The sequence below is a fragment of the Thioclava arctica genome, assembly GCF_040892615.1.
Classification (GTDB): domain Bacteria; phylum Pseudomonadota; class Alphaproteobacteria; order Rhodobacterales; family Rhodobacteraceae; genus Thioclava; species Thioclava arctica.
Window position 1 is genome coordinate 1 of record NZ_JBFRYC010000001.1, and the last position, 108,021, is coordinate 108,021.

At 60.4% G+C, this 108,021-nt stretch carries 122 protein-coding genes, 4 tRNA genes and 1 other RNA gene (1 of these 127 only partly in view); 88 read left to right on the top strand and 39 right to left on the bottom strand.

What is annotated here, in order from left to right; translation table 11 throughout:
• The 5 genes from AB4874_RS00005 to AB4874_RS00025 all read left to right on the top strand — a co-directional run.
• Window positions 1-614, top strand: a 614-nt coding sequence (locus tag AB4874_RS00005; RefSeq protein ID WP_368390495.1) for an EF-Tu C-terminal domain-related protein, incomplete at its 5' end; no start/stop codon positions are given.
• 212 nt (window positions 615-826) lie between these two features.
• Window positions 827-1,135, top strand: a complete 309-nt coding sequence (gene rpsJ / locus AB4874_RS00010) for a 30S ribosomal protein S10 (RefSeq protein ID WP_038130254.1) — start codon at window positions 827-829, stop codon at window positions 1,133-1,135.
• 10 nt (window positions 1,136-1,145) lie between these two features.
• On the top strand, window positions 1,146-2,012 hold the full coding sequence (rplC, locus tag AB4874_RS00015) for a 50S ribosomal protein L3 (RefSeq protein ID WP_295533070.1): 867 nt from the start codon (window positions 1,146-1,148) through the stop codon (window positions 2,010-2,012).
• Window positions 2,009-2,629, top strand: a complete 621-nt coding sequence (gene rplD, locus AB4874_RS00020) for a 50S ribosomal protein L4 (protein WP_368390496.1) — start codon at window positions 2,009-2,011, stop codon at window positions 2,627-2,629. Before rplC ends, rplD begins: the two co-directional genes overlap by 4 nt.
• 11 nt (window positions 2,630-2,640) lie before the next feature.
• The gene (locus tag AB4874_RS00025) at window positions 2,641-2,937 is read left to right on the top strand and encodes a 50S ribosomal protein L23 (protein ID WP_295533176.1); all 297 of its coding nucleotides are present in this window, start codon (window positions 2,641-2,643) and stop codon (window positions 2,935-2,937) included.
• Between the two features lie 99 nt (window positions 2,938-3,036).
• Here the strand turns inward: AB4874_RS00025 and AB4874_RS00030 are convergent, their stop codons facing one another.
• On the bottom strand, window positions 3,037-3,363 hold the full coding sequence (locus AB4874_RS00030) for an SH3 domain-containing protein (RefSeq protein ID WP_368390497.1): 327 nt from the start codon (window positions 3,361-3,363) through the stop codon (window positions 3,037-3,039).
• Between the two features lie 254 nt (window positions 3,364-3,617).
• Here AB4874_RS00030 and rplB point away from each other — a divergent pair, with 254 nt between their 5' ends.
• The 6 genes from rplB (at window position 3,618) to AB4874_RS00060 (ending at window position 7,684) form a co-directional block, all read left to right on the top strand.
• Window positions 3,618-4,457: a 50S ribosomal protein L2 gene (gene rplB, locus AB4874_RS00035; protein WP_038130259.1), complete on the top strand. Its 840-nt coding sequence runs from the start codon at window positions 3,618-3,620 to the stop codon at window positions 4,455-4,457.
• Between the two features lie 3 nt (window positions 4,458-4,460).
• Window positions 4,461-4,739, top strand: coding sequence for a 30S ribosomal protein S19 (gene rpsS / locus AB4874_RS00040; RefSeq protein WP_295533067.1), 279 nt, complete (start codon window positions 4,461-4,463; stop codon window positions 4,737-4,739).
• A gap of 5 nt (window positions 4,740-4,744) precedes the next feature.
• Window positions 4,745-5,125 (top strand): 50S ribosomal protein L22, encoded by a 381-nt coding sequence (gene rplV / locus AB4874_RS00045; RefSeq protein WP_038130262.1) that lies wholly within the window; start codon window positions 4,745-4,747, stop codon window positions 5,123-5,125.
• Window positions 5,125-5,835 (top strand): 30S ribosomal protein S3, encoded by a 711-nt coding sequence (gene rpsC, locus AB4874_RS00050; RefSeq protein ID WP_038130264.1) that lies wholly within the window; start codon window positions 5,125-5,127, stop codon window positions 5,833-5,835. The genes rplV and rpsC overlap by 1 nt, the downstream gene beginning before the upstream one ends.
• 14 nt (window positions 5,836-5,849) lie before the next feature.
• Complete coding sequence (rplP, locus tag AB4874_RS00055) at window positions 5,850-6,263, top strand: 50S ribosomal protein L16 (protein WP_295533066.1); 414 nt, start codon at window positions 5,850-5,852, stop codon at window positions 6,261-6,263.
• A 260-nt stretch (window positions 6,264-6,523) separates the two neighbouring features.
• Window positions 6,524-7,684 (top strand): PDDEXK-like family protein, encoded by a 1,161-nt coding sequence (locus AB4874_RS00060; protein ID WP_368390498.1) that lies wholly within the window; start codon window positions 6,524-6,526, stop codon window positions 7,682-7,684.
• A gap of 145 nt (window positions 7,685-7,829) precedes the next feature.
• Here the strand turns inward: AB4874_RS00060 and AB4874_RS00065 are convergent, their stop codons facing one another.
• Window positions 7,830-8,561, bottom strand: a complete 732-nt coding sequence (locus tag AB4874_RS00065; protein WP_368390499.1) for a 2OG-Fe(II) oxygenase family protein — start codon at window positions 8,559-8,561, stop codon at window positions 7,830-7,832.
• A gap of 189 nt (window positions 8,562-8,750) precedes the next feature.
• Between AB4874_RS00065 and rpmC the strand changes: the two genes are divergently transcribed.
• From rpmC to AB4874_RS00215, 30 genes are all read left to right on the top strand, one after another.
• Window positions 8,751-8,951: a 50S ribosomal protein L29 gene (rpmC, locus tag AB4874_RS00070; RefSeq protein WP_038130271.1), complete on the top strand. Its 201-nt coding sequence runs from the start codon at window positions 8,751-8,753 to the stop codon at window positions 8,949-8,951.
• A gap of 11 nt (window positions 8,952-8,962) precedes the next feature.
• Window positions 8,963-9,193, top strand: a complete 231-nt coding sequence (rpsQ, locus tag AB4874_RS00075; RefSeq protein WP_038130273.1) for a 30S ribosomal protein S17 — start codon at window positions 8,963-8,965, stop codon at window positions 9,191-9,193.
• 82 nt (window positions 9,194-9,275) lie between these two features.
• Window positions 9,276-9,644: a 50S ribosomal protein L14 gene (gene rplN / locus AB4874_RS00080; RefSeq protein ID WP_295536884.1), complete on the top strand. Its 369-nt coding sequence runs from the start codon at window positions 9,276-9,278 to the stop codon at window positions 9,642-9,644.
• Entirely contained in the window at window positions 9,644-9,949 is a 306-nt protein-coding gene (rplX, locus tag AB4874_RS00085) for a 50S ribosomal protein L24 (RefSeq protein WP_295536881.1), read from the top strand. Before rplN ends, rplX begins: the two co-directional genes overlap by 1 nt.
• Window positions 9,949-10,506 carry a 50S ribosomal protein L5 gene (gene rplE, locus AB4874_RS00090; RefSeq protein WP_295536880.1) on the top strand — a complete coding sequence of 186 codons (558 nt, stop codon included), beginning with the start codon at window positions 9,949-9,951 and terminating at the stop codon, window positions 10,504-10,506. Before rplX ends, rplE begins: the two co-directional genes overlap by 1 nt.
• 18 nt (window positions 10,507-10,524) lie before the next feature.
• Window positions 10,525-10,830, top strand: coding sequence for a 30S ribosomal protein S14 (rpsN, locus tag AB4874_RS00095; RefSeq protein WP_295536879.1), 306 nt, complete (start codon window positions 10,525-10,527; stop codon window positions 10,828-10,830).
• 13 nt (window positions 10,831-10,843) lie between these two features.
• Window positions 10,844-11,242, top strand: coding sequence for a 30S ribosomal protein S8 (gene rpsH / locus AB4874_RS00100; protein ID WP_295536877.1), 399 nt, complete (start codon window positions 10,844-10,846; stop codon window positions 11,240-11,242).
• Between the two features lie 10 nt (window positions 11,243-11,252).
• A complete protein-coding gene (gene rplF / locus AB4874_RS00105) occupies window positions 11,253-11,786 on the top strand; it encodes a 50S ribosomal protein L6 (protein WP_295536876.1) in 534 nt (177 codons plus the stop codon).
• An 11-nt stretch (window positions 11,787-11,797) separates the two neighbouring features.
• The gene (gene rplR / locus AB4874_RS00110) at window positions 11,798-12,157 is read left to right on the top strand and encodes a 50S ribosomal protein L18 (RefSeq protein WP_295536873.1); all 360 of its coding nucleotides are present in this window, start codon (window positions 11,798-11,800) and stop codon (window positions 12,155-12,157) included.
• Window positions 12,158-12,270: 113 nt separating this feature from the next.
• Window positions 12,271-12,837 carry a 30S ribosomal protein S5 gene (rpsE, locus tag AB4874_RS00115; RefSeq protein ID WP_295536872.1) on the top strand — a complete coding sequence of 189 codons (567 nt, stop codon included), beginning with the start codon at window positions 12,271-12,273 and terminating at the stop codon, window positions 12,835-12,837.
• Window positions 12,838-12,849: 12 nt separating this feature from the next.
• Window positions 12,850-13,038, top strand: a complete 189-nt coding sequence (rpmD, locus tag AB4874_RS00120) for a 50S ribosomal protein L30 (protein ID WP_038130290.1) — start codon at window positions 12,850-12,852, stop codon at window positions 13,036-13,038.
• Between the two features lie 189 nt (window positions 13,039-13,227).
• Window positions 13,228-13,842: a MarC family protein gene (locus AB4874_RS00125; protein ID WP_368390855.1), complete on the top strand. Its 615-nt coding sequence runs from the start codon at window positions 13,228-13,230 to the stop codon at window positions 13,840-13,842.
• A gap of 145 nt (window positions 13,843-13,987) precedes the next feature.
• Window positions 13,988-14,455, top strand: a complete 468-nt coding sequence (gene rplO / locus AB4874_RS00130) for a 50S ribosomal protein L15 (protein ID WP_295536868.1) — start codon at window positions 13,988-13,990, stop codon at window positions 14,453-14,455.
• A gap of 104 nt (window positions 14,456-14,559) precedes the next feature.
• A complete protein-coding gene (secY, locus tag AB4874_RS00135) occupies window positions 14,560-15,924 on the top strand; it encodes a preprotein translocase subunit SecY (RefSeq protein WP_295536866.1) in 1,365 nt (454 codons plus the stop codon).
• Between the two features lie 24 nt (window positions 15,925-15,948).
• Window positions 15,949-16,602: an adenylate kinase gene (locus AB4874_RS00140; protein WP_368390500.1), complete on the top strand. Its 654-nt coding sequence runs from the start codon at window positions 15,949-15,951 to the stop codon at window positions 16,600-16,602.
• 184 nt (window positions 16,603-16,786) lie between these two features.
• Window positions 16,787-17,155, top strand: coding sequence for a 30S ribosomal protein S13 (rpsM, locus tag AB4874_RS00145; RefSeq protein WP_295536864.1), 369 nt, complete (start codon window positions 16,787-16,789; stop codon window positions 17,153-17,155).
• 15 nt (window positions 17,156-17,170) lie between these two features.
• Window positions 17,171-17,560 (top strand): 30S ribosomal protein S11, encoded by a 390-nt coding sequence (gene rpsK / locus AB4874_RS00150; RefSeq protein WP_295536862.1) that lies wholly within the window; start codon window positions 17,171-17,173, stop codon window positions 17,558-17,560.
• Between the two features lie 119 nt (window positions 17,561-17,679).
• Window positions 17,680-18,696 (top strand): DNA-directed RNA polymerase subunit alpha, encoded by a 1,017-nt coding sequence (locus AB4874_RS00155; protein WP_295536860.1) that lies wholly within the window; start codon window positions 17,680-17,682, stop codon window positions 18,694-18,696.
• 145 nt (window positions 18,697-18,841) lie between these two features.
• Window positions 18,842-19,261, top strand: a complete 420-nt coding sequence (gene rplQ, locus AB4874_RS00160; protein ID WP_295536859.1) for a 50S ribosomal protein L17 — start codon at window positions 18,842-18,844, stop codon at window positions 19,259-19,261.
• Window positions 19,262-19,512: 251 nt separating this feature from the next.
• The gene (locus tag AB4874_RS00165; RefSeq protein WP_295536857.1) at window positions 19,513-20,124 is read left to right on the top strand and encodes a helix-turn-helix transcriptional regulator; all 612 of its coding nucleotides are present in this window, start codon (window positions 19,513-19,515) and stop codon (window positions 20,122-20,124) included.
• Between the two features lie 54 nt (window positions 20,125-20,178).
• Entirely contained in the window at window positions 20,179-20,769 is a 591-nt protein-coding gene (locus AB4874_RS00170; protein ID WP_295536855.1) for an acyl-homoserine-lactone synthase, read from the top strand.
• Between the two features lie 78 nt (window positions 20,770-20,847).
• Window positions 20,848-22,164, top strand: coding sequence for a replication-associated recombination protein A (locus AB4874_RS00175; protein WP_368390501.1), 1,317 nt, complete (start codon window positions 20,848-20,850; stop codon window positions 22,162-22,164).
• A 44-nt stretch (window positions 22,165-22,208) separates the two neighbouring features.
• Window positions 22,209-22,586 carry a fluoride efflux transporter CrcB gene (crcB, locus tag AB4874_RS00180; protein WP_295536851.1) on the top strand — a complete coding sequence of 126 codons (378 nt, stop codon included), beginning with the start codon at window positions 22,209-22,211 and terminating at the stop codon, window positions 22,584-22,586.
• Window positions 22,583-23,623 carry an RluA family pseudouridine synthase gene (locus AB4874_RS00185; protein ID WP_368390502.1) on the top strand — a complete coding sequence of 347 codons (1,041 nt, stop codon included), beginning with the start codon at window positions 22,583-22,585 and terminating at the stop codon, window positions 23,621-23,623. Before crcB ends, AB4874_RS00185 begins: the two co-directional genes overlap by 4 nt.
• Window positions 23,620-24,285, top strand: coding sequence for an HAD-IA family hydrolase (locus AB4874_RS00190; RefSeq protein WP_368390503.1), 666 nt, complete (start codon window positions 23,620-23,622; stop codon window positions 24,283-24,285). The genes AB4874_RS00185 and AB4874_RS00190 overlap by 4 nt, the downstream gene beginning before the upstream one ends.
• Window positions 24,282-24,992 carry an ATP12 family chaperone protein gene (locus AB4874_RS00195; protein WP_368390504.1) on the top strand — a complete coding sequence of 237 codons (711 nt, stop codon included), beginning with the start codon at window positions 24,282-24,284 and terminating at the stop codon, window positions 24,990-24,992. Before AB4874_RS00190 ends, AB4874_RS00195 begins: the two co-directional genes overlap by 4 nt.
• Window positions 24,993-25,213: 221 nt before the next feature.
• Window positions 25,214-26,230: an amino acid ABC transporter substrate-binding protein gene (locus tag AB4874_RS00200; protein ID WP_295536844.1), complete on the top strand. Its 1,017-nt coding sequence runs from the start codon at window positions 25,214-25,216 to the stop codon at window positions 26,228-26,230.
• A gap of 139 nt (window positions 26,231-26,369) precedes the next feature.
• A complete protein-coding gene (locus tag AB4874_RS00205) occupies window positions 26,370-27,635 on the top strand; it encodes an amino acid ABC transporter permease (RefSeq protein ID WP_368390505.1) in 1,266 nt (421 codons plus the stop codon).
• A 1-nt stretch (window position 27,636) separates the two neighbouring features.
• Window positions 27,637-28,953, top strand: a complete 1,317-nt coding sequence (locus AB4874_RS00210) for an amino acid ABC transporter permease (protein WP_368390506.1) — start codon at window positions 27,637-27,639, stop codon at window positions 28,951-28,953.
• 12 nt (window positions 28,954-28,965) lie between these two features.
• Window positions 28,966-29,757, top strand: coding sequence for an amino acid ABC transporter ATP-binding protein (locus AB4874_RS00215; RefSeq protein ID WP_295536838.1), 792 nt, complete (start codon window positions 28,966-28,968; stop codon window positions 29,755-29,757).
• Window positions 29,758-29,847: 90 nt separating this feature from the next.
• On the opposite strand, the gene AB4874_RS00220 is transcribed toward AB4874_RS00215, so the two are convergent.
• From AB4874_RS00220 to argB, 3 genes are read right to left on the bottom strand one after another with little or no spacing between them, the layout of a single operon-like run.
• Complete coding sequence (locus tag AB4874_RS00220) at window positions 29,848-30,360, bottom strand: SixA phosphatase family protein (RefSeq protein WP_368390507.1); 513 nt, start codon at window positions 30,358-30,360, stop codon at window positions 29,848-29,850.
• Window positions 30,357-30,977 (bottom strand): ferredoxin, encoded by a 621-nt coding sequence (locus AB4874_RS00225; protein WP_368390508.1) that lies wholly within the window; start codon window positions 30,975-30,977, stop codon window positions 30,357-30,359. The genes AB4874_RS00220 and AB4874_RS00225 overlap by 4 nt, the downstream gene beginning before the upstream one ends.
• 4 nt (window positions 30,978-30,981) lie before the next feature.
• Window positions 30,982-31,860: an acetylglutamate kinase gene (gene argB, locus AB4874_RS00230; RefSeq protein ID WP_368390856.1), complete on the bottom strand. Its 879-nt coding sequence runs from the start codon at window positions 31,858-31,860 to the stop codon at window positions 30,982-30,984.
• 142 nt (window positions 31,861-32,002) lie between these two features.
• Between argB and AB4874_RS00235 the strand changes: the two genes are divergently transcribed.
• A complete protein-coding gene (locus tag AB4874_RS00235; protein ID WP_368390509.1) occupies window positions 32,003-32,734 on the top strand; it encodes an SDR family NAD(P)-dependent oxidoreductase in 732 nt (243 codons plus the stop codon).
• A 17-nt stretch (window positions 32,735-32,751) separates the two neighbouring features.
• Here the strand turns inward: AB4874_RS00235 and rsgA are convergent, their stop codons facing one another.
• From rsgA to AB4874_RS00250, 3 genes are all read right to left on the bottom strand, one after another.
• The gene (gene rsgA, locus AB4874_RS00240; RefSeq protein WP_368390510.1) at window positions 32,752-33,831 is read right to left on the bottom strand and encodes a ribosome small subunit-dependent GTPase A; all 1,080 of its coding nucleotides are present in this window, start codon (window positions 33,829-33,831) and stop codon (window positions 32,752-32,754) included.
• A gap of 91 nt (window positions 33,832-33,922) precedes the next feature.
• A tRNA-Ala gene (locus AB4874_RS00245) sits at window positions 33,923-33,998 on the bottom strand.
• Between the two features lie 190 nt (window positions 33,999-34,188).
• On the bottom strand, window positions 34,189-34,518 hold the full coding sequence (locus AB4874_RS00250) for a TIGR02300 family protein (RefSeq protein ID WP_295537422.1): 330 nt from the start codon (window positions 34,516-34,518) through the stop codon (window positions 34,189-34,191).
• Window positions 34,519-34,637: 119 nt separating this feature from the next.
• Here AB4874_RS00250 and AB4874_RS00255 point away from each other — a divergent pair, with 119 nt between their 5' ends.
• Both AB4874_RS00255 and AB4874_RS00260 read left to right on the top strand, forming a co-directional pair.
• Window positions 34,638-35,333, top strand: coding sequence for a M48 family metallopeptidase (locus AB4874_RS00255; RefSeq protein WP_368390511.1), 696 nt, complete (start codon window positions 34,638-34,640; stop codon window positions 35,331-35,333).
• Window positions 35,334-35,444: 111 nt separating this feature from the next.
• Window positions 35,445-36,101 carry a GntR family transcriptional regulator gene (locus tag AB4874_RS00260; protein WP_295537420.1) on the top strand — a complete coding sequence of 219 codons (657 nt, stop codon included), beginning with the start codon at window positions 35,445-35,447 and terminating at the stop codon, window positions 36,099-36,101.
• Window positions 36,102-36,233: 132 nt separating this feature from the next.
• Here the strand turns inward: AB4874_RS00260 and AB4874_RS00265 are convergent, their stop codons facing one another.
• From AB4874_RS00265 to AB4874_RS00285, 5 genes are read right to left on the bottom strand one after another with little or no spacing between them, the layout of a single operon-like run.
• The gene (locus AB4874_RS00265; protein ID WP_368390512.1) at window positions 36,234-36,644 is read right to left on the bottom strand and encodes a DUF805 domain-containing protein; all 411 of its coding nucleotides are present in this window, start codon (window positions 36,642-36,644) and stop codon (window positions 36,234-36,236) included.
• A gap of 23 nt (window positions 36,645-36,667) precedes the next feature.
• Complete coding sequence (gene plsY / locus AB4874_RS00270; protein ID WP_295537415.1) at window positions 36,668-37,276, bottom strand: glycerol-3-phosphate 1-O-acyltransferase PlsY; 609 nt, start codon at window positions 37,274-37,276, stop codon at window positions 36,668-36,670.
• A 24-nt stretch (window positions 37,277-37,300) separates the two neighbouring features.
• Window positions 37,301-38,581 (bottom strand): dihydroorotase, encoded by a 1,281-nt coding sequence (gene pyrC, locus AB4874_RS00275; protein WP_368390513.1) that lies wholly within the window; start codon window positions 38,579-38,581, stop codon window positions 37,301-37,303.
• A gap of 49 nt (window positions 38,582-38,630) precedes the next feature.
• Window positions 38,631-39,134 carry a hypothetical protein gene (locus tag AB4874_RS00280; RefSeq protein WP_368390514.1) on the bottom strand — a complete coding sequence of 168 codons (504 nt, stop codon included), beginning with the start codon at window positions 39,132-39,134 and terminating at the stop codon, window positions 38,631-38,633.
• Window positions 39,127-40,092, bottom strand: a complete 966-nt coding sequence (locus AB4874_RS00285; RefSeq protein WP_368390515.1) for an aspartate carbamoyltransferase catalytic subunit — start codon at window positions 40,090-40,092, stop codon at window positions 39,127-39,129. Before AB4874_RS00285 ends, AB4874_RS00280 begins: the two co-directional genes overlap by 8 nt.
• 97 nt (window positions 40,093-40,189) lie before the next feature.
• Between AB4874_RS00285 and AB4874_RS00290 the strand changes: the two genes are divergently transcribed.
• The 3 genes from AB4874_RS00290 (at window position 40,190) to AB4874_RS00300 (ending at window position 46,005) form a co-directional block, all read left to right on the top strand.
• Entirely contained in the window at window positions 40,190-41,014 is an 825-nt protein-coding gene (locus AB4874_RS00290) for a uracil-DNA glycosylase (protein ID WP_368390516.1), read from the top strand.
• A gap of 160 nt (window positions 41,015-41,174) precedes the next feature.
• Entirely contained in the window at window positions 41,175-42,635 is a 1,461-nt protein-coding gene (locus tag AB4874_RS00295; RefSeq protein ID WP_368390517.1) for an efflux RND transporter periplasmic adaptor subunit, read from the top strand.
• 1 nt (window position 42,636) lies between these two features.
• A complete protein-coding gene (locus AB4874_RS00300) occupies window positions 42,637-46,005 on the top strand; it encodes an efflux RND transporter permease subunit (RefSeq protein WP_368390518.1) in 3,369 nt (1,122 codons plus the stop codon).
• Between the two features lie 24 nt (window positions 46,006-46,029).
• Here AB4874_RS00300 and AB4874_RS00305 read toward each other — a convergent pair whose 3' ends face one another.
• The gene (locus AB4874_RS00305; protein WP_368390519.1) at window positions 46,030-46,845 is read right to left on the bottom strand and encodes a protein-disulfide reductase DsbD domain-containing protein; all 816 of its coding nucleotides are present in this window, start codon (window positions 46,843-46,845) and stop codon (window positions 46,030-46,032) included.
• 202 nt (window positions 46,846-47,047) lie between these two features.
• Here AB4874_RS00305 and AB4874_RS00310 point away from each other — a divergent pair, with 202 nt between their 5' ends.
• From AB4874_RS00310 to AB4874_RS00320, 3 genes are all read left to right on the top strand, one after another.
• Entirely contained in the window at window positions 47,048-47,608 is a 561-nt protein-coding gene (locus AB4874_RS00310) for a YqgE/AlgH family protein (protein ID WP_295534035.1), read from the top strand.
• A gap of 129 nt (window positions 47,609-47,737) precedes the next feature.
• Window positions 47,738-48,082, top strand: a complete 345-nt coding sequence (locus AB4874_RS00315) for a carboxymuconolactone decarboxylase family protein (RefSeq protein WP_295534033.1) — start codon at window positions 47,738-47,740, stop codon at window positions 48,080-48,082.
• 384 nt (window positions 48,083-48,466) lie between these two features.
• Window positions 48,467-49,285, top strand: a complete 819-nt coding sequence (locus tag AB4874_RS00320; RefSeq protein WP_368390520.1) for a glycoside hydrolase family 25 protein — start codon at window positions 48,467-48,469, stop codon at window positions 49,283-49,285.
• A 65-nt stretch (window positions 49,286-49,350) separates the two neighbouring features.
• Here the strand turns inward: AB4874_RS00320 and carB are convergent, their stop codons facing one another.
• The 3 genes from carB to AB4874_RS00335 all read right to left on the bottom strand — a co-directional run bounded on the left by carB (window position 49,351) and on the right by AB4874_RS00335 (window position 55,546).
• Entirely contained in the window at window positions 49,351-52,680 is a 3,330-nt protein-coding gene (gene carB, locus AB4874_RS00325; protein ID WP_368390521.1) for a carbamoyl-phosphate synthase large subunit, read from the bottom strand.
• 106 nt (window positions 52,681-52,786) lie between these two features.
• The gene (locus AB4874_RS00330; RefSeq protein ID WP_368390522.1) at window positions 52,787-54,145 is read right to left on the bottom strand and encodes a glycosyltransferase family 87 protein; all 1,359 of its coding nucleotides are present in this window, start codon (window positions 54,143-54,145) and stop codon (window positions 52,787-52,789) included.
• A gap of 162 nt (window positions 54,146-54,307) precedes the next feature.
• Complete coding sequence (locus AB4874_RS00335) at window positions 54,308-55,546, bottom strand: SAM-dependent methyltransferase (protein WP_295534023.1); 1,239 nt, start codon at window positions 55,544-55,546, stop codon at window positions 54,308-54,310.
• 242 nt (window positions 55,547-55,788) lie between these two features.
• Here AB4874_RS00335 and aspS point away from each other — a divergent pair, with 242 nt between their 5' ends.
• On the top strand, window positions 55,789-57,567 hold the full coding sequence (gene aspS, locus AB4874_RS00340) for an aspartate--tRNA ligase (protein WP_295534022.1): 1,779 nt from the start codon (window positions 55,789-55,791) through the stop codon (window positions 57,565-57,567).
• Window positions 57,568-57,711: 144 nt separating this feature from the next.
• Here aspS and AB4874_RS00345 read toward each other — a convergent pair whose 3' ends face one another.
• Both AB4874_RS00345 and AB4874_RS00350 read right to left on the bottom strand, forming a co-directional pair.
• Window positions 57,712-58,188 (bottom strand): hemerythrin domain-containing protein, encoded by a 477-nt coding sequence (locus tag AB4874_RS00345; protein ID WP_368390523.1) that lies wholly within the window; start codon window positions 58,186-58,188, stop codon window positions 57,712-57,714.
• Between the two features lie 101 nt (window positions 58,189-58,289).
• On the bottom strand, window positions 58,290-58,424 hold the full coding sequence (locus AB4874_RS00350) for a hypothetical protein (RefSeq protein WP_368390524.1): 135 nt from the start codon (window positions 58,422-58,424) through the stop codon (window positions 58,290-58,292).
• Window positions 58,425-58,546: 122 nt separating this feature from the next.
• On the opposite strand from AB4874_RS00350, the gene AB4874_RS00355 reads away from it, so the two are divergent.
• On the top strand, window positions 58,547-59,290 hold the full coding sequence (locus AB4874_RS00355) for a GNAT family N-acetyltransferase (protein WP_368390525.1): 744 nt from the start codon (window positions 58,547-58,549) through the stop codon (window positions 59,288-59,290).
• A 27-nt stretch (window positions 59,291-59,317) separates the two neighbouring features.
• On the opposite strand, the gene AB4874_RS00360 is transcribed toward AB4874_RS00355, so the two are convergent.
• Window positions 59,318-60,028 (bottom strand): response regulator, encoded by a 711-nt coding sequence (locus AB4874_RS00360; protein WP_368390526.1) that lies wholly within the window; start codon window positions 60,026-60,028, stop codon window positions 59,318-59,320.
• 142 nt (window positions 60,029-60,170) lie between these two features.
• On the opposite strand from AB4874_RS00360, the gene mce reads away from it, so the two are divergent.
• Both mce and AB4874_RS00370 read left to right on the top strand, forming a co-directional pair.
• Complete coding sequence (mce, locus tag AB4874_RS00365; protein ID WP_295534014.1) at window positions 60,171-60,575, top strand: methylmalonyl-CoA epimerase; 405 nt, start codon at window positions 60,171-60,173, stop codon at window positions 60,573-60,575.
• Entirely contained in the window at window positions 60,575-60,844 is a 270-nt protein-coding gene (locus AB4874_RS00370) for a DUF1467 family protein (RefSeq protein ID WP_295534012.1), read from the top strand. Before mce ends, AB4874_RS00370 begins: the two co-directional genes overlap by 1 nt.
• Before the next feature lie 80 nt (window positions 60,845-60,924).
• Here AB4874_RS00370 and AB4874_RS00375 read toward each other — a convergent pair whose 3' ends face one another.
• The gene (locus AB4874_RS00375; protein WP_295534010.1) at window positions 60,925-61,620 is read right to left on the bottom strand and encodes an EI24 domain-containing protein; all 696 of its coding nucleotides are present in this window, start codon (window positions 61,618-61,620) and stop codon (window positions 60,925-60,927) included.
• Window positions 61,617-62,219, bottom strand: coding sequence for a nitroreductase family protein (locus tag AB4874_RS00380; protein WP_368390527.1), 603 nt, complete (start codon window positions 62,217-62,219; stop codon window positions 61,617-61,619). Before AB4874_RS00380 ends, AB4874_RS00375 begins: the two co-directional genes overlap by 4 nt.
• Window positions 62,220-62,348: 129 nt before the next feature.
• Here AB4874_RS00380 and AB4874_RS00385 point away from each other — a divergent pair, with 129 nt between their 5' ends.
• The gene (locus AB4874_RS00385) at window positions 62,349-62,597 is read left to right on the top strand and encodes a DUF167 domain-containing protein (RefSeq protein ID WP_368390528.1); all 249 of its coding nucleotides are present in this window, start codon (window positions 62,349-62,351) and stop codon (window positions 62,595-62,597) included.
• A 3-nt stretch (window positions 62,598-62,600) separates the two neighbouring features.
• Here AB4874_RS00385 and AB4874_RS00390 read toward each other — a convergent pair whose 3' ends face one another.
• Window positions 62,601-62,873, bottom strand: coding sequence for a DUF8831 family protein (locus tag AB4874_RS00390; RefSeq protein WP_295534004.1), 273 nt, complete (start codon window positions 62,871-62,873; stop codon window positions 62,601-62,603).
• A 130-nt stretch (window positions 62,874-63,003) separates the two neighbouring features.
• On the opposite strand from AB4874_RS00390, the gene AB4874_RS00395 reads away from it, so the two are divergent.
• The 5 genes from AB4874_RS00395 (at window position 63,004) to AB4874_RS00415 (ending at window position 67,079) form a co-directional block, all read left to right on the top strand.
• Entirely contained in the window at window positions 63,004-63,765 is a 762-nt protein-coding gene (locus AB4874_RS00395; protein WP_295534002.1) for a M48 family metallopeptidase, read from the top strand.
• A 37-nt stretch (window positions 63,766-63,802) separates the two neighbouring features.
• Entirely contained in the window at window positions 63,803-65,095 is a 1,293-nt protein-coding gene (locus AB4874_RS00400; protein WP_368390529.1) for a DUF2254 domain-containing protein, read from the top strand.
• 93 nt (window positions 65,096-65,188) lie between these two features.
• The gene (locus AB4874_RS00405) at window positions 65,189-65,503 is read left to right on the top strand and encodes a DUF6455 family protein (protein ID WP_368390530.1); all 315 of its coding nucleotides are present in this window, start codon (window positions 65,189-65,191) and stop codon (window positions 65,501-65,503) included.
• Complete coding sequence (locus AB4874_RS00410) at window positions 65,503-65,763, top strand: DUF6455 family protein (RefSeq protein WP_368390531.1); 261 nt, start codon at window positions 65,503-65,505, stop codon at window positions 65,761-65,763. Before AB4874_RS00405 ends, AB4874_RS00410 begins: the two co-directional genes overlap by 1 nt.
• A 131-nt stretch (window positions 65,764-65,894) precedes the next feature.
• Window positions 65,895-67,079 carry a DegT/DnrJ/EryC1/StrS family aminotransferase gene (locus AB4874_RS00415; protein ID WP_368390532.1) on the top strand — a complete coding sequence of 395 codons (1,185 nt, stop codon included), beginning with the start codon at window positions 65,895-65,897 and terminating at the stop codon, window positions 67,077-67,079.
• Between the two features lie 23 nt (window positions 67,080-67,102).
• Here AB4874_RS00415 and AB4874_RS00420 read toward each other — a convergent pair whose 3' ends face one another.
• From AB4874_RS00420 to AB4874_RS00435, 4 genes are all read right to left on the bottom strand, one after another.
• A complete protein-coding gene (locus AB4874_RS00420; RefSeq protein WP_368390533.1) occupies window positions 67,103-68,014 on the bottom strand; it encodes a pirin family protein in 912 nt (303 codons plus the stop codon).
• 143 nt (window positions 68,015-68,157) lie between these two features.
• Window positions 68,158-68,868 (bottom strand): TadE/TadG family type IV pilus assembly protein, encoded by a 711-nt coding sequence (locus AB4874_RS00425; RefSeq protein WP_368390534.1) that lies wholly within the window; start codon window positions 68,866-68,868, stop codon window positions 68,158-68,160.
• Window positions 68,869-68,870: 2 nt separating this feature from the next.
• Entirely contained in the window at window positions 68,871-69,455 is a 585-nt protein-coding gene (locus AB4874_RS00430) for a TadE/TadG family type IV pilus assembly protein (protein ID WP_368390535.1), read from the bottom strand.
• A gap of 63 nt (window positions 69,456-69,518) precedes the next feature.
• On the bottom strand, window positions 69,519-71,273 hold the full coding sequence (locus AB4874_RS00435) for a TadE/TadG family type IV pilus assembly protein (RefSeq protein WP_368390536.1): 1,755 nt from the start codon (window positions 71,271-71,273) through the stop codon (window positions 69,519-69,521).
• Between the two features lie 345 nt (window positions 71,274-71,618).
• Between AB4874_RS00435 and dnaG the strand changes: the two genes are divergently transcribed.
• The 7 genes from dnaG to ribD all read left to right on the top strand — a co-directional run bounded on the left by dnaG (window position 71,619) and on the right by ribD (window position 78,709).
• Entirely contained in the window at window positions 71,619-73,571 is a 1,953-nt protein-coding gene (gene dnaG, locus AB4874_RS00440; protein WP_368390537.1) for a DNA primase, read from the top strand.
• Window positions 73,572-73,753: 182 nt separating this feature from the next.
• The gene (gene rpoD / locus AB4874_RS00445; protein WP_295533983.1) at window positions 73,754-75,751 is read left to right on the top strand and encodes an RNA polymerase sigma factor RpoD; all 1,998 of its coding nucleotides are present in this window, start codon (window positions 73,754-73,756) and stop codon (window positions 75,749-75,751) included.
• A gap of 45 nt (window positions 75,752-75,796) precedes the next feature.
• Window positions 75,797-76,168 carry a hypothetical protein gene (locus tag AB4874_RS00450; RefSeq protein ID WP_368390538.1) on the top strand — a complete coding sequence of 124 codons (372 nt, stop codon included), beginning with the start codon at window positions 75,797-75,799 and terminating at the stop codon, window positions 76,166-76,168.
• Between the two features lie 76 nt (window positions 76,169-76,244).
• Complete coding sequence (locus AB4874_RS00455) at window positions 76,245-76,583, top strand: hypothetical protein (RefSeq protein WP_368390539.1); 339 nt, start codon at window positions 76,245-76,247, stop codon at window positions 76,581-76,583.
• Window positions 76,583-76,999, top strand: a complete 417-nt coding sequence (locus AB4874_RS00460; protein WP_368390540.1) for a secondary thiamine-phosphate synthase enzyme YjbQ — start codon at window positions 76,583-76,585, stop codon at window positions 76,997-76,999. Before AB4874_RS00455 ends, AB4874_RS00460 begins: the two co-directional genes overlap by 1 nt.
• A gap of 142 nt (window positions 77,000-77,141) precedes the next feature.
• The gene (gene nrdR, locus AB4874_RS00465; RefSeq protein WP_295533976.1) at window positions 77,142-77,612 is read left to right on the top strand and encodes a transcriptional regulator NrdR; all 471 of its coding nucleotides are present in this window, start codon (window positions 77,142-77,144) and stop codon (window positions 77,610-77,612) included.
• Window positions 77,609-78,709, top strand: coding sequence for a bifunctional diaminohydroxyphosphoribosylaminopyrimidine deaminase/5-amino-6-(5-phosphoribosylamino)uracil reductase RibD (gene ribD / locus AB4874_RS00470; RefSeq protein WP_368390541.1), 1,101 nt, complete (start codon window positions 77,609-77,611; stop codon window positions 78,707-78,709). Before nrdR ends, ribD begins: the two co-directional genes overlap by 4 nt.
• On the opposite strand, the gene AB4874_RS00475 is transcribed toward ribD, so the two are convergent.
• The 3 genes from AB4874_RS00475 to AB4874_RS00485 form a co-directional block, all read right to left on the bottom strand.
• Window positions 78,679-80,694, bottom strand: a complete 2,016-nt coding sequence (locus AB4874_RS00475; RefSeq protein ID WP_368390542.1) for a capsule polysaccharide biogenesis protein — start codon at window positions 80,692-80,694, stop codon at window positions 78,679-78,681. The genes ribD and AB4874_RS00475 overlap by 31 nt on opposite strands.
• Entirely contained in the window at window positions 80,691-81,704 is a 1,014-nt protein-coding gene (locus tag AB4874_RS00480) for a polysaccharide biosynthesis/export family protein (protein WP_295533971.1), read from the bottom strand. Before AB4874_RS00480 ends, AB4874_RS00475 begins: the two co-directional genes overlap by 4 nt.
• 199 nt (window positions 81,705-81,903) lie before the next feature.
• Window positions 81,904-83,190 (bottom strand): capsule polysaccharide biogenesis protein, encoded by a 1,287-nt coding sequence (locus AB4874_RS00485; protein ID WP_368390543.1) that lies wholly within the window; start codon window positions 83,188-83,190, stop codon window positions 81,904-81,906.
• A gap of 209 nt (window positions 83,191-83,399) precedes the next feature.
• On the opposite strand from AB4874_RS00485, the gene AB4874_RS00490 reads away from it, so the two are divergent.
• The 5 genes from AB4874_RS00490 to AB4874_RS00510 all read left to right on the top strand — a co-directional run bounded on the left by AB4874_RS00490 (window position 83,400) and on the right by AB4874_RS00510 (window position 86,709).
• Window positions 83,400-84,023, top strand: coding sequence for a riboflavin synthase (locus AB4874_RS00490; RefSeq protein ID WP_368390544.1), 624 nt, complete (start codon window positions 83,400-83,402; stop codon window positions 84,021-84,023).
• Window positions 84,020-85,168, top strand: a complete 1,149-nt coding sequence (ribB, locus tag AB4874_RS00495) for a 3,4-dihydroxy-2-butanone-4-phosphate synthase (RefSeq protein ID WP_368390545.1) — start codon at window positions 84,020-84,022, stop codon at window positions 85,166-85,168. Before AB4874_RS00490 ends, ribB begins: the two co-directional genes overlap by 4 nt.
• Before the next feature lie 3 nt (window positions 85,169-85,171).
• Window positions 85,172-85,720 carry a 6,7-dimethyl-8-ribityllumazine synthase gene (locus AB4874_RS00500; protein ID WP_295533963.1) on the top strand — a complete coding sequence of 183 codons (549 nt, stop codon included), beginning with the start codon at window positions 85,172-85,174 and terminating at the stop codon, window positions 85,718-85,720.
• Complete coding sequence (gene nusB, locus AB4874_RS00505; RefSeq protein WP_368390546.1) at window positions 85,717-86,223, top strand: transcription antitermination factor NusB; 507 nt, start codon at window positions 85,717-85,719, stop codon at window positions 86,221-86,223. The genes AB4874_RS00500 and nusB overlap by 4 nt, the downstream gene beginning before the upstream one ends.
• 129 nt (window positions 86,224-86,352) lie before the next feature.
• Window positions 86,353-86,709 (top strand): hypothetical protein, encoded by a 357-nt coding sequence (locus AB4874_RS00510; protein WP_368390547.1) that lies wholly within the window; start codon window positions 86,353-86,355, stop codon window positions 86,707-86,709.
• Window positions 86,710-86,796: 87 nt separating this feature from the next.
• On the opposite strand, the gene ssrS is transcribed toward AB4874_RS00510, so the two are convergent.
• Window positions 86,797-86,953: non-coding RNA, 6S RNA (gene ssrS, locus AB4874_RS20020), on the bottom strand.
• A gap of 150 nt (window positions 86,954-87,103) precedes the next feature.
• Here ssrS and AB4874_RS00515 point away from each other — a divergent pair.
• Complete coding sequence (locus AB4874_RS00515; protein WP_368390548.1) at window positions 87,104-87,454, top strand: diacylglycerol kinase; 351 nt, start codon at window positions 87,104-87,106, stop codon at window positions 87,452-87,454.
• Between the two features lie 59 nt (window positions 87,455-87,513).
• Window positions 87,514-87,966: an MmcB family DNA repair protein gene (locus AB4874_RS00520; protein WP_295533955.1), complete on the top strand. Its 453-nt coding sequence runs from the start codon at window positions 87,514-87,516 to the stop codon at window positions 87,964-87,966.
• On the opposite strand, the gene AB4874_RS00525 is transcribed toward AB4874_RS00520, so the two are convergent.
• Window positions 87,963-88,172, bottom strand: a complete 210-nt coding sequence (locus tag AB4874_RS00525; protein ID WP_295533953.1) for a DUF6324 family protein — start codon at window positions 88,170-88,172, stop codon at window positions 87,963-87,965. The two genes, AB4874_RS00520 and AB4874_RS00525, sit on opposite strands and share 4 nt — an antisense overlap.
• A 131-nt stretch (window positions 88,173-88,303) precedes the next feature.
• Between AB4874_RS00525 and AB4874_RS00530 the strand changes: the two genes are divergently transcribed.
• A tRNA-His gene (locus tag AB4874_RS00530) sits at window positions 88,304-88,380 on the top strand.
• A 303-nt stretch (window positions 88,381-88,683) separates the two neighbouring features.
• Window positions 88,684-89,115 (top strand): response regulator, encoded by a 432-nt coding sequence (locus AB4874_RS00535; RefSeq protein ID WP_368390857.1) that lies wholly within the window; start codon window positions 88,684-88,686, stop codon window positions 89,113-89,115.
• Here the strand turns inward: AB4874_RS00535 and AB4874_RS00540 are convergent.
• Window positions 89,112-89,990 carry a LysR family transcriptional regulator gene (locus tag AB4874_RS00540; RefSeq protein WP_368390549.1) on the bottom strand — a complete coding sequence of 293 codons (879 nt, stop codon included), beginning with the start codon at window positions 89,988-89,990 and terminating at the stop codon, window positions 89,112-89,114. The two genes, AB4874_RS00535 and AB4874_RS00540, sit on opposite strands and share 4 nt — an antisense overlap.
• A 123-nt stretch (window positions 89,991-90,113) precedes the next feature.
• On the opposite strand from AB4874_RS00540, the gene AB4874_RS00545 reads away from it, so the two are divergent.
• Window positions 90,114-91,193 (top strand): YeiH family protein, encoded by a 1,080-nt coding sequence (locus tag AB4874_RS00545; RefSeq protein ID WP_368390550.1) that lies wholly within the window; start codon window positions 90,114-90,116, stop codon window positions 91,191-91,193.
• 67 nt (window positions 91,194-91,260) lie between these two features.
• Here AB4874_RS00545 and AB4874_RS00550 read toward each other — a convergent pair whose 3' ends face one another.
• Both AB4874_RS00550 and AB4874_RS00555 read right to left on the bottom strand, forming a co-directional pair.
• The gene (locus tag AB4874_RS00550) at window positions 91,261-92,655 is read right to left on the bottom strand and encodes an aspartate aminotransferase family protein (RefSeq protein WP_368390551.1); all 1,395 of its coding nucleotides are present in this window, start codon (window positions 92,653-92,655) and stop codon (window positions 91,261-91,263) included.
• A gap of 101 nt (window positions 92,656-92,756) precedes the next feature.
• Window positions 92,757-93,449 (bottom strand): GntR family transcriptional regulator, encoded by a 693-nt coding sequence (locus AB4874_RS00555; protein WP_295533945.1) that lies wholly within the window; start codon window positions 93,447-93,449, stop codon window positions 92,757-92,759.
• Between the two features lie 160 nt (window positions 93,450-93,609).
• Between AB4874_RS00555 and AB4874_RS00560 the strand changes: the two genes are divergently transcribed.
• From AB4874_RS00560 to AB4874_RS00585, 6 genes are all read left to right on the top strand, one after another.
• Complete coding sequence (locus AB4874_RS00560) at window positions 93,610-94,692, top strand: polyamine ABC transporter substrate-binding protein (protein ID WP_295533943.1); 1,083 nt, start codon at window positions 93,610-93,612, stop codon at window positions 94,690-94,692.
• Between the two features lie 75 nt (window positions 94,693-94,767).
• Window positions 94,768-95,916 (top strand): ABC transporter ATP-binding protein, encoded by a 1,149-nt coding sequence (locus AB4874_RS00565; RefSeq protein ID WP_295533941.1) that lies wholly within the window; start codon window positions 94,768-94,770, stop codon window positions 95,914-95,916.
• A gap of 19 nt (window positions 95,917-95,935) precedes the next feature.
• Entirely contained in the window at window positions 95,936-96,826 is an 891-nt protein-coding gene (locus AB4874_RS00570; RefSeq protein WP_295534047.1) for an ABC transporter permease subunit, read from the top strand.
• Window positions 96,823-97,641, top strand: a complete 819-nt coding sequence (locus tag AB4874_RS00575; protein WP_295533939.1) for an ABC transporter permease — start codon at window positions 96,823-96,825, stop codon at window positions 97,639-97,641. Before AB4874_RS00570 ends, AB4874_RS00575 begins: the two co-directional genes overlap by 4 nt.
• Entirely contained in the window at window positions 97,638-98,990 is a 1,353-nt protein-coding gene (locus AB4874_RS00580) for an NAD(P)/FAD-dependent oxidoreductase (RefSeq protein ID WP_368390552.1), read from the top strand. The genes AB4874_RS00575 and AB4874_RS00580 overlap by 4 nt, the downstream gene beginning before the upstream one ends.
• 111 nt (window positions 98,991-99,101) lie before the next feature.
• Window positions 99,102-100,007: an alpha/beta hydrolase family protein gene (locus tag AB4874_RS00585; protein ID WP_368390553.1), complete on the top strand. Its 906-nt coding sequence runs from the start codon at window positions 99,102-99,104 to the stop codon at window positions 100,005-100,007.
• A gap of 82 nt (window positions 100,008-100,089) precedes the next feature.
• On the opposite strand, the gene katG is transcribed toward AB4874_RS00585, so the two are convergent.
• The gene (gene katG / locus AB4874_RS00590) at window positions 100,090-102,267 is read right to left on the bottom strand and encodes a catalase/peroxidase HPI (RefSeq protein ID WP_368390554.1); all 2,178 of its coding nucleotides are present in this window, start codon (window positions 102,265-102,267) and stop codon (window positions 100,090-100,092) included.
• A gap of 174 nt (window positions 102,268-102,441) precedes the next feature.
• Here katG and AB4874_RS00595 point away from each other — a divergent pair, with 174 nt between their 5' ends.
• Both AB4874_RS00595 and AB4874_RS00600 read left to right on the top strand, forming a co-directional pair.
• Window positions 102,442-103,377, top strand: a complete 936-nt coding sequence (locus AB4874_RS00595; protein ID WP_295533932.1) for a LysR substrate-binding domain-containing protein — start codon at window positions 102,442-102,444, stop codon at window positions 103,375-103,377.
• A complete protein-coding gene (locus AB4874_RS00600; RefSeq protein WP_368390555.1) occupies window positions 103,374-104,099 on the top strand; it encodes an NAD(P)-binding domain-containing protein in 726 nt (241 codons plus the stop codon). The genes AB4874_RS00595 and AB4874_RS00600 overlap by 4 nt, the downstream gene beginning before the upstream one ends.
• Here AB4874_RS00600 and AB4874_RS00605 read toward each other — a convergent pair.
• Window positions 104,079-104,330 carry a hypothetical protein gene (locus AB4874_RS00605; RefSeq protein WP_368390556.1) on the bottom strand — a complete coding sequence of 84 codons (252 nt, stop codon included), beginning with the start codon at window positions 104,328-104,330 and terminating at the stop codon, window positions 104,079-104,081. The two genes, AB4874_RS00600 and AB4874_RS00605, sit on opposite strands and share 21 nt — an antisense overlap.
• 152 nt (window positions 104,331-104,482) lie before the next feature.
• A tRNA-Gln gene (locus AB4874_RS00610) sits at window positions 104,483-104,557 on the bottom strand.
• An 89-nt stretch (window positions 104,558-104,646) separates the two neighbouring features.
• On the opposite strand from AB4874_RS00610, the gene AB4874_RS00615 reads away from it, so the two are divergent.
• The 3 genes from AB4874_RS00615 to AB4874_RS00625 all read left to right on the top strand — a co-directional run bounded on the left by AB4874_RS00615 (window position 104,647) and on the right by AB4874_RS00625 (window position 106,449).
• Window positions 104,647-105,846: a BaiN/RdsA family NAD(P)/FAD-dependent oxidoreductase gene (locus AB4874_RS00615; RefSeq protein WP_368390858.1), complete on the top strand. Its 1,200-nt coding sequence runs from the start codon at window positions 104,647-104,649 to the stop codon at window positions 105,844-105,846.
• 26 nt (window positions 105,847-105,872) lie between these two features.
• Complete coding sequence (locus AB4874_RS00620) at window positions 105,873-106,331, top strand: GNAT family N-acetyltransferase (RefSeq protein WP_368390557.1); 459 nt, start codon at window positions 105,873-105,875, stop codon at window positions 106,329-106,331.
• A gap of 41 nt (window positions 106,332-106,372) precedes the next feature.
• Window positions 106,373-106,449 (top strand) — tRNA-Arg (locus tag AB4874_RS00625).
• 456 nt (window positions 106,450-106,905) lie between these two features.
• Here the strand turns inward: AB4874_RS00625 and AB4874_RS00630 are convergent.
• Window positions 106,906-108,021, bottom strand: partial view of a Shedu immune nuclease family protein gene (locus AB4874_RS00630; protein WP_227511976.1) — the 3' portion only. It continues 102 nt past the right edge of the window; 1,116 of the gene's 1,218 nt are visible here — the last part of the coding sequence; its start codon lies off the right edge, out of view; the stop codon is at window positions 106,906-106,908.

The following is a 108,021-nucleotide window of genomic DNA, read 5'->3' on the forward strand; positions in this document are numbered from 1 at the left end:
CGCTGATGGAAGCTGTCGACGCTTGGATCCCGACGCCCGAGCGCGCCGTGGACCAGCCCTTCTTGATGCCGATCGAAGACGTGTTCTCGATCTCGGGTCGCGGCACGGTTGTGACCGGCCGTATCGAGCGCGGCGTTGTCAACGTTGGCGACGAACTGGAAATCGTTGGTATCAACGACACCAAGAAAACGACCTGCACGGGCGTGGAAATGTTCCGCAAACTGCTGGATCGTGGTGAAGCTGGCGACAACATCGGCGCACTGCTGCGCGGCATCGACCGTGAGGGCGTTGAGCGTGGTCAGGTTCTGTGTAAGCCGGGTTCGGTGAAGCCGCACACCAAGTTCGAAGCTGAGGCCTATATCCTCACCAAAGAAGAGGGTGGCCGTCACACGCCGTTCTTTGCGAACTACCGTCCGCAGTTCTACTTCCGCACCACGGACGTCACCGGCACCGTTAACCTGCCCGAGGGCACGGAAATGGTCATGCCGGGCGACAACCTGAAGTTCGAAGTCGAACTGATCGCACCGATCGCCATGGAAGACGGTCTGCGCTTCGCCATTCGCGAAGGCGGCCGCACCGTCGGCGCCGGCGTGGTGTCGAAAATCCTCGCTTGATCGAGGGGATCGGGGCCGTGTTTGCGGCCCCGAAAACCGACAGGTGACACGAATTTGGGTGGTGCGCCGCAAGGCGCGCCATTCGCTCTTGACAGACTCAGGTGAACCCCGTAGGGGACGCCTCTGATCTAGCTTAGATTAAAGGTTCGATGCAGGCGCGCATGAGGCGTCGTCTGCCTCTCAATCTTCACGCCATGCGAGAGGCATGACACATGAACGGCCAAAATATCCGTATCCGGCTCAAGGCGTTCGATTTCCGTGTGCTGGACGCCAGCACCCAAGAAATCGTTAACACCGCAAAGCGCACGGGTGCTACGGTGCGCGGGCCCATCCCGCTGCCCAACAAAATCGAGAAATTCACGGTTCTTCGCGGTCCGCACATCGACAAGAAGTCGCGCGACCAGTGGGAAATCCGTACGCATAAGCGTCTTCTCGACATCGTCGATCCGACCCCGCAAACCGTGGACGCGCTGATGAAGCTCGACCTGGCGGCTGGTGTCGACGTCGAGATCAAGGTGTAAGGAGGGTCACATGCTTCGCACTGGTATTATTGCCAAGAAGTTGGGGATGACCCGGCTTTTCCTTGAAGATGGTCGTCAGGTTCCTGTGACCGTCCTTCAACTCGACAGCTTGCAGGTTGTTGCACAGCGCACCGCCGACACGGATGGCTATACGGCCGTTCAGCTTGGCGCGGGCGAGGCGAAAGCCAAGCGCACGACCGCTGCATTGCGTGGTCACTTCGCCAAGGCGAATGTGGCCCCCAAGCGCAAGGTCGCGGAATTCCGCGTCGCTGCAGAAAACCTGATTGAAGTGGGTGAAGAAATCACCGCCGATCATTACTTCGAAGGTCAGTTCGTGGATATCGCGGGCACCTCGATCGGTAAGGGTTTCGCGGGCGCGATGAAGCGTCACAACTTCGCCGGTCTGCGCGCCACGCACGGCGTCTCGATCAGCCACCGTTCGCATGGTTCGACCGGTCAGTGTCAAGACCCGGGCAAGGTGTTCAAAGGCAAGAAGATGGCTGGCCACATGGGTGCTGCCCGCGTGACGACCCAGAACCTGCAAGTGGTGAAAACCGATGCAGATCGTGGTCTGATCATGGTCAAAGGCTCGGTTCCCGGTTCCAAAGGTGGTTGGGTGACAGTCAAGGATGCGGTCAAAAAGCCGGCATCTGAGAACATCATCTACCCGGCCGCGCTGAAATCGGCTGCCGAGGCTGCACATAAGGCTGCTGAAGCTGCTGCTGCCGCTGCCGCCGCCGAGGAAGAAGCCGCCCGTCTGGCCGCCGAAGAAGCTGCCGCCGCTGAGCAGGCTGCTGCGCTGAAAGACGCCGAAGCTTCGATCGAAGCTGACAAGGCCTCTGACGGTGAAGCTGCGCCCGAAGGAGACAAAGAATGAAACTCGATGTGATCAAGCTCGACGCCGGTAAATCCGGTTCGATCGAACTCGCCGACGAGATCTTTGGGCTCGAGCCGCGCGCCGACATCCTGCACCGTGTGGTGCGCTGGCAGCGTGCGAAAGCACAGGCTGGCACCCACTCGACGCTCGGTCGTTCGGACGTGTCCTACTCGACCAAGAAGATCTATCGCCAAAAGGGCACGGGCGGCGCACGCCACGGCTCGCGCAAGGCTCCGATCTTCCGCAAAGGTGGCGTCTATAAAGGCCCGACCCCGCGCAGCCACGCCCACGACCTGCCCAAGAAGTTCCGGGCGCTCGGTCTGAAGCATGCGCTGTCGTCCAAAGCCGCAACCGGCAATCTGATCGTTCTGGAGAACGCAGATATGGCTGGCTCCAAAACCAAGGATCTCGCGAAAGCCGCGAAGGAGTTGGGTTGGAAGCGCGTTCTGGTGATCGACGGGGCCGAGGTGAATGAAAACTTCGCCAAAGCCGCGCGCAACATCGAAGGCATCGACGTGCTGCCCTCGATGGGTGCCAATGTGTATGATATCCTTCTGCGTGACACGCTCGTGATCACGAAGGCGGGTATCGAAGCTCTGGAGGCTCGTCTGAAATGAGCAAGTCTGAAATGAGTGCGAAACCCGAACATTATGACGTGATCGTCAAGCCGATCATCACCGAGAAAGCCACGATGGCCTCGGAGCATGGTGCGGTGGTTTTCGAAGTGTCGAAAGACAGCTCGAAGCCGCAGATCAAAGAAGCCGTCGAAGTTCTCTTTGGCGTCAAGGTGAAGGCGGTTAACACCACCATCATCAAAGGCAAAACCAAGCGTTTCCGTGGCACCCCTGGTCGCCGCTCGGACGTGAAGAAAGCCTATGTGACGCTTGAAGAAGGCAATACGATCGACGTCTCCACCGGCCTGTAATCTGGTCGGACGTAAGATTTGGAAAGGCCCTCGCATTTGCGGGGGCCTTTTCGTTTGTCGGGGAGGGTAGGGGGGCTTCGGGCCAATTGCCCCCGCCCCTCACTTCTCTCGCAGGTAGCTTTCAGAGACATAGCCCCGCAGCCCGCGAGCGGCCTCAAGCGCCACGTCACACCAGCGCGTATTCCCGATCCGCTCACAATCCTTCACCCGGACCAGGGTGCCGTTGGGCAGGCCGACGATCACCTTATAGCCGATGCCCGGGCCTGCGCGCATTTTGAGCATATCCTCTCCCTTGACGCCGCGCACCTCGTAGCGTCCGCTCCAACCAGCGAGAGCGGGGGATGCAAGAAGGGTCGTGACAAGTAGCGGTGCGATCAGCGCAATCATTCGGGTTGGGATTCTGGGTTGTATGCGGGTTGGATGCATCAGTTTCTCCTGTTATGTCTTTCGCCTCAGCCGCGAGTTTGCCCGTTGCGCGTACCAAGCGCCAGTTCCGCGCGCAATCTCGTGCAAAACAAGGGCTCCCCTATAGACAGCCCCGCGCAACCCTGCTAGCTACGCGCCAGTCTCGAGGCCTCGGATTCGTTCCGGGGCCTGTGACTTTTGCATTCGGGGACCTTCGGGGCCCTACACATAAGTAGGCGGGGCAACCCGTCTCAAGCTAACGGAAGACAGAAAGCATGGCACTCAAGTCGTATAAACCGACGACGCCGGGCCAGCGTGGGCTGGTTCTGATCGACCGTTCGGAGCTTTGGAAAGGCCGTCCGGTCAAAGCCCTCACTGAGGGTTTGACCAAGACTGGTGGCCGGAACAACACCGGGCGGATCACGATGTGGCACAAAGGTGGTGGCGCAAAGCGTCTCTATCGCATCGTCGATTTCAAACGTCGCAAATTTGACATCTCGGCTACCGTCGAGCGTATCGAATACGATCCCAACCGCACGGCCTTCATCGCGCTGGTGCGCTATGAAGACAATGAGGTTGCCTACATCCTCGCGCCCCAGCGTCTTGCTTTGGGTGACCGCGTGATCGCATCGGCCAAGGCCGACGTGAAGCCCGGCAACGCAATGCCCTTCTCGGGCATGCCGATCGGGACGATTGTTCACAACGTCGAACTCAAGCCCGGCAAAGGCGGCCAGATCGCACGCGCCGCAGGCACCTATGCCCAGTTCGTGGGTCGTGACGGTGGCTACGCGCAGTTGCGTTTGTCCTCGGGCGAATTGCGTCTCGTGCGTCAGGAATGCATGGCCACCATCGGTGCCGTGTCCAACGCTGACCATAGCAACCAAAACCTCGGTAAAGCCGGTCGTAAGCGCCACATGGGCGTGCGTCCGACCGTTCGCGGTGTTGCGATGAACCCGATCGACCACCCGCATGGTGGTGGTGAAGGTCGCACTTCGGGTGGCCGTCATCCTGTGACGCCGTGGGGCAAGCCGACCAAAGGCAAGCGCACCCGCGTCAACAAGAAGACGGACCAGTACATCCTGCGTTCGCGTCACGCGAAGAAAAAGGGTCGTTAAGATATGTCTCGTTCTGTTTGGAAAGGCCCCTTCGTTGACGCCTATCTGCTGAAAAAAGCAGAGAAGTCGCGCGATTCGGGCAAAAACGATGTGATCAAGATCTGGTCGCGCCGTTCCACCATCCTGCCGCAATTCGTGGGTCTCACGTTCGCGGTTTATAACGGCCACAAGCACATCCCGGTGAACGTCACCGAGGAAATGATCGGCCAGAAATTCGGTGAATACTCACCGACCCGCACCTATTACGGGCATGCGGCTGACAAAAAAGCCAAGAGGAAGTAATCGTCATGGGTAAGGAAAAGAATCCGCGCCGCGTGGCGGACAACGAAGCAATGGCAAAAACCAAGATGCTTCGCACCTCGCCGCAAAAGCTCAACCTCGTTGCTGCGATGATCCGCGGTAAAAAGGTCGACAAAGCTCTCACCGATCTGACCTTCTCGAAGAAGCGGATCGCGGGCGACGTCAAGAAATGCCTGCAATCGGCAATCGCAAACGCTGAGAACAACCACGGCCTGGACGTGGACGAACTCGTCGTGGTCGAAGCCTGGGTTGGCAAAAACCTGGTGATGAAACGTGGCCGTCCGCGGGCACGGGGCCGTTTCGGCAAGATCATGAAGCCGTTTTCGGAAATCACCATCAAGGTGCGTCAGATCGAGGAGCAAGCGTAATGGGTCAGAAGGTCAATCCGATTGGCATGCGTCTCCAGGTCAACCGCACCTGGGATAGCCGCTGGTACGCCGACACCAAAGACTACGGCAACCTGCTGCTCGAGGATCTCAAAATCCGCGAGTTCATCCACAAGGAAGCCAAGCAGGCCGGCGTCAGCCGCGTCATCATCGAGCGTCCGCACAAGAAATGCCGTGTGACCATTCACGCTGCACGTCCGGGCGTCATCATCGGCAAGAAAGGCGCAGACATCGAGTCGCTGCGCAAGAAGCTGGCGAACTTCACCGACAGCGAACTGCACCTGAACATCGTAGAAATCCGCAAGCCGGAACTTGATGCGCAGCTGGTGGCTGAGTCGATCGCTCAGCAGCTTGAGCGTCGTGTTTCGTTCCGTCGCGCGATGAAGCGCTCGGTGCAAAACGCAATGCGCATCGGTGCACTTGGTATTCGTGTGAACGTCGCTGGCCGTCTGGGCGGCGCCGAGATCGCGCGTACCGAGTGGTATCGTGAGGGTCGCGTGCCGCTGCACACCCTGCGTGCCGATATCGACTACGCCTTGTCCGAAGCCATGACCCCTTACGGGATCATCGGGATCAAGGTGTGGATCTTCAAAGGCGAGATCATGGAACATGATCCGCAAGCTCGCGACCGCAAGCACGCTGAGGCCCAAGAGGGTCCGGCACCGCGCGGCCCGCGTCGCGATCATCGCTGAGGGAGTAGATAGTCATGCTGCAACCGAAACGGACGAAATTCCGCAAGATGCACAAAGGCCGGATTCACGGCGAAGCCAAAGGCGGCTTTGATTTGAACTTCGGTCACTTCGGCCTCAAGGCCACCGCTCCCGAGCGCGTCACGGCACGCCAGATCGAGGCGGCTCGCCGCGCGATCACGCGTCACATGAAGCGTCAGGGCCGTGTCTGGATCCGGATCTTCCCGGATACCCCGGTGACCGCGAAGCCGACCGAAGTGCGTATGGGTAAAGGTAAGGGTTCGGTCGATTACTGGGCCGCCCGCGTCAAGCCCGGCCGCGTCATGTTCGAGATCGATGGTGTGAACGAAGTGATCGCGCGCGAGGCCCTGCGCCTCGGCGCCGCGAAACTCTCGGTCGCCTGCCGCATCGTCGAGCGTCAGGACTGGTAAAGGGGCGTAGCTGCGTAAGGCAGCTACGATCCCGCATGGTGTAGGCAAAATCGCAGATTTTGGCCGGGACATGCTCCGGTTCTAATGACAGACAAACGAAAGCCCCCGTCGAGCAATCGGCGGGGGCTTTTGCGTCTGGGGAGATTGCGGCGATATAAAAGGACGTTATCAAGTCCTTCTTGCGCAATTGTTACTTGCACGCGTTCTCTGCCCGCGGGAGGTATAAGGGATAAGGGACGGAAAACATTTTGGGTAATCATATGCTTGAGAAGCTTTCGAACCTGATTGTCGATTCGAAAGAGTTCGCAATCGTGGACACGAAAGTCCATCGGTTTTGTCCATTCGAAGCCGTGGGCATGGCGCGCCAAGAAATTCGGCATTCGAACTTCCTCGCTTATTTGCTCGATCCGTCGCGTCCGCATGGGATCGGTGACGTGGCGCTTCGTGCCCTGCTGATGTCGTTGACACAGGAATTTCCAGCGGAGCGGCTGGACTATCACCTCTGTGATCTGTCGACGGCCACGGTCTGGCGGGAACGCGATAATATCGATCTGCTGATCGAGATTCCGTCGGTCAAAGGCAAGAAGGGGCTTGTCGTCGCGATTGAGGTCAAGGTCGATGCAAGCGAGCGGGAAGGCCAACTTGGGGATTACAGCAAACGTGTGGGGCACCGGTATTCCTCGGGCGAGTGGGCGCATCTGTTTTGCTTCCTGACCCCGGATGGCCGCGACGGCACGACACACAGATCGCAGACTTGGAGACGTCTGTCATTTGGCGACCTGCTTGACAGGGTTCAGGCGATGGTTTCGCGATCTGGGATTGCCGGCGAAGGCGTGAAGTTCTTTAACTACTACCACTCAATGATGAGGAGGCATGGCATAGTGAAAGGCTCGAGTGACCCGGAATTGGACCGCGCTGTGCTTGCGATCTGGACGGAACATAAAGAGGCGCTGGATTACTTGATCGACAACCGGCCCGACCCGTTCAGTGCGGTAATGCAAAAACTTGATGACCGGCAAAAAGAGTTTGCGAAATCGCTGTCCGCTGATCGTGCAGAGACGATCGCGCCCGATCAGAAATGGTCTGGGTACCGGAGGTTTACGTTCCCAAGCTTGAAAGGCGAATGCCCCGCACTGTTCGGTGCCGGAGACCACTGGGTTCCTTCGGGATCTCATCTGGCTTTGGAACTGAACCCCGAAAAAGATCAGGTCATGGTGTGTTTTGTCATTGGTCCAGAAGGCAACGGAAAGAAGTTTCGTTCATTATTGAGTGAAGAGATGGCCAAACTTCCCGGTACACCCGCCAAATATATCAAAGGCCCGAGGCATTATTGGAAGGAACCGGTGCTGACTTGGGACGACCTTGCTGAAGACCGCGATCACTATGAAATTCTCGCTGAAAAAAACCCGCGCATTCGTTGATAAACACTTCGATGACGTGACGAAGGCTGTCAGGTCAGCCTGTTCGCGTTTATCAGCGGGGGGATGAGGCGGGGACATCATCCGGGAGCATACCTCCATGCCGTGATGAGATTGGCGGAGCCAATTTCACGGTGCTTTCCCCCCCTCACTCCACCCATTTATAGTTAAAGCTCACCGAGATGCGGTCGTCCTCAGACAGGTTCATCGGGACCTCGTGGCGCAGCCAGCTTTCCCAGAGCAGGACTTCGCCGATCTCGGGTTTAACGTAGATGAAGGGTTGCAGCTCGCGCCGGGCGGATTTGATGCGGGTGGGCGCGGCCATCATCATCGCAAGGCGCGGGTCTTCGAGTTTGAGGGCTGAGGCACCCTCGGGCATGGCGACGTAGGTTGTGCCGGAAATCACTGAATGGGGGTGGATGTGCGAGGCATGGGTGCCGCCCTCGGGCAGGATGTTGATCCAGATGTCCTCCAGCACCAGCTTGCCCGCGCCGAGATCAAATTCCAGATCCTTGGCAAAGGCCGCGATATGTTTATCGAGCGCTTTCACGATGTCCTTGAAGATTGGGAAGCGCCACGGCAGGTCGGTGAGCGAAGCGTAGCTGGTATAGCCGGGGTAGTCGTTCTCCTCGCACCATTGCTGGCCGGCCTCGTCATCCTCGGCGATGGCATAGCAGGACGCCGCGAGTTCATCGGCATCGACCTTTGGCGCATAGGCTGACAGATCCGCGCGATACAGGCGGGTGGCAAAGAGCGACTCGATCTGTGATTTTGGGGCGGCTGCACCTGAGGATTTCGTACCGGCCTTCTCGATGGCTTTCGCTTCGGCCTTCTCGGCGGCTTTAGCGGGCGATTTCGATTTCGATTTGGACTTCGACATGGGAGTTTCCGAACTGATAGGGGTGGGGTTGCCCTCGTGCTTACGCCAAAGCGGGGCAAAGGCCAATGAATCCTTGCCATATCCGATTCCCTCTGTTAGATGCCGCGAGTTCCTGAAGACAGGACCGACATAACCCATCAGATCAAGGGTCACCCTAAGGGGCCCTCTGATGCCAAGAAAGGACCCGGGATGAACGCCCAAGAACTCAAGGCTAAGACGCCTGATGAGCTGAAAGACGAGCTCGTTTCGCTGAAAAAGGAAGCTTTCAACCTCCGCTTCCAGCAAGCCACCGGCCAACTCGAGAACACCGCGCGTATGCGCAAGGTTCGCCGCAACGTCGCGCGGATCAAGACCGTGTTGAACCACAAAGCTGCTGAAGCCGCGAACTAAGGAGAGCTTCCATGCCCAAACGTATCCTTCAAGGCACCGTGACCTCGGACAAAAACAACCAAACCATCACGGTTTCGGTTGAGCGCCGCTTCACGCATCCGGTTCTCAAAAAGACGATCCGGAAATCCAAGAAATACCGCGCCCATGACGCGGCTAACCAATTCAAGACCGGTGACATTGTTCGCATCGAAGAATGTGCACCGATCTCGAAGACCAAGCGTTGGACGGTCGTCACGGCCTAACGGCCAAGACGAGCGTTCAGCTCAATCGAAACCCTGGGGCCCCTGTCTGCACGGGCGTCCCCATAGGTCGGGAGAAACCTAAATGATCCAGATGCAGACCAATCTGGATGTTGCTGACAACTCCGGCGCTCGCCGAGTTCAGTGCATCAAGGTCCTGGGTGGTTCGCACCGTCGCTACGCGTCGGTTGGCGATGTCATCGTCGTTTCCGTTAAGGAAGCCATCCCGCGCGGCCGCGTAAAGAAAGGTGACGTCCGTAAGGCCGTCGTCGTACGCACCGCCAAAGAAGTTCGTCGTGAAGATGGTACCGCCATCCGCTTCGACCGCAACGCTGCCGTCATCCTTGGCAACAATGGTGAGCCGGTCGGTACCCGTATCTTCGGGCCGGTCGTGCGCGAGCTGCGTGCAAAGAACTTCATGAAGATCATCTCGCTTGCTCCGGAGGTGCTGTAATGGCTGCTAAGCTCCGTAAAGGTGACAAGGTCATCGTGCTTGCCGGCAAAGACAAAGGTAAGCAGGGGGAAATCACCTCTGTCTCGCCCAAAGCTGGCAAAGCAGTCGTGGCAGACGTGAACGTCTCCATCCGTCACACCCGTCAGACCCAGACCGAACAGGGTGGTCGCCAGCCTAAGGCTATGCCGATCGCACTGTCGAACCTGTCGCTGATGGACAAGAATGGCAAAGCCACCCGCGTTGGCTTCCGTGAGGAAGACGGCAAGAAAGTGCGTTTCGCCAAGACCACTGGGGAGGCGATCTGATGCTCGATCAAGCAAGCTATACGCCGCGCCTGAAGGCCGCTTATACCGACCAGATTCGCGCCGCGATGAAAGAAGAGTTCGGCTATAAGAACGACATGCAAATCCCGCGTCTGGACAAGATCGTCCTGAACATGGGTGTTGGCGAGGCCGTCAAGGACACCAAGAAGGTCAAGCAAGCCGCCGAGGAGCTGACGCTCATCGCTGGTCAAAAGGCCGTCATGACCATGGCGAAAAAGTCGATCGCTGGTTTCCGCGTTCGGGAAGAAATGCCGCTGGGCTGTAAAGTCACGCTGCGTGGCGACCGGATGTATGAATTCCTCGACCGCCTGATCAACGTTGCAATGCCGCGCGTGCGCGACTTCCGTGGCGTGAAGCCGTCCTTTGATGGTCGTGGCAACTTTGCCATGGGCCTGAAAGAACAGATCGTGTTCCCCGAAATCGACTTTGATAAAGTCGACGAAGTGCTGGGCATGGACATCATCATCTGCACCACGTCCAACGTGGATGCCGAAGCGAAGGCGCTGTTGAAACTTTTCAACATGCCGTTCAACAGCTGATCGCGGGGAGAGAGATTAATGGCTAAAAAATCCATGGTTGCGCGCGAAGTGAAGCGTCAAAAACTGGTCAAACAGTATGCGACGAAGCGCGCCGCGCTCAAGGTAATCATCGCGGATCAAGAACGTCCGATGGAAGAGCGTTTTAAAGCGTCTCTGAAACTCGCCGAACTGCCCCGCAACTCGTCGGCTGTTCGCCTTCACAACCGTTGTGAACTGACAGGCCGCCCCCACGCTTACTATCGTAAGCTTAAACTCTCGCGGATCATGCTGCGCGAACTGGCCTCCTACGGTCAGATCCCCGGCATGGTAAAGTCGAGCTGGTAAGGGAGACCGAGATATGTCTATGAACGATCCTCTCGGCGATATGCTGACCCGCATCCGCAACGCGCAAATGCGCGGCAAATCCACCGTCCGCACGCCGGCCTCCAAGCTTCGCGCTTGGGTTCTCGATGTGCTTCAGGACGAGGGCTATATTCGCGGATATGAAGCCGCTTCGAATGCCGCAGGGCACCCGGAGCTTGAAATCAGCCTGAAATACTACGAAGGCACCCCCGTTATTCGTGAGCTCAAGCGCGTGTCGACCCCCGGTCGTCGTGTGTATATGGGCGCGAAGGATGTGCCGACGGTTCGTCAGGGTCTTGGCGTTTCCATCGTCTCGACGTCTAAAGGTGTGATGTCTGACGCGGCCGCACGCACTGCCAATGTTGGCGGTGAAGTGCTCTGCACCGTGTTCTAAGGAGGGCTCAATGTCTCGTATTGGTAAAAAACCGGTCGAGCTTCCCAGCGGCGTTACGGCGTCTCTGTCGGGCCAGACCATCGAAGTGAAGGGTGCCAAGGGCACCCGCACATTCACCGCCACGGATGACGTGACCTTCACGATTGAAGAGAACGCCATCAAAATCACGCCGCGCGGCTCGTCCAAGCGTGCGCGCCAGCAGTGGGGTATGGCCCGCTCGCAGGTTGCGAACCTTGTGCAGGGCGTCACCGAGGGTTTCAAGAAAGAGCTTGAAATCCAAGGCGTCGGTTATCGTGCACAGATGCAGGGCAATGTCCTGAAACTGTCGCTCGGTTACTCGCACGAAGTGAACTTCGAGGTTCCGCAAGGGGTAACCGTTACGGCCCCCAAGCAGACCGAAATCGTTGTGGAAGGTATCGACCAGCAGCAGGTGGGCCAAGTTGCGGCCAACATCCGCGAGTGGCGCGCACCCGAGCCCTATAAGGGCAAAGGTATTCGCTACAAGGGCGAGTATGTCTTCCGCAAAGAAGGCAAGAAGAAGTAAGGGGCGCAAAAATGGCAAACAGCAAAAGAGATCTGTTCCTCAAGCGCCGCCTGCGCGTCCGGAACAAACTGCGCAAGATGGCCGCTGGTCGCGCCCGTCTTTCGGTGCACCGTTCGAACAAGAACATCAGCGTTCAGCTGATCGACGACGTGAACGGTGTGACGTTGGCTTCGGCTTCGACGCTCGAAAAGGATTTCGGTGTCGTGGGCAAGAACAACGTCGAAGCAGCCACCAAAATCGGTGCTGCTATCGCCGAGCGTGCCAAGAAAGCCGGTGTCGAAGCTTGTTATTTCGACCGCGGCGGCTTCCTCTTTCACGGCAAAATCAAGGCTTTGGCCGATGCTGCGCGTGAAGGTGGCTTGAAGTTCTAAGAACCGGTGGGGGACGTTCGCGTCCCCCCGATGATCCGGGGGCGTCCCTGTGGCGGCCCACTTGGATTGGATAAATTGGCGTGCAAGCGCGCCATCTTGAAAGGAATTGCCTCATGGCAGAACGTGATAACCGTCGGGGCCGCCAAGACCGCGACGAGACTCCGGAATTCGCAGATCGCTTGGTTGCGATCAACCGCGTTTCCAAAACCGTTAAAGGTGGTAAGCGCTTCGGCTTTGCTGCTCTCGTCGTTGTTGGCGATCAGCGCGGCCGCGTCGGTTTCGGCAAGGGTAAGGCCAAAGAGGTCCCCGAGGCGATCCGCAAGGCGACTGAATCCGCCAAGCGCAACATGATGCGCGTGCCGCTGCGTGACGGTCGCACCCTGCACCACGATATCGAGGGCCGTCACGGCGCTGGTAAAGTGGTCATGCGGACCGCTCCGGCTGGTACCGGGATCATCGCCGGTGGTCCGATGCGTGCCGTGTTCGAGATGCTCGGTGTTCAGGACGTTGTTGCGAAGTCGATCGGCTCGCAGAACCCCTATAACATGATCCGTGCCACGCTCGACGGTCTTGGCAAAGAGGCCAGCCCCCGTCAGGTGGCCGCGCGTCGTGGCAAGAAAGTCGCCGACATCCTCAAGAAACCCGACGCTGAGGCACCCGCCGCAGCTGCGGAAGCGTAAGGAGAGCGAGACATGGCTAAAACTATCGTAGTCAAACAGATCGGCTCGCCGATCCGTCGCCCCGCGATCCAGGCTGCGACCCTCAAAGGTCTGGGCCTGAACAAGATGAACCGCACCCGCGAGCTTGAAGACACCCCCGCCGTGCGCGGCATGGTCGCCAAGATCCCGCACATGGTGAAGATCATCGAAGAGCGCGGCTGAGCGTCAAGCTTAGTTTGGTAAAGATAAAGACGCCCCGGTTGGAAGACCGGGGCGTCTTTTTATGCGACACTGAAAAGGGAGGGGAAGCCCTTGCTGCAGCGGGGCATCTTTGCGATGACCATTCAGGGGCGTTGCTCTTTCCCCATGTGGTTTTTCAGTTGAGGCGGTGATTTGGATTTCTCGGTTGTGATGCGCGAATTTGTCACTTTGCTGGTCGTGGTCGATCCTATCGGCACGCTCCCGGTGTTCTATTTCGCGACGCGCCGTGTGCCCGAAGCGTTGCATTGGCGCTTTGCCGTGCGCGCGGTGCTGGTCGCGGCCTTGGTGCTGCTGGTGTTTCTCCTCTTCGGTCAGATCGTGATTGAGGCGATTGGACTGCGTCTTGGCTCGTTTCAGGTGGCGGGCGGAATCGTGCTGTTCCTCTTTGCGCTGACGATGATCTTCGGTGAGCCGAAATCAATGCGCGAAATCGAAGAGGCCGAGCGCGATCATCTCTCTAACGCCGTCTTTCCGCTGGCGATCCCCTCGATTGCCTCGCCTGGCGCGATGCTGGCGGTGGTGATCCTGACCGACAATCACCGCAACACGATTTCCGATCAGATGATAACGGGGGCGCTGCTGCTGGTCGTGCTGGCGCTGACGCTGGTGCTGCTGCTGCTGGCCAAGCCCTTGAAGCGGTTGATCGGCAATACCGGGGCGAATGTGGTCAGCCGGGTGATGGGGATCATCCTTGCGACCGTGGCGGTGGATTCGGTGCTCAACGGGCTTGAGGCGGTGGGCCTGCTGTCACTGACAACAAACTAAGTCGCCTGCCCTCTGTGGGCCTTGATCGCGCGGGGCAGAGGCTCTATACGCACGCGGTGGCCCTGTGGCCGCATCAGAATCAATCACGAATAGCCGTGTCCCACCCAAACGCTTCGATGGTGGTGTTCCGGCAAGGAGAAGCGACATGAAACTGCATGAACTAAGCGACAATCCCGGCGCTGCGAAAAAAGCCAAGCGCGTTGCGCGTGGTCCCGGTTCGGGCAAAGGCAAGATGGCTGGCCGTGGTATCAAGGGTCAGAAATCGCGTTCCGGTGTGGCTCTGAACGGTTACGAAGGCGGCCAGATGCCGCTCTATCGCCGTTTGCCCAAGCGTGGCTTTACGCCGCCGAATGCAAAGAAATTCAACGTGGTGAACCTCGGCCAGATCGAACGTTTCATCTCCGAAGGCAAACTCGATGGCAAAGCCGAGATCACCGAAGACGCGCTGATCGCGTCGGGTCTCGTGCGTCGCAAGCTGGATGGCGTGCGCGTGTTGGCCAAGGGTGAGATCACCTCGAAAGTCACGATCACGGTCACCGGTGCTTCGAAATCCGCGATTGAAGCGGTCGAAAAGGCTGGCGGCAAGATCACGGTGGCGACCGCTGCCGAATAAGCTGTTGTGAGCGGGCGCGCGCCCGATTACACAGTCTTAGTTTTCCAAGGCGCCGCCCGACCGGGAAACGGTCTGGCGGCTGCTTACATGAAAGAGACAGGCATATGGCATCTGCTGCAGAGCAAATGGCGGCGAACCTGAGCTGGGACGCCCTGGGCAAAGCCACTGAGCTTCGCCAGCGCATCTTCTTCACTATCGGTTTGCTGATCATCTACCGTTTGGGCACCTACATTCCGGTCCCCGGCATCGACGCGCAGGCGCTGCGCGACTTCATGCAAAGCGCGGGCTCTGGCCTGGGTGGCGTGTTGTCGATGTTCACTGGCGGCGCGTTGGGGCGGATGGGCGTATTCGCGCTTGGCATCATGCCCTACATTTCGGCCTCGATCATCATTCAGCTGCTGACCGCCTTGGTCCCCGCGCTGGAGCAGATGAAGAAAGAGGGCGAGCAGGGCCGCAAAAAGATCAACCAGATCACGCGCTATTCGACCGTGGCGCTGGCGACGTTCCAAGCCTGGGGTCTGGCCGTAAGCCTTGAAAAAGGCGATCTGGCGCATGATCCGGGGCTGTTCTTTATCGCAGCGGTGGTGATTACGCTGGTGGGCGGCACGATGTTCTTGATGTGGGTGGGTGAGCAGATCACCGCACGCGGCATCGGTAACGGCATCTCGCTGATCATCTTCACCGGTATCGTGGCCGAAATCCCCGCAGCCCTTGCGCGCTTCCTCGAGCAGGGCCGGGCGGGTGCAATTTCGACCCCGGTGATCTTGGGTGTGATCTTGATGATCGCGGTGGTGATCACCTTCGTGGTGTTCATGGAACGCGCCTTGCGCAAGATCCATATTCAGTATCCGCGCCGCCAGGTTGGCATGAAGGTCTATGACGGTGGCTCCAGCCACCTGCCGATCAAGGTCAACCCTGCGGGCGTCATTCCGGCGATCTTTGCATCGTCCTTGCTGCTGCTGCCGACCACGATCGCGACCTTCTCGGGCGCCAATACCGGCCCGATCATGTCGACGGTTCTGGCCTATTTCGGGCCCGGTCAGCCGCTCTATCTGCTGTTCTACGTCGCGATGATTGTGTTCTTTGCCTATTTCTACACCGCCAACGTGTCGTTCAAATCCGACGAGGTGGCTGAGAACCTGAAGAACCAAGGTGGCTTTGTGCCCGGCATTCGTCCCGGCAAAAAGACCGAGGAATATCTCGATTACGTTGTCTCGCGCATTCTGATGATCGGCGCTGGCTATCTGGCGGCTGTCTGTCTGCTGCCCGAGATCCTGCGCTCGCAACTCTCGATCCCGTTCTATTTCGGCGGCACCTCGGTGCTGATCGTCGTGTCGGTTGCGATGGATACGATCAACCAGATCCAGTCGCATCTGTTGGCCCACCAATATGAGGGGCTGATCGAGCGCTCGCAACTGCGGGGCCGTGGAAAGAAAAAAGGGCCGCGCAAGCCGCCCGCACGCCGCTAATTCGAGATTTCGGGGATACAGACGATGACCAATATCATCCTTTTGGGGCCACCCGGCGCAGGCAAGGGCACCCAAGCCCGCCGTTTGGTCGAAGAACGCGGCATGGTGCAGCTTTCAACCGGCGACATGCTGCGCGAGGCCAAGGACTCGGGCACCGAGATGGGCAACAAAGTGGCCGAGGTGATGGCCAAGGGCCAGCTTGTGACCGATGAGATCGTGATCGGGCTGATCGAAGAGAAACTGGCTGCCGATGGGGGCGCGGGGTTCATCTTTGACGGCTTCCCGCGCACCTTGGGGCAGGCCGATGCGCTGGGGCGGTTGCTCGCGCGGATGGGCCAAAAGCTGGATGCGGTGATCGAGATGCAGGTCGATGACGAAGCCCTCGTCAGCCGCATCACCGGGCGCTATACCTGTGGCGACTGCGGCGAGGTTTATCACGACGAAACCAAGCCGACGAAAGAATCGGGCAAATGCGATGTTTGCGGGTCGAGCAATCTCAAACGGCGCGCCGATGACAACGCAGACAGCCTGCGCACACGGTTGATGGAATACTATAAAAAGACTTCACCGTTGATTGGCTATTACTATCACGCTGGCGAATTGTTCCAGATTGATGGTCTCGCCGAAATGAACGCGGTTGGCGATGCTATCTCACGTGTTCTCGATCAGCAGAACTAAACTGTTAAACAAAGCTTGACCCTGCGGGCGTTTGCCTCTAGGTCACGGCGTCCCTTATCAGAATCATTTCCGTTTACGGAAGATTCTTTGGGAGAGTGATCACGGGCCCGAAGCGCCAGTTTCGGGCCTTGTGTTGTGAAAAAAGGTTCTGGGATCACGGAACCGCAACGAAAGGATAAACGCTTTGGCACGTATTGCTGGCGTCAACATTCCGACCGGGAAACGCGTCCCGATCGCACTCACCTACATCACCGGAATCGGTCAACACACGGCGCGTCAAATCTGCGAAGCCGTTGGCATCGATTCGACCCGTCGCGTCAACGAACTGTCGGACGGCGAAGTGCTTGCCATCCGTGAGCATATCGACGCCAACCTGACCGTCGAAGGCGATCTGCGTCGTGAGACCCAGATGAACATCAAGCGTCTGATGGACTTGGGCTGCTATCGCGGTCTGCGCCATCGTCGCAACCTGCCCGTGCGCGGCCAGCGCACCCATACCAATGCGCGCACGCGCAAGGGCCCGGCGAAAGCTATCGCTGGCAAGAAGAAGTAAGGGGAGGCAGGACAGATGGCTCGTGAAAAAGTTCGCGCTAAGCGCAAGGAACGCAAGAACATCGCCACTGGCGTTGTGCATGTGAATTCGTCGTTCAACAACACCAAGATCTTGATTTCGGACGTGCAGGGCAACGCGATTTCGTGGAGCTCGGCTGGCACGATGGGTTTCAAAGGCTCGCGTAAATCGACGCCTTATGCAGCCCAGATGGCGGCAGAAGATGCAGCCAAAAAGGCGCAGGATCACGGTCTCAAGACCGTTGATGTCGAAGTTCAAGGCCCCGGTTCGGGTCGTGAATCGGCACTGCGCGCGCTGGCGGCTGTTGGTCTGCAAGTGACCTCGATCCGCGACGTTACGCCGATCGCACATAACGGTTGCCGCCCGCCGAAGCGCCGCCGCGTCTAATCTACACTTTAGCGGCTGGGCCGTGCGGTTAGCCCGCGCGGCCCAGGCGTGTTTTTCGGTTTTTTCCTCGGGCGTCCCGACTTTGGACATGGGTCTGGGACAAGTATGGAGGCAAACGCATGATCCACAAGAATTGGGCCGAATTGATCAAGCCCACGCAGCTTGACGTGAAGCCGGGCAATGACCCGCTGCGCCAGGCGACCATTATTGCAGAACCGCTGGAGCGTGGCTTTGGCCTGACGCTGGGCAACGCGCTGCGTCGCGTTCTGCTCAGCTCGCTGCAAGGGGCTGCGATCACCAGCGTTCAGATCGACAACGTGCTGCACGAGTTCTCGTCCGTGCCCGGTGTGCGTGAAGACGTGACCGATATCGTGCTGAACCTCAAAGGCGTGGCGCTGCGCATGGATGTGGAAGGGCCCAAGCGCCTCTCGATCTCTGCCAAAGGGCCGGGCGTGGTCACCGCAGGCGACATCACCGAGACCTCTGGCATCGAAGTGCTCAACAAAGAGCACGTGATCTGCCACCTCGACGACGGCGCTGACCTGTTCATGGAATTGACCGTGAACACGGGCAAGGGCTATGTCGCCGCTGACAAGAACCGTCCGGAAGATGCGCCGATCGGGTTGATCCCGATTGATGCGATCTACTCGCCGGTCAAGAAGGTCGCCTACGAAGTCCACCCGACCCGCGAAGGTCAGGTTCTCGACTATGACCGTCTGACGATGAAAGTCGAAACCGATGGCTCGCTGTCGGCCGATGACGCGGTGGCTTTCGCTGCGCGCATTCTGCAAGACCAGCTGTCGATCTTCGTCAACTTCGACGAGCCGGAATCGGCAGGCAAGCAAGACGCGGATGACGGTCTCGAGTTCAACCCGCTTCTGCTGAAGAAAGTGGACGAGCTGGAATTGTCGGTGCGTTCGGCCAACTGCCTCAAGAACGACAATATCGTGTATATCGGCGATCTGATCCAGAAAACCGAAGCCGAGATGCTGCGCACCCCGAACTTCGGGCGCAAGTCGCTCAACGAGATCAAGGAAGTGCTTTCGGGCATGGGGCTGCATCTCGGAATGGAAGTCGAAGATTGGCCGCCAGAGAACATCGAAGACCTGGCCAAGCGTTTCGAAGACCAGTTCTGATTGACGAATGCGGGGGGCCGGGTTAAACGGCCCCCTGAAAATGCCCGGACCTGCCGGGGAAGATCTGGGTCGCAAGGCCCCAAGGTGAGCCGGTGACACGCATCGCTGGCCTGACAAAGCAAAACGCAAGATTTGGAGAATTCACATGCGTCACGCCCGCGGCTATCGCCGCCTGAACCGCACCCATGAGCACCGCAAGGCGCTGTTTGCCAACATGGCTGGCTCGTTGATCGAGCATGAGCAGATCAAAACGACTCTGCCCAAAGCCAAAGAACTGCGCCCGGTGATCGAAAAACTGATCACGCTTGCCAAGCGCGGCGATCTGCACGCACGTCGTCAGGCTGCCAGCCAGCTCAAGCAAGATCAGTATGTCGCGAAACTGTTCGAAATCCTCGGCCCGCGCTACAAAGAGCGTCAGGGCGGTTATGTTCGCGTTCTCAAGGCGGGCTTCCGCTATGGCGACATGGCCCCGATGGCGATCATCGAATTCGTGGACCGCGACCCGGCCGCCAAAGGCAAGGCTGACAAAGCCCGCGTCGAAGCCGAAGAAGCCGCAGCCGACTAAGTCCTGCGCTTTCGGCCACGTTTCGGCTGCCTAAAAAATTAGCTTATTTGAGAACCCGCCCTTATCGGCGGGTTTTCTTTTGATTTTATGACGAATTGCCCTAGAAATGGCGAAGTTTACCGTGAACTTTAGGGGCAGCTTGCACTTTCCTTACGCGCGTGGATTGAGTACTCGTATAAAAGAAACGTGAAAAAAATCGGAACGATACACTTTAAAGTTGACCGAATTTTCCTCAACCTGTCTAAAAAGATATGTCGATACAGAGCAGAATCGATCTGAAGCTAAAAGAGCTGGGCCGTTTGGCGCCACTCGGGTATTTTGTGGGATTGCATATCCGCTTTACGGCCCCGCTAATGACGTTCCAGACCTATAGTAAGGCTTGGTTGGATCATTACACTGAAAACGGGTTTGTGCTGCGCGATCCTATGACAGCCTGGGGGTTTTCTTCGAACGGCTCGATCCGATGGAGTGATCCGGGTCTTCCAGATCCGTTTCTTCTTTTTGTCGAGGCGCGTAAATTCGGCCTCAAGTTCGGGTGCACGATTTCCTGTGGCCCGATAAAATCCCGCACAATCGCAAGTTTCGCGCGTGACGACCGGGAATATACAGACGAAGAGATCGCGTCGCTGCAAGATATCGTGTGCGAGTTGCACGGTTTCACCCAGCCTCCCGAAAACCTGACGAAAGCCCAGATCGAGGCCCTGCGCTGTGTTGCTGGGGGCGATCGACACGCGGCGGCAGCCGCAAAACTTGGGATTTCTGAAAGCGCCCTCAAGGCGCGGCTGAATTCGGTGCGAGTGCGGTTAATGGCCAGAACAACGGCCGAAGCCATACAACGCGCAAAAGATTTTAGACTGCTTTAGTGCCTGTCGCCCTCCGCTCGGCTGTTTAACCAACCAACCCTGCAGGAGGAAGACATGCAGACCACCACACTTTCGTTCGACAATTTCCACAACCATGGCACGTTGTTTGCCAATATGCTTCGTGCCCGGCGTGAGCTGTTTATTGTTCAGAACAAATGGGACCTGCCCGAAGCGATGGGTATGGAATACGACCAATACGACACCCCTGCGAGCCGCTGGGTCGTCGTGCATGATGAGCTGGGCAAGGTGCTGGCGGGCAACCGTTTGACGCCGACCACCACGAAATGCGGCATCTACACCTATATGATCCGCGACGCTCAGCGCGGGCTATTGGCCACCATCCCCTCGAACCTTCTTTATGACGAGGCCCCGGTGTCCGAAACGGTTTGGGAGAGTTCGCGTCTGTTCGTGGCCCATGACGTGCCCGCCGGGATCCGGCGACGGGTGCACGCCAAGCTGGTGATGGAGATCGGCAGCGCCGCGCGGCGTCTGGGCGCGCGTTCGGCTCTGACCTTGCTCAATGCCAATTGGCCGCGTTGGGCGGGGCGTGTCGGGGTTGATATGACCGCGATGGGCCCGGTGATGGAAATCGACGGGATCAACAATCAGGTCGTGTCGATGGACTTCTCGCAAAACCTGCACTGAGATTGCTTGCCATTCCCCCGCGCGACTGCTCGCGCGGGGGCTTCCCCCGGCTGCCCGCAGGCACTAGATTGCGGCCCTATGGCCGATCTATTCGATACCCCCTCAAATACCCCCTCCGACGTTCCACAGGCTTCGCGCCCGCTGGCCGATCGAATCCGTCCGCGCGCGCTGTCCGAGGTGATCGGGCAAGAGCAGGTGCTGGGCCCCGATGCGCCGCTGGGGGCGATGCTGGCGGCGGGCTCGCTAGGGTCGCTGATCCTGTGGGGGCCGCCCGGCGTGGGCAAGACTACGATCGCGCGGTTATTGGCGGATGCGTCCGATCGGGCCTTCGTGCAGATTTCCGCGATTTTCACCGGCGTGCCCGATCTGCGTAAAGTGTTCGAGGCCGCCAAGCTGCGCCGTCAACAAGGGCGCGGCACGCTGTTATTCGTCGATGAGATCCACCGTTTCAACAAGGCCCAGCAAGACAGTTTCCTGCCTCATATGGAAGACGGCACGATTCTTTTGGTCGGGGCGACAACCGAAAACCCCAGCTTTGAGTTGAACGCCGCTGTGCTGTCGCGCGCGCAGGTGATGATCCTTGAGCGGCTTAATTTGGCCGATCTCGAACGCCTCGCGCAGCGCGCAGAAAAGGCGCTGGAGCGTGCGCTACCGCTAACCGGCCCGGCGCGTGAGGCACTGCTGGAGATGGCCGATGGCGATGGTCGCGCGTTGCTGAACCTGATCGAGCAGGTGGCAGCGTGGAAGCTTGCCGCGCCGCTGGATACCGATGCGCTGTCCACGCGGCTGATGAAGCGCGCGGCGAAATACGACAAGTCGGGCGATGAGCATTACAACCTGATCTCGGCTTTGCATAAATCGGTGCGCGGGAGCGACCCGGATGCCGCGCTGTATTGGTTCGCGCGTATGCTCGAGGGCGGCGAAGACCCGCGCTTTCTGGCGCGTCGCCTGACCCGCATGGCGCTCGAAGATATCGGCCTGGCCGATCCACAGGCGCAGGTCTTGAGCATCGACGCGTGGAACACCTACGAACGCCTTGGCAGCCCCGAGGGCGAATTGGCACTGGCGCAACTGGTGCTTTATCTTGCGCTCGCGCCGAAATCGAATGCGGGCTATGTCGCCTATAAGGCGGCGCGCGCGGCGGCCAAGCAGACCGGTTCCGAACCGCCGCCCAAACATATCCTGAACGCGCCGACCAAGCTGATGGAAAGTCAGGGGTTCGGTGCAGGCTATCAATATGACCATGATTCCGAAGACGGCTTTTCGGGGCAGAACTTTTTCCCCGAGACAATGAAACGCCCGGTGCTGTATCAGCCCGTCGAGCGCGGCTTTGAACGTGAGTTGAAAAAGCGGCTCGATTGGTTCGCCAAGCAGCGCACACGCCGCCAAACTTGACATTTGCCGCCCCCTTCGGTCCAAGGGCGGCAAAGGAGACATCCATGCTGACAACGGTTTTGCAGGTGGCGCTTGGGGGCGCGATTGGGGCTTCGGGGCGCTATCTGGTAGGGGTCGGGATGATGCGCGGCTTTGGGGCGCATAGCTTTCCGCTGGGCGTAATCACCGTCAATATCATTGGCTCGTTCCTGATGGGCGCGCTGGTGGTGTTTCTGGGCGATAAACAACTGACGCATTGGAACGCATTGCTCGCGACCGGGGTGCTGGGCGGGTTTACGACGTTTTCGTCTTTCTCGCTTGAGGCGTATCGCCTGATCGAGCGGGGCAATGTCTCGCTTGCGGCGCTTTATGTCGCGCTGTCGGTGGGGGCGGGCCTGCTGGGTCTTGTCGCGGGTGTGCATGTTATGAGGACAATATTATGAGCGGTGTGCAGCAGATCGAAGTCACCGAGGCCGAGGGCGAGCAGCGCCTTGATCGCTTTCTCAAGCGGCGGTTTTCGCAACTAAGCCAAGGCATGATCGAAAAGATGTGCCGCAAGGGCGATCTGCGCGTCGATGGCGGGCGGGTCAAGGCCAACACGCGGGTCGCGCCCGGCCAAACCATCCGCGTGCCGCCGATCCCCGATGCCCCGCCGCCGATCGACGTGGAGGGTATCTCTGAGGCCGACGCGCAGTTCATCCAAGGCTGCGTGCTGTGGAAAGACGAACATATCATCGCGCTGAATAAACCCGCCGGGCTGCCCAGTCAGGGTGGCTCGGGGCAGGGCAATCGCCATGTGGATGGGCTCGCCGAGGCGCTGCTGTTTGGCTACAAGGACAAGCCCAAGCTGGTGCATCGTCTGGATAAGGACACCTCGGGCGTGCTGCTGCTGGCACGCACCGACCGGGTCGCGCGCCGCCTGTCCGAGGCGTTTCGGTCCAAGACCACCCGCAAGATCTATTGGGCGGCGGTCGCCGGTGTGCCCAACCCGAAAATGGGCACGGTGCGCTTTGGTCTGGTCAAGGCGCCGGGGCATGGGCGCGGCGGCGAGGGCGAAAAGATGCATTGCATCCATCCCTCCAAGGTCGATCAGACCGAAAATGCCAAGCGCGCGACGACTGATTATGCGGTGCTCGATGCGTTGGGAACACGCGCGGCTTGGGTCGCACTGGTGCCGATCACCGGGCGCACCCATCAGCTGCGCGCCCATATGGCCGAGATCGGGCACCCGATTGTGGGCGACGGAAAATATGGCGGCTCGGGGCAGGAAAATCTGGGCGATGGCTGGGGCGCGCAACTGGGCGGAGAGATCAGCCGCAAGCTGCATCTGCACGCCCGCCAGATCAGTTTCGACCACCCCGTCAGCGGTAAGCGGATCACGCTGGTCGCGCCGATGCCCGATCACATGAAGCGCACTTGGAAAACGCTGGGCTGGAACGAGCGCGACGTGCCTGCCGATCCGTTTGAGGATCTCGCATGAAGCTGGCGATCTTTGACGTCGACGGCACGATTTCCGACAGCCAGACCCATATCACCCATGCGATGGGGATGGGGTTTGAGGCGGCGGGGCTGGCGGCTCCTGCGGCCTCGGCAGTGTTGCAGATCGTGGGACTGTCGCTGCCCGTTGCGGTGGCCCGCCTTGCGCCGGAACTGGATGGCGACACGCAGGCCCGCATCGTCGAGGGCTATAAGCACAGCTATATGACCGCGCGCGCGGCCGACCCTGCGCCGCTCTATCCTGGTGCGGCGGCATTGCTGCATCGCTTGGCGACGCGCGACGACATGCTGCTGGCGGTCGCCACGGGAAAATCGCGCCGGGGCTTGCGCGCGCTGATCGAGCATCACGGTCTAAACGGGCTGTTTGTCAGCTTGCAAACGGCTGATGATCACCCCTCCAAACCGCACCCTTCGATGATCGCCACCGCGCTGGCCGAGGCGGGGGTCGGGGCAGGGGACGCGGTGATGATCGGCGATACCAGCTATGATATCGAGATGGGCCGGGCGGCGGGCGTGGCCACGATTGGCGTGCGCTGGGGCTATCATCCGGGCGTCGAGCTAGAGGCCGCGGGCGCACATCGGATGGTGGATGATTTTGACGCGCTCGAGGCCGCACTGGTCGCACATTGGGAGATACCTGCATGAGCGAATGGGCCGCAAAACGGTTTTGGAAAGAAGCCTCGGTGGATGAGGGCGCGCAGGATTTCGGCGTTACGCTGGATGGCCGCCCGCTGCGCACCCCCGCCAAGGCAGAGCTGCGCGTGCCAAGCAGCGCCATGGCGCAGGCGATCGCCGCTGAATGGGACGCCCAAGACGGTGTGATCCGCCCCGAAACGATGCCCGTCACCCGCTCGGCCAATGCCGCGATTGACAAGGTTGCGGTGCAGTTCGACGAGGTGGTCGATTTGCTGGCCGAGTATGGCGGCACCGATCTGCTGTGCTACCGTGCTCAAAGCCCCGAGGAGCTGGTGGCGCGTCAGGCGCAGGCTTGGGATGCGCTGCTCAATTGGGCAGCAGATGAATATGGCGTGCAGCTTGTCGTCACATCGGGCGTGATCCCGGTGGATCAAGACGCCGCCGCGCTGGCGCGGTTGCGCGGCGAACTGGCCGCGATGAGCCCCTTCGCGCTGGCGGCGATGCATGATCTGATTTCGCTGACCGGCTCGTTGATTCTCGGCCTTGCCGTAGCGCGCGGTCGGCTGGAGGCGCAAAAAGCGTGGGAACTGTCGCGCCTTGATGAAACGTGGCAACGCGAACTGTGGGGCGCGGATGACGAGGCCGATGCGCTGGCGTCCCTGAAATGTGAGGCGCTGTTACACGCCGCGCGATTCTGGACTCTCGCCCATTCGTGAGCTCTCGCGATTTTGTCAACGATGAGGAATGCGCCTTTTTCAAAGGCCATTGCTGATCAAATGTGCATTTGTCCTCACGGAAATTGGAAAGCGGCCTTGACCTTCTTTCAATATATGGACCACACTTTCGTTACTATGTGTCATCGTACACAGTGATTGGGCCCATTGCGGGCTGTCAAGAACCGCTCCCCACAGAGCGGCGAAAACAGGAAGAGGTAAAAATGAAGAAATCCGTGTTTATCGGCGCATTGACTGCTGCCACCTTGGTTGCCGGGGTTGCTGGTGCAGCAACGCTCGACGACGTTAAGGCACGTGGCGAGCTGATCTGCGGCGTCAACACCGGGCTTGTCGGCTTTGCTGCGCCCGATGCGAATGGCAACTGGTCGGGCTTTGACGTGGCAATCTGCCAAGCCGTTGCTGGTGCCGTGCTCGGTGATCCCTCGAAAGTGAAATATGTGCCGACCTCGGGTCAGACGCGTTTCACCGCACTGGGTTCGGGCGAAGTTGACCTGCTGGCGCGTAACACCACCTGGACCTTCTCGCGCGACACCGACCTGAAGCTGCAATTCACCGCGACCAACTACTACGATGGTCAGGGCTTCATGGTGCGCAAGGATTCGGGCGTGACCTCGGCGAAGGAACTCGACGGGGCTTCCGTCTGTATCCAGACCGGCACCACGACCGAACTGAACCTGGCTGACTACTTCAAAGCCAACAACATGAGCTATCAGCCCATCACCGTCGACTCAAATGCCGAAGGTGAGCAGCAGTTCCTGGCCGGCGCGTGTGACGCTTACACCACCGACGCTTCTGGTTTGGCCGCGACGCGCGCAGCCTTTGCCAACCCGAAAGACTACGTCATCCTGCCCGAGATCATCTCGAAAGAGCCGCTGGCTCCGGCTGTGCGTCAGGGCGACGACCAGTGGACCGATATCGTGCGCTGGACGATCTTCGCGCTTATCGCTGCTGAAGAATATGGCGTAACCTCGGCCAATATCGACGAGCTGGCCAAAGGCACCGAGAACCCCGAAGTCAACCGTCTGCTGGGCACCGAAGGTGATCTTGGCGCGATGATCGGCCTCGACAAGAATTGGGCTGTGAACGCGATCAAGGCCAATGGCAACTACGGTGAAATCTTTGCCGCAACCATTGGTGAGCAGACCCCGATCGGTCTGGCTCGCGGCCTGAACGCACAATGGACCCAAGGTGGTCTGATGTACGCACCTCCCTTCCGCTAAGGAGGGACTGGCAGGGGCGCGGGTTCAATCCGCGCCCCTGACCTTCTATCAAAAGACCGTGCGCGGGGGAGACCATCCCCAAGGCCCGACATAGAATGGCCACATAACAACAAGCGCTACGGCAACAGGGGAAATACAGATGACTACTGCGCCAGACGCGCCGGAGCACACAGGCTTCCGGCTCAGCCAACTTATATATGATACGCGCTACCGCTCGATCACGATCCAGATCGTCGTTTTGTTCTTGGTGATGGGCTTTGTCGGCTGGCTGGTCGACAACACGATCCAGAACCTCAACGCGCTGGGCAAAGATTTCAATTACGGATTTCTTTCGCAACGCGCGGGCTATGATATCGGCAACGCGCTGATCCCCTATAACAACGATATGTCGCATGGCCGCGCGCTTTTGGTGGGCCTGCTCAACACGCTGTGGGTGTCGTTTCTGGGCTGTATCACGGCGACCGTCATCGGTGTGATCGTGGGTGTGCTGCGCCTGTCGAAAAACTGGCTCGTGGGCCGTCTCATGACGATCTATGTCGAGGTGTTTCGCAACATCCCCGTACTGCTGTGGATCTTGGTCGCGATTGCGCTTTTGACCGAGGCCGCCCCGTCGCCCAACCAATACAAGGTGAACCCGGCAACCGGTGAGGCGCAAACCTCGATGGTGCTGGAATCGGTGGCCTTCACCAACCGCTACACCGCGATCCCCTCGATCCACTTTGATCGCAGCCTCGGCTCGCTGGATACGGCGCTGGCGCCGATCTCGTTGAACTTCCTCGCCATCGTGGTGGTTTTGCTGGCCAGCTGGTTCGCGGTCAAATTGGTGAACAAACGTGCCGCGCGCGTTCAAGAAGCCACCGGGGTGCGACCGACGACGTTGTGGATGAACCTCGCGATCTGGGTACTTCCGGTCGCGGTTCTCGTCACGGCTTTGGGCATTAACCCAGAAGAGCCGGTGCTCAAAGGGTTCAACTTCGTCAAGGGCACGAACGTGTCCAACGCCTTCGTGGCGCTATGGGCAGGGCTGTCGCTGTATACCGCCGCCTTCATCGCCGAGATCGTGCGCGCCGGTATTCTGGCGGTCTCCAAAGGTCAGACCGAAGCCGCCTTTGCGCTGGGTCTGCGCGCGAACCGCACGATGAGCCTGGTGATCTTGCCACAAGCGCTGCGGGTGATCATCCCGCCGCTGATCTCGCAATATCTGAACCTGACGAAGAACTCCTCGCTCGCCATCGCGGTCGGCTATCTCGATCTGCGCGGCACGCTGGGGGGCATCACGCTGAACCAAACGGGGCGCGAACTGGAAGCGATCACGCTGATGATGCTGATCTATCTGGTGATCTCGCTGCTGATTTCGGGCGGGATGAACGTCTTCAACAATCGCGTCAAGCTGAAGGAGCGGTGATATGAGCGACACGCACGCCCAAACTGTCGCCTTTGTGCGCGACACGATGTTACCCGAAAAGGCCGCGCCAAGCGGTCAGTCCGGGGCGATCAAATGGCTGCGCGAGAACCTGTTCTCGGGCTGGTTCAACACGGTGCTCACGCTGGTGGGCCTTTATGTGACCTATAGCTTCGTGGTGCATTTCTACCCATGGTTCGCCCACGGCGTTTGGGATGCCAATTCGCTGAAGGAATGCCGCGCGATTATCACGGATCGCTATGGCGAGGGCGCTACCGGAGCTTGCTGGGCAATGATCCGTGAGCGCTGGCACCAGTTCCTGTTTGGCTTCTACCCGTCTGAACTGTATTGGCGCCCGGTCCTGACCTTTGCGCTGCTGTTTGTGGCGATCGGTCCGTTGATGTTCCAGTTCGTGCCCAAAAAGGTGATCTGGTTCACCCCGCTTTTCCCCTTTGTTGCTGTCTGGCTGCTGTGGGGGGGCTCGATCTGGGCGCCGCTGCTGGTGCTGGCTGGCTTCGTGCTGGGATGGGCCGTGTTCAGCTTTGTTGGAAAATACGGCTCCATCGCGGGGTTCTCGGCCGGGGCGATCGTGGCGATCCTATATTTCCTGTTCGCGGTTGGCCCGCTGATTGATCTGTTCCAGGCGATGATGCCGATTGGCATCGAGCACGTCGATTCGGCCAAGTTCGGGGGCTTCTTGCTGGCGATCACGCTGGGGGTGGGGGGCATTGTGATGTCGCTGCCTGCGGGGATCATCCTTGCACTGGGGCGGCAATCGGACATGCTGCTGATCAAGTCTTTCTCGATCATCTTTATCGAGTTCATTCGCGGCGTGCCGTTGATCACGCTGCTGTTCGTGGCGTCCTTGCTGCTGAACTACTTCCTGCCGCCGGGCACGAACTTTGACATCATCTTGCGGGTGGTGATCTTGGTGACGATGTTCGCCGCCGCCTATATCGCCGAGGTGATCCGGGGTGGTCTCGCCGCCCTGCCGCGCGGGCAATATGAGGCAGCGGATGCGCTGGGTCTGGATTACTGGAAGGCGCAACGGCTGATCATTCTGCCCCAAGCGCTGAAGATCTCGATCCCGGGCATCGTGTCCACCTTCATCGGGATGTTCAAAGACACCACGCTGGTCGTCTTTGTGGGCCTGTTTGATCCGCTCAAAGGCATTCCTGATTTCATCCGCGCCGATTTCAACTGGAAAGGGATCTACTGGGAGCCCTTCGTCTTTGTCGGCGCCATCTTCTTCATCCTGAACTTCGCGATGTCGCGTTACTCGATGCATCTCGAGAACCGGCTGCAACGTGACAATCACTAAGGAAGACTTGCAATGAGTGAACCACATTTCGAACGCGAAGTTGACCGTAGCCACATGCAGGTCAGCGATGAGGTCGCGATCCAGATCGAGAACATGAACAAATGGTATGGTCAGTTCCACGTTCTGCGCGACATCGACCTGACCGTGCAGCGCGGCGAGCGTATCGTCATTGCCGGGCCTTCGGGCTCGGGGAAATCTACGCTGATCCGCTGCATCAACCGTCTTGAGGAACATCAGCAGGGCAAGATCGTCGTCGATGGGATCGAGCTGACCAATGACCTCAAGAATATCGACAAGATTCGGCGCGAAGTGGGGATGGTGTTCCAGCACTTCAACCTGTTCCCGCATCTCACGATCCTTGAAAACCTGACGCTGGCTCCGATCTGGGTACGCAAAACACCCAAGAAAGAAGCCATCGAAACGGCGATGCATTTCCTCGAGAAGGTGAAGATCCCCGAGCAGGCCGACAAATATCCCGGCCAGCTGTCAGGCGGTCAGCAGCAGCGCGTGGCGATTGCGCGCTCGCTGTGCATGATGCCGCGCATCATGCTGTTTGACGAACCGACCTCGGCGCTTGATCCCGAGATGATCAAAGAGGTGCTGGATACGATGATCGAGCTGGCCGAAGAGGGCATGACCATGCTGTGCGTGACCCACGAGATGGGCTTTGCGCAGGCTGTGGCGAACCGGGTGATCTTTATGGCCGACGGTCAGATCGTTGAGCAAAACAACCCGCATGACTTCTTCAACAACCCGCAATCGGATCGCACCAAGCAGTTCCTCAGCCAGATCTTGGGACACTGAGCGGACAGGCTGGGGGTTACACACCCCCAGACCCACGTGGGATATGTTGACAAATGCGAAGAAGGGTCGGGATTTCCCGGCCCTTTTTTGTCACCGGGTGGGTGTAAAGAAATCGAGCATCGCGCCTTGGCCCAATTCCAGATCGCGCCAATCCTCAATCTGGAAATCGACGATCAGCGTCGCGCAGGTCGGAAAGCGGCGGAAGTCGGGGTCGAGAACCTCACGCGCAAGCAACTGACGGGCAAATTCCGCGATGCCGGGATTGTGGCCCAGCATCATCACCGAGGGTGCATGGGCCGTTTTGAGCACCTCAAGCAGGGTCTCGGGGCTTGCGTTATACAGACGCTCGCTAAAGTGCAGTTCGGGGCGGGTCTCGATCACGGCACCGGCCACGCGCTCCCATGTTTCGCGGGTGCGCAGGGCGCTTGAGCAGAGGACCTCTTCGGGTTCGAGCCCGCGCGAGGCGAGAAAATCGCCCAGCTCAGTGGCAGCGAAGCGTCCGCGCGCATTGAGCGGGCGTTCCTGATCCTCAATGAGCGGATCGTCCCAGCTCGACTTTGCGTGGCGGGTGAGGATCAGGCGACGGTGGCCGATTGGAGTCATGGGTGAAATTGCCTCATATGCCATGCAGATTGTTTGGCCAACCTGCCATAGCTTTCACCGGCGGGGCAAGCGCGCCGTGCAAGACAGCCGGAATTTCGACAGGCGTCCCCCTCGGCAGAGGCGAGATGCGCGTGACAGGCGGGCACGTCATACCCCTGCGGACCAAGGGCTGCGACCGGGCAGGCGGTTGTGCAGGGCGCTGCGCAGTCGATGCAGGGGTTGGCGGCGGGGGCGGGCAGGGGCAGGCACATGGGCAGCACCAGCGCGCCGCGCATACTCGCCCAAAGCCCCATGCGCGCATGCACCATCAAATGAATGGGTGAGGCGAAACTTTGCCCCGAGGCGATGGCCCAACGCACAAACGGGTGCCACGGCGGCCCGGTGAAGGGAAAGCGCGCTTGGGCGCCGAATTGCGCCGCCAATGCGGTGATCACGCGGCTTGACCAGCGATCCAGCGGATCGGGCACACCATCGTCAAATTCGGGCTGGGCTGTGACATGGGCCCAAAAGCCCGGCTCGTCAGGCGAGAGCAGCAGAACCGTCTGCGTGCCCTCATGCAGCGCGCCCGAGACGAAAAGGTGGTCTCTTGCCAATGCCTCGGGCAAGCCGGGGAGCATGACCTCAGCGCCCGCGCGGAGTCACCCGCGGCGTGGTCGAGCGGATCAGCGAGCCCGCGCCATGTTCGGTGAACAGTTCCAGCAGGCAAGCGTTTTGCACCCGCCCATCCACGATCACCACCGCGCGCACACCCTCGCTGAGCGCCTTGAGCGCGGTCTCGGTTTTCGGAATCATTCCGCCCGCAATCGTGCCATCCGCGATCAGCGCCTCGATATCCTCGGGCGTCATTTCGGTGATTACCTCGCCCTGCGCATTCTTGACGCCCGCCACATCGGTCAGCAGCAATAAGCGATCGGCCTGCAGCGCGCCTGCAATAGCCCCTGCCGCTGTGTCGCCATTGACGTTGAAGGTCTCGTTATCGGCCATGCCAGTCGCGACCGGCGCGATCACCGGAATGATTCCAGCGTTATAAAGATCGCGGATCACCTGCACGTTCATCTCGACGGGGCGGCCAACGAAACCCAACTCGGGGTCATCGGCCTCGCAGACCATCAGATCGTCATCCTTGCCCGAGATCCCCACGGCGCGCCCGCCTTGATCGTTGATCGCCTGCACAATGCGCTTATTGACCAGGCCCGAGAGGATCATTTCGACCACCTCGACCGTGGCCTTGTCGGTCACCCGCTTGCCGCGCACGAATTTGCTTTCGATCCCCAGCTTGCTCAGCATCTCGTTGATCATCGGGCCGCCGCCATGCACCACGACCGGGTTCATGCCGACCTGACGCATCAGCACGATATCGCGGGCGAATTCGGCCATCGCGTCATCGTCACCCATCGCGTTACCGCCAAATTTCACCACCACGACCGCGCCGGAGTAGCGTTGCAGATAGGGCAGGGCCTCGGAGAGGGTGCGGGCGGTGGCGATCCAATCTCGGTTCATCGTCTGTTTTCTCATCTGCTGGTTCCTGAGGAGGGCGCGGACCCCCACTTGCTAGCCTCAAAAAGCGGGCTTGGGAAGGGCGGGGCGTTGCGCTTGGCCCAAAACGGGATAGGGTCTGCACAACGCAAGGAGATACGACCTCATGGATGATCGCAAGGTGATGTTGCTGACGGGGGCAAGCCGGGGGATCGGGCATGCCACGGTGAAACGCTTTGCCGCCGAGGGCTGGCGCGTGATCACCTGTTCGCGCCAACCTTTCCCCGAGAAATGCCCTTGGGGCGGTGGTCGCGAAGATCACATCCAGATCGACTTGGCCGATCCAAGCCGCACCATCGAAGCGATTGGCGAAATCCGCGAGCGTCTGGATGGGCGTCTGGATGCGCTGGTCAACAATGCGGGGATTTCGCCAAAGGCCGAAGATGGCGGGCGGCTCAATACGCTCGATACTGATCTGCGCACGTGGGGGCAGGTGTTTCACGTCAATTTCTTCTCCTCCATCGTGCTGGCGCGCGGGCTGGTTGAGGAACTGTCGACGGCAGGTGGCGCGGTCGTGAATGTGACCTCGATTGCAGGCTCGCGGGTGCATCCCTTTGCTGGGGCGGCCTATTCAACGTCAAAAGCCGCGCTCAAGGCGCTGACGCGCGAGATGGCGCATGATTTCGGCCCGCTGGGCGTGCGGGTAAACGCAATTGCGCCGGGTGAGATCGAAACCTCGATCCTGTCTCCGGGCACGCAAAAGATCGTCGATACCCTGCCGCTGCGCCGCCTTGGCCAGCCCTCGGAAGTGGCGGATGTGATCTGGTTCCTGTGCTCGGATGCCTCAAGCTATGTCACGGGCACCGAGATTGAGGTCAACGCAGGCCAGCACGTCTAGGCGCTGCTTTGCGTGTCTCAGCGGCGCTTGCGCGGCACGGTGGTGCGGTTGCCGCGCGGCCCCGTTAGCACCGGCGTGTTGAGGCGGTTTTCGTCTTGCAACTTGCGCCAGCGCTCTAGCCGCGCAGGGTCTAGTGTGCCTGCCTCAACCGCGGCGCGCACTGCACAGCCCGGCTCATGTTCATGGGTGCAATCGCGAAAGCGGCAGTTGGGGGCCAACTCGGTGATCTCGGCGAACAGCATATCCAGCCCGGCCGCCGCATCGCTGACGTGAAGCGAGCGCATTCCCGGCGTGTCAATCACCCAACCGCCCCCGGCAATGGCATGCAGCGAGCGTGAGGTGGTCGTGTGGCGTCCCTTTGCATCGTCTTCGCGGATCGCGCCCGTGGGCTGCGCCTCGGCGTCTGTCTTGCCCGACAGTGTATTGAGCAAGGTCGATTTCCCGACACCAGAAGAGCCCACCAGCGCCACCGTCTGCCCCGGCCCGCACCAGCGCGCGAGGTGCGCTATCGCATCGGGCGCTTTGGCATTCAGCGTCACCGCAACAAGATCGCGTTGCAGCGCTTCGGCCTGCTGCTGAAACGGCGTCGGATCATCGGTCTGGTCGCTTTTTGTCAGCACGATCACCGGGGTCGTGCCGGCCTCATTGGCAAGCGCGAGATAGCGCTCTAACCGAGCCGGGTTGAAATCATCGTTGCAAGAGGTGACGATGAACAGCGTGTCCACATTGGCCGCGATCAGCTGTGGCACGCGCGCGCCTTCGGTGTGACGTTCCAGCAGGGATTTCCGCGAGAGCCGTGAGTGCTCCGTCAGGGTCTCGGGATCCACCAGAACCCAATCCCCCACCGCGAAATCCGTCGTTTTGCTATGCGGCGCAAGGCTCAGCTGCACCGGCCCGCTTTCGGATTGCGCCGTCAGACGAGAGCGATGCACGCTGGCAATGCGCATGCGCGCAAGCGCCGTGTCTTCGGGGGCCAACTGGTCGCCAAAAAACGCCGACCAGCCAAGGTCAGCCAAAGAATGCGGGTTGAGGTCATCGAACTGTGTCACGCCGACCTGCATGGCCGCGCCATCGCGCTGATGCAAGCTTTTCCGCATCGCCAAGCCGCTTTTGACCCGATTAGATCGCACGCAAAGACGCCTCAAGGCCGTTTGGGACCTGTCATTCATGCGTATTTGAAAGTGATTTTGGTGGAGCCTAGGGGGATCGAACCCCTGACCTCCTGCATGCCATGCAGGCGCTCTCCCAGCTGAGCTAAGGCCCCATCAAAGTGCTGCATCGGCCAAGGCCGGGCTGCGTGGGAGGCGTATAGGCAAAGCGCTGGGCGTGTGCAAGGGGGTTTTTATGCGCGGTCGGGAAAATTGCGACGCGGTTCAGGGGGGGGCGATCGGACAGCACAAAGGCGCGGAAGGTTTCCCCGCCGCGCCCGTGTTTTTAACAAAACGCCAACTGACTCAGTTGTCGTCTTTGTCTTCCGTGCTCACGTCGGCGATCTCATCAAGCGAGACATTATCGTCGTCATCGTCTTCTTCGAGCAGATCGTCGTCGAGTTCGACGTCATTGGTGTCGGCGTCGAGATCTTCTTCTTCCTCGATAACCGGTTCATCGGCCTTGGCTGCGGACGTCTTGCTCGAGACGAGCGTGCGCCCACGTGCTGCGGTCAGGCTTTCCAGCGAAAAGCTGTTGGCGCAGACCGGGCAGGTCATCGGGTCTTTATTCAGGTCGTAAAAGCGGTTCGCGCAATGCGGACACAGACGCTTGACGCCCCATTCCTCTTTCGGCATGGAATTCTCCTGCGCTGGTAATCTCAGAGTCGCAGCCAACTGCCACACCATCCGCTGGGTGTCAAAGCCTTTCGTGCGGTTATCTGCGAACTGCGTCCCGCCTGCCCAAGGAGCCCTGCGTGCCCAGCCCACCCCATATCCCCGAACTGCCCGAGCTGGAGTTGGTCTTTCGCCGCTCTGCGCGTGCTCGGCGGTTCTCGTTGCGGGTGTCGCGCGCGGATGGTCGCGTGGCGCTGACGATTCCGAAAGGCGCCTCCGAGCGCGAGGCTTTAGCCTTTGCGCGCAGTCAGACTGACTGGCTGCGCCGCACCCTCGAAGGCATCGCGCCCCCGCAGGCGGTGCGATTCGGCGGGGTGGTGCCATTCGAGGGGCGCGCGCTGTATTTAGAACCTGCCGCGCTGCGTGCGCCGCAGGTCGCGGGCGATCGGTTGCTGGCCCCAGCGGACCCCGACAAGCTGGGGCTGCGGATCGAGACGTTTTTCAAACATGCCGCGCGGTTGCGCCTTCATCAGGCGAGTGCGCATTACGCCGCGCTGCTGGATCGCCCGATCGCGCGAATCACGTTGCGCGATACCCGCTCGCGCTGGGGCTCGTGCAGCCATACCGGGGCGCTGTCTTATAGCTGGCGGCTGATTATGGCGCCGCCAGAGGTGCTGCATTACGTTGCCGCCCATGAAGTGGCCCATCTGGTCGAGATGAACCATTCTGGCGCGTTTTGGGCGCTCGTGGCGCGGCTACGCCCCAGCTACAAGGCCGAGCGCAGCTGGCTAAAGCGCGAGGGCTCCCGCCTGCATGCGATCCGGTTCCGCGACTGAACCGGTTTGCCCGGAGATTCCGTGTAAAGCGGCCCCTATTGCACGACGCCCGCGTTGGTGGCCCTGCTTTGGTGATTGACGCGATGCGCGAATGTGATCACAAATCCCTGCATGACAACAATCTCCACCCGCCCGATCGAAACCGCCGCGCATGACAGGCTCTATCGTCTGCTGCGTCAGCAGATCATGGTGGGGGAAATGCTGCCCGGACAGGCGCTGACGCTGCGCGGTCTGGCCAAGCAATATGGCGTGTCGATGACGCCCGTGCGCGAGTCGCTGCGTCGGTTGGTGGCGGAAGGAGCGTTGACGCTGACGGCCTCGGGGCGGGTCAGCACGCCCGAGCTGTCCAATGAGCGGATCGAGGAACTGGCGACGTTGCGCTCGTTGATCGAGCCCGAACTGGCCGCGCGCGCTTTGCCGCGCGCCCATTTCGCGCTGATCGACCGATTGAGCGCGATCAATACCGCCAATGCCGAGGCCGTCGCGAAACACGATGCGGTAAGCTATATTCGCACCAATCTCGATTTTCACCGCACGCTCTATCTGCGCGCCCAATCGCCTGCGATCCTGGCGGTGGCGGAAACGGTCTGGCTGCAACTGGGGCCGACGATGCGCGCTCTCTATGGTCGCGTGCAGCGCAATGAGCCGCCCCGCCATCACCGTATGATCCTGTCGGCTTTGCGCGCTGGCGATGAGCCTGCTTTGCGGCTTGCGGTGCGCGCCGATGTGACCAGCGGCCTGCGCCATCTGTCACAGCGCGGGTGGTAAGGCCGGGGGTTTTGCCCCCCCGGACCCCCGCAGGATATTTTGGTCAAGAGGAAGTGGAAAACTGCCTCTCTTCCTCTCGATTGAAATATCCCGGGGGAGGCCGCAGGCCGGGGGCAGAGCCCCAAATGCCGTTCAGGCCTGTCGCAGCGGATCGGAGCCGTAGGCGTTCTCGCCCGGCTGAGAGCGCTGCACGAAGAAGAACAGCAATACCAACCCGCCGATCAACGGGATCAGGGAAAGCAGGAGCCACCAGCCCGATTTGCCATTGTCGTGCAGTCTGCGCACCGAGACGGCAAGAGCGGGCACTAACAGGGCGAGGCCTGCGATAATCGAGAGCGGCCCGCCATGGCTGTTATAGGCCCAGAAGCCGGGGCCACTGGCGACTTCGCCGGTGCCGAAGAACACTGTGTCGAGGATATTGGTGGCGATTTGCACGAGCGTGTAGAACAACGTGAACCACCAGAATTCCGCGCGCGGGGCGCGGCCTGCGAAGGTTGCGTATTTCTGCTTTAGGCAGGTACGAACGCTATCTCCAAAACTCATACCAGTTTTTCCTTATTCCGGGCTTAGCCCTTTTTGCCAATCTTGGGTTCGCTGCCCGCCGCCAGCCGCGCGATATTACCCCGGTGGCGCCAAAAAATCAGCACCGAAAGCCCGGCTGCCAGCATCATGAAATCTCGATGTCCCAGCGCATAGGCCAGCGGCACAGTGGCCGCCGCAGAGACCAGCGCGGACAGCGAGGAGATCCGCGTGACAATGGCTGTCAGCAACCACACTGCACAGGCAGCCAGCCCCACGGGCCATGCCAGCGCGATCATCGTGCCTAGAAACGTCGCAACTCCCTTGCCGCCCTGAAAACGCAGCCAAACCGGGTAGATATGGCCGATAAAAGCCGCAGCGCCTGCAACCTGTGCTGCCGTCTCGCCCAAGAAATAGCGTGCGATCAGCACCGCAATCGCCCCCTTGCCGCTATCAAGCAGAAGCGTCGCCAAAGCGGCCGGTTTGTTCCCGGTGCGCAGCACATTGGTTGCGCCGATATTGCCCGATCCAATCTTGCGCAGATCGCCCATTCCAAGCATCCGCGTGATGACCATGCCAAAGGGCACGGACCCCAACAAATAGCCCAATGCCGCCACCAGCCCTAGCCAGGTGGCCCCGTTTTCAACTCCTGGCATTGCCTGCCCTCGCCTCTAATCGCGTTATTTTTGTTCTTCGCTGCTATAAACCTGCACTCCCGCGACGAATGTGGCAAGTGTTTTGCCTTCCATTCGCGCGGTGTCGAAGGGAGTATTTTTCGATTTTGAGCGCAATGTGAAGCGGTCGAGCACGAAGGGCGCGTCCGGATCAAACAGCACCAGATCGGCGGGCGCGCCCTCGGCCAGACGGCCTTGGGGCAGTCCAAGGCGGCGCGCCGGGTTCAGCGCCATCGCGCGAAACAGCTGCGGCAGGGTCAGTTGATCCGCGTGATACAGCCGCATCGCAGCGGGCAGCAGCGTTTCCAACCCGACCGCGCCCGAGGCCGCTTCCTCGAAGGGCAAGCGTTTGGATTCCTCGTCCGCTGGGGTGTGCATGGAGCAGATCACGTCGATCACGCCGTCCCCCACGGCTGCGATCACTGCAAGCCTGTCGTCTTCGTCGCGCAGGGGCGGGGTAAGTTTGAAAAACGTCCGATACTCGCCCACATCCAGCGCATTCAGCGTCAGGTGATGGATCGACACGCCCGCCGTCACATCCAGCCCTGCCGCCTTGGCACGCGCCAGTGCGGGCAGCGCGCGCGCGGTGGTGATTTGATCGGCGTGATAGGCGAGCCCGGTCATCTCAACCAAAGCAAGATCGCGCTCCAGCCCCATCTGCTCGGCCATTGGCGAGACGCCGGGCAGGCCGCGCAGGCTGGCGAATTTGCCCGAGGTGACAGCGGCCCCTTTGGACAGGCCCGGCTCTTGGGGATGCCCGATCACCAGCGCGCCGAGGCTGGCGGCATAGCTGAACGCACGCGCCAGCACCTTGGTTTGGTCGCAGACCTGCGTGCCATCGGTGAACGCCACGGCCCCGGCATCGCGCAAAAAGCTGATCTCGGTCATCTCGCGGCCCGCACGCCCTTTGGTCAGCGCCGCCATATGCAGGATGCGCACTGGCGCATCGGCAGCGCGTCGGGTGACGAATTCCAGCACTTCGGGCGTGTCGATGGCCGAGGCCGTATCGGGGCGCGCGATGATCGTGGTGACGCCGCCCGCCGCCGCCGCCAGCGCGGCAGAGCGAAAGCTTTCCATATGGCGTTCACCGGGCTCACCGATCTTGACGCCCAGATCCACGATGCCGGGGGCAAGACATTTGCCGCCGCATTCGATCACCTGCGCGTCGGGCGGGGCAGACATCGTGCCGATAGCGGCGATCAGGCCGTTGTCGATGACAATATTGCCTGTGGTTTCGTTCAGCGCCTCGGGGTCGATCAGGCGGGCATTTTGTAAGAACAGGGTCATGCCATGGCCTCCTTGAGACGGGTGATGTCGATGGGCGCAAAATCGGGGCTCATTCGGCGTCGCCCTCAGTCGCGCGCTGGGCGGCACGGTGGTTTTTGGCGCGTTCGATTTCGGCAACCACTGTTCCTGCATCGGCGAGATGGCGGATCAGGTGCTTGTCGCCCGAGTTCGTCACCAGTTGCACATCGCCCATCAGGCGGCGCACGGTTGCGATTTCCAGCAGCATCACTTGGCGCCCCTGCGGGCCGATCAACCGCTTTTCGGTGAGCTGCCAACGGCGCGCGAAGGCCTCGGATTTGAAATATAGACCGCGCAGAGCCATGCCCACGGCAATCGCGAGGGCTGCAATCGCGATCTGTCCCGGCCTGCCCAGCCAGATCAGCACCGCCGAGACCAGAACCACCCCGAGAACCGCCAGAATCGCGTGATCGCTCCAATAGCGCTTGGGGTCGGGCAGGAAGGTGGTCAGAACGTGCTCGCCCTTATCCAGCGGCAATTCGCTGTCGGGACCGGGGCGATAGTTCATCACCTCGTCGCGCTTGATCTCAGACATAGGTTTCTCCCATCAGCGCGCGGCCCCGATCTGCGCGCAGGTTGCGCGCCAGCAGATCCATCACCGCCATGCGCACCGCCACGCCCATCTCGACCTGTTCCTGAATGACCGAGCGGTTGATGTCATCGGCAATCGTGCCATCGATTTCCACGCCCCGGTTCATCGGGCCGGGATGCATCACGATCGCGTCGTCCTTGGCAAAGGCCAGCTTTTCCGCGTCCAATCCGTAGCGGTGGAAATATTCGCGCTCAGACGGGATAAACCCGCCATCCATGCGCTCGCGCTGAAGGCGCAGCATCATCACCACATCCGCGCCCTTGAGCCCCTCGCGCATGTCGTCATAGACCTCGCAGCCAAACTCGGCTACGCCTGCGGGCATCAGGGTCGGGGGCGCAATCAGGCGCACGCGGTTCTCCATCTTGCCCAGCAACAACAGGTTAGAGCGCGCGACACGCGAATGCGCGACATCGCCACAAATCGCGACGGTCAGGCGATGGATGCGCCCCTTTTCACGCCGGATCGTCAGCGCATCCAGTAGCGCCTGCGTGGGGTGTTCATGCTTGCCATCACCGGCATTGATCACTGCGCATTCGACCTTTTGCGCCAGCAGATCCACCGCCCCCGAGCTACCATGACGCACCACCAGCAAATCGGGATGCATCGCGTTCAGTGTTAGCGCCGTGTCGATCAGCGTCTCGCCCTTTTTGACCGAGCTCGTCTGCATCGCCATGTTCATCACATCCGCGCCCAGCCGCTTGCCCGCCAGCTCAAAACTCGCCTGCGTGCGTGTCGAATTTTCAAAGAACATGTTGATCTGCGTCATGCCCGCCAAGGCATCGGTCTTTTTCACCGTGCGGCGGTTCAAATCGACATATTGATCGGCCAAGTCGAGAACGGTGCGGATATCTTCGGGGCTCAGATGCTCGATCCCCAGAAGGTGGCGTGGGCGAAAGGCCATGCGAATGCTCCGTTTTGGACTAAGGGCGCTTATGGCAAAAGGGGGCGCGCGCGTCCAGCCGCTTTACCGCAGCAGCGCGCGCGCGTAACTTGGCGCGATGGAGACTCACGCGCCACCCGAACTCGACTATTACGCCGCATTGGCTGCCCTTGAGTGGCAGCTTGAGATGGGCGTGGATACTGCGATTGGCGATGATCCGGTGGATTGCTACGCGCTGCCCGAAAAGCGGGTCGAGGCTAAACCCGACACGCCCGATCTCGCGCCCGGTGCGAGTGCTTTGCCCCCCGTGGCCGAGGCCGCGCAAATGTCTGGCCCCGATCCGCTGGCGCAGGCGCGCGAATTGGCAGGTCAGGCAGACTCGCTCGAGACATTGCGCGACGCGATTGATCGCTATGATCTGTGCGATCTTAAGAAAGGCGCGCGCAGCACGGTCTTTGGTGATGGCCATCCCAGCGCCCGCGTGATGGTGATCGGCGAGGCTCCGGGGCGCGAGGAAGATCAAAGAGGGCTGCCCTTTGTCGGGCGCGAGGGCGCGTTGCTGACTGCGATGTTTGCCGCAATCGGTTTGGCGCGTGACGCGGCGGATGCGCAAAGCGCGCTGTATCTGACCACCGTCGTGCCGTGGCGTACGCTGGGCTATCGCGATCCCGAGCCCGAGGATATCGCGCGGATGCTGCCCTTCCTTGCGCGCCATGTCGATCTGGTCGATCCCGATCTGGTGGTGTTGATGGGCAACGCGCCCTGTCAGGCGGGATTGGGCAAGCGCGGCATCACCCGGCTGCGCGGCACATGGGCGCAGGCCTTTGGGCGACCCGCGCTGGCCATGGTGCATCCCACCCAGTTGCTGCGCAATCCGGCCGCCAAGCGCGAGGCCTGGGCGGACCTGCTTTCGCTGCGCGCGCGGCTTGATCAGCAGGGCTAGGGCGCGCCAAACAGTCGCATAATTGTGAAAAAGTGACGGACGTGGCGCCTTGCCGCGTAGAGAAAGATGTTCCCTGCCCCTATTTCAGCAAGGTAACATGTTCTCGCGCGACCGTGGGTGTTTGTGATTGACGCCTGCCATGGATGAAACTGGAGACGACATGCGGTTCCTGACCCGCTCCCTGATGGGGCTGTTTTTGCTGGCTTTGACGCTTGGCCTTTTGGCGATGGGCGGGTTTTCGATTTTCAAGGCGAGCGAGGCGCGCAAGGCCAGTGCAGGGCGCGCGCCAACCGCGCGCGAACGCGTGTTTGCGGCCAATGTGATGGCGGTGGAGTTCACCACGCTTTCACCCACCCTGACCGCCTATGGCGAGGTGCAATCGACCCGCGAGCTGGAGCTGCGCGTAGCCAGCGGCGGCACGATCATTGAACTGGCCCCCGACTTCAAAGACGGCGCGCGTGTCGAGAAGGGCGCGCTTTTGGTCAAGCTGGACCCCGCCGAGGCCAAGGCGGCACGCGACAGTGCGGTGGCGTCAGTTTCGGAAGCAGAGGCCGCATTGGCGCAGGCAGAGCGCGGGCTGGTGATTTCGCGCGATGATGTGGTGGCCGCGCAGCGTCAGGCCGATCTGCGCCTCAAGGCACTGACGCGTCAGCAGTCGCTGTCGGATCGGGGCGTGGGGGCGACGGCGACGCTGGAAACCTCGGAACTGGCGGTATCGGCAGCAGAGCAAGCGGTGCTCAATCGGCGCTCGGCATTGTCCACCGCGCAGGCGCAGCTGGACAGCGCGCGCACCGGGCTGACCCGCGCCAAAATTACCCTGAGCGAGGCCGAGCGCAAACTGCGCGACACTGAAATCCGGGCCGAATTCACCGGCCGTCTGGCGGATGTGACGGGTGTTCAGGGCGGGCTGGTGTCCAACAATGAAATGCTTGGAACTCTGATTGATCCGAATGCGCTGGAAGTGGCGTTTCGCGTCTCGACCGGGCAATTTTTCCGCCTGACCGACGTGCTGGGCGATCTGCGCGATCTGGCGGTCACGATCTCGCTGGATGGGGCCGATGGCGCGGTAGAGGCGAAAGGCGTGCTGTCACGGGTGTCGGCTGCGGTCGAGGCCGGGGTGACGGGGCGGTTGTTGTTTGCAACGATCGCGCAGGGCGCGCGCGGGTTGCGCCCCGGCGATTTCGTCACTGTGCGTCTGGACGAGCCGGCGCTGGAGAACGTGGCTGAAATCCCGGCGGCGGCGGTGGATGCGCAAAGCACGGTTTTGGTGCTGGGCCCCGAAGACCGCCTGGAAAGCGCGCCCGTCGACGTGCTGCGCCGTCAGGGCGACAATGTGATCATTCGCGCCGCGTTCAAAGCCGGGACCGAGATCGTGACCGAACGCACGCCGCTTTTGGGCCGTGGGATCAAGTTGCGCCCGATGCGCGCGGGCCAGTCCGACACGACCGCGCCTGTCGATAAGGTCAAGCTTGACGATCAACGTCGCGCCAAGCTGGTCGCCTTTGTCCAAAGCAATACCAAGATGCCCGACACTGCCAAGAAACGCCTTCTGGCAGAGCTGACGCAAGACGAAGTGCCCCTTGCCACAGTCGAGAAACTTGAATCTCGGATCGGGGGGTAACATGGCCGATCCCAACACCACCAAGGGCCTGCCCGAATCGCGCGGCCTGATCGGCCTGTTCACGCGCCACGCCACGCTGGCCAATATCGTGCTGGTGGTCATGCTCTGTGCAGGGATCGTGGCGGTGCCACGGATGCGCGCGCAATTCTTCCCCGACTCGGTCGAGGAATCGATCACCGTTTCGGTGAAATGGGATGGCGCGGGCGCCGAAGAGGTGGACCGCGCGATTGTGCAGGTGCTGGAACCCTCGCTGATCTCGGTGGAGGGGGTGGAAAACTCCGAAAGCCGGGCCTCAGAAGGATCGGCGCGCATCACGCTGGATTTCGAACCCAGTTGGGATATGTCGCGCGCCGTCAATGACGTGGAAAACGCGCTGGCCACGGCGGGCGATCTGCCCGAAGGCGCCGAAGACCCCGAAGTTGCGCGTGGCGTCTGGCGCGATACGGTCACCGATCTGGTGATCACCGGGCCGCTGTCGCCCGAACAGCTGGGGCGGCTGGGCGATGAGACGGTCGTGCGGCTGTATCAGCAAGGGGTGACGCGCACCTCGCTGGCCGGGATTGCCGCGCCTGAGACGGTGGTCGAAGTGCCCACCGTCTCGATGATGGCCCATGACGTGACGCTGACCCAGATCATCAACGTGATCGCGGCCGAATCCGCCACCGATCCTGCTGGCGATGTCGCGGGTGGCGCCGCGCGCGTCACCACCGGGACCGAGCGGCGCACCGCCCCCGAGATTGCCGCATTGGTGATCCGAACCGAGGCGGACGGCTCTCAGCTTACTGTGGGCGATGTGGCCACGGTGCGCGTCGATGGCGGCGATCGCGCGCGCGCCTATTATGTCGGCGATCACCCGGCGGTGGTGATCAATGTCGCGCGCTCTGCGGCGGGCGATGCGATTGCGATCCAGAAAAAGGTCGAATCCGTGATCGCGCAGATGCAGCCGACGCTGCCTGCGGGCACCTCGATGGATCTGGTGCGCACCCGCTCGGATAAGATTACGCAACGTCTGGATCTGCTGTTGAACAACGGCATTTTAGGCTTGGGTCTGGTGCTGGCGCTGCTGTTCCTATTTCTCAATGCGCGCACCGCGTTCTGGGTCGCGATGGGGATTCCGACCTCGATGGCGGCGGCTTTGGCGGTGATGTATTTTTCCGGCATGACGCTGAACATGATTTCGATCTTTGCGTTGATTTTGACGCTGGGGATCGTGGTTGATGATGCGATTGTGGTGGGCGAGCATGCCGATTTCCGCGCGCGCCATCTGGGCGAGGCCCCGGTGATTGCGGCGGAACGCGGCGCGCGGCGCATGGCCGCCCCGGTCTTTGCCTCGACGCTGACGACGGTGATTGCTTTTGCGGGGCTGACCGTGATTGGCGGACGCATGGGCAATATGATTGTCGATATACCCTATACCGTTATCGCGGTGCTGCTGGCCTCGTTGGTCGAGTGTTTCCTGATCCTGCCCAATCACATGAGCCATGCGCTGGCCCATAGTTCGGATCAGAAATGGTATGACTGGCCCTCGCGCAAGGTGAATGCGGGGCTGGACTGGTTCCGTGGTCGGGTGATGAAGCCGCTGACGCGCGCGGTGGTCAAGCTGCGCTATCCGGTGATTGCAGCGGCAATTGCGCTGCTGGCGTGGCAGGTGTCTTTCGTCATTTCGGGCAAGGTGCAATGGCGCTTTTTTAACCCGCCCGAACAAAGCACGGTGAACGGCGCGTTTTCCATGGTCGAAGGGGCGACACGCGCGGACACGATTGAAATGATGCGCATGATGCAGGTCACGATTGACCGCGTCGCCAAGGAATTCGCCGATGAATACGGCGTCAATCCGGTGGAATATGCGATTGCGCAGATCGGGGGGGCGTCGGGACGTAGTTTGGCCTCGGCGGATACCAAGGATACCGATTTGCTGGGCTCGATCTCGATTGAGGTGCTCGACCCCGATTACCGGCCCTATTCCAGCTTTGATTTCGTCTCGCGCCTGCAAGACGAGGTGCCGCGCCTGCCCTTGGTCGAAGAGATCAGCTTTCGCCGCTTCCGCGCGGGCGGGGCGGATGACGGGATTGCGGTGCAATTCGCGGGGGCCAGCACGCGTGAGTTGAAAAACGCCGCCGAAGATTTCAAAACCGCGCTGGCGCAATTCCCCGAAGTGTCGGCGGTCGAAGATAACCTCGCCTATGACAAGCAGGAACTGACGCTGGACCTGACGCCGCAGGGCGAGGCGCTGGGCTTTGATATTGCGACTTTGGGGCGTGAGTTGCGCGCGCGCCTGAACGGGACCGAGGCGGCGAGTTTCCCCGACGGGGTGCGCTCGGCCACGATTCGGGTGGAGCTGCCCGAACGCGAATTGGCGGCCGATTTCATCGAACGGATGCAGCTGCGCACGCCTGCGGGCAAATGGGTGCCGCTGGCCGATATCGTCTCGGTGCGTTCGCAAACCGGATTTTCCACGATCCGGCGCGAAGACGGGGTGCGCCAAGTCTCGGTCACGGGCGATATCTCCGAGGATGACCCGGCACGCGCCAATGAGATCACCCGCCAGATCGAAGAGCAAATCTTGCCCCGTATCGCGGAAGAACGCGGCGTGGCTTGGGTGATGGCAGGACAGGCTCAGCAAGAGCGCGATTTCATGTCGGATGCGCTGGTCGGTCTGACCATGTGCCTTGTCGGGATTTATATCGTGCTGGCGTGGATTTTCGCCAGTTGGACACGCCCTATCGTCGTGATGTCGGTGATCCCGTTTGGCGCTGTCGGCGCGATCTGGGGCCATTACGTCTGGCAGATGCCGATGTCGATGTTTGCTGTCGTCGGCGGGATCGGGATGATCGGGATCATCATCAACGATGCTATCGTGCTGATCTCGACGGTGGATGAATATGCCGAAAAACGCGGCATGGTGCCCGCGATCGTAGATGCGGTATCAGACCGTCTGCGCCCGGTCTTGCTGACCACGGCGACCACTGTTCTCGGGCTTGCGCCGCTGCTTTATGAGCAATCGAGTTCGGCGCTGTTTCTGAAATCCACGGTGATCACGCTGGTCTATGGGCTTGGATTCGGGATGATCATCGTGTTGTTCGTGGTGCCCGCGATGTTGGCCATTCAGCTTGATTTCGGGCGTCAGATCACGGCGGTGCGCCATGGCGCGCGGGTGCTGCGGTTGCGCGGCGTCTTGGCCGGAGTGGCCGCGCTGCTGGTGGTTGGTTTCGTGATCACGCTGGGGCGGGCGATGCTGGATGGCGGGGCTTTGATGCCCGCTTTCGCAGGCTTTGCGCTGATCTCTGCGATGATCGTGATCGGGGCGGGGATTATCGCACCGCGGTTGCTGCGCGGTCATATTCGCCACATTGCGCCACCCGAAGCTTAAGACTTGGGCGGGGGCCTGACGCGGTTACTCGGTGCAGCCGTCGATCTGCACTGCGCCGCGATCTGACAGCACGGTGATGCGCAGATCGCTGAGATCGAGGTCAAAGGGTTTCGCCTCGGGCGGCACGAAATCGGCCGAGGCGATCAGCATATTGCCCTCGCGATGGCTGCTGCTTTCTGACACCCAGACCGGGGTTGAGCGCAGCTCGAACAAGGTGTCTTCGGGCCCGATTGCCGGGGGCAGTTCAAGACGCGCGGTCAGATTGACACCATCGCGCACCGGTTTGATTTCACAATGCACCTGAGCAGAAATCGTTTTCGGCTCGGCATCCAGCGCGGCCTCGATTTGCGGGTCGTGCTGGCCCTTGCCATCAAGATGGGCGCGCAAATTCAGCGAGACAGGCACACATATCTGGTCGCAAATGCCAATCGTCGCATGCGCGTCCAGATCGACGGGTTTGCTCGCATCCTTGGGGGTGATCGTAATCGGCAAAAGCAGGTCGCCGTGATAGCCGATCGTGCGCATTCCGGCAGAGTCAAACACCTCCGGCGTAGGCCAATGCAGCGCAATATTTGCTACGTTTTCAGAGTCTTGGAAGTCTATCTGCGGCGGGATTCCGGCATCGCCGGGCGCGCGCCAATAGGTCTTCCATCCCGGTTCAAGCGCAATCGAGAGACCTGCGACACGAGTGCCATCCGCGCGCATCCAGCCGCTCAGCAACTGCGCGCCCTCCAGCCCCGGCGGGGGCGGCGGGGCGGGGTGCTCTTGGCTTTGCTGGGCCGAGGCCATAGGGGCGTGCGCGGCAAGGGTGAGGGCGAGAACGGGTAAGATGCGGGTCATCCGTCTTGGTTAAACTCACATTGCGCGCGACCAAAGTCACAAACGCGACAGAAGACTGCAACAATTGCGCGCACCGGGCAGGCCGCAGCACCCGGCGCGCGGCGCGCCGTCTCACAAGGTTCCTGCGTCATCTGGACTTGAACCCACGCCCCGCCCGGACCACCTTAAGAGTAAGCGCATCCCGCGCGAGAGGTGTTTGGCGATGGATTTGACCGGGAAACTGCTGATTGCGATGCCGGGAATGGGCGATCCGCGCTTTGAACATGCGGTTGTGGCTATTTGTGCGCACTCACCCGAGGGGGCGATGGGGTTGATCGTGAACAAGCCGTTGCCCTCGCCAGACTTGCCCGAACTGCTGCAAAATCTCGGCATCACGCCCGCAAATTCCGATCATGCAATCCACGCGCCGATTCTGTTTGGCGGCCCGGTTGAGACCGGTCGCGGCTTTGTGCTGCATTCGCCCGATTGGGGCACACCCGAAGGGCAGATGCGAATCTCCGACCGGCTGCGCATGACCGGCACGCGCGATATTTTGGAAGATATCGCCGCTGGCTGTGGCCCGGATCGTGCGCTGATGGCGTTGGGCTATGCCGGCTGGGGACCGGGTCAGCTTGAGGCGGAGATTCTTGATAATGGCTGGCTGACGAGCGAGGGAGATGCCGATCTGGCGCTGGATGACGAATACGCCACGAAATGGACGCGCGCGCTTGCCGCGATCGGGGTTGATCCGCGCACGCTGTCTGCGGCGGCCGGTCACGCCTGAGGGATAAGTGCGTGGGTGGCCATGCGGCAGCGGCATAGCGGGGCTGCAGGAAAATCTTGATGCAAGTCAACGCGGTGGTAACCATGACATGCGACACCAACGTCAAGCGAAACGAAAAGGATTTGTGACATGAGCTACAAAGCGAAGATTGACGAGATGCGCAACGAATTGCGCGTTATGGGCAAGTCGATTCCCGAGACGATGAGCGGCTTTGCCACGCTGTCCAAAGCGGTCAAAGACAACGGCCCGCTTGATGCCAAAACCAAGGAATTCATCGCGTTGGGCATGGCCGTCGTGCTGCGCTGCGAACCTTGCATCATGTTCCACACCGAAGAGCTAATGAAAACGGGCGCAACGCGTGAGGAATTGGGTGATGTGTTGGCCATGGCGATCCAGATGGGCGGTGGCCCGGGCGTGATGTATGCCGGGCATGCCATGGCGTGCTGGGACGAGTTGGCGGCAGCCAAGGGCTGATCTTTTCGAAACCTGTGACATGTTGTCAGGCCCGCGGCGGAAGTCGCGGGCCGCTTCGTTTGGCTCCAAGTGCAATTCACAAGGCCGAATTTGGTGCAATATCTCGCACCTGTCGCCGCCCTCATCGCTTGGCCTTCTCCGCAAGCCCGATCATGGCGCAAAGTTGCCAAGAGCTTTTGTGCCCGGCGAAAACTTCATGTTGCAATGGGGTCTCAATGGCGATGGCATGATCATCGCTGCGGATTTCAGAAACGCCCAGTAAACATGCGGACCTTTCCTCGACCGGCAGGCTCTTGCTGGTGGTGCAGAAAAAGGCCCGGGTGCCCCGTGACAGTCGGGCCGTCTCATGAAAGCGTGAGCCAGTGCAGTATCAGGGAGCGGCGTATGGACCTTTCAAGGCGGATTTTCCTCTCGGGGGCGGCGCTGACGCTTGCCGGATGTGGGACCAAGCCGAAATCTGCGCGCCTCATGGCTCCGAATATGTTGGATGCGGCGCAGTATCGGGCACCGGGTATCCCGGCGCGCTTTGGCGATACCGCGCCCCATGGCTGGTCCGGCCTAGCACCTGCCGCCCTGCCGGTTCACGGCATCGACGCGGCGCGCTATCAGGGCGTGATCGACTGGCGGCGTGCGCGCGCGGCGGGGGTGTCTTTTGCCTGGCTCAAGGCCTCGGAAGGGGGCGATCATATCGACCCCGGGTTCCGGCTGAATGCGCGGGCAGCGCGCGCGGCGGGCGTGCCGGTGGGGGGCTATCACTTTTTCTATTTCTGCCGCCCCGCTGCCGAACAAGCGCGCTGGTTCATCAAGCAAGTCAAACGCCACGCGGGCGATCTGCCCCCGGTGCTTGATATCGAGTGGAACCACACCTCACCCAGCTGTCAGCGCCGTCCCGAAGCCGCCCATGTGCGCAACGAGATGCGGATATTCCTGCGCACGCTCGAGGCGCATTACGGCACGAAGCCTGTGATCTACACCACGGTCGATTTCTGGGAGGATAACGGGCTGGAGCAGCTTCGCGGCTATGATTTCTGGCTACGCTCGGTCGCGGGCCATCCCAGTGCGCGCTACGGAGATGCGCGCTGGACCTTCTGGCAATATAGCGGCACCGGAGTCATCCCCGGCGTGCCCGGCACGGTCGACATGAACGCGTTTCACGGCTCGCCCGCGGCGTGGCGGAATTGGCTGGCGACAAGGCGGCAGTAGGGTTTCTTCAAAGAAAAAGGCCGCCCGGATGCAGTCACGGGCGGCCTTTTGTTGCGTATCAGTGCTTACTGCAAGCTGCGCACGTTCACATCGCCTTCTTTGTGGCTCTTGATCGCGGCGACGGCGGCGATAGAGGCGGCGGCGGTCGTGAAATAGGGGATCTTGTCATAAAGCGCGACGGCGCGGATATCGCGGCTATCGGAAATCGCCTGAGAGCCATCGGTGGTGTTGAACACCAGTGCGATTTCGTCGTTTTTCAGCCGGTCCACGATATTGGGGCGGCCCTCATAGACCTTGAGCACCGAATCCGCGCTCACCCCATGTTCGGCCAGCCATTTCGCCGTGCCGCTGGTGGCCAAAATGTCAAAGCCCATGGCGATCAGATCGCGTGCGGCCTCGGCCAATTCTTCGTATTTGTCGCTGTCCTTGATCGAAAAGAACACCCGGCCTGCATCGGGCAGCACGGTGCCTGCGCCAAGCTGCGCCTTCCAGAAGGCGCGCGGGAAGTCGCGATCCCAGCCCATGACTTCGCCGGTCGAGCGCATCTCTGGCCCCAACAGCGTATCGACACCAGGGAAGCGCGCGAAGGGCATCACAGCCTCTTTGACCGAGAACCACGGCGTAATCGGATCAGCCAGCGTCAGCGGATCGGCAAAGGGCAGCGGCGTGTCGGGGCCAACGCCTGCGGGGTAGGCCGCACGCAGCGGGAAGGCCGACATTTTCTCGCCCGCCATCAGACGCGCGGCAATCGAGGCAATCGCGCTATCGGTCGCCTTGGCGACGAAGGGCACGGTGCGCGAGGCGCGCGGGTTGACCTCAAGGACGTAAATCACGCCATCCTTGATCGCGAATTGCACGTTCATCAGGCCGACCACGTTCAGCCCCAAGGCCATCTTTTCGGTCTGCGCCTTTAGCTCGGCCACGGTCGCAGCATCGAGCGAATAGGGCGGCAGCGAGCAGGCTGAATCGCCCGAATGCACGCCCGCCTCTTCGATGTGCTGCATGATGCCCGCGACATGCACGGTTTCCCCGTCGCACAGCGCGTCGACATCCACCTCGATCGCGCCGGACAGATAGCTGTCGAGCAACACGGGGCTATCGCCCGAAACGACCACGGCACTGGTGATATAGCGCTTGAGCTGGTCAAGATCGCGCACGATTTCCATCGCGCGCCCACCCAGAACGTAGGACGGGCGGATCACCAGCGGATAGCCGACGCGACCTGCAATTTCAAAGGCTTCGGCATCGGAATGCGCGATCCCGTTGACTGGCTGCTTGAGTTCGAGCCGGTTCAGGAGTTGCTGGAAGCGCTCGCGGTCTTCGGCCAAGTCAATCGCGTCGGGCGTGGTACCCAGAATCGGGATGCCCTCGGCCTCAAGTGCGTTGGCGAGTTTCAGCGGCGTCTGCCCGCCAAACTGCACGATCACCCCATGCAGCGTGCCGTTATCTTGCTCAACACGCAGGATTTCCAGCACATGTTCCAAGGTGAGCGGTTCGAAATACAACCGGTCCGAGGTGTCGTAATCAGTGCTGACCGTCTCGGGGTTGCAGTTGATCATGATCGTCTCATAGCCCGCATCGGTCAGCGCGAAACAGGCGTGACAGCAGCAGTAATCAAACTCGATCCCTTGGCCGATCCGGTTCGGGCCACCGCCCAGAATGACGACCTTTTTGCGATCGCTCGGGCGGGCCTCGCATTCCACATCGCCCATCGCGGGGGCCTCGTAGGTGGAATACATATAGGGGGTTTGTGCCTCAAACTCGGCGGCGCAGGTGTCGATGCGCTTGAAGGCGGCGAACACGCCCAAATTACGGCGCGCGCGGCGTATTTGGGCCTCTTCGCGCCCCGTCAGCGTGGCCAGACGGGCATCGCTAAAGCCCATCATCTTGAGCATGCGCAGCCCTTTGGCATCCAGCGGCAGGCCCTGTTTGCGAATATCGGCCTCGGCATCGACGATCTCGCGGATGCGGGCAAGGAACCACGGGTCATAGGACGTGGCGTGTTGGATATCCTCATCGCTCAGCCCGTGGCGCATCGCCTGCGCGATCAGGCGGATGCGGTCAGGCGTCTGGGCGGAAATCGCCTTGATCACGGCGGCCTTTTCGGGCGCGCCGGGGATGTCGATCTCGTCAAAGCCGCTCAGGCCCGTCTCCATCGAGCACAGCGCCTTTTGCATCGATTCATGGAAGGAGCGGCCAATCGCCATCACCTCGCCCACCGATTTCATCGCGGTGGTGAGTTCGGCTTTCGACCCGGGGAATTTTTCAAACGCGAACCGCGGGATTTTGGTGACGACATAGTCGATCGAGGGCTCAAAGCTGGCGGGCGTGACGCCGGTGATGTCGTTGTCCAGCTCATCGAGCGTGTAGCCCACCGCAAGCTTCGCCGCGATCTTGGCAATCGGGAAACCGGTCGCCTTGGAGGCCAGCGCAGAGGAACGCGACACGCGCGGGTTCATCTCGATCACGACCATACGGCCATCGGCGGGGTTGATCGCCCATTGCACGTTCGAGCCGCCGGTTTCCACGCCAATCTCGCGCAGCACGGCGATCGAGCCGTTGCGCATGATCTGATATTCCTTGTCCGTCAGCGTCAGGGCCGGAGCGACGGTGATCGAATCGCCGGTATGCACGCCCATCGGATCGACGTTTTCGATGGCGCACACGATGATCGCGTTATCGGCCCGGTCGCGCACGACCTCCATCTCGAATTCTTTCCAGCCCAGTAGCGATTCATCGACCAAAATCTGCGCCATCGGCGAAGCATCGAGCCCCGAGCGGCAGATCGCCTCGTAATCATCGCGGTTATAGGCCACGCCGCCACCGGTGCCGCCAAGGGTAAAGGCGGGGCGGATGATCGCGGGCAGGCCGATATGTTCCAAGGCGGTCATCGCCTCGGCGACGCCTGCATTCACGTCATAGCGCCCATTGGCCAGCTTGGGGGCGGCGATGATCGTGGCTTTGGGATTTTCGATCCCGATCCGATCCATCGCCTCGCGAAATAGCTTGCGATCCTCGGCCATTTCGATGGCATCGCGGTTCGCCCCGATCAGCTCGACGCCGAATTTTTCCAGCACGCCCATATCGGCCAGCGCCAGCGAAGTGTTCAGCCCCGTCTGTCCGCCCATCGTGGGCAGCAGCGCGTCGGGGCGCTCGTCCTCGATGATCTTGGCGACGATTTCCGGGGTGATCGGTTCGATATAGGTCGCATCGGCGAGGCCCGGATCGGTCATGATCGTGGCCGGGTTGGAGTTCACCAGGATCACCCGGTAGCCCTCTTCGCGCAGCGCCTTGCAGGCTTGGGCACCCGAATAGTCGAACTCGCAGGCCTGCCCGATCACAATAGGCCCGGCACCGATGATGAGGATGGACTTGATGTCGGTTCTCTTCGGCATGACGGACCCCTTGATGTTGCGTATGCAAAACAGGCGGGGACGGCTGCCCCCACGCAAATTGTTGCGGGTTATAGTCCGCCGGGCGCTCGGTGCAAGGGGGAAAGGCTTAGTCGCGCGGCTGCTTTGCCAGCGCATGATAGGTCACCCCAAGCACAATCGCCCAAATCGTAACCATCAGCACGGTATAGGGCAAAAGATGGAGACCGCTTAGCGCAAAAATGGACAGTACCTGATTGCTGTTGCCAATCAGAATCAACGCCAAAATTGCCCCGCCTGCCCATCGCGACAGCCCTGCGCACACAGCGGGCGCAAGCAAGAGCGGCACGATTAGGTAATGCAGCCAGCTGAGCGGGCCAAACAGGAAAAGCCCGATTGAAAGGCCCAGCAATGCGAGGGCACGGGCAGGCGCAGTGTGGCGCCGCGCAGCAATGCGCAGCGCAAATACGCCCAGCACAAACCCGAGGCCGCCGATCACGAGGCTTGTCCAGAGCGGGGGAATGACCAGCAACACATTGGGCAGAGGAGTAGGGAAATTCATCGGCGTGCTCAGCCCGATAATTCCTGCCAGGTCCTGAATCAGGATCCGTGCCGAGGGGTTCACCGCAGCCCAGACCGATTTGCCTGAAGCCAGATGAAGCTGATCAAGGAAAGCCCGATGGAGCGGCCAGCCCAAGAGCGCGATTGACAGCCCGGCCAGAATTGCCCCGCTAAACAGAACCGCGATCAGAGCACGTTTGCGCTGTGCCGCATTCTCGCGCGGGAGCATGAAATACACCGTCACAAAAACCACGGGCGTCAGTTTGATCGCGCTTGCCAACGCGATAGCTGCGCCCGATAGGGCAGGGCGTTTGACCATCAGGGCGCCTGCCAGAAGGATCAGAAAAGCGACGATAATGGACGGCTGGTTGAGCCACAGCGCCGTAGCTATAGGCGCGGTCAACGTCAGCGTCGCGAGCCCCCACAGCCGAAACACAATGCGCGGCATCTTTGCGGGGCGCGCAATCTGTTCTGCTAGCAACACCGAGGCAAACAGCATCACGATATGCAGGCTGAGAAAAAAGGCTTGGAAACCCTGTGGCGAGAACGCTTTGGTCAGAGGCGCCAGAAATGCCAGCCAGAGAGGGGGATAAATATAAGGAAATGCGTTATCCTGAACGTTTTGGCGCGTTTGGGCCAGAAGCGCGCGCCATTCATCGGGAATGCCGCCGAAGAATTGCGGCGGAGCGACATAGATCATCCCGTCTTGTCCCAAGGCGTGAAAATGCCCCGCGAACCAGAGGGCGGCTAAATCATTGCCCCAGTGTGCCCGATAGACAAACCACGCACAGACCGCCCAAATCACCAGCAAAACCAAACCCAGCCTGTCGGCGCGCGCAGTGTAGAAAAACGCCAAGAACCGGTGGCGCTCAGAGGCGTCAAAGGAATCGGCGGCGTCAGGTTTGGAACGGAGCGTCGATTGAAACATAGGATTTCTCAGCAAAGGGCGTCAGTCAGATTCGTTGACACGTTTTGACGGCCTATTCTGGTGAAAATAAGGCGATTGTTTCGAAGCTGGATAAAATTAGGCGCGCAGGCCTAAGGCTGCGCGCCAATTCTGTGCGGGACTGTGCAAAGCGCGCCTGTCGCTTTATTCCGCAGCCAACCGCAGGTCTTGGTCAGTATCCGCGCGATACAGATAATCGCGCGTCAGGGGCACATCGCCGACCTCATGGGCCAGTTGATATTGGAACACCACTTGACCACCATGACGAAACGCCATCTCGGACGCGATCAGATAGAAACGCCACATCCGGGTGAATTTCTCATCATAAAGGGCAACGGCCTTGTCGATATTGGCATCAAACCGATCACACCAATGGCGCAGGGTCTCGGCGTAATGCAGACGCCACACCTCGAGGTCGGTGACCACAAGCCCCTCATGTTCGATGGCATTTGACGCCTCGGACATGGCCGGACAATAGCCGCCGGGAAAGATGTATTTGGTAATGAAATCAGCGGTCGCCCCAGCAGTACCTGCGCGGCCGATGAAGTGAATAAGCGACACGCCCCCCGGCTTGAGCAACTCACGGACCTTGCCAAAATACTGACGGTAATGAGGCACGCCGACATGTTCGAACATCCCCACCGATACGATCCGGTCAAAGGTCTCACGCACGTCGCGATAATCACACAGGCGAATGTCGATCTGATCCTGCAAGCCGGCATCGCGCACCCGTTGAGTGGCCAGCGCGTGCTGCTCGCTCGACAGGGTCACCCCCACCACATGCGCACCAAAATCGCGCGCCAGCGTGATCGCCATGCCACCCCAGCCACAGCCAATGTCGAGCACGCGCATGCCCGGCTCAATCAGCAACTTCTTGGCAATATGACGCTTTTTGGCCTCTTGCGCCTGGTCGAGGGACATATCGGCGTGCTCGAAATAGGCGCAGCTATACTGCCGGTCAGCGTCTAGAAACAGGTCATACAGGTCGCCCGACAAGTCATAATGATGCGCCACATTCGTGCGCGCTTTGTTGACCGGGTTGAACTGCGCGAGCCTGCGTCCAAAGAACCGCGAGGCTTCGCGCGGCTTTTCAAACCACGGCATCCCCGATCCGGTCTGATTGCGGATAACAAGGGCAAGAAAGCCGCGCAGATCGTCCTGTTCGATCGTATAATCGCCATCCATATAGCCTTCACCCACCCCGAGATCGGGCTTGAGCACGATTTTCTTGACGATATCGGGAGAGGTGATCGTGAGCTTTATGGGGATGCCGGTGCCATCGCCATAGCGGCGCAAATCGCCGTTATGATAGGTCAGTTGCAAGGTGCCTACGCGGATCAAGTGGCGTAGCATACGATCTAAAAGGGCATCCCAGGCTCTCATGGCAGTCTCCGAAGTGGCAAATGCTTTACGAGTACTCTGTGCAATCATCCTATCTTTTCCGAACGCGAATTTCGCGTGCGGGTTCCCTGACGCGGTCGTCAGCCCCTAAAAATTAACATCTTTTTGCGTTACGCCAAGTTTCCCAAGTGCGAACCCCTCTGTGAATCTGCGCACAGCTTGACTTTTGCCCGCCCAGCCTGTGTATCGGCGCCTTAACGCCATACACGATCCGGGAGCCACCGATGAACGCCTTTCGCAGCCATACCTGTGCCGATCTGAGCGCCGCCAATGCCGGCGAGACCGTGCGCCTTGCCGGGTGGGTCCACCGGGTGCGCGACCACGGCGGCGTGCTGTTCATCGATCTGCGCGACCATTACGGCATGACGCAGGTGCTGTGCGATGGCGACAGCCCGGCCTTCAAAGCGCTGGAAAAAGTCCGCTCGGAATGGGTGATCCGCATCGACGGCACCGTCAAACTGCGCGATGCCAGCCTGATCAATTCCAAAATCCCGACCGGCGAGATCGAGGTTTACGTGCGCGACCTCGAAGTGCTGGGCGAGGCCGAGGAATTGCCGCTGCCAGTCTTTGGCGAGCAAGACTACCCGGAAGAAACCCGTCTGGCCTATCGCTTCCTCGATCTGCGGCGCGAGAACCTGCATAACTCGATGATTTTGCGCTCGAACGTGGTGAAATCCATGCGCCAGCGGATGTGGGATCAGGGGTTCAATGAATTCCAGACGCCGATCATCACGGCCTCCAGCCCTGAAGGCGCGCGCGACTTCCTCGTGCCCTCGCGCCTGCATCCGGGAAAATTCTACGCGCTTCCGCAAGCCCCGCAGCAGTTCAAACAGCTGATCATGGTCGGCGGTTTCGATAAATACTTCCAGATCGCGCCGTGTTTCCGCGATGAAGACCCGCGCGCCGACCGCTCGCCCACCGATTTCTACCAGCTTGATGTCGAGATGAGCTTTGTCGAACAGGAAGATATTTTCGCCGTGGTCCAGCCGGTGTTGCAGGGCGTGTTCGAGGAATTCGATCCCGAGCGTCAGGTCGATCCGAACTGGCCGCGTATTCCTTACGCGGAATCGCTGCTGAAATATGGCTCCGACAAACCCGATCTGCGTAACCCGATCGAGATGCAGATCGTGTCCGAGCATTTCGCAGGCTCAGGATTCGCGATTTTCGCCAAGCTTTTGGAACAAGAGGGCACGCAGATTCGCGCCATTCCTGCGCCCACCGGCGGTTCGCGCAAGTTCTGCGATCGGATGAACAAATTCGCGCAGGAACAGGGCCTGCCGGGCATGGGCTATATCTTCTGGCGCAAGGCCGAGGATGGCGCGCTTGAAGGGGCAGGCCCCTTGGCCAAAAACATCGGCCCCGAGCGCACCGAGGCGATCCGTCAGCAACTGGGTCTGGGCGAGGGCGACGCGGCCTTCTTTTTGGGCGGTAACCCGTCCAGCTTTGAAGGCGTCGCGGGGCGTGCGCGCAACGTGATCGGCGAGGAACTCGGGCTGACCGATAAATCGGTACATAAATTCGCCTGGATCGTCGATTTCCCGATGTATGAAGCCGATGACGAGGGCAAGATCGACTTCAGCCATAACCCGTTCTCGATGCCCCAAGGCGGGATCGAGGCACTTGAGGGCAATCCGCTCGACGTGCTTGGCTATCAATATGACCTGGCCTGCAACGGTTATGAAATCCTGTCGGGCGCGATCCGCAACCACAAGCTTGAGACGATGTATAAGGCGTTTGCGATTGCGGGCTATCCGGCCTCCGAAGTCGAGAAACGCTTTGGCGGCATGGTCAAGGCGTTCAAATACGGCGCTCCGCCCCACGGTGGCTGTGCGGCCGGCATCGACCGGATCGTGATGATCCTTGCCGACACCGCTAACATTCGCGAAGTCATCATGTTCCCGATGAACCAGCGCGCCGAAGACCTGATGATGGGCGCGCCGAGCGAGCCGATGAATGAACAGTTGCGCGAATTGCGCCTGCGGGTTCTGCCCAAAGAGGACTGATCCAAGCATTTTTAGACAAAAAGGCCCCGCCCAAAATCTGGCGGGGCCTTTTTTATATGCCTTCATCTGGCCGAAAATACTCCGGGGGGCTGGCAAAGCCAGCGGGGGCAGCGCCCCCTCAACGCATTTGATCCGTCTTCCGGGTCAATCCTCAAGATGTTCTTCGCGCTTCTTGTCCACGATCTCGCGCTCTTTCTTTTTGCGAGCGTGGAATTTTTCGCCGTAACCTGCAATCTCGGACTCGTCGATGACCTTCTTCGCCTGAGCAAAGATTTCATCTTCTTCTTCGTCCATGTGATGATTGTAATCGTGCTGCAACTTGTGGAATTTGTTGAGCCAGCCGGGGCTCGACATGTCCATCTCGTTCAGCTCTTCAAGCAATTCATCCAACTCGGCATGTTCCTCAACCGAATGGCGCGCGGCATCTTGGCCCCAAATCTTGCTCATCAGTTTGGAGTAGAACGTCTCTTCTTCGGCAGCCGCATGCGATTTGATGTCGTAATAAAACGTATTCCACGTTTTCTTGCGCTCATCGCTGGCGCCTTCGGTCTTGGCGATCTGGGCCATCAGATCGCGATGATTGTCGTGATCTGCCTTGATTGCATCGTAGATCGAGGTCATGGAAATTCCTCCGTTCCATCGAGTATGTGTCGATTACGGAGGTAACGTCATGGTGCGCAGGACAGTTCCCGCCATGCGCAAATCGAGTTGTCATAAGCCTATCAAGATAAGAGCGCGTGCACCGCAGTGGCCGTAATCGAGGCAGCCAGTGCCAGAACGCCAAGCGAAAACGCCGTCCAATGCGCCGCTTGCACGAGGCGCTGATTTTCGATCAATTGAATCATTCGTTTGCTCATTCCCGTACTCCCTTGGCAGTGGGTATGGCGCTTAATCTCGCGCTGAACTAAGGCAGAACTTGGAAAGAAGTGGTGCGATTGCGGGGCAAGTGCACGGAGAAATAGGGTTGCAGGAGGCGGCTATGGGCTTGGAATGGGATCATGAATTTGGCGCGGCATTGGGCGATTGGCGCGCGCCGCCCCATCCCGCGGATGCGCCTGATGCCGTCCTGATCGCGGGCCGTTTCATGCGCCTTGAGCGGTTGCGCCCTGATCACGCTGCGGGATTGTTCGCCGCGTTCGAGGGGGCAGACGCCGTGTGGGATTACATGCCGCATGGCCCTTTTCCGCATCTGGATGACTTGGCGCGATGGATCACGCAGGCCTCCACATTGCGCGATCCGTGGTTTTACGCGGTGATCGAGGCTCAAAGCGGCCGTCCTTTGGGCGTTCTCAGCTTCCTGCGTATCAGCCCCGAGATTGGCTCGATCGAACTCGGCTGGATCACGCTTGCGCCTGCGCTGCAAGGCAAGTGTGCGGCCTCTGAGGCGTTCCTTGCCGCGATCCGATGGGCTTTCGAGGCGGGCTATCGCCGGTTTGAGTGGAAATGCGATGCGCTTAATCTTGCGTCGCGCCGGGCGGCTCAGCGGTTGGGGCTGAGTTATGAGGGCACCTTCCGTCAGGCGACGATCTACAAAGGGCGCAACCGCGATACGGCTTGGTTTGCCGCGATTGATGCCGACTGGCCTGCCCTGAGCGTGGCCTATCAGACTTGGCTGGACCCCTCGAATTTTGATGCCACAGGAAGGCAGCGCAAGCGCTTGTCTGATCTCACCAAACCGCGTTTGGTGCACGTCGATCCGATCCTTGCAGATCCGCCCGAGTAACATCGCAACGGCGCGCCGCAATTTGCCCTAGAACGTAGTGCCAGCGGCGAGGCGATCGGCCACCAGCCCGCTGACATGGCGAAAGTCCTCGCGCGACGGGCCCCCTTTGCGTGCGAGCCGTTGCGCGGCCTCGCCCAAGGCCAGATCATGAGCCGATAGCGCGACCCCTGCCAAAAAATGCGCCGCATAGGGCATTACATGACTGTTTGGACCTTCGCGCAATACCTCTGCCATATGTTGCAAATCATCGCGCAAGGCGATCGGGTCGGGTTCCACAACCGTATCGCTGAGGGCGCGCAGACCTTGAGGGCGCAACTCCGCAGGCAACGCATTCAGAATGGCTTGCTGGAATTCGGCGAGGCTTTCGACGGGTTTTTCCAAAAACCCATCTGCCCCCGCCGCCATCGCATCACCGCGCAACCCGCTATCGCCCGAAATGCCCAAAACCACGGGCACAGCCGGCACCATCTGGCGGATTGCCGCAATCAGATCACCGCCCGAGCCATCGGGCAGGCCCATATCGACGATTACCACGCTGGGGCGATAGACCTGCAAATGGCGATATGCCGAGGCCAGACAATCCGCCCTGCGGATGCGCGCGCCTGATCGCAAACACAACAAGCGCACCGCTTCAGACGCAAAGCGGCTGTCTTCCACAAGCAAAACGGTGAGGCCCATCAGCGGGCGTTCAGCCGTTGCACTGCGCGGTACAAGAAAGGTCGTGAGATCATCTGCCATTTTGTCACCCAGTCAGATTCGCCAATTCCGTTACAGTAGGGGGTAAACTGCCTAACAGCGGGTTAACGCCACTTCGCCACACTTGCGCTGTTGCGCACACGCCTTTACCCCTAGGTGCGATCCGCATGTAAGGGAGGCCCAGATGATCGGACGCTTGAACCATGTCGCCATTGCCGTGCCCGACCTCGAGGCCGCCTCGGCGCAATATCGCGACACGCTGGGCGCTCAGGTGGGGCCTGCGCAAGATGAACCCGATCACGGCGTGACCGTGGTCTTCATCGAACTGCCCAACACCAAGATCGAACTGCTCTATCCACTGGGGGAGAACTCTCCGATCCAAGGATTTCTTGACAAGAACCCCGCCGGGGGCATCCACCACATCTGCTACGAGGTCGAGGATATTCTGGCGGCGCGCGACAAGCTGCGCGATCAGGGCGCGCGGGTGCTGGGCACGGGCGAGCCTAAGATCGGCGCGCATGGCAAGCCGGTGCTGTTTTTGCACCCCAAGGATTTCAACGGCTGCCTCGTTGAATTGGAGCAGGTCTGATGAACCTTACCGGCGGTATCATTCTGTTCGCAGTGATCTGGTTCTTGGTGTTTTTCGTGGTGCTGCCGCTTCGGCTCAAGACGCAGGGCGATGTGGATCAGATCGTGCCGGGCACGCAGGCGGGCGCCCCTCATGAGGCGCATCTCGGGGCCAAGGTGAAAATCACTACTGTGGTGACGGTCGTGCTGTGGGCGGTGATCGCGACGGTGTTGCTGTCGGGGATCATCACGCTTGAGGATATCGACTTTTTCGGCCAGTTGCGCCATTAAGGGGCGCGTGGCGAAAAGGTTGAAAAATTTAAGCTCGGCACGTTTTCTACCGTGTTTCCGGATAAAAAGGTTGAAAAACGTTAACCGCGCCGCCCAGTGACCGCGTGAAACAAATGCGTAAACCCAGCAGCGCCCAGCACTGGCACGAAGAGATTCAGGATCGGAATCGACAGCGGCACCGCCATCAGCGCCCCGGCCATCCAGACGGTCAGTTTGTGACGCTGATACAAGGCGCGCGCTGCGTCGCGCTCCATCCGGCGCTGGGCGGCCATCTGGAAATATTCCCGTCCCAGCAGATAGCCGTTGAGGCCAAAAAACAGAAAGGGCGCAAGCGGGATGACGAAGGGATAAATCATCAGCGCGATCAGGTTCGCCACGACGATCACCCCAAAGAAGCGCAGCGTGTCGGCAAAGCTCTCGGTGAGGCTGAGTTTGCGCACTGGGGGAAGCGTTGGATAGTGTTCATTCTCGACCAATTCCGCCACATCCTCGAGGAAAAACCCGGTGAATGCCGAAGCGACGGGCACCATCAAGAACATCGAGGCGAACAGCATGATCCCGGCCGACACAATCGAAAGTGCGGTGTCGATATGGCCGATCTCGCCGATGAAAGGCAGCGAGAAACTGTCCGGGACCAGCCAGCCGATCAGCCACACCATCGCGAGATAGATCGCGATCAGCAGACCCAGCGACAGGGCCACGCCGATGCCAACGATTTTCATCGCACCGGGGCGCAGTAAATCACCCCAGGCCTTAACGTAACTGGTGATGATCATTCCGAAATCCAGCTAGTGATGGCGTTGAGATCGGGGCGCGGACGGTCGGGCGGCGTCACGCCCTCGGTGCCCAGATGCACGAAGCCCGCGACCAGTTCGCCCGGCGCTAATCCCAATAGATCTTCGCCAAAAGCGACATCATGTGCGGCCCAGCCGGTCAGCCAGTTGGCACCCCAACCCGCAGCCAGCGCGCCATTTAATAGCGACAGGCATACTGCACCGGCGGACAAAACCTGTTCGATTTCCGGGACTTTCTCGCTGGCTTTGGGCGAGAAGATCACCGCGACACAAAGTTGACTGTCCAAGAATTGCTTGCCGGCCTTGGCGACTTTCTCTTCGGGTAGACCTTGCGCGCGCGCACGCGTTTCGGCCTCGGCGCCCAAACGTTGCGCGGCCGCGCGCGTAATCACGATGAACCGCCACGGCTCCAGCTTGCCATGATCGGGCGTGCGTGCGCCTGCCTGCAAAATCTCATGCAACTGCGTGGCATCGGGGGCAGGGGCCACCAAGGTTTTGGCCGGGCGTGAGCGGCGCGACAGCAGGAAATCCAGCGCGGTTTGATTGCGCGTGGCAGGGTTCACGGGTTGGGTCTCGGGCATCGAACTCTCCACTGATTTGGCTTGGATATCGGACGGGGCGGGACAAATTGCAACCGCGCAGGGCGCGCTTTCTTATGTGCGCAGGCGCTAGCTTGTGTGCGCAGGTGTTGGGGCTATGCTGTTGGGGTCATGACGGATTTGTCCCATCTTGCGATCTCGGGCGCTGAAATTTCGCTGCGGGTCACACCGAAAGCCTCGCGCAATGAGATTCGCGTGGGTGAAGACGGATTGCGGGCCTATGTGACGGTGGTGCCCGAAGCTGGCAAAGCCAATGCTGCAGTGCAAAAAATGCTGGCCAAGGCGCTGGGCGTGGCCAAGACGCGCCTGACACTGATTCGGGGCGAAACCGCGCGCGACAAGGTGTTTCGCCTAGATTGAGCGTCAGCTTTTTGCGTCAGGCTCGGTTGTCTCGTTAGCTTGGCGCAATCGATACACACCCTCGGGCAGGTTCAACGCCGCTGCCAACTCGCGCAATTGCGCATGCGAGAAGGTGATGGATTGCACCTGATCGGTCTGCTCATCAAGCTGCTCAACCACCACGCAATCCTCAAAGGAGGTGATTGTCACATCCTCTTGCAGATAGTCGCGTGGATCTGTGCCCTCATCAACAAGGGTGATTACGGTCGCGTCGAATTCGTGTTCAATGGTAAACATACCGCCATGCTAGCGTGCCACGCGCCGCGCCGGAAGCGAAAAACACCAGCGCGTGGGCTTGGGGATGGCGCGCCCTGCCAGAGGCGATAGAGTGCGCTTGCGATCGTCGTTTTTGCCCCATGAGTGTCCCATGACCTTGCCGCGCCTTGCTGCCCGTTTGATCCCCGTGCTGCTGATGGCGGTTTTGGCGGGCTGTGCGCTGCCTGTGCCGCCGACCGAGCCCGCCCCCTTGCCCCCGATCTCCCCCGAGGTGCAGGCCAAAGCCGAGCGCGCGGTGGATCAGTTGGTCAGCGTCGCGCGCCGGATGGAGCCGGTGATCGAAACCGAATGCCGGGCGCGTTCGCGGGGGCGCAATTGCAACTATCGTCTGGTGGTTGATGACCGCGTCGATCTGCCCCCCAACGCCTTTCAGACCGAGGATCTCCGCGGTCGCCCGGTGATCGGCGTGACGCTGGCGATGATTGCCGAGGTGCATAGCGCCGATGAGCTGGCCTTTGTGCTGGGCCATGAGGCGGCGCATCATATTGCGGGCCATATTTCATCGCGTGAGCGCGACGCCCAAGAAGGGGCGCAGATCTTGGCCAAGATGGTGCGTGCGCAGGGGGCGGATCCGCGCACCGTGGCCGAGGCGCGCAAGGCGGGTGCGGAAATGGGCAGTCGACTTTTTGCCAAGGATTATGAGTTGGAGGCCGACAGGCTGGGCACGATCATCACATGGGATGCGGGGTATGATCCGCTCAAGGGGGCTGCGTTTTTCCGCCGTTTGCCGGACCCGGAAGAAACCGTTCTGGGTACGCATCCGGCCAATGCGCTGCGTCTGGATGTGGTCGCCAAGACCGTCGCCGAGCTGCGCGCGGGAACCATAACCGGCTCTGGGGGATTGCTGAAGTGAGACGCGCGACAGACGCGTCGTAACAGGGGGACGCATGATGAGCTTATCCAGTCTGCGCTGGCGGCTGCGCGTGATCTTGCGCGAAATCTGGGTGCGCGTGACCGCATTCGGAGTGCTGGGCATCATAACGGCGCTGGGCTCGGCCGGGTTTGGCCATCTGCTGCCCGGGGATTTAGGTCTCAAGATGGGCGCGGATTCGGTTGAGCCGATCCTGAAGATCATGGCGACAGCGATGCTCACCGTGACCACTTTTTCGCTGCAAATCATGATCACCGCCTTTGGCGCGGCCCAGACCGGAGCGACCCCGCGCGCGATCAAACTGATGCAGACCGACCAGATCACGCAAAACGTTCTGGCCAGCTTTATCGGCTCCTTCGTGTTTTCGCTGGTCGGGATCATCGCGCTGCAAACGCCGATCTATGATTCTTCGGGGCGGTTCTTGCTGCTTGTGGTGACGATTGGAGTGGTCGTGGTCGTGGTGATCTCGCTGTTGCGTTGGGTGCAGCATCTCAGCGAGTTCGGGCGGCTGGGCGATGTGATATCGCGGGTTGAAGATGCTGCGGCCAGCGCGCTGAAGCAACGCTGTGCGGACCCGTTTATGGGGGCGCACCCGTGGCAGGACCCGCCGACAGGAGTGTTTCGTGTGAAATCGCCGCGCACGGGCCATGTGCAGCATGTCGATGTCCATCAGTTGCAAGCCATCGCTCAGAGGCATGAGTGCCGGATCTGGCTAAGTGCGGAACCGGGGTGTTTCGTGCATCCCGCCGCCGATTTGGTGCTGTGTGATGCGCTGCCCATCGATGCGGGGGCGCGCGAAGCGCTGGAAGAGGTGATCATCGACAGTTTCGCCGTCGATCACGCCCGCGATTTTGAGCAAGATCCGCAATTTGGCCTGATCGCACTGGCCGAGATAGCCTCGCGCGCGCTCTCGCCCGGCATCAACGACCCGGGCACGGGGATTGATATTTTAGGCCGGCTGATGCGCGTTCTGGCGGACTGGAACCCGGTTGAGCAGCCCGATCTACGCAACGACCGGCTTTATGTGCGCAGCATTTCCTCTGATCAGTTGATTGACGATGCGTTTTCCGCGATTGCACGCGATGGTGCGGGGCTGTTCGAGGTGGCGCTGCGTTTGCAAAAGGTGCTGGCGGCTTTGGCGCAGATCACGCCCGAACAGTTCGCGCGCCCTGCTGCTCGGCAGGCGCATCAAGCGGCGCTGCAATCGGAGGCGGCGTTGCCGCTTGGCGAAAATCGCGCGCGCATCACCGCCGCCGCCAAGGCGCTGGCCAAGGAGGATGAGCCGTCGCAAACGTTCGAGCCGCGCGGCTAGCGCCTGCGGGTGAGGCATGTCGTCTTGATCTGAATCATAGTTGGCAGGGGCTGCGCGCGCCACACTCGTCCCAATAAACTGGGGAGATGTGCCATGTCTGACGCCCGAAACCTCAATCGCCATGCCGCGATGATGAACCGTATGGCGCAGGTGCTTGGCATTGATCTGACCGCCGAGATGGCGCAGGGCCGGATGTCTGGGAGTGACTGGAAAGACGCGCTGATCCGCTGCACCGGATGTGCCGCGCCCGAGCAGTGCACGCTGTGGCTGTCCGCGCAAGACCCCGAGGGCGAAACCCCGGCCACCGAAACCCCGCACTATTGCGAAAATCGTTTGATGATGAAGCGGTTGCGCGCTGAGAAAGCTGCTAGGCGGATACTGGAAGTCCAATCCGAAGGAGGGATGTGATGGGAGTTCAAGACAATTTCGATCTGCATTACTGGATCACGCGCGGTATGGGCAAGCGGATGGGTGTGAACCTGTCCGATGCGATGCGAGACGGTCGTCTGACGCAAGCCGCTTTCGCGGAAATGATCACTGCCTGCCGGACCTGCGGGCGTAGCGAGTTCTGTTTGGCGCTGCTGTCAGAGCGGGGCGAAGAGCCCAATGTTTTGCCCGATGACTGCCCCAACAAAAGCGCCCTCGATTCGCTGCGCTCGTTGCACTGATCCGGGTTGGGTGAGAGTTTGCGGCTTGGGCGGGGCCTCGCGCATGCGCCTGCAATCATGAAAGTTTCATTTTTCATATGAGCGCGGCGGGTGTAAAGAAATGCTGAAAGTCAGTTTCAGGATTTCTTGCCATGCCCCGTGACGGTCAGACTGCCCCCAACTGCTATGACGCCGAGCCGATCCCGGAGGAGGCGCGCGCCGAGATTGAACGCCTTCTAAGCAGCGGGGATCTGTTTCGCTACACTTCACAAGATGCGCCAGTGGCCCGGCTCGAGGCGGAATTTGCGGCCCTCATGGGGGTGAAATACGCGCTCGCGGTGTCGTCGTGCAGTCAGGCCTTGTTCTTGTCACTCAAGGCGCTGGATTTGCCGCGCGGTGCGCGTGTGCTGGTCCCCGCCTTTACATTCGCCGCCGTGCCCTCGGCCATCGTGCATGCCGATTGCGTGCCGGTTCTGGTCGAGGTCGGGAAAAATTACCGCATCGACATCGCCGATTTCGAGGCCAAGTTCGACAATAGCATCGCCGCGGTGATGATCAGTCATATGCGCGGCCACACCTCGGATATGGACGCAATCATGGCGCTGGCCGAGGCGCGCGGTGTGCCGGTGATCGAGGATGCGGCGCACTCGCTTGGCACGCTCTGGAATGGTCGCAAGATCGGCACGATTGGCAAAATCGGCTGCCTGTCGTTTCAATCCTACAAGCTGGTCAATGCGGGGGAGGGTGGCATCTTGCTGACCGATGATCCTGAACTGGCCGCGCGTGCGGTGATCATGTCGGGCGCGTACGAGCATAACTGGAAAAAACATCCCGGCCTGCAGAACTCTTACGTTCAGTGGCAAAACAAGCTGCCGTTGTATAATTGCCGGATGCAGAACCTTTCAGCGGCTGTGATCCGCCCGCAACTGCCCGAGGTCGAGCGGCGCGTTAATGACGGGCGCGCCAATCATGACTATGTGGCCGAGCGGCTCAACAGCAGCGCGTGGCTGGATGTGCCTCCGCCCTTGGCCCCTGAAATCCGTGCGCCGGATTCCTTGCAATTCAATCTTGTGGGCGATTGGTCGGATGACGAGGCGCGCCAGCTACAGGCTGAAACCAAGGCGCGCGGCGTGGGCGTGTCGGTGTTCGGGCTAAGCGAAGATAACGCGCGTGCTTTCTGGAATTGGGAATTTTTGGGCGAACAGCGCGATCTGCCGCTGACCCGCGCGATGCTGATGCGGGCTTGCGATACGCGGCTGCCTGCGCGCCTTGCCCGCCCGGATCTGGACTATATCGCCACGGCAATCCTTGAGGCGGTCGCGGCGGTCAAGGGCTAGTCCCCCGACCGCCACCGCCCGGCCTAGTGCGCGGGCTTGATGAAGGTGTTGTTGCGCAACTCCGCCATCGCGGTCATCAGCTCTTCACGTGTGTTCATCACGATCGGCCCGTGCCACGCGACGGGTTCGCGGATCGGCGCGCCCGAGATCAACAGGAACCGCACGCCCTCTTCGCCGGCCTGCACGACGATCTCATCGCCGGTGCCAAAGCGCACCAAGGTGCGGTTGCCCGACAGGTCGCGGATGTTGACTTCTTGTCCGCGCACTTCTTTTTCCAGCAACACGCCTTGTGGGTCTGACGCCTCGGCAAAGGCGGCAGCGCCTTGGAACACATAGGCGAAGGTCTGGCGATAGGTGTCGACTTTGAGGCGCTTTTTCACACCCGGCGGGATCGAGATGTCGAGATATTGCGGATCGGCGGCAATGCCATCGACCGGGCCGCGCTGCCCCCAAAACTCACCTGTAATAACGCGCGCGACGGTGCCGTCATCATCGGTCACGTCGGGAATATCGCTACCTTGGATGTCTTGATAGCGCGGCGCGGTCATTTTCAGATCCGAGGGCAGGTTGGCCCATAGCTGAAACCCGTGCATCTGCCCGGCGGCATTCCCGCGCGGCATTTCCTGATGCAAAATCCCCGAGCCAGCGGTCATCCACTGCACCGAACCTGCGCCCAGCGTGCCGCGATTGCCAAGGCTGTCGCCATGATCGACCTCGCCGGCCAGAACATAGGTGATCGTTTCGATCCCGCGATGGGGATGCCAGGGAAATCCCGCTGTGTAGTCCGAGGGATGATCGCCCCGGAAATCGTCAAACAGCAGAAAGGGGTCGGCCTCGGACGGATCGCCAAAGCCAAAGGCGCGGTGCAAATGCACCCCGGCACCTTCGATGAAATGTTGGGACTGGCGGGTCTCTAGGACGGGTCTGATCGACATTGGAGCGCTCCGTTTTCTGAGATGGGGGCAGGCCGCAAGATGCAGCCTGCTGTTGCCATATCAAATAGGCGGATGCGATTACGGCGCAACTCCGCGTTCTGGCACAGACCCTCTGGATGCGCGCACAGATAGCACGGGTGCGTTTAGCTGTTGGGATCCCACATCAAGCGCGGCTCGCGCGGGCGGGTCACAACGAAGGACGGAAACGCTAGGCCGGTGGCAAGACCAGCCTTGTGCCACAGCGTATCTGTCACCTTGGTGCCATCGCGCGTGGTTCTTGTGGTCACGAGGCTGCGATTGCCGAGCCCGATGAACGGGTTAAAGCGATAAACCGACTCGGTGATGACGGCCATATCGCCCACGGCCATCATCGGAATACGGTTTGCCACCCCATCGAGCCCCGCTTGGGTATAGGGCTGCGCGAGTATGATATTATTGGTGCCGGGTGTCGCATAGGAATCGACCAGCGTGAATTTTTTGTTCACGCCATCGCAAACGACATCAGGCTTGTCATCGGCTTCGGCCTTGCATTTGAACAAGGTGACACGCAGCCAAGACTGGTTTGTCGCATTCGTGCGCGTGAGGAAGTTGAAGACCTTTTGCAGGCCTTGCACATATTTGGGTCCGATTGGGGTGCGCTGACGCGAGATCATATCCGCGATCGTGTAAGTGGCGCGCGTTGCTTCAGAGCGCAGCCGAAAGGCATCATAAATCTGAAAGGCGATCAGCGTCCAGGCGATCAACAAAAGCGCGCCCATCACGCCCTCAATCGCGGCCGACCCCGACTCATCTTTGCGAAACGCCCTGAGGCCCCCGCGCTTCTTTGGCTGCCGGATTTTGTGAAAGCTGCTCATGCTCAATCCTTCACACGCGGTTCGTTCACGAAGGCGGTGGTTGCCACCAGCGCATATTCATCGCCCCAAGGCCAAGCGGCAGTCAGCGCCTTGGCAAAGGGCGAAGCTTCCATCATCGGGCGGACGCGCACACAGGCACGCATCAACATCATCTGGTCATCCGTCCCGTATTCGACATTCGAAGGCGGCGGCGTGGTGTTGTCTGAACTGGTCTCGCAGTTCAGCGCCTTTCCCGTCAGGGTCGAACTCCAATCGGATTGATCGACCGAGAAGGTTTCAACCGAGAGCTTGTCCATACAATTCGAAATGAAGACGAGATTGGAGCAGATCGTCTTTTTCAGCGTTTCTTCATCGGGTTTGGAATCAAGACCAAGCTGCATAATGCGCGCCGTCAACGCGACGCCACGATCAAACAGCGTTTGCTTCATGATCATGATGGACATCTCGATCGCGCCAAATGTCAGGAACAGATAAAAGACGATCCAAGGCAAAGTGGGAATGGTGACCGCACCGCTTTCGTCATGGCGAAACCGTGCGAGCGCGCCAAGGCGTTTGCTGTGTTTCTTATTTGGGACGGTGCTGTTCATTGTCTTTGTCCGCATTGGGTCGGGAAGGGGATGGCTGGGCCGATTTCGTGGCCCAGCTTAGGTTTAGTTGGTCAGGCGCAGGGCATTGATCGCAGAGGCAATCGAGCTGAACGCATCGGTCATATCGTCGGAGGAAACCTCATAGGCATAGCTTGGACCGGTCGCACATTTGCTAAGAACCGCAGCGCCTTCTGGCGGGGCATCCACCGCAAGGGTAAAGATGCGGATTTCCTTTGATTTGGCCAAAGTGCAGAGCGCGCTCAAATTCGCGTCCTTCGTTGCAAATTGCGACTGGATCGCCATCTCGTCGTAGATGCCTGTCGAAGAGGTGTTCCAGTTTTCTGCCTTGCGCGGCGGGTATTGGAACTTCGAGATAAAGTATTGCAGCGTGTAATTTTGAGCCCAGATGGTCTCCCAAGAGATCGAATGCAGATCTAATTTCTGAAAGCTGGTGGTACAGGTTCTGTTCCACCCATATCCGGTGCAGGTTGTCTGACTGGTCCCGATATCTTTTTCGGCCATCCATTTGCCCGTGGCGAAACTGTAATACGGATCCTCTCCATCTGTCGCGCGGCTTTGGGAGAACCAATACAGACTGCTCATTTTGTTCGTTGAGAATGCTGTGCTGCTGGAGGTCGAGAAGAAGTTCGACGGACCAGTGCGATATTCCATTTTGGTCGAGAAAGACCGCGTGTTCTGACCATCGGTCAACAGCACCAGAATTTTGAGCGCAGTGTCGTCTGCGGTCGAGGTCGCGCTGGTGTAATCCATCGGGTGTTTGTTCATCGTTGCGCCGATGGCGCCTTTGTTCACGAGCGCCGCTGAGACCGGGCGCGCAGATGGGTCCAAAAGAGCTAGACCCCAGCGTGCCCCGATGTCGATCGCAGTGTCACCGCCAGGCGTCAATTTGTCGATCTTGGACGTCACCTGATCTTCGTTATCCTCGAATGCCATGACAGAGGCGTCAGAGTTCTCTTGGCAGTTATTAATGTTCTTGTAGGTTGAAAGGCCAAAGTTATTGCCCCAGTAGTCAAAGCTGTCGCCATACATCGTGCGTTGCAGCGTTGCAGTGGGCGAGATCGGCAGCGACCCAAAGCCAAGCGTCTGCACATCCACACAGGTGTTTTGCGTGTGATCCGTGCTGAGGTGATAGATTCCGCCCAGCGTCGAGCCCAAAGTCACCTGTTGATTGTAGGGCACGATCGAGATCGCAAGACGGCCAGCGGGCGCGCCCACGGGTTGGACCTGATCAAACACCTTGGTAACAAAGTTTTTCGCCGCCGGCTTGAGCAAATCCATCCGGGTTTTGTATCCCGAAACGTAGTCATTCATTGAACCAGAGATATCGAGCACCATCGACACTTCGACATTGCCAATCGATTCTTCAGCCTGTGATTTGGCATTCGATCTTAAAGATTTGATGCCTGAAAGTTCACCAAAAATCGTTGGCATATTGTCGGTCACCGCAGCGGTCACGCGGCGGTATTCGCCATGCGCACCCTCTTCGACCACGGGAGTCATATCCAGATAGGAGAGGCCCGCTTTGTTGATGTAGTCGTTAACCACAGCTTCGGGTGACAAGCTTTGGTCAAGATCGGCGGCTGCCAACGTGGCGCGGTCAAGCGTGGCTTGAATCACGGTGCGTCGTTCTTCTTGACGCACGAGATCAATCGCGACCCCGGTCACCACAAGCATGATGATGAACAGCTGCAAACTCAGAATGATGAGCGCACCATCTTCGTCTCTTGCGAATTGGCGCAGCCGAGACAGCCGGCTGCTGGTGTTGTTAGCAAAAATCTCGCAAATACGCTTTTTCATCAGTCATACTCCTTGCCCACAGGCAGGCCCCAAGCCTCAACCGCGTGAGACGGACGTCTTCAAGGATCTAAAGTGACTAATGCTTTAGGCGGAAATAAGGCGGGGGTGGGGCAAAGATGAAGCGATTGTCGCTGGTTGAGGGGGGAAGCCGGTTATCCTGACAAGTTTGGTTTCTGAAATGCAGACAATCGACATTAATTTGTTAACTCCCACACAAGGAATTGCGGCGAAAACGCAGGAAATAAGGCGGGGATGGCGCCACGCGCAGCCTCAAAAGGCGAATCAGGCGCAGCTTCGCACAATCCCCCTCTCGACTCCGCGCGCGCGCCGCCCAATATAGGGGCCATGAGCCTGCCGCCCGGATTTCTTGACGAATTGCGCACCCGCACCTCGATCTCTCAGGTCGTGGGGCGCAAGGTCATTTGGGATATGCGCAAGTCCAATCAGGGCAAGGGCGATATGTGGGCGCCATGCCCGTTCCATCAGGAAAAATCCGCCAGCTTCCACGTCGATGATCGCAAGGGCTATTACTATTGTTTTGGCTGTCATGCCAAAGGCGATGCGCTGTCTTTCATTCGCGAAACCGAAAATGTGGGCTTCATGGAGGCGGTCGAGATTCTGGCGCGCGAAGCCGGGATGACGATGCCCGCGCGCGACCCCAAGGCGCAGGAAAAATCCGATCGCCGTGCCCAGTTGGCCGAGGTGATGGAGGCAGGCGTTCAGCACTACCGGCTGATGCTGTCCACTGCCGTTGGACAGGGCGCGCGCGACTATCTGGCAGGGCGCCGACTGGATGGCGAGGCGCAAAAGCGCTTTGAAATCGGTTTCGCGCCCGATCAGCGACAGGGGCTGTTTCAGGCGCTCACGGCCAAGGGCTTTGCGCCCGATCTGATCGTCGAGGCGGGGCTTTGCGCCCGACCCGACGATGGCGGCGCGCCCTATGATCGCTTTCGCGGCCGCATCATCTTTCCGATCCGCGACGGGCGGGGCCGCGCGATCAGCCTTGGCGGGCGCGCAATGGACCCCAATGCGCGGGCGAAATATCTTAACGGTCCTGAAACGACTTTGTTCGATAAGGGGCGCTCGCTCTATAACCACGGGCCCGCGCGTGAGGCCTGCGGCAAGGATGCGCCGCTGGTGGTCTGCGAAGGCTATATGGACGTGATCGCGATGGTCGAGGCAGGCTTTGGCGGTGCGGTGGCCCCGCTTGGCACTGCCGTGACCGAAGATCAGCTGCGCCTGATGTGGCGCATCCATGACGAGCCGATTATCGCGCTGGATGGCGACACGGCGGGCATGCGTGCTGCACTGCGGGTGGTTGATTTGGCGCTGCCGCTGCTGGAGGCGGGCAAGGCGCTGCGCTTTGCGGTGATGCCTGCGGGGCTTGACCCGGACGATCTGATCAAAGCGCAGGGCAAAGAGGCGATGGCCAAGGTGCTGGCCGAGGCCAAGCCGATGGTCAGCCTGCTGTGGCAGCGCGAAATCGAGGGCAAGGTGTTTGACAGCCCCGAGCGGCGCGCCATGCTGGATAAATCCTTGCGCGCCGCGATCAAGCGCATCGCAGATCCCTCGATTCGCGCCCATTACGGTGAGGAAATCAAACGCCTGCGTTGGGATCTGTTTGGCGCAGGCCAGCGAGGAACCAAACCCCCGCAGCGGCGCGCTGATTTCAAGCCGGGCGTACGCGGCAAGGGTCGCTTTACCCCGCCGCCCAACGCGCTGCCCGAAACCCGCGCCTCACTGCTGGGCGCCGCGGTGGATGATTTGTCCGAACATCTGCGCGGGGCGATGATTCTGGGCATTTGCACGATCCATCCCGCGCTGATCGCCCCGTTCGAAGCCCAGCTAGAAGCGGTCGATCTGCGCGATCAGACCCATGACCGTTTGCGCCACCTGATGCTGGCCCAAGCCGCAACCCCGCCCGAGGAGATCATAGAAAAACTGCGCGCGCAGGTCGGTGCAGACCTTGAAAAGCTGCTCGCGCTGCCCCACCTGCGATCAGCACCCCCGATTGTTAAAGTCGACGATATCGAATTGGCGCGGATGTGTCTGGCCGAGGAGTTGGCCAAGCTTGAAGCAGCGCGAGCGATGCGCGATGAGATTGCCGATGCGATGGAGGATTTGGAGGGATTGGCAGATGAGGGTGTGACGTGGCGACTTGCACAAGCCGCAACGCTACGTCATCAGGCTGAAAGATCGAAGCTAGAGGATAACTCGGATACTGGTGAGGACCGCGCCGCCCTTTCGGCGCAGTTACAAGCCATGATCGACGGGCAAATCTGGCGCAAGAAACACTGACAGGCCGGGGGTTTGCACGCTCCGGTCGATTAAAACCGAATCATTGCTGTCACAGGGCACATCAACTTTCCGTCCAGATGCCTCGCGCCCCTGTGATTCGCCGCAACGATTCGCTACATAGATGAAATATGATTCGCTTTCGTCATAGCTTGAGTGCACGCAAGCCTGACCGAGGAGCCCACATGGCCGCCAAAGATACCGACGACACCAAATCCGACGCTCAAAGCGACGACGCCACCTCTTTCGACATGAGCCAAGCCGCCGTGAAACGGATGATCGCCGAGGCGCGCGAACGTGGCTTCATCACTTACGACCAGCTCAACAAGGTGATGCCGCCCGAACATGTTTCGGGCGACCAGATTGAAGATGTGATGTCGATGCTCTCCGAGATGGGCATCAACGTGATCGAGGCCGATGAGGCCGATGAAGAAGAAAGCCAAAACGCGAGTAGCGGTGGCGCCGTGGCGACGACGGGCGCGGGCTCTCGCGAAGTTGCGGTGTCCAGTTCGACCACGGAAACGCTGGATCGCACCGACGACCCGGTGCGGATGTATCTGCGCGAGATGGGCTCGGTCGAGCTGCTGTCGCGCGAGGGCGAGATCGCGATCGCGAAGCGCATCGAGGCTGGCCGCAACACGATGATCGCGGGCCTGTGCGAAAGCCCGCTGACCTTTCAGGCCATCACGATCTGGCGCGACGAACTTCTCAACGAAGAGATTTTGCTGCGCGATGTGATCGATCTTGAAACCACTTTCGGCAATTCGCTGGACGAAGAGGGCGAAGATGTCGTCACCGCTCCGGTGGTCGATGGTGTAGCGTCCGCGCAAGAGGAAAAATCCTCTGAGCAGGAACTCGATGCCGATGGCAACCCGATCCAGTCTGACGACGATGATGAGGATGAGGGGGCAAACCTGTCGCTGGCCGCGATGGAAGCCGCGCTCAAGCCGCGTGTTCTGGAAACGCTTGAGATCATAGCGCGTCACTATGGCGAGCTGGCCGAAATGCAGGATCTGCGGATGTCGGCGACGCTCAATGAGGATGACTCCTTCTCGGTGAACGCCGAAGCCGCCTATCAAAAGCTGCGCTCGGAAATTGTTGAACTGGTGAATTCGATGCACCTGCACAACAACCGGATCGAGGCGCTGATCGACCAGCTTTACGGCATCAACCGCAAGATCATGTCGATCGATTCCGGTATGGTAAAAATCGCCGATCAGGCACGCATCAACCGTCGCGAATTCATCGAGGAATATCGCGGCTACGAACTCGACCCGACTTGGGTGGAGCGGATGATGGCGAAATCTGGCCGTGGTTGGCAGATGCTGTTCGAACGCTCTCCCGACAAAGTTGAGGAACTGCGCGCCGAGATGGCGCAGGTCGGCCAATATGTCGGCGTCGACATTTCCGAATTCCGCCGCATTGTGAATCAGGTGCAGAAGGGCGAAAAAGAGGCCCGACAGGCCAAGAAAGAAATGGTCGAGGCTAACCTGCGCCTCGTGATTTCGATCGCCAAGAAATACACCAACCGCGGTCTGCAATTCCTTGATCTCATTCAGGAAGGCAATATCGGCCTGATGAAGGCCGTCGATAAGTTCGAATATCGCCGCGGCTATAAATTCTCGACCTATGCGACCTGGTGGATCCGTCAGGCGATCACGCGGTCTATCGCGGATCAGGCCCGCACGATCCGCATTCCGGTCCACATGATCGAGACGATCAACAAGCTGGTGCGCACCGGGCGTCAGATGCTGCATGAAATCGGTCGCGAACCCACGCCCGAAGAATTGGCCGAAAAGCTGCAAATGCCGCTTGAGAAGGTGCGCAAGGTGATGAAAATCGCCAAGGAGCCGATCAGTCTTGAAACGCCGATCGGCGACGAGGAAGACAGCCAGCTTGGCGATTTCATCGAAGATAAGAACGCAGTTCTGCCGCTGGATTCCGCCATTCAGGAGAACCTGAAGGAAACCACGACCCGCGTTCTGGCTAGCCTTACTCCGCGCGAAGAACGTGTGCTGCGGATGCGCTTTGGGATCGGGATGAACACTGATCACACGCTGGAAGAGGTCGGCCAGCAGTTCAGCGTGACCCGCGAACGGATCCGCCAGATCGAGGCGAAGGCGTTGCGCAAGCTGAAGCATCCCAGTCGGAGCCGCAAGCTGCGGAGTTTCTTGGATCAGTAAGAATTGCGCCCCCGCGAGGGGGCGTTTTCAATCCTCGGGGGCAAAATGAAAACTTTGATGGTTGCCATTTCGCTGGCTTGCGCATCGCTCGCGGGCATCGCGCAAGCGGATGCCAAAAAGCAGTTTTACATCCCCGATAAGCCGGCAGGTTTGATCTACCTTTTCACCTGCAAGGCTGCCTCGAAAGATGCGGCAGCTGCAAACTGGGCGCAGGCTCGCGTGGTTTTTGAGAACAAATATCGCGACACCGCCGCCAAGCTTGAGCTTGAGACCAAGGCGCAGCGCGCCACAGGCAGGCTGCCAAGCCAAGACGAAATGGCCGCCCACGACAAGCGCTTCAAGGCCCATAAACACGATCTTGACGCTGATCTGGCGCGGTTTGGCTGCCAAATGGACGGGCTGATGCACATGCCCTAAGCGCGCCTGGCGTGATCCGTCTTTCGCAATGCCTATACGGCTGCTACCCTTGCCAAAATCCAGACGGAGCCTGCACATGACCCGCCTTCTTTTCCTTGCCCCTTTCGCCCTCGCGGCTTGTCAGATGGATGGAATGTCCCCTGCGGGCGCGCCGCGCATGGATCAACAGGGCACCTGCTTTCTCTATGTGGTAGAGGAGGGCAATGAGCGCTACACGTTGGTGTCTGGCGTCGGCGATGGCACGCCCACACCCAAGGCGATTGTGAAAAAGGGGCTGACAGCCGGCGCGCTGGACGCAGCCTTTGCCCGCGAGCGCAAGACAATGGATATCAATCCCGAATGTCTGGCAATCGTGGCGACCGATCGCACGCAGGCCCGTCCTGCACCCAAGGTTGATGCCAAGCCCAAATCCTGATGCACCGCGCCTTTGAGATCGCAACACGCGGCCCGGGCCTGTATGAGTTCACCCGCGACGTTGCCGCTTGGGTTGCGGGATGCGACCGTGACGAGGCGCTGCTGAGTTTGATGGTGCGCCACACCTCAGCCAGCCTGCTCCTTCAGGAAAATGCAGACCCCGAGGTGCGCAGCGATCTGACCGAATTTTTCCATCGCCTCGTGCCGCCTACAACCGACCCATCGATGGCCTATCTCACCCACACCTATGAAGGGCCCGATGATATGCCAGCCCATATCAAGGCGTCTCTTTTGCCGGTGAGCTTGCAGATTCCCATCATTTCTGGCCGGATGATGCTTGGAACATGGCAAGGAATTTACCTTTTCGAACATCGCACCGCCCCGCACCGCCGTGAGGTGATCGCCCTGTTGCGTTGAGTCCGTCCGGCCACATCCTGCCGCCATATCTAGCGCGTTCACATTTTTTCTACCCAAATCTTTGGGGGTGGGCTAAGGTCTTGTGGGTAAGCGGGGCGTAAAGACCCTAGATAGCGGCGGGACAAGGAAAAAGGGGGATGCCATGCGCTGCCCATTTTGTGGAAATGTCGATACTCAGGTGAAAGATAGCCGCCCGGCCGAGGATCATGTTGCGATCCGGCGTCGGCGGTTTTGCCCGGCATGTGGTGGTCGTTTCACGACCTATGAACGGGTGCAACTGCGCGACTTGGTGGTCATCAAGACCTCTGGCAAGCGCGAAGATTTTGATCGTGACAAGCTTGAACGCTCGATCCGGATCGCGATGCAAAAACGCCCCGTTGATCCGGAACGCATTGATCAGATGATCTCGGGTATCGTGCGCCGACTGGAAAGCATGGGGGAGACTGATATTTCTTCCAAGATCATCGGTGAGATCGTGATGGAGACATTGGCGCGGATCGATACCGTTGGCTATGTGCGTTTTGCGAGCGTTTACAAGAACTTCCAAGAAGCTGACGATTTCGACAAATTCGTCTCCGAACTGCGCCCGCCGATTGGTGGCGACGGCGAGTGAGCGAGGCCGACCGTCGGTTCATGCGGCTTGCGCTTGGGCTTGCGGCGCGGGGTTTGGGCAATGTGTGGCCCAACCCGGCTGTCGGTTGCGTGATCGTCAAAGAGGGGCGGATCGTGGGGCGCGGATGGACGCAGCCCGGCGGTCGCCCGCATGCCGAGGTGCGCGCGTTGGCGCAAGCGGGCGCGGCTGCGCAAGGCGCGACCGTCTATGTCACGCTTGAGCCCTGCGCCCATCACGGAAAAACCCCACCTTGCGCCGAAGCGCTGATCGCGGCCAAGGTGGCTCGGGTCGTCACGGCGCTGCAAGATCCCGATCCGCGCGTGAAAGGGGCAGGGCACGCCAAGCTGCGCGCGGCGGGGATCGCGGTCAGCGAGGGCGTTCTTGAGGCTCAGGCGCGCGCCGCACAAGCCGGATTTTTGACCCGCATCACCAAGGCGCGGCCATGGCTGGCCCTGAAACTGGCCACGAGTTTTGACGGGCGCATAGCGACCGCAAGCGGTGAAAGCCAATGGATTACCGGCCCGCAAGCGCGCGCCCATGTGCATGCGCTGCGGGCGCAATTTGATGCGGTGATGGTGGGGGGCGGCACGGCGCGCGCCGATGACCCGCTGCTCACCGTGCGCCGCTTTCAGCCTAAACGTGCGCCAGTGCGCGTGGTGGCAAGCAAGGCGCTCGACTTGCCGCGCAACGTCTTGGCGGGGTCGCTGGAACAGGCGCCGCTATGGCTGCTGCATGGTCCCGATGCGCCTGCGGAGGCGCGCGCCTTCTGGCGCAGCGCGGGGGCCGAGTTGCATGAGATTTCAGTTTCCGATCAACAGCTTGATCTTGAGTCTGCGCTGCAGGCTCTTGGAACGCTTGGTCTGACGCGGGTATTTTGTGAAGGCGGGGGCGCGTTTGGTGCGGCTTTGCTGCGCGCGAGCCTTGTGGATGAATTGATCGGCTACACTGCGGGCCTTGCTTTGGGGGCAGAGGGGCGGCCCGGCTTGGGGGCGCTTGGCCTTGCTCGGCTTGGCGATGCGGCGCGTTTCGAATTGGTGGAAAGCCGGGCGATCGGTGGTGATCTCTATCACCGCTGGCGTCGCCAGACCCACGCATAAGAGGCAAAAACCCCCTGTAGTTTCGCGATGCTTCGGTTGAAAGAGCCGGGCCGGGGCAGGCGACCCGAGGCCAAGCGTTCAACTGCGACCTCGACCGGGCAGGGCAACCCGCTGATCGGGTCGCGATAACGCGGGTATGCGATTAGCGCGGCATGCACCAGCTGCACCATATCGGGCCGCGCTTTGCGCCGATCCGGCACCACCCCCAGATCGCGCGTAAGCCCCCAGCCTGCGTAAAACGGGGCGCCAGTCGTGGTCACCCTCTTGCCCCGCAACAGCGCCTCAAAACCGAGAAGCGAGGTCATGGTCCAGACCTCGTCAACCGCATCGATCAACGCGATTGGGTCGGATTTGTGCAAGACTAGATCGGCATATTTAAGCGCTTCTTCATCGCTCAAATGGCCAAGGCGCAGCCCAGCCTCAACATCCGGGTGAGGTTTAAAAAGAACAATCGCATCGGGGTTTTTCGCCCGCACTTTTGCCAATAACATCGCATTTGTGCAAACTTCGCCCGCGCCGAGACGAATGGAGGCGTCGTCTTCGACTTGTCCTGGCACCAGAATACGGTGGCCTTCAGGCAAGTCTGGAACATCGCCGCCAAGGTTGTATTTCGACAATTTCATGTCGCGCAGATATGCGATCAACCGCTCTGTGCGCATCCGTTCCCCGGGGGGCGGCTCTTGCGCGATAAGAGCTTCCAGATCGCTTGGTTTGCTCGGATCATAATAGATACCCGCACGATCCCGGATCAGCGAAATCGGAGCAATCAGATCGGCGCCCAAGCCGCGTGAGCGCAAGAACCCATCTTCCAGATTGATCACATTGTCTGCCTGCGCGTCGCTCTGGCGCGAGGCCCAGCACAGATAGGGGCGGACAGGATCACGATGGGGACCAAAGTGCACCCGCCCGTAGCGTCCGAAAAACTGCCGCAGATGGGCGCGTTTCCAAAGCGACATGGACCCCATGACATAGCCGTTGCGATCTTCGCGCCATGCCCGCACTTCGGCCTCAAGATGATCCACAGCCGCTTCGAAACTGCAAATCTGGCCGCGACACGGATCAAACCATGTTGGTGCGAGGATATGGGACACTGCGAAGATTTGCGCGCGTGTCAGTTTGCGTTCGCGGCGCGCGACGGGATTTTCATCCAGCGTAAGCCCCCATCCCGCATAGAAAGGCTGCCCAAAGACACGCGGTTTATGCCCGGCCAAGATCGCCTCATAGCCCATCAATGACGACACGGTATAGACCGCGATCGCACCCTCAAGCAGCGCCCAAGGCGATATGGGCGCATCGCAAATCTGGGTGTTGGCATCTCCGCTTTGGGCATCGAAATGCCCTAGGCGATGCCCGTCGCGGCTTTCGGGATGAGTTTTGATGATGATCGGCACTGTCGGATTTTCGATCCGCGCCACCGCCAACATCTCGCGAAACATCGCGGCATTCCCGCGCCCATGAGTGATCGAGGCATCGCCACGGGTCTGATCTATGACCAAGACATAGCCGGGTTCGGGCGCAGGCAGGTCAGGATCGAAATTGTTGTATTTCGACAAGTTCAGGGCCTTGATCCGCGCCATTCCATCGCGTGCACGTTGTAAAATGGCAGTATCGTCAAGCGGCTCGCTTGCCAGAAGGCGTTCCATGCGGGACGGTGTCGCGCTGTCGAAATGCACGCCGTCCGGGTCGATGAGCACGCCAAGCGGTGCCTCGCCCGCGCGCCCCGGATGGATCGAGCGCAAGAACGCATCCTCAAGACGGATCAAACCAGCCCCGTATTTCGCAGCAACCGCCTCGCCGCGTGCAGCAAAGGGCGAGCGGCCCCATACCATCACCTGATCGTCGGGTTTGGGCAGGCCAACGCGCAACTGATAGCCCGACGCGCGCAAGATGGCGCGTAGGCGTTTCTGGCGTAGCAACCCGCCGTTATAAAAGAAGAGCCGCCGGGAGTGACTCCCGGCGGCTCTTCGTTCCTGGAATGCGCTCATAGTTTCCCAGCGAGAGTGTTGAGCGTATTCACCGTGCCAATCGGAGCCGTCAGTGCGGACAGCGTTTTCTGCCATTGCACGAAGGGCGCTTCGGTCACATAGACCGTGTCACCATCACGGATCGCGAAGTCGCGGGCCATGAACATGCCATTCGGTTCGGTCAGATCGAGCACATAGATCATGCGCTGATCGCCCACCAAATCGCTGCGTCCAAGTACTTTCATTGCGATATCGGCCGACTCGTTGCGCAGCACGAAAACACCGGTTGGATCGGCGAGGTTGGATTGCAGCCCGCCCACGGTCGCGATTGCCTCAAGAGCCGAGAGCGTCTGCGTTTCGAACGGCACGCGCGCTTGGCTGCCCGTCGCCCCGAGCGCGGTGAAGGCGCGCTGGTCTTTCTCGACCAAAATCACGTCATTGGCGCGCAGCGCGATGTCCATTTTCGGATTGTCGTACAGGTCTTTGAGCCAAACCGACTCTGCTAGATTGCCGCGTTTGACGGTGATCCGGGCCACTTCGGCGGGGATCGACACGCCGCCCGCGTGCGCCAGCATTGCCGACAGCGTGCGGGTTGGGCGCTCGATCGGATACACGCCTTGGCCATTGATTGCGCCCATCACCGACACGGTCGCACCATCGCCCGCGGTGCGGGTGACCAACACCTGTGGATCGGGCGTTTGGGCGTCAAGTTTGGAGGTGATGACGCGGCGCAACCCATCGGGTGTGTTGCCCGCAGCTTTGATGCGCCCCGCATAGGGAACGAAAATATAGCCCGCGCCATCGACCTGCACCTGTTGCAGTTGGGTGGCGTTGGTGCCCTTGCCAGCGAGCAGCCCGTCATCGACGTTTTCCCAGATCGTCAGGCTCAGCGTGTCGCCCGGACGGATCGTATCCGACCCGATCGGCCCGGCATTGATGAAATTCGACGAAAACCCGAGCGAGGGTTGCACGGCCGTTTCGCGCGTGACGAAATCATTCACCTTGACGACAAAGGCATCGCCTTTGCGCATTACGGAGCCTGAGAAAATTTCACGTTTATTAGGTCCGGGCCGCGGAAGGGCACAAGACGCCGTCAAAAGCGTTGCGGAAAGGCCCGTCAAAACGGCCCTCCTGGTCGTATTTGCTGTCACTGCTCGAGCTCCTTTTTCGGGATGCTGCTTGTTGTTTTGCAGCCACGCTACTCAAAAAGCTGACAAAAAACCAGTTCTACTATTTTACAACCCGCAACTGTTGCCGAGGTGCCGCTTTGCCTTGCGAGAGCGCATCATAGGGGTCTTCGAGGGCCAAGATCATATCCACCACTTGGCGCAAAAGCGCGCGTCTGGCACGGGCCGAGTAGAAGCCGCCGGGCACTTGGCTGGTTTCCAAAAGGTAGTGGCGATAGTCGCGATAGGCGCGCGCATCGGGCCGAGTGGGGGCGTGAAAAAACGCCTCGATCGGTTGAGCCGAGGTAAATTCCGGCTTGTCGAACACCGCCCGGCCAAAGCATTTCACGGGCAAGCCGCGCCACAGTGCTTGCTGGGCTGCGGTCGAATTCACCGTCACCGCCGAGCGCGCCTGCGAGAGCAGCCCCGCCAGCTTGCCACCGCGCACGAAATGCACCCGTTCGCGCAGCCCCAGCCGGTCAGCAGCGCTCAAAATGGCGTCGCGGATCGGGGCGCGTCCATCTTCGAGCGGATGCGCCTTGAACACGAGGTGGTGGTGGCGCGGCGCGCCGTTGGTAAAGCCTGTCATCACGGTGTCGATAAACTCGGTCTGGCTGGTGAACTGCGAATGCATCTGAAAGCTGGCATCATGTTCTAGCTGCAACAGCACCAAATGATAGGGAAACCCGCCATATTTGATCCGCGCGGTCGCGATCTGGCGCTCCATCATATGCAACGGCAAAAGCATCAGCCGGTTCAGCCAAAGGCGGAATTCAGCAATGACGGACAGGCTGCGATGGGGGCGGAATTTGCGATAGGGCCCGTTTCGCACCATCACGAAGAAATGGTAGAGTGCGCCGTAGAAAATATGGTGGCGCGTGTCGCCCCAGCGCGGCGGCGCATCGGGAAACTCGATCTCCATCCGTGCCAGCGCGGCGCGCATCTGCGCCACGCTCATCTCCATCAGGCGCGAATGCCCATTTGATCCGCCGCGTTCGTAGCTCACCCAATAGGGGCGCAAATAGCCTTCTTCAAAGACGTGCACGGTCAGCCCTGCTGCGCGCGCCGCCGCGACCGCTTGGGCGTGAATCGGGCGGGTGTCGCCATAGAGAACCAGATCGGTGATGCCCTTGTCTTCGATGAGTTGCGCGAAATGGGCAGGCCAGTCGTCAGGGGCGCCCTGATAGCGGATCAGAGAGGGGCGATCGAACCAGAAATTCTCGTCGCCCTTGTTAAAGCTGACTCGCCAGACCGTGGCACCTGCGGCGCGCAACATCTTGCCCAACTGGTGAAAGAAGGGCCCATGAGGCCCCTGTAACAGCAGGAAGTGGCGGTCGGTTGCGGCAGTCATCGCAAGTCAGATCCTTAGGTTGCGCTTGGCAATCGCGCATTTGCGACATGAAGTCACTGGTATTTCGCTATTTTTAACGCCTGTTGCGGCAAATTTAGGGCGCAAACGCGAAGATGTGGTTAATTGCTGCAGGGTGTCTGTGCGCGCGCAACCTTGCAGCGGGGCCGCGCGCGGGCTAGTTGAAAGCCGCAATCTGAGGGGAGAGACCGATGTTTACCGGGATCGTGACCGATATCGGAGTGGTGCTGGAGCTAGAGCAACGCGGCGATCTGCGCGCGCGCATCGGCACGCAATATGACGTGGCCGGGATCGAGATTGGCGCGTCGATCGCTTGCGATGGCTGCTGTCTGACCGTGATCGCCACGGGCAGCGCGCCGCAAAACTGGTTTGACGTTGAAATCTCGGCCGAGAGTCTGGCCAAGACCAATATCGGCGGGCGCGGCAACGATAGCAGCGGTGGCTGGCAGGTCGGCAAGCAGATCAACCTTGAGCGCGCGCTGAAAGTCGGCGACGAGCTCGGCGGGCATATCGTGTCGGGCCATGTCGATGGCGTGGCGCAGATCGAGGCGATGGTGGATGAGGGCGACAGCACGCGGTTTACCTTTCGCGTGCCCGAGGGTTTGGCGAAATTCATCGCGCCCAAGGGTTCGGTTGCGCTTAATGGCACTTCGCTGACGGTGAATGAGGTCGATGGCGACTGTTTCGGCGTCAACATCATTCCCCATACCAAACAGGTCACGAACTGGGGTCAGGCCAAGGCCGGTGATCGCATCAATCTCGAAATTGACACGCTCGCGCGCTATGTCGCGCGGCTGCAGGAGTGGCAGGTATGAACACGCCCAAACCAGTGGATAAATCCGGCACCCATGACGTTCCCGGTGCGGTTGAGAAAAGCCTGCGCGATGCGATCTCGCCCACCGAAGAGATCATCGAAGAGGCCCGCGCGGGTCGCATGGTCATTTTGGTCGATCACGAGGATCGCGAGAATGAGGGCGATCTGTATATTCCGGCTGAGAAATGCACTCCCGAGGCGGTGAATTTCATGGCCACTTTTGGGCGCGGTCTGATCTGCTTGCCGCTGACCGCCGAGCGGGTCGAGCAACTGGGGCTGCCCCCGATGGTGCGCGCCAATTCGATGCGCCACGAGACCGCATTTACCGTCACTATCGAGGCGCGCGAAGGTATCACGACTGGAATCTCGGCGCATGATCGTGCGCAGACAGTGGCCGTGGCGATCAACCCTGCAAAGGGTGCGCAAGATCTCGCAACACCGGGGCATGTGTTCCCGCTGCGTGCGCGCGACGGCGGCGTGCTGGTGCGTGCCGGTCATACCGAGGCGGCAGTCGATGTCGCGCGTCTGGCTGGGCTGAAACCGGCCGGAGTGATCTGCGAGATCATGGGCGATGACGGCCACATGTCGCGCCTGCCCGAGCTGATCGCATTCGGCCAGAAACACGGCCTCAAGATTGGCACGATTTCCGACCTGATCGCTTATCGGCGCCGTCACGACAATCTCGTGCGCGAGGTCGCGCGTCAGCCCGTCACCTCCAGCCATGGCGGGGATTGGGAAATGCGCGTCTTTACCGATCAGGCCGAGGGTGTGGATCATATCGTGCTGGTGAAGGGCGATATCACCACGCCTGACCCGGTGCTGGTGCGCACTCATTCGCTCAATGTGCTGGATGATGTGCTGGGCATCGGTCCGGGCCCTTCGGACGAGGTACGTCACGCGATGGAGATCGTCGCGCGCGAGGGGCGCGGTGCAGTCTGCCTGTTCCGTGACCCCTCCGCCAAGCTGCTGCGCGAGGAAGAGCAAGGCCCGCGCACGATCAAACAGATCGGGCTTGGCTCGCAGATCCTGTCCTCGATGGGGCTGCATGACCTGATTTTGCTGACCGATAACCCGCAGACGAAATATGTCGGCCTTGAGGCTTACGGGCTGCGCATCGTCGGCACACAACCGATTACGGAGGGCTGACCCATGGCGTCAAACGAGACCCATCACATCCTTGATCTGCCCAGCTTCGACGGTGCGCCCCGGCTGCTGATCGTCGTCGCGCCCTATTACAAGGACATCGCCGATAATCTGGTTGCGGGCGCGCGCGCCACGGCCAAGCAGGCAGGTGCGCATGTCGATCTGATCGAGGTGCCCGGCGCGCTGGAAATTCCCACAGCGATCGCAATGGCCGCGCGCATGGCCGATTACGATGGCTTCGTCGCGCTGGGCTGCGTGATCCGGGGGGAGACCACGCATTACGACACCGTTTGCAACGATAGTTCGCGCGGCTTGACGCTGCTTGGGCTTGAGGGAATTTGCATCGGCAATGGCATCCTGACGGTCGAGACCTATGACCAGGCGGCGGTGCGCGCCGACCCTGCAGATCAAAACAAAGGTGGCGGTGCGGCGGCTGCGGCCTTGCATCTGATCTCATTGTCGCGCAAATGGGCGCGCCGGACGAAGGGTATCGGGTTCAAACCTACCGAGTCCTTTCGCATCGCCGGCGAGCCAGACGGATCGAGCAACGCATGACTGAGCACAGCGCCGAAGACGCGCCCAAGCGCCCCAAACCCACGCTGGAAGAAAAGCGCCAGATGAAATCTGCCTCGCGGCTTTATGCCGTGCAGGCGCTGTTTCAGATGGAGGCCGCAGGGCAGGGCGCAGATCGCGTGCGCGCTGAATTTGAGACCCATCGCTTTGGCGCAACCTACGAAGATCAGGGCGAGATGGCCGAGGGCGATACCAACCTGTTTCGCCGTCTGATTGATGACGCGGTAACTTGGCAGGCCAAGATTGACCAAGCGACGGATCAAGCCTTGGTGGCGAAATGGCCGATCGACCGGATCGACCCGGTGTTGCGCGCGCTGTTTCGTGCGGCTGGCGCAGAACTGTCGACCCCCGCGACCCCGCCCAAGGTTGTGATCACCGAATTCGTCGATGTGGCGCGCGCCTTCTTTCCCGAGGGAAAAGAGCCGAAATTCGTGAATGCTGTGCTGGATCATATGGCGCATGCATTGCGCCCCGACGCGTTCTGAACCGCCCTTTTGCGCGTTTGCGACCACTTGCCACGGGCCAATTGCCGCCGATTAAGGGTGTTTCAACGAATCCCCACTAGAATTCGGGCAAATCTGCGTTACTCTCAGGGTAAGCAAAGGGGTTTCATCATGCCTGAACTCGTCCACCTCTATATCAAGAACGTCATCTTTGGCTTTTTCCTTGCACTGGCCTTTGTCGGCCTGCTGCTGTGGTTCAATATTGGCAATCTGTGGCACCTGATCTCGACCTCCGACATCGGCTATATCGCGGTCGCGCTGCTGGTTGTGTTCAACACAGTGGTGTTTTCCGGCGTGCAATTTGCCATCGCGGTGATGCGCATGGCCTCGGAAGATGACGGGGCTTCGGGGGGCAAGCGCGACGCGATTCCCACGATGCACGCCGCTGAACGCTTGGCGATTCGCATTCCCGTGGAAGAGGGGCGCACGCGGCGCCAGATTGATCAGCAACTCAAACGCCGTCGCTGACACCTGCGACTTCCGACGTCATCGTGATAATGCAAAAGCCCCGTCCGATCCGGCGGGGCTTTGTGCTGCGATGAACGCGCTTGGGTGACGGAAACCGCAGCAACCGTGGAAGGCGAGAGTTCCCGGGAGACCTGAAAGATCAGGTGGGCGCCAGATAACGAGGCCAGGGCCACGACAGAGCCAGCCCCCTCAGGAAAGGTATAGGCCACTGGAAAAGGGCCTCACACGCATCGAGCAGTAACCGTCGCCCCACAGATAGGCGCACAAACACGCGCCGACAAGGGGGACGCATGCAGCTTCAGCAAAGCGTCGCCACTGCGACATCTTGGCACTTAGGCACGGCGCGCGCGCCCCGTATCCTAGCGCGATCAAGGCGCGCGAACAGGATGATGACATGAGCGAGACAGAGACAGCGCAGGCCCCCTCTGCGCGCGCCGGAATTGGCGCGGTATTGGAGCGGATCTGGCGCGTCGAGGCGCTGCGATACGAGGTTTTGGCGGCGTTCTTGTTGCTGCCGGTTCTGGTCGCAGGCCATGCGCGCGCGATTGATTATGTCCTGTATTTCCTGCTGGTTGCGGCGCTTTTTGTCGCCGAGATGTTTCGCACGCTTGCCGAGGATTTGCTGCGTTTGATTCCGCCAGAGGGTCTGGCACAGGCCACCCTGATTGCGCGCGGCGCAAGCCTTGGCACAACGATTTTGCGCGCCTGTATCGTTGTGCTTTTGGGCTGGGTGTTGCTTGGCTGAAAGCGCCAGCGTAGCGGGGGCTAGACAGATGTTCGCGTTTCGTTCATCTTGGTGGGATGATGCTGCAGACACCCCTTTCCGATCTTGCGCCGGGTCAGGTTCTGGCCCGGGGAATGGCGCGCGCTTTGGCCGATCTGCGCTATGACAGCCTGCCCGAGATGAAACTGCGCCCCCGCCTGCGCGCCGATCTGATGGCGCTGGGCCATAAGGGCGAAATCTGGATCGTCGAGTGCAAATCAAGCCGCGCAGATTTTCGCGCCGACAAGAAATGGCAGGGCTATCTTGAGTGGTGTGATCGCTATTTCTGGGCGGTCGATGGCGATTTCCCGACCGATCTGTTGCCCGAGGGCACAGGGCTGTTCATCGCCGATGGCTATGGCGGCGAGATGATCCGCGAGGCGCCGTTTCACAAACTCGCCCCCGCCCGGCGTCGCGTCATCACGCTGGATTTTGCCCGTGCCAGCGCAAGGCGATTGCAGCGCTTGTGCGATCCGGGGATCGGCATGCTTTAGCGCTTGCCGGGTTTGCCCTTGCTGTTCATCTCGCGCGCAGCTTGCGCGGCGGCTTGCAGTTCTTCGGCGATTTCATCGGCCTCGTCGGGGTCGAAATCCAGTGGCAATTCAATGCCATCGGCCTCAACATACAGCCGTACCATCCCCAATGAGGTCGGCCCGATCTGAATATTGGCGGCGATGTCGCTTTCTTTGTCGATGCCCATGCGGATTCTCCTCGTCTGCGGAACGGAAAGCTCAGGTAACGCTGTGTGCGCCGTCCCGCAAGCCCTGCGTCCAATTTCCTGTCAAAGCGGGCTTGCATTCCGCGCGCGCCCGGTCTATCCCCGCCGCCAGTGCCGCCTTAGCTCAGTTGGTTAGAGCGCTGGATTGTGGATCCAGAGGTCCCCCGTTCAAGCCGGGGAGGCGGTACCATCTCTCTCTTGCCTGATATGTTCCCCCGCGCGCTTGTAATCGGGCGGCGGCTGGCTGGTTTGCGTCTGCGCCAAACCGGGATGCGCACGCCAAACAGGCCGGGCCATGTGGGACCTAATGTCACAGATGACAAAAAAGTGACGATTTGAGGGAACGCGTTCTATACATCGGCGTTCGACGAACAGAGCATTCAGAATAGATACTTGTCTGGGACACCGTTTGTTAACGATTTGCGTGCACATTGAGGGCGCAAAAGTTCAACAATAGGCTTCCGGGGCGGTAAAAACAGGACAGGCTTTGACAGTGACGTGCCAAAAAGACACCGCGAATGACTGCGGGCGCTGCAAAGTGCTGATCGCCGAGGATGAGGCGGTCGTGGCCCTTGATCTGCAATTGATGTTTGAAGATTTTGGAGCGCTCGTTCTTGGCCCCTGTGCCACCTTGCGCGCGGCCATGTCCCAGATCGCCCAAGAGCTGCCCGACGCGGCGGTGCTTGATGTGATGCTCGCAGATGGGGAGGTTTATGCTTTGGCCGATCGGCTGCGCGATGCGGGGGTAAGGCTGGTGTTTCATTCTGGTCATGCCAATCCGGACGAATTGCTCGAACGCTACCCGGGGGCTGTGATTTGCCCCAAACCCGCACATCCCGCCGAGATCGAGGCCAAGCTGAAAGCGCTGATGCAGGCACCTGCGCTCTCTCAGGCCCACGTCGATGGGTCGCGCCTGCAGGCCTAGGGGGGATTCGCCTCAAGGTGATCGATAAAGGCGCGCATCGCCCGGCTGATATGGTGATCGCGATGGCGCAGCGCGTAAAAGGCGCGCGGCGGCAACGTCACCCCCCAATCATGCAGCGCCCCCGTCGCCAGTGAGCGCGCGATGACATGGGCCGATAGAATCGTGAGCCCGGCGCCAGCCTCCACCGCACTCATCACCGCCTCGTTTGAGGGCAGGACAAGCGCCGCCTCGACCACGTCGGGCGGCACCCCCAACCCCGTCATCGCGGCCTGTGCGTTTGAGCGCGTGCCCGAGCCCGCTTCGCGCAGCACCCAAGGTTGCGCGGCAAGGCTCGTTTGGCGCACCGGCTGTTCGGGCGGCGGTTGCGCGCTCACAAGCCGCATCCGATCGGCCCCGACCTGACGGCGCACCAATTGCGCCTCGTCGATATGCCCCTCGACGAAGGCCAGATCATAGCCGCCCGCGCGCAGCTGCGCGCCCGCCTCCTCGCTATTGCCGATATCAAGCGTGAAGGTGATGCCGGGAAAGCGCACGCGAAACGCCGCAAGATGGGGGGGCAGCCAATAGCCCGCAATCGTCTGGCTTGCGATCATCCGGATATGGCCGCGCGCCAGCCCCCGGGTTTCGGCCAACGCGGCCTCGGCCTCGGCAATCTGGGCCAACACCGCGCGCGCTTCGGGCAGAAAGGCGCGCCCTTCTTGGGTCAAGGCAATCCCACGCCCGACCCGGTCAAACAGCTTGACCTCATGGCGATTTTCAAGCGCGGCAATCGCAGCCGACGCTGTCGATTGCGTTATGTTTAAGACCTGCGCGGCGCGGGTCATGTGCTCCATCTCGGCGACGGTGACAAAGACTCGGAGCTGTTCGGGGGTCATCGCGGCCTCATTGATCGAAAAACACGATCATAATAACAAAAACATTTTGTTTGAACAATGATTGGCGCGGCGCAATTAAGGTCTCACCAAGCAAGACACCTGTTTTGACAAAGGACCGCTCCGATGGCTCTCGAACTTTGCATGCCCCAAGCCCTGCGCCACCCCAATGCGCAGATACGCAAGCTGGCGCCCGGTGTCGTGCTGAGCGCGGGCGTCGGCGCATTGGCGGTGCTGGGGGGGCGGGCCGAGCACGTGCTTTTTGGCGCAGAGTGGCTGGAGCCGCTGGTGCTGGCGATCCTGTTTGGCGCAGTGCTGCGCACGCTTTGGGCGCCGGGGGCGCAGTTCAGCGCCGGCATCCGCTTTTCCGCCAAGACGGTGCTGGAAATCGCGATCGTGCTGCTCGGGGCCTCGGTGAGCGCGCAGACGTTGCTGGCGGTCGGGCCGGAGTTGCTGATCGGGGTTGTCGCGGTGGTGGCGCTTGTGGTGCCGGGGTCTTACCTTCTGGGGCGCGCCTTTGGGTTGCCTGCGCGGATGGCACTGCTGATTGCCTGTGGCAACGGGATTTGCGGCAATTCCGCGATTGCCGCTGTCGCCCCGGTGATTGAGGCCGATAGCGATGATGTCAGCGCCTCCATCGCGTTTACCGCAGTGTTGGGGGTAGCGGTCGTGCTCGGCCTGCCGTTTTTGGGCGCGGCGCTGCACATGCCCGCTTTTCACTACGGAATTCTTTCGGGTCTGACGGTCTATGCGGTGCCTCAGGTGCTGGCAGCAGCGGCGCCGATGGGGACGGCAGCGATCCAGATCGGCACGCTGGTAAAGCTGGTGCGCGTGCTGATGCTCGGGCCGATCACGGTGGTGCTGTCGCTGCTTGCGGCGGGCTTGCCGGCCGAAGGACGCCGGGTGCGTGATGCCTCGGATGTGGAGCAAGCGCCGGCGCGCAAAGGCTTTATGCCGCCGCTCTTTATCTTGGGCTTTCTGGCGATGATTGCGCTGCGCTCGTTCGGGGCGATCCCGCAGGTTGCACTCGCGCCGATGGATCACGCCGCCTCGGTCTTTACGGTGATCGCGATGGCGGCGCTGGGGCTGGGGGTGGATGCGCGTGCGGTGGCAGCGGCGGGGCCGCGGGTGATTGCGACGGTGACACTGTCGCTGGTGCTGTTGGTGGTGCTGGGGCTGGGTCTGCTGCTGTTGATCGGTGGCTGAGGCCAAATGAAAACCGCGCGCCGTAAATGACGGGCGCGCGGTTCCTGTTTCAAGCGAACTCCAGTGCTCAGGCCTGCGCGACCTCCCACATGCCTTGCGCTTTCACCTTCTCATAGGTCTCATCCAGCGCCTTGCGCGCGCGTTCGATCAGAAGGTCGATTTCGCCGCGCGAGATCACCAGCGGCGGCGAGATGATCATGCGATCCCCGACATGGCGCATCACCAGGTTATTCGCAAAACAGCGCTCGCGGCAGATCAACCCGACGGTGCCCTCTTTGGCGGCAAATTTCGCGCGGCTCGCCTTGTCCGGCGTCAGCGCGATAGAGGCCATCATGCCCACGATCTTGGCCTCGCCCACCATCGGATGATTGGTCAGCGCCTCCCATTTCGCCTTCAAATAAGGGCCGGTATCGGCGCGCACCGTGTCGATGATCTTCTCGTCTTCCAGAATGCGCAGGTTTTCCAGCGCAACGGCTGCGGCAACCGGATGGGCGGAATAGGTGTAGCCATGGGCGAACTCGTCGCTATTGATCACGCTGGCGACCTCATCAGAGACCATCGAGCCGCCAATCGGGAGATAGCCCGAGGAGAGGCCCTTGGCGATGGTCATTATGTCAGGGCGCAGATCAAAGGTCTGGCTGCCAAACCAATTCCCGGTGCGCCCAAAGCCGCAGATCACCTCGTCGGCGATGAACAGGATGCCATATTTATCAAGGATACGGCGGATTTCGGGCCAGTAGCTGTCGGGGGGAATGATCACGCCGCCCGCGCCCTGCACGGGTTCGGCGATAAAGGCGGCGACCTTATCTTCGCCGATTTCGAGGATCTTTTCCTCAAGCTCGCGGGCGCGCATCAGACCGAACTCCTCGGGGGTCATATCGCCGCCCTCAGACCACCAGTCGGGCTGGTTGATATGCACGATGCCCGGAATCGGCAGGCCACCCTGCTTGTGCATCCCCTTCATGCCACCAAGGCTGGCCGCCCCCATCGTCGAGCCGTGATAGCCATTCCAGCGCGAAATCACGACGGTCTTTTCCGGCTTGCCCTTGAGCGCCCAATAGACCCGCACCATGCGCAGGTTGGTGTCGTTGGAATCGGACCCCGAACCGTTGAAGAACACATGGTTCAGATCGCCCGGCACGATCTCGGCCAGCTTGGCGGCAAGATGAATCGCGGGCGGGTGGCTGGTTTGGAAGAATGTATTGTAGAACGACAGTTGGCGCATCTGGCGCGCGGCCACCTCGGCCATTTCTTCGCGTCCGTAGCCGATATTGACACACCACAGCCCGGCCATCCCGTCGAGGATTTCGATGCCGTTGCTATCGGTCAGATAGACCCCTTGCGCACGCGTGATGATGCGTGCGCCCTTGGCGTTCAACTCATCGCCATCGGTGAAAGGATGCATGTGGTGGGCGGCGTCTAGCGCTTGCAGTTCGGCGGTGGGCAGATGATTTTCCGACATGAGGGCATCCTTTGGTAGGGGTGGGGGCAGGCGGGCGCGGGCGACTCGCCACCGCGCTTGCCTGCAATCTGCGTTCACATAATATGATCAAATTTGCGAGGTCAAGAAACCTTGAGCGCGCCGGGTGCGATAGTGCCATTGGGATTGAGTAAAACGGCGCGGATATTATCCATGCCCTGCGCGATATCCTGCGCGATCGCTTGTGCCGCTGCATCGCTATCGCCTGCACGCAGCGCGGCGATCGTTTCCTGGTGCTTGTCGGGCAGATGCTGGGTGCCAAAGCGGCCGCAAATCACGCGCAGCGAGGGCGAAGATCGCAGCCAGAAACTGTTCACCGCCGATAGCAAGATATCCGATTGCGCGGCGCGATAGAGGGTCATGTGAAAGCGGTAGTTCATTTGCAGATAGCTTTTCACATCGCCCCGCTCGATCGCGACATCCAACGTCGTGTCGATCGTGCAAAGCTCGGAAATCAACGAAGCTGTTACGTTTTTCGACGCCATTCGGACCAATTCCGGCTCCAGCGCGACGCGCGCAAAGCGTAGCTCGTCGATCTGGGGCAGGGTCAGCACGGGCACCGAGACCCGTCGATTGCCCTGAAAGTGCAATGCCCCTTCCGAAGTCAGCCGCCGGATCGCCTCACGCACCGGGGTGGTGGAACCGCCCAGAACTTCCGCGAGACCTTGAATGGTGACTGGCTGACCGGGCGCAAGATCGCCGCACAGAATCATATTGCGCAATGCGCTGTAGATGTTCAGATGAGCAGGACGCTTTTCCACCTCGATACTGGTCACCTGTCATCCTCGCCTTTTCCGATTGCCCGAATTCGCATCATGTTCCTTGAAAAAACGGGACACCACCGGGCAAGAATGGAACATGATGTAGAAAGATACTTGATTTGATCAAATAATACCGCAAGGCTGTCATGTAAAGAACAACCAACAGGGAATGAAAATGTTCAAATCGCTCCTACCGGCCGCTCTTCTTGCAGTTTGCGCCACTGCTGTCAGCGCTGAAGAAGTGCACGTTTACAACTGGTCCGACTATATCGACGAGTCGCTGCTGAAGAAGTTCGAAGACGAGACCGGCATCAAGCTGATCTATGACGTGTTTGATTCCAACGAGGTGCTGGAAACCAAACTGCTGTCGGGCAATTCGGGCTATGATGTCGTTGTGCCCACCGGCTCGTTCATCGAGCGCCAGATTCAGGCGGGCGTGTTCCAAAAGCTCGACTATTCCAAGCTGCCCAATGCGAAATACCTTTGGGACAAGATCAAAGATCGCACCGCGCAATATGACCCCGGCAACGCCTATTCGATCAACTATATGTGGGGCACGACCGGGCTTGGCATCAATGTCGACAAGGTCAAAGCCGCGCTGGGCGACGATGCGCCGGTTGACAGCCTTGCATTGATTTTCGATCCCAAGAACATCGAAAAGCTGCAGAAATGCGGCGTGATGATGCTGGATGCTCCGACCGAGATGATCCCGGCCGCGCTGCGTTATCTGGGCGAAGATCCGAACTCCAAAGATCCGGCGGTGATCGCCAAGGCCGAGCCCGTGCTAGAGGCTGTCCGCCCCTATGTGCAGAAATTCAACAGCTCGGAATATATCAACTCGCTCGCCAATGGCGATATCTGCGTGGCCTTCGGCTGGTCGGGTGACATTCTACAGGCGCGTGATCGCGCTGATGAGGCCGATAACGGTGTTCATATCGCCTATCACATCCCCAAAGAGGGGGCGCTGATGTGGTTTGACCAGATGGCGATCCCGGCCGATGCGCCCAATCCGGAAGGCGCGCTGAAGTTCCTCAACTTCATCATGGACCCGAAAAACGTTGCCGCCGCGTCGAACTATGTGAACTACGCCAACGGCAATCTGGAATCGCAGAAATATCTGGATAAATCCGTTCTGGACGATCAGGCGATCTACCCGGACGCGGCGACAATGGACAATCTCTACACGGTCACGGCCTATCCGCCGAAAGTGCAGCGGATCGTGACGCGTCTGTGGACCAAGATCAAATCGGGCACCTGATTTGAAGTGATGACCATCCGCGCCGGGGCAACTCCCGGCGCGGTTTTCGTTTCCCTTTAAGACTTCGAGGCACGTATGGCGCAGGCAAAGCCGCAAATCGTTTTTGACCCTTGGAACGACCCAAAGGCCAAGCCGCTGATCCAATGTCGCTCGATCACCAAACGGTTCGGCGATTTCACCGCCATCGATAATATCGATCTCAATATCTACGAAAAAGAATTCTTCGCGCTGCTTGGCCCTTCAGGCTGTGGCAAGACGACCCTGATGCGCATGCTGGCCGGGTTCGAAACGCCTACCGAGGGCAAGATCACCATCGACGGACAGGATGTGGCGCAAGTGCCGCCCAACAAGCGCGCCGTGAACATGATGTTCCAAAGCTACGCGCTGTTTCCCCATCTCTCGGTCTGGGAAAATATCGCCTTCGGTCTGAAACGCGAAGGGGCTTCCAAAGAGCGTATCGAGGAACGTGTCGCCGAGATGCTGCGCCTCACCCGGCTCGAGAAATTCGCGCGCCGCAAGCCGCACCAGATTTCGGGCGGGCAACGTCAGCGGGTGGCGCTGGCGCGGTCCTTGGCCAAGGCCCCCAAGCTGTTGCTTCTGGATGAGCCGCTGGGCGCGCTGGACAAAAAGCTGCGTCAGGATACTCAGTTTGAGCTGATGGATATTCAGGAACGCACCGGCACGACCTTTGTGATTGTCACCCATGATCAGGAAGAGGCGATGACCGTCGCCTCACGCGTCGCGGTGATGAATGCGGGCGTGATCATGCAAATCGCGACCCCTGCCGATATTTATGAACAGCCAAATTCGGTCTATGTCGCGGATTTCATTGGCGATGTGAATATCATCGAGGGCAATGCCTCGGTCGATAAAAGCGGTCCCGAAGGCGCGGTGAGTATCGCCTATGCCGAGGGCCAAGACCCGGTGCATGCGGTTGCCACCACCCCGGTGACCGAGGGCGCGCGAGTGTTTTACGCAATCCGCCCCGAGAAGATCACCGTCAGTCATAAGCCAGATCCCGACCGCGCCAACCACGCCTTCGGCAAGATCATCGACATCGCGTATCTGGGCAATATCTCGACCTATCGGGTGGAACTGGCTAGCGGCAAGGTGATCTCGGCGACGATGACCAATGCGCGCAGACTTGAGCGGCGCGCATTTACCTGGGAGGACGAGGTCTGGCTAAGCTGGACGCGCACCGCTGGCATCGTGTTGACGAATTAAGGGAGGGAACGGGATGAATCTGCGTCGCATCATGCTGATCGCCGTGCCCTATCTGTGGCTGGTGGCGCTGTTTCTGGTGCCCTTCCTGATCGTGGTGAAAATCTCGCTTTCGACCACGGCGATCGCGATCCCGCCCTATTCGCCGACATTTGATCTGGCGCAGGGCTGGGCGGGGTTCAAAGATTTCCTCAGCCAGCTCAGCTTTGATAATTTCACCTTCCTCACGCAGGACGATCTGTATTGGAAAGCCTATCTGTCGAGCCTGCAAATCGCGGCGCTTTCGACGCTGTTCACCCTGATCGTCGCCTATCCGATCGCCTATGGCATGGCGCGCGTGCCCGATGAATGGCGCCCGACACTGCTGATGCTGATCATTCTGCCGTTCTGGACCTCGTTCTTGATCCGCGTTTATGCGTGGATGGGAATTTTGGCCGATGAGGGGCTGCTCAACCAGTTTCTGATGTGGCTTGGGGTGATTTCCAAACCCCTGCACATCATGAACACGCCCAAGGCGGTCTATATCGGCATCGTTTATACCTATCTGCCCTTTATGATCCTGCCGATCTATGCCGCGCTGGATAAAATGGATGAATCGCTCAATGAGGCGGCGATCGATCTGGGGGCCTCGCGGCTGTCGGCCTTTTGGTTGGTGACGCTGCCGATGTCGCGCCCCGGCGTGATTGCGGGCTGCTTTCTCGTCTTCATCCCGGCACTTGGCGAATATGTGATCCCGCAGCTTCTGGGCGGGTCGAAAACGCTGATGATCGGCAAGGTTCTGTGGGATGAGTTCTTCTCGAACCGCGACTGGCCCGTGGCCTCGGCCGTGGCGGTGGTGCTGCTGGTGATCTTGATCGTGCCCATCGTCCTGTTCCAGCGCAATCAGCAAAAGCAGCAGGAGGCAGAGTCATGAACAAACGCCTGAGTTGGTTCAACGTCACCTCGCTATCGCTTGGCTTTGCATTCCTCTATTTGCCGATGCTGATCTTGATTTTCTACAGTTTTAACGCTTCGAAACTGGTGACGGTCTGGGCCGGATTTTCGACGAAATGGTATGTCGCGCTGATGCATGATCAGCCCTTCCTTGATGCGGCTTGGGTGACGCTCAAGGTGGCGGTCAGTTCCTCGACGCTGGCCACGGTGCTGGGCACGATGGCGGCGATCACGCTGGTGCGCGCGGGGCGGTTTCCGGGGCGCACGCTGTTTTCAGGCATGATCTATGCGCCCCTCGTGATGCCCGATGTGATTACCGGTCTGTCGCTGCTGTTGCTGTTCATCGCTATCGGGTTGGATCGCGGTATTTTCACGATCATGCTGGCGCATACCACGTTCTCGATGTGCTATGTTTCGGTCGTGGTGTCGTCGCGGTTGCTAACCTTTGATCGCTCGCTTGAAGAGGCCTCGATGGATCTGGGGGCTTCGTCCTTCACCACGTTCCGGCTGGTGACGCTGCCCATCATTCTGCCCGCCGTGGTGTCGGGTTGGTTGCTGGCCTTCACGCTGTCGCTTGATGATCTGGTGATCGCGTCCTTCACCACCGGCCCGTCCTCGACCACCTTGCCAATCAAGATATTCTCAGCGGTGCGCCTTGGCGTCTCGCCCGAGATCAACGCGCTTTCGACGCTGATGATCACGGTGGTGGCGGTCGGTGTGGTTGGGGCGTCGCTGGTGTCCAAACGCGCGATCCTCAAGCAGCAACGCGAAGAGCAAGAGGGCGAACGGGTGTGAGCGAGCCGTCAATCGCGGGGCGGATCTATGAACCCGCAGCCTATGCGGCCAAGTCGCTTGAGGGCTGCTTTTGGGTGCAAACCGCGCCAGACCCCGCGCAATATCCGCGTTTTGAAGGGGAAAGCAGCGTCGAGTTCGCCGTGATCGGTGCAGGCTTTACCGGGCTGTCAGCGGCGCTGCGGCTGTCTGAGGCGGGCGCAGAGGTCGCCGTTCTCGATGCCCACCCGCCGGGCTGGGGCGCGTCGGGGCGCAATGGCGGGTTTTGCTGTATCGGCGGGGCCAAGGCCAGCAGCGCGCAGATCCGAACCCGCTACGGCGCGGCTGAGGCCGCCAAGTTTCATGCCGCCGAACGCGCCGCGATTGAGCAGGTCTCAGATCGCATCGCGACGCTTGGCCTATCGGTAGATCGCCATTCCGAAGGCGAATTGCAACTCGCCCATAGCCCGAAGGTGTTTGCGCAGATGCGCGCCGAGGCCGCGCAAATCAGCGCGACTTACGGTGTTCAAGCCGATCTGATCGGGCCCGGCGATCTGGCGAGTCTGGGGTTGAACGCGCAAGGAATGCATGGCGGCTTGCGTCTTGATCTGGGTTTCGCGCTCAACCCGCGCAAATATGCGTTGGGGCTGGCGCGGGCAGTGCAAGATCGCGGCGGGCGTATCCATGCCGACAGTGCGGTGCACTCGATTACGCGCGAGGGAGAGTTTCATGTGCTACACACCGCGCATGGCCGCTTGCGCGCGCGTCATCTGCTGATGGCGACCAACGGCTATTCCTCGGATACGTTGCCGCGCTGGATGCGGTCGCGGTACCTGCCGCTGCAATCCTCGGTGATCGTGACGCGCCCGCTCAGCGAGAATGAGATCGCCGCGCAGGGCTGGTCGAGCGATCTGATGGCTTATGATTCCCGCAACCTGCTGCATTATTTCCGCTTGATGCCAGATCGCCGGATGCTGTTCGGGATGCGCGGTGCGGTGCGCTGGAGCGATGCCAGCCAGCGTGCCCATCGCACCGCCACGCGCGCCCATTTTGATGCGATGTTTCCCGCATGGCAGGGCGTTGAGACGTCGCATTTCTGGTCGGGCCTTGTTTGTCTGGCGCGCGATCTGGTGCCGTTTGTGGGGGCGCTGGGGCAGGGCGAACGCGTTTACGGCGCCTTTGCCTATCACGGCAATGGCGTGGCGATGGGCTCGTGGAGCGGCGATCAGATGGCGCGGCTTGCGCTGGGCCAGCCGACCGATCTGCCGAACTTCTTTCAGCGCAGCCCGCAGCGGTTTGAACTTGGCCCCTTGCGCCGCCTGTCGCTGCCACTGGCGCTGCTGCATTATCGCATCCAGGATGCGCTCAGCTGATATAGCGCCTGCCCGCGTCCTGTTGTTACCCATGCGCCTTGCTGCCTTGCCCGGCACACACCCGCCCCATAGATCAAGGCCACCGTCCCCGCTTCGCGATTGGTGATACCCGTGACAGTAGCGATCCTGACCTATCTGGCGCTTGCGCTTGTCGTCGCTATGGGCGCGCGTTGGCTGGTGCACCTAGCGCTTCTGCGCGGGTTGGCAGCGCCCCGGCTTGCCCATGACATCACCCCCGCCGATCTGGATTTGCCGCGCGAGACTGCGCAAGAGATCCGTCTGCCCGGACCGGGGGGGAAATCCCTGTTCGCGTGGCTGGTGATGCCCGCCACGCCCGGGCCTCATCCGGCGGTGCTGGTGATGCATGGCTGGGGGGCGAATGCGTCGATGATGCTGCAGATCGCGTCGCCGTTGCACGCGGCGGGCTATGCGGTGCTGTTTGTCGATGCGCGCTGTCATGGGCAAAGCGATGATGATCGCTTTACCTCGATGCCGCGCTTTGCCGAGGATATCGCCGCAGGGCTGGCCTATCTGCGCACCCGCCCCGAGATTGCCCCCGATGCCATCGCCTTGCTGGGGCATTCGGTGGGGGCGGGGGCGGTGTTGCTGCATGCCGCGCGCAAGGATGATGTCTGCGCGGTGATCAGCCTGTCCGCCTTTGCCCATCCGCGCGAGGTGATGCGCGCTTGGATGGCGCAATATCACATCCCGTTTGCGGTGATCGGCCAATACGTCCTGCGCCATGTTGAGCGCGTGATTGGCGCGCGCTTTGATGAGATCGCGCCGATCAACACCGTGGCCCAAGTCCGCTGCCCATTGCTTTTGGTGCATGGGCGTGACGACACCACCGTGGCGTTTGCCGACGCACTACGCCTGCAAGCGGCCCAGCCTGCCGCGCAGCTTTTGGCCGTTCCGGGCGATCATGATCTGCGTGAAACTCTGCGTCCCCATTCGGGCGAGTTGGTGGCGTTTCTCGACCGCGCCTGTAAACCCGCGTGGAACAAACGCTTGGGCTGAGGTCGCTTGTAATAAGAAACGGCGCGGGGCAGGGGTGCCGCGCGCCGCTTTGAGTTTCTCTCACCTGTGCGGGTGGGGGGGCTTAGGCCGCCAGATCGAAGCGATCCGCCATCATCACCTTGTTCCACGCCGCCACAAAGTCGCGCACGAATTTCTCGGCGCTGTCGTCTTGGGCATAGACCTCGGCATAGGCGCGCAGGATCGCGTTCGACCCGAAGACCAGATCAATGCGGCTTGCGGTCCACTTCACCGCGCCGGTCTTGCGATCGCGGATCTCATAGCTGCCGTCCGAAACCGGATGCCAGCTATTGTCCATATCGGTCAGGTTGACGAAGAAATCGGTCGTCAGCTGGCCTTTGCGATCCGTAAACACGCCGTGATCGCTGCTGCCGTGATTGGTGCCCAGCACCCGCATACCGCCCACCAGCACCGTCATTTCCGGCGCAGTGAGGCCCATGAGTTGCGCGCGATCCAGCATCATCTCTTCGGGGCTGACAATGTAGTCCTTCTTGAGCCAGTTGCGGAACCCATCGGCCAGCGGTTCGAGCGCGTCGAAGCTGTCAGCGTCGGTCATCTCATCGGTGGCGTCACCGCGACCGGGCGTGAAGGGCACGGCGATGTCAAAGCCTGCGGCCTTGATCGCTTGCTCCAGCCCGACATTGCCTGCCAGCACGATCACATCCGCCAGCGAGGCCCCGGCCTGCGCCGCAATCGGCTCCAGCACGGCCAGAACCTTGGCCAGACGCGCGGGCTCATTGCCCTCCCAGTCTTTTTGCGGTGCCAGACGGATGCGCGCGCCATTGGCACCGCCCCGCATATCCGAACCGCGATAGGTGCGTGCGCTATCCCATGCGGTGGCGATCAGATCGGCCCCGCCCAGACCGCTGGCCGCGATCTTTGCCTTGACCGCGGCGACGTCCCAATCGGTCGCACCTGCCGGGACCGGATCTTGCCAGATCAGATCTTCCGAGGGCACCCATGGCCCGATGTAGCGCGCCTTCGGCCCCATGTCGCGGTGAGTGAGCTTGAACCAAGCGCGCGCGAACGTGTCCTTGAAATACGCGGGATCGGCCATGAATTTTTGGCAAATCGCGTTGTAGATCGGGTCCACTTTCATCGCCATATCGGCATCGGACATCATCGGCATCCGGCGCTGAGTCGGGTCCGTGGCGTCGACCGGCATGTCGGCTTCGGCGATGTTGACGGGCTTCCACTGCTTGGCACCTGCGGGGCTTTGCGTGAGTTCCCATTCATGCCCGAACAGCATGTCGAAATAGCCCATGTCGAATTCCAGCGGGTTGGTGGTCCACGCCCCTTCCGGGCCGCCGGTGATGGCGTTGCTCGCTTTGCCCCCCATCTCGGGGTTGAACCAGCCCAGACCTTGCTGAGCGACATCCGCCGCCTCGGGCTCTGGCCCCAGCTTGCTCGCATCGCCATTGCCGTGGCATTTGCCGACCGTATGCCCGCCCGCTGTCAGCGCCACGGTTTCCTCATCATTCATCGCCATGCGCAAGAAGGTCTCGCGCACTTGCGCGGCCGTCTTCATCGGGTCGGGCACGCCGTTCACGCCTTCGGGGTTCACATAGATCAGACCCATCTGCACCGCGGCCAAGGGGTTTTCCATCGTCGCAGGCGCATCCACATCCTCATAGCGTTCGTCCGAGGGCGCGAGCCATTCCTTTTCGGCACCCCAATAGGTGTCGGTCTCGGGATGCCAGATGTCTTGACGACCAAAGCCAAAGCCAAAGGTCTTGAGCCCGAGGCTTTCATAGGCCTCATTGCCTGCGAAGATGATCAGATCGGCCCAGCTGATCTTGTGGCCGTATTTCTTTTTGAGCGGCCACAAAAGGCGGCGCGCCTTATCAAGGCTTGCGTTATCGGGCCACGAATTGAGCGGCGCAAATCGCTGGTTGCCAGTACCCGCGCCACCACGCCCGTCGGCCAGTCGATACGACCCCGCCGCGTGCCACGCCAGACGGATCATCAACCCGCCGTAATGGCCCCAATCCGCGGGCCACCACTCCTGACTGTCGGTGAAAAGCGCGTGCATGTCTTTCTTGAGCGCGTCGTAATCAAGCGTTTCCACCGACTCGGCGTAGTTGAATTCGCGCCCCAGCGGGTCGGTCTTGGTGTCATGCTGGTGCAAAATGTCGAGGTTGAGCGACTTGGGCCACCAATCCATCACGCCCGTGCCCGTTTCGGTGTTCGAGCCATGCATCACAGGACATTTGCCCGCCGTGTTCACATCATTTCCGTCCATAATCGTGCTCCATTTGCAAAGATGCCGGGCATGCTGGCGGTCCTTTTGCTCCCCACTGAAACTCTGACGGGGGCGGCCAAAACCGCTGGGGCGTGCCAAGATTCTGCTTGGAATGTAGCAGTGTTTGTCATTAAGAAAATTTAGATTTACTAATTGTTGAGATAACGTGAGCTTATGGCACCCCTGACGATGAAGCATTTGCGCTACTTTGAGGCGCTCGCGTGCCATGGCCATTTCGGTCGCGCGGCAGAGTCCTGCGCCATCTCGCAGCCCGCGCTTTCGGTGCAGATCAAGGAGTTGGAGGAGATTCTTGGAGCCCCCCTTGTGGAACGTGGGGCGCGCCAGATCCGGCTGACAAGCCTTGGCGCGGCGCTGGCGGATCGGGCCCGCGCGATTTTGCGCTCGGTCGATGAATTGGCAGAATTGGCGCGCGTGGCGCATGGCCCGCTCAGCGGGCGGCTGCGCATCGGCGTGATTCCCACCATTGCACCCTATCTGCTGCCCGATGTGATCCGCGCCTTGGGCGCGCGCTATCGCGATCTTGATATCCACCCGCGCGAGGCGATCACGCAGACCTTGATCCGCGACCTCAGCGAGGGGCGCATGGATATTGCTATCGTCGCCTTGCCGGTCTCCGAGATCACCTTGCACGAAGAGCCCTTGTTTGACGAGGAATTCGCGCTGGTGCGTGCGCGCGCAGATGCCGACAAACCGGTGCCCAGCCGCGAGGGGCTGCTGGAGATGCGGTTGCTCCTGCTTGAAGAGGGCCATTGTTTTCGCGATCAGGCCCTGTCCTTTTGCAAACCCTCGCGGCTGGGTCCGCAGGACTTGATGGAGGGCAGCTCGCTCAGCACGCTGGTGCAGATGGTCGGTGCGGGAATCGGGATTACCTTGATCCCCGAGATGGCGGTGCGCAACGAGATGCGCGCGGCAGAGGTTTCAGTCGCGCGTCTGCCCGCGCCCCGTCCAAAGCGCACGATTGGCCTTGTTTGGCGCAAATCGAGCCCGATGGCCTCGCAATACGCCCAAATCGCGCATCATCTGCGCCAAGACCTCCCCGTGCCTGACCGGGCATGGGCGGCGCGCTCATTGGAGGACGATCTGACATGAAACTCGGTTTTATCGGCACTGGCACGATTGCAGCGGCGGTCGTCACCGGCCTCGCCCCAGAGCGCCATCAAATCACCGTGTCCGAACGCAGCCGAGCGCATGCGGCCCGCCTGACGCAGGCGTTCGATTGCGTCAGCGTTGCGGCCAATCAAGACGTCATAGATCGCAGCGATATCGTGTTTCTGGGCCTTCTTGCCGCCCACGCCCCCGCCGTTCTGGCGAATCTGCGGTTTCGCAAAGGCCAGCGGGTGATTTCGTTCATTGCCGAGATGCCTTTGGACGAGATCGCCGTACAGGTTGCCCCGGCAAAGGCCGCTGCGATCATGCTCCCCTTTCCAGCCATCGCACAGGGAGGATCGCCGATTTTGACCTTGGGCGATGTCGCCCTCGTGCGCGAGATATTCAGCCCCGCCAATCACGTCTTTGCGCTGCAAAGCGTCGGTGAACTGAATGCCTATCTTTGCGCCCAAGCCGTGCTGTCCCCCGCGCTCTTGATGATCGCAGCGACTGCAGATTGGTTGGAACATCAGGGGGTTGAACGCGCGCAGGGCGAATCCTTTTTGCGCGCGCTGATTGGCGCGAACTTGCAGGCGGGCCCCTGTCGCGAGACGCTTGAAGCGCTTTCCACTCCAGGGGGGTATAATCTGCGGCTGCGCCAATCCTTGGAACAGGCCGGGCTAGAGGAATCGCTGCGCCAAGGCTTAGATGCGCTGCGCAAATAGGACGGGCCGCGTCCGCTCCTCGGCCCAAAGCCGTTGTCTCAGGCCGATATGCATATCGAGCGCTTTTCTATCGAAATCCCCGGCCCTAGCGGCCTTGGCACTTTTGTCCCGCGTGCACCTAAAGCCGAAGCGCAGCGCAATCAGGCGTTCACGCGCCTTTTTCTGCTGAGGATGGTGGCGGTTTTTCGCGTGGATCGGTGGTGTCTTGGGGGTTGCGACGGTCGGTTTCATCGGCTCGGGCTGCAAATTCAAGCCCGCTGGGAGCGTGCTCTGCCCCCGAAAAAGCTCCAGCGTCCGGCGATCCAAATTCCGTAGTCAGCGCCCCGATCAGCGCGTCCCGAGATCGCGAAGTCAGGAAAGGGTCTGGCTGTTCTGAAGGAAGTTGGCTGGGATGGTAGGATTCGAACCTACGGTACACTGTACCAAAAACAGTTGCCTTACCACTTGGCTACATCCCAACTTGGCGCGGTTTCTAGCTAAGGAGTTGCGGCGCTGCAAGGGAAAAATCGTGCAAATTTCGATTGCGTGTGATCGCGGGCTCGGGCAAGTGGCTGGCATGGAAACCACTGATGTTGTCATTCTGGGTGCAGGGGCCGCAGGCCTTATGGCAGCGATCGAGGCGGGGCGGCGTGGGCGCCGTGTTATTGTGCTCGATCATGCGCGCGCGCCGGGCGAGAAGATTCGCATCTCGGGGGGCGGGCGGTGCAATTTCACCAACCGTGCTTTGACGCGGCAAAATGCTATGCAGCGGTTATTGTCGGCCAATCCGCGCTTCGCGCTCTCGGCGCTGTCGCGCTACACGCCCGATGATTTTATCGCCCGGATCGACGCGGCGGGAATCGCTTGGCATGAAAAGCATCTTGGTCAGCTGTTTTGTGATGGTAAGGCGACGCAGGTGGTCGATCTGCTGGTGCGCGATCTGCGCGCGGCGGGCGCAGAGTTGCGCTTGCAAGTGAGCGTCGAGGGCGTGAGTCGCACTGCCGATGGGTTCAGCGTCGCTACCAGTGCGGGGCCGATTGCGGCGCAATCGGTGATCGTCGCGACGGGCGGCAAGTCGATTCCCAAAATGGGCGCGACCGGCATCGGCTATCAGATCGCGCGCGATTTCGGACTGGGCCTGATCGAGACCCGCCCCGCGCTGGTGCCCCTGACCTTTGCCGAACAGGATTTGGCGCGTTCAGCGCCGCTGTCGGGCATCGCGCTGGAGGCGCGCGTCGGGCATGGCAAGATCGGCTTTGACGAGGCGCTTTTGTTCACCCATCGCGGTCTGTCTGGGCCTGCGATCCTGCAAATTTCCAGCTATTGGCGCGAAGGCGATGCGATCGAAGTCGACCTGATGCCGGGGCGCGATATTGCCGCCGATCTGGCCGAGCAGCGCGCCAGCACCGGGAAACAAGCGCTGCACAACGCGCTGGCGCGTCACATGCCAGACAAGCTGGCGCAGTATATCGTCGCCGATACCGGGCTGACGGGGCGTCTTGCCGATCAGCCCAACACCGCGCTGGCCAAGATCGCCGAGCGGGTGCATCGCTGGCAGGTGCGCCCCGTGGGCTCTGAGGGCTACCGCACCGCAGAGGTCACGCTGGGCGGCGTTGACACCACTGATCTGGATGCCAAAACCCTGCAGGCGCGCAGCGTCTCGGGGCTGTATTTCATCGGCGAAGTTGTGGATGTTACGGGCTGGCTTGGCGGGTATAATTTCCAATGGGCCTGGGCCTCGGGTTGGGCGGCGGGGCAGGTGGCCTAACGGCGCGTTGGAAGGAAAGAGGTATCATGATCACGATCACCCGCGAGTCGCCGCTGCACCCGGATTTGGCCACGCTACATGTGCGCCACCACGCAGCGATGCATGCCGATACGCCCCCTGAATCGATTCATATGATGCCACCCGAGGCGCTGGCCGCCCCCGCAATCGCGTTTTTCGTGATGCGCGAAGGATCGGCGGTGATCGGGATGGGCGCCTATAAACGCTTTGCTCCCGATCACGGCGAGATCAAGTCGATGCATGTTCTGGCCGAGACGCGCGGGCGCGGTCTTGCGCGGCAGATGCTTGACCATCTGATCGCGCAGGCCCGTGCTGACGGGATCACCCGCCTCAGCCTTGAAACCGGCACGCAACCTTCGTTTGAGGCCGCCCGCATCCTGTATCTGCGCGCAGGCTTTCAGGACTGCCCGCCGTTTGGCAGCTACCGCGAAGATCCGAATTCAGTCTACCTGACCCGCGCGATCTAAACTTGCACGCCCGCGCAATCTGTCGCATCTAGGCACTCTGCGGTCCCTTAGCTCAACTGGATAGAGCAGCTGACTTCTAATCAGCAGGTTGAGGGTTCGAGTCCTTCAGGGATCGCCATTTTATTGTTTTAAAACAATGCATTGTAGGACGCGCGCTGTTGGCTTTTTGTGCCGCATATTCGCGCCGGAAGCATGGCGGAAGCAACATGCACGGAATCATTTGTTGCCAAGCCGCAACGGTTGCCAGAGCAAGCGGTGGAGATTTGATCGAGCGCCCGACGTGAACGGCCCATTGCTGCCACTCGAGCCTCGCCGATGCTGCGCGGCGGCATTCGCCAAAGCAGCCACTCGCCACGTGGCGCAACATTTCGAGCTGAGGAGTGTCACCGCTGCGGACAAAGTTGCCGGTCACGCTTGCAGCGGGCAGTGGACATCCGGCGCCTGTCGGAATGGGGCTACCAAACGACAGAGATTGGCCCGCTTGCGGACATGCCGCTTTCGGCTGCGGGACGCAAAAAAACGGCTGTTTAGCAGGCTTCACAACCGTTCGTTTGTAACCACCCTTCCACGGCGCTCAGATATCGGTTTCGTCGTCGATCCGCCTGCGAAGCGAAGCGATGACGTTATCGAGGCGGCGCAACAAATCGTCATAAGACATGATGTCCATCACGTTCGCGTACTTTCGCCTGACGACCTCAAGATCGACCGCCTGCTCGCCCCAGACCTCGCCCGTCGGATCCCGGCCGAGGATCACGATGGCCTTCGGGTTCGTAACCCGTATCGACATTCCAGGAGGTAGCTTCGCCGCATACCGCTCCGTCAGAGTACGCTCGCCGTTCAGCCCCCACTTAGACAAGTGAAACAGGTACTTTTCCGCCTGCATGATCGTCCCGGAGAGCTCCCGGCTCGGAAAAGCGTTCTCGCGGTAGTCGCCACCCGCCAGCAAACTCCCGCGAGGCCGCTTGATCTCGATCACATCCAAATTCCCGGCGGCGTCCACCAGCGCAATGTCGATGAAGCGCCTGCGGGAACGCCCCGGTGTCGAGTATAAGTCGGCGATCTGCACATTCTCTAGGATCGCTACGTACTTCGGGAAGATCAGCAGTAGGAACTTCATGAGGAGCTGCTGCCAGTCGCGTTCCACCCTGACCTCGGAGGCAGCGAGCCAGCCGCGCAGCGTGTCACGGATCAGTTGATACTTCGCGAGCTCCGCCTCTAGCAGTTCCTCGGTGTCGAGCGAGTCGGTCGCGCCAATCGCCTTGTGGCGGCTCATGTATTCCTCGTAGTGCCGCCGGGCATCAGCCATGCCGTCGACATACTGGCCGACCACGTCCGCGACCCGTGCTCTGGCATAGCGATCCAGCTCGGTCGTCGTCGGAAATTTGGTGAGCAGCCGCTCAAACTCTTGGATAGGTATGGAGCCGTCCTCGGCGCTGCCGATCACGATCTCGCCACCGGCGGGCATGACCGCGGAGAGGCCGCGGAAGATGGACATGTCGCGGTGAGCGACGAACAGCCGCCGCTCTAGTGGCAAGGCGTCGGCGATGCGTACGTTGTGGACGATGCCGAGGCGCCTACCCTCGATGACGCGGAACCCGGCGCGCCGCGAGCCGAAGCGGAAGCGGTACACGAAGCCGTCGATGTTCTCGAAGTCGTCGTCGCTAGGCAATTCGCCAAGGAGATCGGCGCG

What these genes read in the sequence shown, in the direction of transcription:
- secY (WP_295536866.1), top strand. Translation starts at nt 14,560, where the DNA reads ATGGCATCTGCTGCAGAGCAAATGGCGGCGAACCTGAGCTGGGACGCC.
- AB4874_RS00405 (WP_368390530.1), top strand. Translation starts at nt 65,189, where the DNA reads ATGTCTGACGCCCGAAACCTCAATCGCCATGCCGCGATGATGAACCGT.
- argB (WP_368390856.1), bottom strand. Translation starts at nt 31,860, where the DNA reads ATGAACCGAGATTGGATCGCCACCGCCCGCACCCTCTCCGAGGCCCTG.
- rplN (WP_295536884.1), top strand. Translation starts at nt 9,276, where the DNA reads ATGATCCAGATGCAGACCAATCTGGATGTTGCTGACAACTCCGGCGCT.
- rplC (WP_295533070.1), top strand. Translation starts at nt 1,146, where the DNA reads ATGCTTCGCACTGGTATTATTGCCAAGAAGTTGGGGATGACCCGGCTT.
- AB4874_RS00575 (WP_295533939.1), top strand. Translation starts at nt 96,823, where the DNA reads ATGAACAAACGCCTGAGTTGGTTCAACGTCACCTCGCTATCGCTTGGC.
- aspS (WP_295534022.1), top strand. Translation starts at nt 55,789, where the DNA reads ATGAACGCCTTTCGCAGCCATACCTGTGCCGATCTGAGCGCCGCCAAT.
- AB4874_RS00400 (WP_368390529.1), top strand. Translation starts at nt 63,803, where the DNA reads ATGAGCTTATCCAGTCTGCGCTGGCGGCTGCGCGTGATCTTGCGCGAA.
- rpmC (WP_038130271.1), top strand. Translation starts at nt 8,751, where the DNA reads ATGAACGCCCAAGAACTCAAGGCTAAGACGCCTGATGAGCTGAAAGAC.
- AB4874_RS00345 (WP_368390523.1), bottom strand. Translation starts at nt 58,188, where the DNA reads ATGACCTCGATCTACGATGCAATCAAGGCAGATCACGACAATCATCGC.
- mce (WP_295534014.1), top strand. Translation starts at nt 60,171, where the DNA reads ATGATCGGACGCTTGAACCATGTCGCCATTGCCGTGCCCGACCTCGAG.
- crcB (WP_295536851.1), top strand. Translation starts at nt 22,209, where the DNA reads ATGCTGACAACGGTTTTGCAGGTGGCGCTTGGGGGCGCGATTGGGGCT.
- AB4874_RS00600 (WP_368390555.1), top strand. Translation starts at nt 103,374, where the DNA reads ATGAAACTCGGTTTTATCGGCACTGGCACGATTGCAGCGGCGGTCGTC.
- rsgA (WP_368390510.1), bottom strand. Translation starts at nt 33,831, where the DNA reads ATGCGGAAAAGCTTGCATCAGCGCGATGGCGCGGCCATGCAGGTCGGC.
- rpsS (WP_295533067.1), top strand. Translation starts at nt 4,461, where the DNA reads ATGTCTCGTTCTGTTTGGAAAGGCCCCTTCGTTGACGCCTATCTGCTG.
- nusB (WP_368390546.1), top strand. Translation starts at nt 85,717, where the DNA reads ATGACTGAGCACAGCGCCGAAGACGCGCCCAAGCGCCCCAAACCCACG.
- AB4874_RS00620 (WP_368390557.1), top strand. Translation starts at nt 105,873, where the DNA reads ATGATCACGATCACCCGCGAGTCGCCGCTGCACCCGGATTTGGCCACG.
- AB4874_RS00515 (WP_368390548.1), top strand. Translation starts at nt 87,104, where the DNA reads ATGAGCGAGACAGAGACAGCGCAGGCCCCCTCTGCGCGCGCCGGAATT.
- AB4874_RS00335 (WP_295534023.1), bottom strand. Translation starts at nt 55,546, where the DNA reads ATGAGAGCCTGGGATGCCCTTTTAGATCGTATGCTACGCCACTTGATC.
- AB4874_RS00425 (WP_368390534.1), bottom strand. Translation starts at nt 68,868, where the DNA reads ATGAGCAGCTTTCACAAAATCCGGCAGCCAAAGAAGCGCGGGGGCCTC.
- AB4874_RS00030 (WP_368390497.1), bottom strand. Translation starts at nt 3,363, where the DNA reads ATGCATCCAACCCGCATACAACCCAGAATCCCAACCCGAATGATTGCG.
- AB4874_RS00450 (WP_368390538.1), top strand. Translation starts at nt 75,797, where the DNA reads ATGAAAACTTTGATGGTTGCCATTTCGCTGGCTTGCGCATCGCTCGCG.
- AB4874_RS00200 (WP_295536844.1), top strand. Translation starts at nt 25,214, where the DNA reads ATGAAGAAATCCGTGTTTATCGGCGCATTGACTGCTGCCACCTTGGTT.
- AB4874_RS00320 (WP_368390520.1), top strand. Translation starts at nt 48,467, where the DNA reads ATGGACCTTTCAAGGCGGATTTTCCTCTCGGGGGCGGCGCTGACGCTT.
- AB4874_RS00190 (WP_368390503.1), top strand. Translation starts at nt 23,620, where the DNA reads ATGAAGCTGGCGATCTTTGACGTCGACGGCACGATTTCCGACAGCCAG.
- AB4874_RS00370 (WP_295534012.1), top strand. Translation starts at nt 60,575, where the DNA reads ATGAACCTTACCGGCGGTATCATTCTGTTCGCAGTGATCTGGTTCTTG.
- rplX (WP_295536881.1), top strand. Translation starts at nt 9,644, where the DNA reads ATGGCTGCTAAGCTCCGTAAAGGTGACAAGGTCATCGTGCTTGCCGGC.
- AB4874_RS00380 (WP_368390527.1), bottom strand. Translation starts at nt 62,219, where the DNA reads ATGCCCGAGACCCAACCCGTGAACCCTGCCACGCGCAATCAAACCGCG.
- AB4874_RS00485 (WP_368390543.1), bottom strand. Translation starts at nt 83,190, where the DNA reads ATGACTGCCGCAACCGACCGCCACTTCCTGCTGTTACAGGGGCCTCAT.
- AB4874_RS00435 (WP_368390536.1), bottom strand. Translation starts at nt 71,273, where the DNA reads ATGAAAAAGCGTATTTGCGAGATTTTTGCTAACAACACCAGCAGCCGG.
- nrdR (WP_295533976.1), top strand. Translation starts at nt 77,142, where the DNA reads ATGCGCTGCCCATTTTGTGGAAATGTCGATACTCAGGTGAAAGATAGC.
- carB (WP_368390521.1), bottom strand. Translation starts at nt 52,680, where the DNA reads ATGCCGAAGAGAACCGACATCAAGTCCATCCTCATCATCGGTGCCGGG.
- AB4874_RS00475 (WP_368390542.1), bottom strand. Translation starts at nt 80,694, where the DNA reads ATGAGCGCATTCCAGGAACGAAGAGCCGCCGGGAGTCACTCCCGGCGG.
- AB4874_RS00265 (WP_368390512.1), bottom strand. Translation starts at nt 36,644, where the DNA reads ATGAGTTTTGGAGATAGCGTTCGTACCTGCCTAAAGCAGAAATACGCA.
- rpsN (WP_295536879.1), top strand. Translation starts at nt 10,525, where the DNA reads ATGGCTAAAAAATCCATGGTTGCGCGCGAAGTGAAGCGTCAAAAACTG.
- AB4874_RS00165 (WP_295536857.1), top strand. Translation starts at nt 19,513, where the DNA reads ATGTCGATACAGAGCAGAATCGATCTGAAGCTAAAAGAGCTGGGCCGT.
- AB4874_RS00460 (WP_368390540.1), top strand. Translation starts at nt 76,583, where the DNA reads ATGCACCGCGCCTTTGAGATCGCAACACGCGGCCCGGGCCTGTATGAG.
- AB4874_RS00360 (WP_368390526.1), bottom strand. Translation starts at nt 60,028, where the DNA reads ATGGCAGATGATCTCACGACCTTTCTTGTACCGCGCAGTGCAACGGCT.
- AB4874_RS00420 (WP_368390533.1), bottom strand. Translation starts at nt 68,014, where the DNA reads ATGTCGATCAGACCCGTCCTAGAGACCCGCCAGTCCCAACATTTCATC.
- rpsC (WP_038130264.1), top strand. Translation starts at nt 5,125, where the DNA reads ATGGGTCAGAAGGTCAATCCGATTGGCATGCGTCTCCAGGTCAACCGC.
- AB4874_RS00125 (WP_368390855.1), top strand. Translation starts at nt 13,228, where the DNA reads ATGCGCGAATTTGTCACTTTGCTGGTCGTGGTCGATCCTATCGGCACG.
- AB4874_RS00280 (WP_368390514.1), bottom strand. Translation starts at nt 39,134, where the DNA reads ATGTCTGAGATCAAGCGCGACGAGGTGATGAACTATCGCCCCGGTCCC.
- AB4874_RS00595 (WP_295533932.1), top strand. Translation starts at nt 102,442, where the DNA reads ATGGCACCCCTGACGATGAAGCATTTGCGCTACTTTGAGGCGCTCGCG.
- AB4874_RS00410 (WP_368390531.1), top strand. Translation starts at nt 65,503, where the DNA reads ATGGGAGTTCAAGACAATTTCGATCTGCATTACTGGATCACGCGCGGT.
- AB4874_RS00395 (WP_295534002.1), top strand. Translation starts at nt 63,004, where the DNA reads ATGACCTTGCCGCGCCTTGCTGCCCGTTTGATCCCCGTGCTGCTGATG.
- AB4874_RS00205 (WP_368390505.1), top strand. Translation starts at nt 26,370, where the DNA reads ATGACTACTGCGCCAGACGCGCCGGAGCACACAGGCTTCCGGCTCAGC.
- rpmD (WP_038130290.1), top strand. Translation starts at nt 12,850, where the DNA reads ATGGCTAAAACTATCGTAGTCAAACAGATCGGCTCGCCGATCCGTCGC.
- AB4874_RS00305 (WP_368390519.1), bottom strand. Translation starts at nt 46,845, where the DNA reads ATGACCCGCATCTTACCCGTTCTCGCCCTCACCCTTGCCGCGCACGCC.
- AB4874_RS00520 (WP_295533955.1), top strand. Translation starts at nt 87,514, where the DNA reads ATGCTGCAGACACCCCTTTCCGATCTTGCGCCGGGTCAGGTTCTGGCC.
- AB4874_RS00250 (WP_295537422.1), bottom strand. Translation starts at nt 34,518, where the DNA reads ATGCCGAAAGAGGAATGGGGCGTCAAGCGTCTGTGTCCGCATTGCGCG.
- AB4874_RS00215 (WP_295536838.1), top strand. Translation starts at nt 28,966, where the DNA reads ATGAGTGAACCACATTTCGAACGCGAAGTTGACCGTAGCCACATGCAG.
- AB4874_RS00300 (WP_368390518.1), top strand. Translation starts at nt 42,637, where the DNA reads ATGGCCGATCCCAACACCACCAAGGGCCTGCCCGAATCGCGCGGCCTG.
- rplE (WP_295536880.1), top strand. Translation starts at nt 9,949, where the DNA reads ATGCTCGATCAAGCAAGCTATACGCCGCGCCTGAAGGCCGCTTATACC.
- AB4874_RS00550 (WP_368390551.1), bottom strand. Translation starts at nt 92,655, where the DNA reads ATGTCGGAAAATCATCTGCCCACCGCCGAACTGCAAGCGCTAGACGCC.
- AB4874_RS00290 (WP_368390516.1), top strand. Translation starts at nt 40,190, where the DNA reads ATGGAGACTCACGCGCCACCCGAACTCGACTATTACGCCGCATTGGCT.
- ribB (WP_368390545.1), top strand. Translation starts at nt 84,020, where the DNA reads ATGAACACGCCCAAACCAGTGGATAAATCCGGCACCCATGACGTTCCC.
- dnaG (WP_368390537.1), top strand. Translation starts at nt 71,619, where the DNA reads ATGAGCCTGCCGCCCGGATTTCTTGACGAATTGCGCACCCGCACCTCG.
- AB4874_RS00170 (WP_295536855.1), top strand. Translation starts at nt 20,179, where the DNA reads ATGCAGACCACCACACTTTCGTTCGACAATTTCCACAACCATGGCACG.
- AB4874_RS00560 (WP_295533943.1), top strand. Translation starts at nt 93,610, where the DNA reads ATGTTCAAATCGCTCCTACCGGCCGCTCTTCTTGCAGTTTGCGCCACT.
- AB4874_RS00415 (WP_368390532.1), top strand. Translation starts at nt 65,895, where the DNA reads ATGCCCCGTGACGGTCAGACTGCCCCCAACTGCTATGACGCCGAGCCG.
- AB4874_RS00605 (WP_368390556.1), bottom strand. Translation starts at nt 104,330, where the DNA reads ATGAAACCGACCGTCGCAACCCCCAAGACACCACCGATCCACGCGAAA.
- AB4874_RS00210 (WP_368390506.1), top strand. Translation starts at nt 27,637, where the DNA reads ATGAGCGACACGCACGCCCAAACTGTCGCCTTTGTGCGCGACACGATG.
- AB4874_RS00510 (WP_368390547.1), top strand. Translation starts at nt 86,353, where the DNA reads ATGCCTGAACTCGTCCACCTCTATATCAAGAACGTCATCTTTGGCTTT.
- AB4874_RS00225 (WP_368390508.1), bottom strand. Translation starts at nt 30,977, where the DNA reads ATGCTCCCCGGCTTGCCCGAGGCATTGGCAAGAGACCACCTTTTCGTC.
- AB4874_RS00390 (WP_295534004.1), bottom strand. Translation starts at nt 62,873, where the DNA reads ATGTTTACCATTGAACACGAATTCGACGCGACCGTAATCACCCTTGTT.
- katG (WP_368390554.1), bottom strand. Translation starts at nt 102,267, where the DNA reads ATGGACGGAAATGATGTGAACACGGCGGGCAAATGTCCTGTGATGCAT.
- AB4874_RS00260 (WP_295537420.1), top strand. Translation starts at nt 35,445, where the DNA reads ATGACAACAATCTCCACCCGCCCGATCGAAACCGCCGCGCATGACAGG.
- AB4874_RS00285 (WP_368390515.1), bottom strand. Translation starts at nt 40,092, where the DNA reads ATGGCCTTTCGCCCACGCCACCTTCTGGGGATCGAGCATCTGAGCCCC.
- AB4874_RS00140 (WP_368390500.1), top strand. Translation starts at nt 15,949, where the DNA reads ATGACCAATATCATCCTTTTGGGGCCACCCGGCGCAGGCAAGGGCACC.
- AB4874_RS00375 (WP_295534010.1), bottom strand. Translation starts at nt 61,620, where the DNA reads ATGATCATCACCAGTTACGTTAAGGCCTGGGGTGATTTACTGCGCCCC.
- AB4874_RS00310 (WP_295534035.1), top strand. Translation starts at nt 47,048, where the DNA reads ATGGATTTGACCGGGAAACTGCTGATTGCGATGCCGGGAATGGGCGAT.
- pyrC (WP_368390513.1), bottom strand. Translation starts at nt 38,581, where the DNA reads ATGACCCTGTTCTTACAAAATGCCCGCCTGATCGACCCCGAGGCGCTG.
- AB4874_RS00355 (WP_368390525.1), top strand. Translation starts at nt 58,547, where the DNA reads ATGGGCTTGGAATGGGATCATGAATTTGGCGCGGCATTGGGCGATTGG.
- AB4874_RS00565 (WP_295533941.1), top strand. Translation starts at nt 94,768, where the DNA reads ATGGCGCAGGCAAAGCCGCAAATCGTTTTTGACCCTTGGAACGACCCA.
- AB4874_RS00065 (WP_368390499.1), bottom strand. Translation starts at nt 8,561, where the DNA reads ATGTCGAAGTCCAAATCGAAATCGAAATCGCCCGCTAAAGCCGCCGAG.
- AB4874_RS00330 (WP_368390522.1), bottom strand. Translation starts at nt 54,145, where the DNA reads ATGTTTCAATCGACGCTCCGTTCCAAACCTGACGCCGCCGATTCCTTT.
- rpsQ (WP_038130273.1), top strand. Translation starts at nt 8,963, where the DNA reads ATGCCCAAACGTATCCTTCAAGGCACCGTGACCTCGGACAAAAACAAC.
- AB4874_RS00430 (WP_368390535.1), bottom strand. Translation starts at nt 69,455, where the DNA reads ATGAACAGCACCGTCCCAAATAAGAAACACAGCAAACGCCTTGGCGCG.
- rplD (WP_368390496.1), top strand. Translation starts at nt 2,009, where the DNA reads ATGAAACTCGATGTGATCAAGCTCGACGCCGGTAAATCCGGTTCGATC.
- AB4874_RS00185 (WP_368390502.1), top strand. Translation starts at nt 22,583, where the DNA reads ATGAGCGGTGTGCAGCAGATCGAAGTCACCGAGGCCGAGGGCGAGCAG.
- rplR (WP_295536873.1), top strand. Translation starts at nt 11,798, where the DNA reads ATGGCAAACAGCAAAAGAGATCTGTTCCTCAAGCGCCGCCTGCGCGTC.
- AB4874_RS00195 (WP_368390504.1), top strand. Translation starts at nt 24,282, where the DNA reads ATGAGCGAATGGGCCGCAAAACGGTTTTGGAAAGAAGCCTCGGTGGAT.
- AB4874_RS00220 (WP_368390507.1), bottom strand. Translation starts at nt 30,360, where the DNA reads ATGACTCCAATCGGCCACCGTCGCCTGATCCTCACCCGCCACGCAAAG.
- rplB (WP_038130259.1), top strand. Translation starts at nt 3,618, where the DNA reads ATGGCACTCAAGTCGTATAAACCGACGACGCCGGGCCAGCGTGGGCTG.
- AB4874_RS00235 (WP_368390509.1), top strand. Translation starts at nt 32,003, where the DNA reads ATGGATGATCGCAAGGTGATGTTGCTGACGGGGGCAAGCCGGGGGATC.
- AB4874_RS00385 (WP_368390528.1), top strand. Translation starts at nt 62,349, where the DNA reads ATGACGGATTTGTCCCATCTTGCGATCTCGGGCGCTGAAATTTCGCTG.
- rpsH (WP_295536877.1), top strand. Translation starts at nt 10,844, where the DNA reads ATGTCTATGAACGATCCTCTCGGCGATATGCTGACCCGCATCCGCAAC.
- rpsJ (WP_038130254.1), top strand. Translation starts at nt 827, where the DNA reads ATGAACGGCCAAAATATCCGTATCCGGCTCAAGGCGTTCGATTTCCGT.
- rplP (WP_295533066.1), top strand. Translation starts at nt 5,850, where the DNA reads ATGCTGCAACCGAAACGGACGAAATTCCGCAAGATGCACAAAGGCCGG.
- rplO (WP_295536868.1), top strand. Translation starts at nt 13,988, where the DNA reads ATGAAACTGCATGAACTAAGCGACAATCCCGGCGCTGCGAAAAAAGCC.
- AB4874_RS00175 (WP_368390501.1), top strand. Translation starts at nt 20,848, where the DNA reads ATGGCCGATCTATTCGATACCCCCTCAAATACCCCCTCCGACGTTCCA.
- AB4874_RS00480 (WP_295533971.1), bottom strand. Translation starts at nt 81,704, where the DNA reads ATGCGCAAAGGCGATGCCTTTGTCGTCAAGGTGAATGATTTCGTCACG.
- rplV (WP_038130262.1), top strand. Translation starts at nt 4,745, where the DNA reads ATGGGTAAGGAAAAGAATCCGCGCCGCGTGGCGGACAACGAAGCAATG.
- AB4874_RS00315 (WP_295534033.1), top strand. Translation starts at nt 47,738, where the DNA reads ATGAGCTACAAAGCGAAGATTGACGAGATGCGCAACGAATTGCGCGTT.
- AB4874_RS00295 (WP_368390517.1), top strand. Translation starts at nt 41,175, where the DNA reads ATGCGGTTCCTGACCCGCTCCCTGATGGGGCTGTTTTTGCTGGCTTTG.
- plsY (WP_295537415.1), bottom strand. Translation starts at nt 37,276, where the DNA reads ATGCCAGGAGTTGAAAACGGGGCCACCTGGCTAGGGCTGGTGGCGGCA.
- AB4874_RS00500 (WP_295533963.1), top strand. Translation starts at nt 85,172, where the DNA reads ATGGCGTCAAACGAGACCCATCACATCCTTGATCTGCCCAGCTTCGAC.
- AB4874_RS00545 (WP_368390550.1), top strand. Translation starts at nt 90,114, where the DNA reads ATGGCTCTCGAACTTTGCATGCCCCAAGCCCTGCGCCACCCCAATGCG.
- AB4874_RS00455 (WP_368390539.1), top strand. Translation starts at nt 76,245, where the DNA reads ATGACCCGCCTTCTTTTCCTTGCCCCTTTCGCCCTCGCGGCTTGTCAG.
- AB4874_RS00025 (WP_295533176.1), top strand. Translation starts at nt 2,641, where the DNA reads ATGAGTGCGAAACCCGAACATTATGACGTGATCGTCAAGCCGATCATC.
- AB4874_RS00060 (WP_368390498.1), top strand. Translation starts at nt 6,524, where the DNA reads ATGCTTGAGAAGCTTTCGAACCTGATTGTCGATTCGAAAGAGTTCGCA.
- AB4874_RS00525 (WP_295533953.1), bottom strand. Translation starts at nt 88,172, where the DNA reads ATGGGCATCGACAAAGAAAGCGACATCGCCGCCAATATTCAGATCGGG.
- rpsE (WP_295536872.1), top strand. Translation starts at nt 12,271, where the DNA reads ATGGCAGAACGTGATAACCGTCGGGGCCGCCAAGACCGCGACGAGACT.
- rplQ (WP_295536859.1), top strand. Translation starts at nt 18,842, where the DNA reads ATGCGTCACGCCCGCGGCTATCGCCGCCTGAACCGCACCCATGAGCAC.
- AB4874_RS00540 (WP_368390549.1), bottom strand. Translation starts at nt 89,990, where the DNA reads ATGACCCCCGAACAGCTCCGAGTCTTTGTCACCGTCGCCGAGATGGAG.
- AB4874_RS00490 (WP_368390544.1), top strand. Translation starts at nt 83,400, where the DNA reads ATGTTTACCGGGATCGTGACCGATATCGGAGTGGTGCTGGAGCTAGAG.
- rplF (WP_295536876.1), top strand. Translation starts at nt 11,253, where the DNA reads ATGTCTCGTATTGGTAAAAAACCGGTCGAGCTTCCCAGCGGCGTTACG.
- AB4874_RS00155 (WP_295536860.1), top strand. Translation starts at nt 17,680, where the DNA reads ATGATCCACAAGAATTGGGCCGAATTGATCAAGCCCACGCAGCTTGAC.
- rpsK (WP_295536862.1), top strand. Translation starts at nt 17,171, where the DNA reads ATGGCTCGTGAAAAAGTTCGCGCTAAGCGCAAGGAACGCAAGAACATC.
- rpoD (WP_295533983.1), top strand. Translation starts at nt 73,754, where the DNA reads ATGGCCGCCAAAGATACCGACGACACCAAATCCGACGCTCAAAGCGAC.
- AB4874_RS00350 (WP_368390524.1), bottom strand. Translation starts at nt 58,424, where the DNA reads ATGAGCAAACGAATGATTCAATTGATCGAAAATCAGCGCCTCGTGCAA.